We start from the raw sequence: 113708 nt of genomic DNA, 5'->3' as shown, positions 1-113708 counted from the left end.
GCGGCCCAGCCCTTGGCCTGCGCCAGTGCGGAGAAACCACCATCCTGCGGGCGCCACAGGTGCGTGTGGCAGCCCAGCGAAGAGACCTCGCTGGCGCGCTGGCCACTCAGGCGCCAGGCCCAGTACTGCGCGTAGGGCAGCAGGCAGCGCGTGCGCCGCCAGGCCTCGGGGTGCAGGTTTTGCACATAGCAAAGCTGGCGCGCGGCGTTCAGGCCGGCGGGCAGGTCGGGCGACAGGGTTTGCGCAAAACCATCGGCGGCTGCGTCAAACGCCTGGGCCAGCAAGGGGTGCTGCGCCAGGCCATCAAATTCATAGTCCACCGGAGCCCAGGCCAGACCTTCGTCACCCAGCGCCACCAGCGCAGCACCGTGGGTGGAGGCGATAGCGCGGCCGCACCGTGCGGTGTTGGGCGAGGCGCGCAGGGTCTGCGCCATCCAGTCTTCCAGACCCTGCACGTCGAGTGCCGGGTAGCCCAGGGGCGATGGCACGCTGGCGTTGTCACGCCCATGGCGTTCCACCACCGTGCCCTGCGCGTCCACCATCAACAGCTTGGCGTGGCTTTTGCCGATGTCGATCACCAGCGTCAGTTCGTCATTCACAGCCACTGCCCTCACTCCATGTGGAACAGGCAGGGCAGCGGCTCGGCCACCGGGGAACCATCGGGGTTGGCGCGCATGATGTCGGCCATATGCGCCCACCAGCGCTGCATCACCGGGTGGCTGGGCAGTGCGTCCATGGTGTGGCCCACGGCGCGGCGCAGCACGGCGAACAGCACGTGGTGCTCTTCATCCAGGTAAATGCTGTAGTCACTGACGCCCGCATCCTTGAGCAAGGCAGACAGCTCTGGCCAGATCTGGTCATGGCGCTTTTTGTATTCGGCCACGCAGCCCGGGTTCAGGAACATGCGAAACGCATATTTCTCGGTAGACATCACAGCGCTCATGCGTGCGCTCCCTGGCGCTTGAGCAAGCGCGGCAGCACCATGGAGACGATGAGCAGCGCACCAATCACCATGCTCATGACAATGCCGGTCACGTTGGCCATGCCCATGGCAAAGGTGAACAAGCCCAGCAGCAGCACGGCCAGCATGGTGCCCACGATGCTGCCGCGCCCGCCTTCAATCGCCACGCCGCCCAGGATCACCATGGTGATGGCGTCCAGCTCCCAGCCCATGGCGATGTTGGGGCGCGTGCTACCAATGCGGCCGGTCAGCATGATGGCCGCCAGTGCCGCCATCAGGCCGGCAAACACAAACAGCGCGAGCCGATAGCGGTCCGCCTCGATACCAGAGAAACGTGCGGCCACGGGGTTGGCACCAATGGCGTAGAGGCGGCGGCCCAGCACCGTGCGGTGCAGCGTGACGCCCACCACGATGGCACCGACCAACAGGATGGCGAACTCGATCGGGATGATGAGCCAGCGCACACCGATCACTTCACCCACATAGCTGTTGCCCAGCGTGGAAAACACCTCGGGGTAGCCCGAGATGGCCTGGTCGCCCAGCGCCACCATGGCCAGGCCGCGGTACAGCGACAGCGTGCCAATGGTCACCACGATGGAAGGCAGCTTGTAGCGCGTGACCAGCACCCCGTTCACGGCACCCGCCACACCACCGGTCACAAAAGCCGCCAACGTCATGCCCAGCGGTCCCGCACCAGCCTTCATCGCATAGCCCATGGCCAGCGAACTGAGGGCCAGGATGGCGGCGATGGACAAGTCAATCTCACCAGTGATGATGAGCAGGGCCAGCGCCAGTGCGAGGATGCCTTTCTCGCTGAAGTTGAAGGTGCTGTCGGCCAACGCGTCAGGCGTCATGAAGCCCGGCTGCGCGATGCCGAACACCACCAGCAGCACGACCAGCAGGGCCAGCAGTACCCGCTCCCATGTATTCCAGGCCTTCATGCCAAAGCTCCCTTGTGTTCCAGAATCTGGCGCCCCGCGCGCCGCTCGGCACGGGCGTTCACCGTCACCGAAATCAAAATCACGGCACCGGCAATCGCCTGCTGCCAAAACGGTGAGACCTGGATCACCGGCAACGCGCCGTTGACCACGCCGATGAACAGCACGCCCAGTGCCGCACCCAGCACCGAGCCCACGCCGCCGCCAATGCTCACGCCACCAATCACGCAGGCCGCCACCACGGTCAGCTCATAGCCCGCGGCCAGCTCGGTGTAGGCAATGGAATAGCGCCCCACCCACAACAGCCCGGCCAGACCGGCCAGCATGCCCGACAGCGTGTAGACCATCATGAGGCGCTTGTTAGCCGAGATGCCCACATAGGCCGCTGCATGCGGGTTGCCGCCCAGCGCATAGATCTCGCGGCCTTCGCGGCGCAGCTTCAAAAACACGGCCGTCAGCGCCAGCACCACCAGCGCAAACCACACCAGCGCAGGCAAGCCTAGCCACACTTCGCGCGGCAGCCCTTTGATGACCTCATGGATGTCCTGGTCAGACACCCAGGCGCCCTTGCTGGCCACGAAGATGGCACCGCGGTAGGCGGACAAGGTGCCCAGCGTCACCACAATCGGTGGTAACTCAAAACGCGTGATGAGCCAGCCGTTCACGGCACCCAGCAAGGCGCCCACACCCAGGGCAATGACCAGCAACACCGGTACCGAGGCGCCAGGCCAGGCCTTGCCAATCAGCGCGCAGACCATGCCGGTGAGCGCCAGATTGGAAGCCACCGACAGGTCAATGCCGCGCGTCAGCAGCACCAGCATCTGGCCCATGACGAGGATGGCCAGGATGGCCGAATCGTTGGCAATGTCCATGCCGTTGCGCCAGGTCAGAAAGACCGGCGCGCGGGCCCCCACGGCCAGCGCGATGGCAACGATGATGGCCAAAAGCAGCCATTCGCGCCGTATTGATTTCAGGGATGTCATGCTGCAAGCGCCTCCTGCGCCGTTGCGGGTTCGGCCACATGGGGCGTCGGCACGGCGGCCAGGCCCGAGGCCGCGGCCACGATGTGTTCTGCGTGCGCGTTGGCACGGTCAAATTCCGCCACCTGCACGCCACGGCGCATCACGATGGTGCGGTGCGCCAGGTGCATGACCTCGGGCAGTTCGCTGGACACCAGGATCACCGCCAAACCCTGTTCGACCATTTCGGCAATGAGCTGGTAGACGGCCTGCTTGGCCCCCACGTCGATGCCCTTGGTGGGCTCGTCCAGGATCACGATGCGTGGGTCCAGCCCCAGCCACTTGGCAATGACCACCTTCTGTTGGTTGCCACCCGACAGGCCGGACAACAAGGTGTCGGGCGAATGGGTCTTGATGCGCAGGCGCTCAATCATGCGCTGGCACAGCGCCGACTCGCGCACCTTGGACAGCCAGATGCCGCGCGCAAAGCGGGAGAGGCCGGCCAGGCTGATGTTGTGTTCTACCGAGAAACCCAGAATGCCGCCCTGGCGCTGGCGCTCTTCGGGCACATAGGCAATTCCGGCGGCAATCGCATCACCGGGGCGGCGCGCATGCAGGGTCTGGCCACAGACCACGAACTCGCCACGGGCAGCGGGGTTCAAGCCCATGATGGCCAGCATGGCCTCGCTGCGGCCCGAGCCCACGAGGCCATAGAAGCCCAGGATCTCGCCACGGCGCAACTCGAAGGCCACGTTGTTGAATTCCGAGGGGTGCGACAGGTTCTTTACCGTCATCACCACCTCACCGGGGGTGGAGGCAATGTGTGGGTAGATCTGGTCGATGGCGCGACCGGCCATGAGTTTGACCAGCTCCTGCTCGGTCGCATCGGCAATCGCACCGCTGCCCACGGCAGCGCCATCGCGCAGCACCACGTAGCGATCCGCCACAGCAAATATTTCATCGAACTTGTGGGTGATAAAGATCACGCCCACGCCCTGGTCGCGCAACTGGCGCACGATGCCGTAGAAGTCGCGGATCTCGGCCTGCGACAGCGCCGCAGTGGGCTCATCCAGAATGACCACCAAGGCCTTTTGCGACAGGGCCCGTGCGATCTCCACCAGGTGCCGCTCGGCCAGGCTCAGGTCCTTGACCAGCGTGGTGGCCTTGAAGCGCGCACCGATCTGGTCCAGCACAGCTTGCGCCTGTGTGTTCATCGCCGACCAGTCGATAAAGGGGCCGCGCATCAGGTGGCGCCCCACGTAAATGTTTTCGGCCACGCTGAGTTCTTCGAACATCACCGTTTCCTGGTGCACGGCCAGGATGCCTGCGGCCTGTGAGGCCTGTGCGTTGGCAAAACTTTGCACCACGCCATTGAGCGTGATCACGCCCTCGTCCACCGGCACCACACCGGTGAGCATTTTGACCAGCGTGGACTTGCCCGCGCCGTTCTCGCCCACCAGGGCCAGCACTTCTCCGGCCCGCAAATCCAGGTCCACCCCACGCAGCGCATGGGTTGCGCCATAGCGCTTGTGGATGGTGCGCAGACTCAGCAATACATCAGACATGATGAGAATCCAACATTCCAAAAAAAGGGGGCCACCCCAACCAGGCAGGGTTGCCCCGTCGACCTCAGTGGCCTGCGCCGTGGAGCGCAGGCACACACCACACCATCAGAAGAACTTCGCGAACTTCTCGACGTTGGAGGCATCGTACGTGAAAGGCTCAGCCATGGCGGCTTCGCCATTGGCGTCCAATGTCACGGTGCCAACGCGGCCCAGCGACACCTTGTCACCCGCCTTGCCAGTGACCTTGCCCGAGATGAACTGGCTGGCAGCCATGATGGAAGAGTAGCCCAGGTCGATAGGGTTCCAGATCGCGAAGGACTTGACGGCGCCGCTCTTCACGTGGCCAGCCATCTCCGAAGGCAGACCCAAACCGGTCACAAAAATCGCGCCAACCTTCTTTTCGTCCTGCACAGCCTTGGCCGCTGCGGCCACACCCACGGTGGTGGGGGCAATGATGGCCTTCAGGTTGGGGTAGCTCTTGAACAAGCCCTGGGCTTCGCGGTAGCTCTTGTCGGTCTGGTCGTCACCATAGACCACGCTGACCAACTTCAGGCCCTTGTAGGCGGGCTGGGCCAGCACCTTCTTGGCTTCTTCGATCCAGATGTTCTGGTTGGTAGCTTGTGCAGTCGCGGACAACACAGCCACTTCACCGGTGGCGCCGATAGCGTCAGCCGTCATCTTCACCAGCTTCTCACCGATGAGCGGGTTGCTGGAGGGGTTCAGGTGCATCAGGCGGCCGTCTTTGCGCACGCCGGAGTCAAACGAGATGACCTTGATGCCGCGGTCCATGGCGCGCTTGAGCACGGGGGCCAGGGCGTCGGGGTCATTGGCGGAGATCACGATGGCGGAGACCTTTTGTGCGATCAGCGAGTTCACGATTTCGATCTGGCCTTCGGCGGTTGCTTTGGCGGGGCCGGTGTAAATGATCTCGACGTTCTTGAGTTCCTTGGCGGCTTCTTGTGCACCTTGGTTGGCGGCGTCAAAAAAGCCGTTGCCCAAGCTCTTCACCACCAGGGCGATTTTGTCGGCCGCAAACGCGGGGCTGACCAGGGCCGCGCTCAAGGCAATGGTCAGCAGGGTTTTGAGTTGTTTCTTCATGCGTGTCTCCTGGAATTGTTAGTAGAAAAAATTGACCCGAAGGCCGGTCTCGATACCGCTTGCACCGGCCACAAAGGGACACGATGCACCGGGGTCGATGGGGAGTGCGCAACTGCCAATGGCAACCACGCTCAAACAATGCCGCTACTGGGGCCGCTGGCAGGGCGAATCGCCGCCATCTGCTTGCGGTAACCACTGGCGCGGTAGGCTTGGACCGGGTCGGCAGCGCCGCCCGCATCCATGCGAATTTTTTGCAGCAGGGGCGTCACGTCGGTGTGGAAGGCCTGCTTCAGCGTCTGGGCGGCCATCAGCACATCGTTGCTGTCTTGGTAGGCGGTCAGTGCCTTGCGGTCCACCAGCAGGGCCTGGGCATAACAACGCTGCACGGTCACAGCGCTGGTCATCAGGCTCTCGATGGGGTCGGTCACGTTGTGCGACTGGTCCAGCATGTAGGCCGGGTCGAACTCGGCCGCACCGGTTTGCGCCGCGTCCACCAGTTCGTTGAACACCAGGAACAGCTGGAAGGGGTTGATGCTGCCGCTGTCCAGGTCGTCGTCGCCGTACTTGCTGTCGTTGAAGTGGAAGCCAGCCAACTTCTGTGCGTGCACCAGGCGCGCCACGATCATCTCGATGTTGGTGTTGGGCGCGTGGTGGCCCAGGTCCACCAGGCAGCGTGCCTTGGGGCCCAAGGTTTGGGCGGCCAACAAGCTGGAGCCCCAATCCTGAATCACCGTGGCGTAAAACGCGGGTTCGAACATCTTGTGTTCGAGGAACATGCGCCAGTCGGCGGGCAGCGCGTCATAGATCTGGCGGTTGCTGTCCAGGTAGCGCTCGAACTGGCGGCGGAAGTGGCTTTGGCCGGGGAAGTTGGCGCCGTCGCCAATCCACACGGTCAGCGCCTTGCTGCCCAGTTGCTTGCCAATCTCAATGCACTCCAGGTTGTGCGCCACGGCCTGGGCGCGCACGCCCGCGTCGGCATGGGTCAGGCTGCCGAATTTGTAGGACAGCGGCTGGTCTTTCTGGTCCGAGAAGGTGTTGGAGTTGACCGCGTCAAAACCCACACCGTTCGCTTCGGCGTGTTGGCGCAGTTCCTTGTAGTCGCTCACCTTGTCCCAGGGAAAGTGGGGCGACACGGTGGGCGTGCAGCGCACCAGCTGCTGGATCACGCCGCAGTCCTGGATCTTGTCGAACACATGGCGCGGCTCGCCCAGGCCGGGGAAACGCGCGAAGCGGGTGCCGCCCGTGCCCACGCCCCAGCTGGGCACGGCCACGGCGAACTTCGCCACCTCGGCCTTGAGGACGGCAATGTCCACGCCGCGGCGGGCCAGTTGCTCGCCCAGGGTTTCATAGTCCAGGTTCACGCGGGCTGCGGCCTGGGCGTTGTGGTCGGCGATCAGTCCGGTGTTGATCTGTTGTGTCATGGTGTGTCTCGAATACGTGGGGTCTTAGCGTGGGAAGGCAGCGAGGTTGCCGGCGTCCACGTTGAGGATGTTGCCGGTGGATTTGGCTGCGAGTTCGCTGGCCAAAAAGTAAGTGGCCTCGGCAATGTCTTCGGGGAAGACGCTGCGCTTGAGCATGGAGCGGTCGCGGTAGAAGGCTTCGAGTTCTTCCTCGCTCACCTTGTTGGCCGCGGCGCGCTCCTGGCTCCAGGTACCAGTCCAGATTTTGCTGCCTCGGATGACGGCATCGGGGTTCACCACGTTGCAGCGGATGCCCAGCGGTGCGCCTTCGAGCGCAAAGCTGCGTGAGAGTTGGATTTCTGCCGCCTTAGCCGCGCAGTAGGCCACCGCCTGGTTGCTGGCCACCATGCCGTTTTTGCTGGCAATGAAGACCATGGAGCCGCCCACGGCCTGCGCCTTCATGAGGCGGAAGGCTTCGCGGCCGACCAGGAAGTAACCGGTGGCCAGAATGCTCTGGTTGCGGTTCCACAGCGCCAGCGTGGTGTCTTCCAGCGGTGCGGCGGAGGCGATGCCGGCGTTGGACACCAGGATGTCCACGCCACCGTATTCGATGGCAGCCTGGGCATAGGCGGCGATGACCGACTCTTCGCTGGTCACATCGCAGACCACGCCGCGCACCACGTCCTTGCCAAACTTCTTGGAGAGTTCAGCCACAGTGCTGTTGAGCGCTTCGGCATCAATGTCCAGCAACACGGCGCACACACCCTCTTGCAACTGGCGCTCCACAATCGCGCGGCCAATGCCACCGGCGCCGCCGGTGACCAGGGCCACCTTGCCCACCAGGGGTTTGGCCTTGGGCATGCGCTGCAGCTTAGCTTCTTCGAGCAGCCAGTATTCGATGTCAAACGCTTCCTGTTCGGGCAGGCCCACGTAGGTGTCGATGGCGTTGGCGTCACGCATCACGTTGATGGCGTTCACATAAAACTCGCCAGCGATGCGGGCCGTGGCTTTGTCCTTGGCGATGGCCACCATGCCGATGCGGGGCAGCAGGATGATGACGGGGTTCGGGTCGCGCAGCGCCGGGCTGTTGGCGCGCTTGCAGCGCTCGTAGTAGGCGGTGTAGTCAGCGCGGTAGTCAGCCAGCTTGGTGGCAATGGCCTTGGACAGCTCGGCACCGCCCAGGGTGTAGACCGACTCGTCGAGGATCAAAGGTTTGATCTTGGTGCGCAAGAAGTGGTCGGGGCAGGAGGTGCCCAAAGCCGCCAGCGCTTCGAGCTGCTGGCTGTTCACAAACTCCATGACCACGGCCTGGCGGTCCACATGCAAGAGCTTGTGGCCGCTTTGCGAGGCCTGGCCACGCAGCACGGGCAGCACGCGGGCCAGCACTTCGTCTTGTGCAGCCACATCCAGCGCGTTGACCTTGGCGCCTCCAAAGGGCACGGCCTTGCGGGCCTGGGCCTGCGCGGCCAGCCAGATTTGCGCCTGCTCGATCACGGCCACAGTGTTCTCGTAGCAAGTGCGCGAATCATCGCCCCAGGTGAACAGGCCGTGGCCGCCCAGCACCAGGCCCTTGAGGCCGGGGTGCGCTGCCACATAGCGTTGCAGTTGCAGGCCCAGCTCGTAACCGGGACGGCGCCAGGGCAGCCAGCCAATGGTGCCGCCAAAGGCTTCTTGGGTGATGGCTTCGCTGTGGGCCATGGCCGCAATAGCGATGACCGAATCGGGGTGCATATGGTCCACATGCGCAAACGGCAGGTAGGCGTGCAGCGGTGTGTCGATGCTGGCGGCGCGCGGGTTCAGGTTGAAGGTGCAGTGCGGCAGGTAGCCCACCATCTCGTCTTCAAAGTCGGAACCGCGGTAAATGCCTTGCAGCGCGTTGAGCTTGTCCATGTAGAGCGTGGAGAAGCCGTCGAGCTTCATGGAGCCCACATCGCCGCCCGAGCCCTTGACCCACAGCACCGACACGTCCTTGCCGGTCAGTGGGTCCTTCTGGGTGATCTTGGCGGAGGTGTTGCCACCGCCGTAGTTGGTGATGCGCAGGTCGGAGCCGAGCAGGTTGGAGCGGTACAGCAGCAGGTTGGGCTGGTCCAGCTTGGCGGCGTGGTCCTGGTTCCAGACGGGGAACGGGACGGGTTGGGAGCGAGTGGTCATGTGCAGTGCAGTTACGAAGAATTGGTGTGACTGTAGACAGGCTGAGCTATAGGCACAACGCAGACTTTTTTATGAAATTCATCAGAAAACCTGATAGATGACTAGAATGCGGCGCAGGCCCTGCGTCCACCCCCAGCCGCCCCGGGGGCGCAGTGCTGCCACCCGCTGAATCCCTAGGGAAAACACCGATGAAACCCCGCGCCGCCGCCGCCACACCTGCACGCAAATCCCTAGGGAAATCCCGCACTTCCCCAGCCCCTGCGCCAGAGGCACAGGGCGGCAAACGCGACCACCGGCTCAAAAACCTGACGCTGCGCCAGCTGCGCCTGTTCGAGGCCGTGGCCACGCAGCTGAGTTACTCACGCGCGGCCGAGCAAATGAGCGTGACCCAACCCGCCGTATCCATGCAGGTGCAGCAGCTGGAAGCCGAGCTAGGCCTGCAACTGCTGGTAAAAGCCGGCAAAAAAGTAAGCCTGAGCCAGGCCGGCGAAGAAATGCTGCGCCAGGCCCGGCGCATCCTGAACCAGGTGACCATGGCCGAGGAAGCCATAGGCGCCTTCCACGACACTGAGGGCGGCCATGGTGGCCTGCTGCACCTGGGCGTGGTGTCGTCGGCGCACTATTTCGCGCCCGCGCTGCTGATGGCGTTTGCCGAGCACTGGCCGGGTGTGAAATTCAAGCTCACGGTGGACCGGCGCGAAACCATTCTGGCCATGCTGCAGGACCACCAGCTCGATGTCGCCATCGCAGGCTACCCGCCGTCCGAGGCCGACGTAGAGGCCGAGACCTTTGCGCAAAACCCGCACTGCGTGGTGGCCGCCGCCAACCATCCTTTGGCCAAAAAGCGCCGCATCCACTGGGATGCGCTGCGCGACGAGCCCTTCATCTTCCGCGAGCCCGGCTCGGCCACGCGACAGTTTTTTGACCACCTGCTGCAGGCCCAGTCGCTGCCGGTGCGGGTGACCATGGAGCTGTCGGGCAACGAGACCATCAAACAGGCCGTGATGGCGGGCATGGGCATCAGCTTTCTGTCGGCCCACACCTTCCAGGTGGAGATCGAGGCGGGCAAGCTGGCCGTGCTGCACATGGACGACATGCCCAAGATGCTGGACTGGTGCCTGCTGCACCGGCGCGACTCGGCGCTCAGCGGTGTGAACGGCGCCTTCCGCGAATTCGTGCTGGAGCACGGCTCGCGGCTGGTGCAATGCAAAATGTAAAAGGGGCCCATAAGGCCCCCACGCTCCGCCGCTACGCGGGTCGCTGCCCCCCAAGGGGGCGCATTTCGCCTTGGGGCGGCCCGGCGGCGAAACCGGCCCCCGCACAGCGCTAACGGTGTAGCACGTCGCGGATCGTTGCGGCCAGCTCTTCTTCCACAAACTTGGCGATGTAGGCATCGGCGCCCACACTCTTCACATGGCTCTCGTTGGTGGCGCCGGTCAGCGACGAGTGGATGATGACGGGGATCTGGCTAAAGCGGCCGTCCTGCTTGATATTGCGCGTGAGCGTGAAGCCATCCATCTCGGGCATTTCCAGGTCGGTCAGCACCAGGGCCACCTTGTCCTTGACGGACTTGCCTTCTGCCGCTGCCGCCGCGTGGATAGACTGCAGGCGCTCCCAGGCTTCCTTGCCGGTCTTAGTCATGATGTAGGGCACATCCATGGTCTTGAGCCCCTTCTCGATCATCATGCGGGCCACGGCTGAATCGTCGGCCGCCAAGATGACCTGGCCCGGGTCCAGGCGCAGCTTGGGGATGCCCTTGGACTCCTCGGTCTTCACTTCTTGCGGCATCACATCGCGCAGAATTTGCTCCACGTCCAACACCTGGGCCAGGCGGGTGTTTTCGGCTGCGCCGTCCAGGCGTGCAATGCTGGTCACCAGCCCGCCGCCCGAGTTCTCGGCCGACAACACATGTTTCCATTCCAAGCGCACGATCTCGTTCACCTCTTCCACCGCAAAGGCTTGCGTGGTACGCGCAAACTCGGTCACCAGCAAGATGCCTAGGCCCTTGGTGGGTTTGCAGCCCACCACCATGGGCAGGTTGATCACAGTGATCATCTGGCCGCGGATATTGGCCACCCCCATCACCTCGGGCGGCGAGTTCACCATGGCGGTGATCTCGGGCATCACCAGAATCTCGCGCACCTTGAAGACGTTGATGCCGAACAGCTCGCGCCGGTCGTTGTTGGCAGCCTCGCCCAAACGAAACAGCAGCAGCTCAAACATGCTGTTGGCGGCCAGGTTGGTCCGCTCGTCAATCTCGCGCATCTCTTTGCTCATGGGGTCCGTCCTTTTGAAGGCTTCAAGGTTGCTGTGTTGCCATGGTAACGCTATACGACCTATTTCGGCCAAATCGCCCACATCTGCAGCGGTTGGCGCAAACGGCCGGCCAGATCACCCGCTTCGGCGCCCCAGCCGGCAAAGTAATCCGCCCGCACGGCACCGGTAATGGCGCTGCCTGTGTCCTGCGCCAGCACCAGTTTTTGCAGGCTGGTTTGCGGCCCGGGCGACACCAGCCAGACCGGCGTGCCATACGGAACGCTGCCGGGGTCCACCGCAATCGAGCGGCCCGGCGTCAGGGCCACGCCTTGGGCACCGCGCGGCCCAAACGCCGACTCCAGCTCGGACAGGGTTTCTTCCTTGAAAAAAATATAACGTGGATTCACCCACAGCAACTCCTGCCGCCGTTGGGGATTTTGGGATAACCAAGTTTTGATGCCAGGCCACGAAGCGTCTTTGGTCAACCCTTGATCCAGAAGCCAGCGACCGATGGGTTTATACGGATGCTCATTGGAGCCAGCAAACGCCAAACGGACAAAAACCGTTGACCCATTGTTTTCGGTAATTTTTACCCTGCCGGTGCCCTGAATTTGCAGCATAGTCGCATCCACAGGGTCTGCCATATAGGCAATCACACGACCCTTGAGCGCGGCTTGGGCCTCTGGCAAAGTTTCAATCTCTTGGCGTGTAAACCAAGGCTTGCGCTGCGCCAAATTGGCAGGAACTTGATAGAGAGGTACGTTAAATCGCCCGTTGGGCTGACGACTAGCTTCCATAACCGGCTCGAAATAACTGGTCAACAAGCCGGTGGTCTCGCCAGCCGCCGACTCGATGCGGTAGGCCTGCAGGCGCGACTGCATCCATGCCAGCTGCTCTTGTGCACTGCCGATGCTGAGGCGGCGCACCTCGGGGCACAGTGCGGCCCATGGTGCGGCGGCTTTTTCGCAGCTTTTGAGCCAGGCGTTCCAGGCTTCAAACAGGTTGTCGCTGCCCCAGCCGGGCAGTTCGGACCAGGGCACCGGCACCCAGGTGCCACGGGTCTGCGTCAGGGCCCCTTCCACAGGTGCCGCGGCGGGCCGCGCCGGTGCTGGGGCCGGGTTAGTCGCCACAGGGGCGTAGACCGGCACGCTGCCACAGCCTACCAGCGTTCCTACAATCAGCAGCATTGCCACGACCGACCGATAACGCCCCATGACACTGCTGCTGCTGGAAGCCCTAGGGGCCGGACTGATATTTGTTGCCATCATTTGGTGGACCATGTTTGCAGGGCGCACGCGCGGCGAATTGCCGCCACCGGACGCAGAGACCCAGACGCCTCCGAAAGAGGACTGATTTTTAAGCCATTTAGGGCTCTAGCCCAGGTGGAATAAGCGCAAGCAGCTCCTGTTTTCATAGCAATTACACGAGCACCCGGTGCTGCAACGAAGGCAGCTGGCTGCGGCACTGCAGCAGGCGCGCCGCATCGCAGTCGGCCAGCACCACACCCGCACCCTGCGCCTGCTGGGCCAGCACGTGACCCCAGGGGTCAATCAGCAGGGACTGGCCCCAGGTACGCCGCCCACTGGGGTGCACCCCACCTTGGGCTGCCGCGGCCACAAAGGACAGGTTCTCAATGGCACGAGCACGCAACAGCACCTCCCAGTGCGCCTGGCCCGTGACGTGGGTGAAGGCACTGGGCGCCAGAATCAGGTCCACGCCTTGCTCCGCATAAGCCCGGTACAGCTCGGGAAAGCGCATGTCGTAGCAGATGCTCATGCCCACGCGCCAGGTGTGGCCGTCACGCGAGGGCAGCGCAAACACAGTGGGCGTGCTGCCGCGCTCCAACACACGCGACTCGTCGTAACTCTCGGTCCCATTGTCGAAACGGAACAGGTGAATCTTGTCGTAACGCGCCACACACTCCCCCTGCGGGTTGTAGGCCAGCGAGCTGTTGAACACGCGGTCTTTTTGCCCGGCGGTGAGCGGCAGGGTGCCGGCCACGATCCACAGGCCCAGGCGGCGCGCCGTGGCGGCTAGAAAGTCCTGCATGGGCCCGCTGCCAAAAGGCTCCTGGATGGCCAGCTTGTCCGAGTCGCGCTGGCCAATCAGGCAAAAGTACTCCGGCAGCACGGCCAGCTCAGCACCGGCCTGGGCGGCTTGCTCCAGCAGCGTCTGGGCTTGTTGGAGGTTGTCCGACAGCTGGTCGGTAGACACCATCTGGAGGGCGGCAACACGCATGGCAATGGCTCCTTGAAAAAGGGGGTTAACGGCGCTCGACCTGGGTGACCTTGGGGTCCAACCAGGTGCCGTCGATGGTGAATTCCTGGGTGGCTGCATTGACCAGCGGCCCACGCAGAATCAGCTGGGCCAAAAAGGTGCTCAGACCCACCACCGGGTTGATGGCTGCCGCAATCAGCGAGGCGCTGCCGGCGTTGATTTCCGGCACCACCACCACGCGCAGTTTTTGCGTTTCCTTGGCAATGTCGGCCTGGCCTTCCATCAGCACCGCGGCGTTCACACCCTTCATTTGCAGGTTGGTGGTGCGCGCCACGCCCTGCTCGATGGCAATGTCGCCACGGAAATAGTCAAACGCAAAGCCCTCACTGAACACGTCGCGGAAATCCAGCGTCAGGCGGCGCGGCAATGACTGCAGGCTCAGCACCCCCAGCAGCTTGGCAATGCCAGGGTCGGCCTTGAGGAACTGGCCGTTCTCCACATTCACGTTGAAATTGCCACCCATGCTGGCGTAGTCAACCGTGATGGGCGAGCCCAGCCAGGCCACCTGGCCCTCCACCTTGCCCTTGCCATTGCGCACCACACCGGCCATGCCAAACCGCGTGAGCAGTTCGCCAGAGTTGTTGATGTCGAGCTTGAAGTTGAGCACCGTGCGGCGGCGCTCCTTGAGGCTGCGGCCGGCCGTTGGGCCGCCCAGGTTGGCCCAGTTGCCGCTGGCGGTGAGTGTGGCCTCGGGGGTCTGGATGTTGAAGCGGTTCAGGCGCCACTCGCGGGCACCGGCGGCGCCCAGGTTCACCGCCTCCAGGTCCACCCGGCCCAGTTTTTTGCCACGCAGCTCAAAGTCTTCGACCTCGATGTCTAGCGCCGGAATCGTGGTGGGTTGGTCGTCGAGCAGGCTCTCCACGTCTTGCGCCGTGCTTTGCCCCACCGCCAGGCGGGCCAAGCGGGCATACAGGCGCCCGGCGTTGCTGCCGGTGGGCTGGCGGTACTCCAGGTAACCGCTGAGTTCGGTGGCGTCGAGGTTGGCGCGCCAGACCAGGCCATCACGCCCTCCGCCCACCACCATGTTGTGCAGCTTGCGCCCGGCCACCGTGAGTTCCTTGGTACGCACGGCCAATACCGTGGGCAGGTAACCCATGGCCGCGGAGGCCCCTGAGGCCGCCGGGCTGCCCGCGGGCTGGCTCTCACCGGCCACACGCTCCAGCACATCGCTCCAGGCATCGGCGTCCAGCACCGCCATGTTGACGTTGGCCACTACCCCTTCGTCGGGCAGCGGGGCCGACTCGTCATCGGCCAGGCCCAGCGCAATGGCACCGCGCAGCACACGCGGGTGGGCGCCCGACACATCCCGCACATACACGGCCGAGGCCAATCGCCCCAGCTCCAGGCGCAGCTGCTCCTGCGCACGCACGGGCGCCGCACCGGGCACGGCGCGCACCGCGGTACTGTCCAGCCGCAACGGCAGGGCCTGATCGGCCGGCTTGGCAAACGGGGCGGGCAAGGCCAGCGCCATACCCACCAGGCTGGAGTTGAGCTGCCACTCCAGGGTGCCCGCGCGCAGGCCCAGCGCTACGCTGTAGGCGGCCGAGCCGCGCATATCGTCCGCCAGGCGGGCCAGCGGGCCCAGCTCTTTGGCCTGGCGCAGGCCCTCGGCCGTGGCCGTGCCCTGCAGGCGCAAGGTGGCGGGCACCGCCACGCGCGCGGCCGGGGCCGTGTTGGTGGGCGGGGTGGTCTGCAAGTTCAGGCCACCGTCGATGCGTATATCGCCGCCCACCGCACGCGCGTTACCGCCGGTGACGGTGAAACCCAATTCGGTGAAGGCCACCGTGCCCCGGGCACGTTGCAGGCGTGGCGTGTCGGCGGTGATCTGCAAGTCATTGCCCGACAGCACGATAGAGCCGGCCACCGTGGCGCGATCCACATCAGCGATGGGGAACGCCAGCTTGAGTTTGTAGTCCGCCAGACCCGTGGCGCTGGCAGTGGACAACACGTTGTCCAACAGCCCGCCCAGGGGTGAGCGGTTGACCACGCCCAGCACATCTGCCAATGGGCCTTTGGCCTCGGCCGTGACTTGCAGCTGCGCACCTTCGTAAATATTGGTCATCAGCCCCTCGGCCTTGCCCAGCTGGATGGCCGTGCCCGCGAGGACCCCGCGGTCCACCTTGGCCTGCAAGGTGGCGTGGTCGATGACGAGTTCACCGTTGAGCTGCTGCAGGGCCGGCCAGGGCAGGCTGTCTTTGGGCAGCAGGTAGGGCGGCACATAGGCCAGGGTGGCGTTTTGCACGTTGGCAGAAATACGGAAGTCGCCCTGCTTGGCATCTGCAAACGGAAACCGCGCCAGATCGCCCTTGAGCTTGAACTTGACCCCGGTGGCGGTGCCCGCCAGCACCGCACCACGCACGTAGTCGCGCACCTCTTTGTCCAGCTCCAGCGGCAGGTAGCGGTGCACCCGTGTGCCTTCGGCGCGTGCAAGGCTGCCTTGCAGGTCCAACACACCGGGTCCGTTGGTGGCGGACTGCCACTTGAACAACAGCTCCCCCTGGGTATCGGCATTGGCAAAACGTACATTGCTGCCCGTCACCGTGAGGGCCTCGCCCTGGCGCTGCCAGACCACATCGCCCCGCAACTGCTCGAAGAATACCGGCCCGTCTTCCAGAATGCCGTAGGCGTCGACCACGCCTTTGTCCAGCACCAGCTGGACCTTGCCGCCCACCTGGTTCAGGTCAAAGTCCACGTCCAACCCCTGAAAGCCCGGGCGCGCCGCGTCACCGGTCTGGGCGGGAATGGTGAGCTGGCTGACCCGCCCTTTGAGGGCGTAAGTTTCAGGCTGTTCCAGGGTCCCGCGCCAGTTGCCGTCCAACTGCTCCACCAGTCCGCGCGCGCCCAACTGTTTCAGCCCGGCGTGCAGCGCATCCCCCAAAGGCAGGCGCTGGGCAATCGCACCCATGGCAGCCAGGTCCAGCCGGTCGGCCACCACTTCGCCGCGGGCCGGGGTGCTGCCTTCGGCATCCCAGCGGCGCAGCAGCACGTTGCCACCAGGCCAGCGCAGGCCGTCCTCGGTTTCAAATTGCAGGGCTTGGGTGAACACTTCGGACCCACCGTCCAGACGTTGCGCGCCCACCCGGCCCGACACCGTGCGCAGCGCCAGAGCCGGCAGGTTCGCACCCGTGGTGAGTTGCACACCAGCCATCTGCACATCGGCCGTAGCCCCGGTGGCCAGCCCCTTCTTCACATCGACCCAGGCGCGCAGGGCACCCCGTCCCTGCGCCAGGTCCACACCCAGGTCTACATAACGGCGCAAATGCGCCAGGTCCACCTGCGGAAAACTGGCGTAGAGCTGGCCATCCCAGCTTTGCCAGTGGCCCGAACGGCGTGACAACAGCGGCTCGCGGAAGATGCCCGACAGGGTGAAGCGGTCGCCCCAGGCGGCGGGGGCCTGGGCATCCAGGCGCACGGCGTGTGAGAGCAGGCGGTTGCGCAGCACCAGGTTGACGTCCTGCAGGGCCAGCACGGGTGCGCTGCGCAGCTCATCGGTCCACTGCACCGTGCCGCCCACAATCGCCAGCTCGGACTGGGCAAACAACCAGTCGAGTGCCGCGCTGTCGTCGCTGCCGCCCTCCGGCAGGGGCATGCCAGCAATCCAGAAACGGCCATCGGCGGTGCGGCGGATGTCCAGCACCGGCTTGGCAATGTAGAGCTGCTCCACCCCCATGCGCAGCAGCGAGTGGGGGGAGAGTGCGGCTTGAACAGAAGGCAGCACCAGCGCATCGCGGCCCTGGGGGTCCAGCAGGCGCACCTGGGTCAGCTCGATGGAGGGGATCAGCCCATTGGAAATGGCGGCAATGCCACCGATCTGCACGGTGGTTCCCAGCGCCTCGGAGGCCCGTTGCTCCAGCCACGGGCGGAGTTCGCCGATTCGGGGCACAATCCAAAAATGCAGTCCCGCCCATGCCAAAGCCAAAACCAGCCAAGCCGTTAACAACAAGCGAAGCGCCCACTTTGCGGTCACAGCAGACGCTTTGAGCCAGAGCGAGGGGGCGGGAGTCAAATCATTCATCGTGCTATCGGGACTATGTCAGGAATTATGACCCGCAATGAGCAGCCACCTCGCTCCGAGGGTTCGCGCTTTGGCCAGCGTATCCGCCGCCGTTATGCCGACCAGTTGCACCTTTGCCAGACCAGCGCGCTGCAACGCACGCAATTGCAGGAACTGCTGCAGGCCCTGCTGACCCAAGGATTCGACACCGGCGCGGCCTTGCGCGTCACCCGGCAACTGGCCATGGAGCGCCTGCTGCACCTGGACTGCGACGAACACACCTCGCTGGGCGAAGTGACCCGTGTGATGACCGAACTGGCCGAGCTGGCGCTGGACCAGGCCTACCAGCACAGCTACGCGGCCCTGGAGCAACAACACGGCAGCCCGCGCACGCCCCAGGGCGAGTTGTGCCAGCTTTGCATCATCGGCATGGGCAAGCTGGGGGCGCGCGAGCTCAATGTGTCCAGTGATATTGACCTGATTTACGTCTACGACCAGGACGGCGAGACGACCGGCAACGCCGAGGGCCGTGGCCGTATTTCCAACCAGGAATTTTTTGCCAAGATGGTCAAGGCCGTCTACGCGCTGGTGGGCGACACCACCGAACACGGCATGGTGTTCCGCGTGGACCTGGCGCTGCGCCCCAATGGCAACTCGGGCCCGCCAGCCGTATCGCTGGGCGCGCTGGAGGAATACTTCCACGTGCAGGGGCGCGAGTGGGAGCGTTTTGCCTGGCTCAAGAGCCGGGTGGTGGCGCCGGCGCAGGCCATTGGCTCGGGCTGCGCGCAGCAGCTGCGTAGTGTGGTCGTGCCGTTTGTGTTTCGCCGCTACCTGGACTACAACGTGTTCGATTCGTTGCGTGGCCTGCACCGCCAGATCCGCGACCACGCGGCCAAACGCAGCGCAGGCCGGCCCGAGCGCAGCAACGATGTGAAGCTCTCGCGCGGCGGCATCCGCGAAATCGAATTCACCGTGCAGCTGCTGCAGGTGGTGCGCGGCGGCCAGTACCCCGAGCTGCGCACCCGCCCCACGGTGAGCGCGCTGCAGCGCCTGGTGCGCGCCGGGCTCATGCCCCAGGACACCGCCGATGCGCTGGCACGGGCCTATGTGTTTTTGCGCCAGGTGGAGCACCGCATCCAGTACCTGGACGACCAGCAAACCCATGTGCTGCCCACCGACGAGGCCGACCTGCACTGGATTGCCCAGACACTCGATTTGCCCGACAGCACCGCCCTGCTGCAAGAGCTGGACAAACACCGCGAGCTGGTGGCGCAGGAGTTTGATGCCCTCTTGGGAGGCACCCAGACCGAGTGCCGCGGCTGCACCAAGGGCGGGGGCACCGCCGTAGCGTCCGACCTGGACACGGTGCTGGAACACCTGGAAGGCCGTTTCAAGGACCGCATCACCCTCTGGCGCGAGCACCCGCGCGTGTTGGCCCTGAAAGACGAGTCGCGGGCGCGCCTGGGTCGTCTTGTGCAACGCACGGCCCTGTGGCTGCGCGAAGGCCGCGTCAACGAAGAGGCCTGTGTGCGCCTGGCCGACTGGATGGAGCCGCTGCTGCGCCGCGAGAGTTACCTGGCCATGCTGCTGGAGCGCCCCAACGTGCACGAGCGCCTGCTGCGCATGCTGGGCACCGCGCGCTGGCCGGCGCGTTACCTGCTTAAACACCCGGGCGTCATCGACGAACTCGCCAGCAACGCCATTCTGGAAGAACGTTTTGACGCAGTCGCCTTCGAAGACGACCTGGAGCGCCGCCTGCGCGCGCTGCAAGGCAGTGCCGAAGACGACGACGAGGCGCTGCTGAACCTGCTGCGCCGCGCCCACCATGCCGAGGTGTTTCGCATCCTGACGCGCGACGTGGAAGGCCGGTTGACCGTGGAGCAGGTGGCCGACGACCTGAGTGCGCTGGCCGAAGCCGTGCTGCGCACCACCACCCGCTGGTGCTGGAACCGCCTGAAAACCCGCCACCGCGACGAGCCGCAGTTCGCCATCATTGCCTACGGCAAGCTGGGTGGCAAAGAGCTGGGTTATGGCTCCGACTTGGACATCGTGTTCCTCTACGACGACGAGGACGAACGCGCCGGAGAGATCTACGCCGCGCTGGTACGCAAACTCATTAACTGGCTGACCGTGAAAACCGGCGAAAGCGACCTGTACGAGATCGACACGGCGCTGCGGCCCAATGGCAACTCGGGCCTGCTGGTCACCAGCTTCACCGCCTATGCCAATTACCAGGAACAACGCGGCAGCAACACCGCATGGACCTGGGAACACCAGGCCATGACACGCGCGCGCTGCGTGCTGGGCCCGGCCAGCCTGCAGCAGCGTTTTGACACGGTGCGCGACAACGTGATCTGCACCCCACGCGACGCCAACGCGCTGCGGCTGGAAATTGAAGCCATGCGTGCCAAGGTGCGCAGCGCCCATGCCGACAAGGATGGGCAGTTTGACGTCAAACACAGCGTGGGCGGCATGGTGGACATCGAATTTGCCGTGCAGTACCTGCTGCTGGCACATGGCCAGCACCATGCGGAGCTGCTGCCCAATGTGGGCAATATTGCGCTGCTGCAGCGCGCCCAGGCCTGCGGCCTGCTGCCCGCGCCCGTGGGGGAGGACGCCGCCCAGGCCTACCGCCAGCTGCGCCTGCTGCAACACCGGGCGCGGCTCAACGAAGAGCCCACACAGGTGGACGCCGAGTCGGTCAACGCCGAGCGGGCAGCCGGGCTGGCCTTGTGGACCGCGGTCTTTGGCACCCCGGAAATTTAAAGACTTTTAGGGCTCTAGCCCATATGGGCACTGCGCAAACAGCTATTGATTTAATAGCAAACTACGCGTACCCCCTGGCGCACCATGGCGGGGGTCAGCTGGCGCGGATACGCTGCACCAGCTTGGTGGTGGAGTAACCCGCCACAAAAGGCAGCGCCAGCGCGCGACCGCCCCAAGACTCGACCAGCGCGGTCTCGGGCAGCTTGGCCATGTCGTAGTCGCCACCTTTGACCAGGATGTCGGGCCGGATCTGCGCAATGATCTCCACCGGTGTGTCTTCGCCAAACCAGGTCACCAGGCTCACCGCCTCCTGGCTGGCCATGACGATGGCGCGGTCGGCTTCGGCGTTGAGCGGGCGGTCGTCACCCTTGCCCAGGCGTTTAACCGAGGCATCGGTGTTCAGCGCCACGATCAGGCTGCCGCCCAGCGCGCGGGCCTGCGCCAGATACATCACGTGGCCCCGGTGCAGCACATCAAACACACCGTTGGTGAACACCCAGGGCCGGGGCAGCGTGGCCAGGCCAGCCGCCAGGGTGCTGGTGTCCACAATTTTTTGAAGAAAAGCCGGAGTTGGGTCGATAGAAGACATGCGGGCAATGCTAGCAGCACGGCGCGGCGCCCTTGGGCGGCATTGCATAATCCGCCGACCTGTATGCACCTTGTCCCCGTCAATATCGAGTCTATCCGCCTTGGCCAGCCCCTGCCTTTTCCGCTGGTGGACAAGGACGGCGTTCTGCTGGCCCGCAAGTCCTTTGTGGTCGTCTCGCGCCGCGAGCTCGACGAAATTTCCCAGCGCGGCGGCGGCCTGTTTATCGACGTGGCCGACTCCGAGGCGCACCACCGTGCCTATGTGGAGCGACTCTACGACCTGGTGCGCGAAGACAAGCCGCTGGGTGAGATTGCCGGTGCCAAGATCTCGGGCGACTCGGCCAGCGAACGCCAGGCCGAACAGGATGACCGCATGGACTGGCTGGACCTGCAGGAAACCGCCAACACCTTGTTGCGCGACACCCACGCCACCTCGTTTGCTGACCGCCTGACGCGCCTGCTGCGCCAACTGGAGCGCCACAGCCTGCGCAACCCGGACGGCACGCTGTTCGCGCTGATCTACCTGTCCGCCACCGACACCCACATGTACAGCGCCACCCATTCCATGCTGGTGAGCGTGATGTGCGGCCTGGCGGCCAAAGACGTGCTGAACTGGTCCGCCGACGACCAGGCACTGGTGGTGCGCACGGCGCTGACCATGAATGTGGCCATGACCGAGCTGCAAGACCGGCTGGCTCTGCAGGTGGAGGCGCCCAATGCCGTCCAACGCGCGGCCATCAGCACCCACGCCCAACGCTCGGCCGAGCAGCTGCGCAGCATGGGCATTGGCGAGCACGACTGGCTGGAGGCCGTGCGCGGCCATCACACCCAAGCCCCGGGTCCGCTGGCCGAACGCAACCGGGCCCAGCGCATCGCCCGCCTGATCCAGCGGGCCGACATGTTTGCGGCGCGCCTGGCGCCCCGGGCCGCACGCGCGCCGATTGCACCGGCAGCGGCCATGCAGGCCTGCTACTTTGACGAGAAGAAAGCGATTGACGAAGCCGGCGCGGCCCTGATCAAAGCCGTGGGGATTTACCAACCGGGTTCGTTTGTACGCCTGGCCACCAATGAAGTGGCGGTGGTGATCAAACGCGGCGCCAATACCACCACACCGCGTGTGGCGGTGCTCATCAACCGCGCCGGCCTGCCCACAGTGGAGCCCACCATCCGCGACAGCAGCGTGCGTGAATACCGGATTGTGGCCAGCGTGGCCCACCGCGACGTGAAGGTCCAAATCAACCTGGAGCGGCTGCTGCCGCTCACCGCAGCCCCCGCCTCAGACCGCCCGTGGTGAAGCCGGGTCAAGGTTGGCGCCCAGGTCGCGCGCCAGCTCTTTGCGGAACTTGTTGAGTTCCTGCACGGTGGTAAAACTGCGCTCCATGAGCAGGCTCATGTTGTGCAAGATGCGCTCGACCACCTTGGTTTCCCACACGGCATCAAAGTTGATTTGTTTGTCCAGCCAGTGCTCCAACCACTCGGGGTTGGGCAGGCGGCTCTGGATGGTGTCCAGAGGGAACAGAGCCTTGTTCACATGCAGATTGGTGGGGTGCAAGGCTTGGGCCGTGCGACGCGCACTGGCCATCAATACGCCCACCTTGGCAAATGCACTCTTGGCTTCCACACCAAACTTGCTGATGGCGCGCTTCATGTAGCGCAGGTAGGCGCCGCCATGGCGGGCTTCATCCTGGCTGAGCTTGGTGTAGATCGCTTTGATGACGGGTTCGGTGTGCCACTCGCTGGCGCGGCGGTACCAGTGGTTCAGGCGAATCTCGCCGCAGAAGTGCAACATCAGTGTCTCCAGCACGGGCGCCGGGTCGAACTCGAAGCGCACGGCGTGCAGCTCTTCCTCGGTGGGCGCCATGTCGGGACGGAAGCGGCGCAAGTACTCCATCAGCACCAGCGAATGTTTCTGCTCTTCAAAAAACCAGATCGACATGAAGGCGGAAAAGTCGCTGTCGCCGCGGTTGTCACGCAAGAACATCTCGGTGGCGGGCAAGGCCGCCCACTCGGTGATGGCATTCATCTTGATGGTGGCGGCCTGCTCGTCGGACAGTTTGTCGCCCTCAAAAGCGGCCCAGGGAATGTCTTTGTCCATGTCCCAGCGGACCGATTCAAGCTGTTTGAAGAGTTCAGGGTAAAGCATGGCGACCTTTCAGTTCCAATTTCGCGGAATTCTAGACGGGCTGTGTGTCAGCACGTTGACAGAGCCGTGACGCCTCCATACAGGAGGCAAGGTTTTTACGGGTGCAACACCCATCAAAAACCCGTTGCATTAAAAAATTACCAATTAGTCGCATAATTACTTTATAGTCTACATCATCCTTTTATCTACCACCACGCTGCTCCACTCGCCATGAAAATCGCCATCGTTGGTTCCGGCATCTCCGGCCTCGCCGTCGCCCACACGCTGCGCGGCCAAGCCGAGCTCACGCTGTTCGAAGCCGGCAGCTACTTTGGTGGCCACACGCACACGGTGGATGTAACGCTGCCCGGCATGCAAGGGGCCGGTTTTCTCGCCGGGCCGCCCCAAGGGAAAACGCTCCCTCTTGGGGGGCAGCGCCCCGCCCAGCGGCGGAGCGTGGGGGCAGACATCACCCATGGCGTAGACACCGGCTTTCTGGTGTTCAACGAACGGACGTATCCGCACCTCATCGCCCTGTTGGCCGAGTTGGGCGTGGAAACGGCCAAGTCGGACATGTCGTTTTCGGTCCAAGTGCCCGGGGCCAAGTCAGGCGGGCCACTGGAATGGAGCGGCTCCACGCTCAGCACCGTGTTTGCCCAGCGCAGCAACCTGGCCAACCCGCGCTTCTTGCGCATGTTGCGCGATGTACTGCGCTTTAACCGTCTGGCAACCGACATAGCGCAACGCAATGCAGAAGCTGAGCTGCAACAGCCGCTGTCCGACTTTCTGGCGCAGCACCAGCTCAGCGCCGAGTTCCGCGACTGGTATTTTCTGCCCATGCTGGGCTGCATCTGGAGCTGCCCAACCGACCAGATGCTGCAGTTCCCTGTGGCCACCATGATCCGCTTCTGCCACAACCACGGCCTGATCCAGGTCAGCAACCGCCCCCAGTGGTGGACGGTGAGCGGTGGTGCCAAACACTATGTGGACAAAATCGTCGCGCAGATTGCAGACAAGCGCCTGAACACCCCGGTGCAGCAGATCAAGCGCACGCCGGAGGGCGTGCTGATCACCAGCCACGGCCAGACCGAGCACTTTGACAAGGTGGTGCTGGCCAGCCACTCGGACCAGTCGCTGGCGCTGCTGGCCGATGCCACCACGCAGGAGCGCGCCACGCTGGGCGCCATTCGTTACCAGGCCAACCGCGCCGTGCTGCACACCGACACCACGGTGCTGCCCCGCACCCGCCGCGCCTGGGCCGCCTGGAACTACGAGCGCAGTGCCGACGGCACGCAGGATGCCGCCCGCGTCTGCTTGCACTACCTGCTGAACATGCTGCAGCCCCTGCCGTTTGCGCAAAGCGTGGTGGTGTCGCTAAACCCGGTGCGCGAGATTGCGCCTGAACATGTGCATGGCAGCTTTGACTACACCCACCCGGTGTTCGACCTGGGCGCGATCCGTGCGCAAGGCGAGGTGGGTGCGCTGCAGGGCCAACACCACACCTACTTTTGTGGCGCCTGGACGGGTTATGGCTTCCATGAGGACGGCCTGAAATCCGGCCTTGGCGTGGCCAAACGCCTGCAGGCCCTTTTGGCCGCGGAGGCCTGATCCATGGCCCACGCTGCGCACACGCCATCCACCGCCTTGCTGGGCTTTGGGCAGGTGCGCCACACGCGGCTGCGGCCAGCCCACCATGCGTTTGCCTACGGCACCTACTTTTTGATGCTGCCCCTGCGCAGCCTGCAGGCCCAGGGCCCCGGTGCCCTGGCCCGCAACCGCTGGGCCGCGCTGAGTTTTTATGACCGCGACCATGGCGATGGCCGTGGCCCCGAACAGGGCGGCGCATTGGCCTGGCTGGACGCGCTGCTGCAGTCCGAAGGCATTGCGGATGCCGATGGCGAGGTCTGGCTGCACTGTTACCCCCGTGTGCTGGGCTTCACCTTCAAACCGGTGAGCTTTTGGTACTGCCACCGTGCCGACGGCAGCCTGCGCGCCATCGTGGTGGAGGTGAACAACACCTTTGGCGAGCGCCACTGCTACCTGTTGGACCAGCCCCGCTACGGCGCTGAGTTGCGCGCCAACAAGGTGTTCCACGTCTCCCCGTTTTGCCCGGTAGAAGGTGGCTACCGCTTTCGTTTCATGTTGACGCCGGACCTGCAACGCACCGTGGCACGCGTGGACTACGACGACGCCCAGGGCCCGCTCATCGAGACCAGCGTGAGCGGCACGCTGGAGCCCCTGACCGCGCAAAGCGTGCGCTGCGCGCTGTGGACCTACCCCGCCATGACGCTGGGTGTGGTGGCGCGTATCCACTGGCAGGCACTGAAGCTGTGGCTCAAACGGGTTCCGTTCTTCCGCAAGCCCGTGCCGCCCACAACCCTGACCACCCGTTAACCCCATTCCACGAATTTTCACGACCGTGTGAGACGCCCATGAACCCCAACAGCATCACCTCCACCGCACCCTCGTTCACGCTGCCCCGCGGCACCCCGGCCGCCGCGCGCAGCGTGCTCAAGCTGCTGCAACACCTGCGCCATGGCAGCCTGACCGTGCAACTGCCCGACGGCAGCATGCAGCGTTTTGGCGGCGAGGCACTGCCGCACGCCAGCCTGCAGTTGCATAACTGGAATGTGTGCAGCGCAGCACTCAAGTCGGGCGACATCGGTTTTGCCGAGAGCTTCATCGCCGGCGACTGGAGCACCCCCAACCTGACCGAACTGCTGCGTGTGCTGGTGAAAAACCGCGCCGAAGTGGAAGGCGTGATCTACGGCACCTGGGCCGGGCGCCTGCTCTACCGCATCAAACACCTGCTGAACCGCAACACCAAGACCAACAGCCAGAAGAACATCCATGCCCACTACGACCTGGGCAATACCTTCTATAGGCTGTGGCTGGACGAGACCATGAACTACTCGTCGGCGATCTTCGCGGGCAATACCGACCAACCCATGGCCGAGGCGCAAAAGGCCAAGGTGCGGCGCGCACTCTCCATGGCCGGCGTGCAGACCGGGGACCGCGTGCTGGAGATTGGCTGCGGCTGGGGCGCCCTGGCCGAGATGGCAACCACCGAGTTCAACGCGTCCATCACCGGCGTGACGCTGAGCACCGAACAACTGGCCTTTGCGCGTGAGCGTATGCAACGCTTTGGTATGCAAGACAAAGCCGATTTGCGGCTGCAGGATTACCGCGACATTGCAGACCAGCCGTTCGATGCGATCTGCTCCATCGAAATGGTGGAGGCCGTGGGCCGCGAGTACTGGCCCACCTACTTTGCCAGCGTGGCCAAGTTGCTCAAGCCGGGTGGCCGCGCGTGTGTGCAAAGCATCGTGATCGACGATGCGCTGTTTGACCGCTACATCACGTCCACCGATTTCATCCAGCAGTACATCTTCCCTGGCGGCTGCCTGCCCTGCCCGCGCGAGTTCCGCGCGCAGGCTCGCGCTGCAGGGCTGGAGGTGGTGGACGAATACGCCTTTGGCCCCGACTACGCCGAGACCCTACGCCGCTGGCGCGACGCCTTCCTGGCCGAGCGTGACCGTGTGATGGCGGCTGGCTTCGACCAACGCTTCATGCTGATTTGGGAGTTTTACCTGGCCTACTGCGAAGCCGCCTTCGATGAACGCAACATCGACGTGGTGCAGTACACGCTGCAAAAGCGCGCAGCCTGAACATCGGCCCCCGCCATGCGCCACGCCCTGCCCACCCGCCGAACCCTGCTGCGCTGGGGCGGGAGCGTGGGCGCGTTGTGCTTGGCAGGTGCAGCCCGTGCACAGACTGCGATGCCGTCAGAAGTACAGGCCCAGCTGCCGCTGGCCAAGGCCGCAGGCGCCACGCGCATGCGGGTTTTTGGCCTGTCGATTTACGACGCACAGCTGTGGGTGGCCCCGGGCTTCGACGCAACGCAGTACGCCGCCCATCCCCTGGCGCTGGAGCTGCGTTACCTGCGTTCGCTCAAGGGAAAATCCATCGCCGAACGTTCTTTGCAAGAGATGCGCCGTGGCGGGCCTCTCGATAACGCCACCGAACAGCGCTGGCTACAGGCCATGGTGGATACCTTTCCCGATGTGAAAGAGGGCGACCGCCTGACCGGCCTGCACACACCGGGCGCGGGCACACGCTTTTTTTTCAACGGCGCGCTGCTCGCCACCGTGGCCGACCCGACGTTTGGCCCGCAGTTCTTTGGCATCTGGCTCGCGCCCTGGACCAGCGAGCCGCGCCTGCGCGGGGAACTGCTCGCGGGGTTGACGCCATGACGCGCAACACCGTGGCTACCGCCCCGTTCGACTGGCACGCCGGTTGGCGCTATGGCCTGATGGGCCTGCCGCTGGCCTTTGTGGCGCTGCCGCTCTACGTCACGCTGCCCAACCACTACGCCACGGCCTTTGGTGTGCCGCTGGCCACGCTGGGCGCCGTGCTGCTGGCGGCGCGCCTGTTCGATGCACTGATTGACCCTCTGCTGGGCCGCTGGAGCGACCGGCTGTTTGCCCAGTCGCTGCGGGCCGTGTTGGCCTGGGCCGCGCTGGCCTGCGCTGTGTTGGGCGCCGGTTTTGCACTGCTGTTTTTTCCGCCCGTCAAAGGCCCCGGCGCGCTGGTGCTGTGGGCCACCGCCTGCCTGGTCGTCACCTACGCGGCCTACAGCGCGCTCAGCATCCTGCACCAGTCGTGGGGCGCGCGGCTGGGTGGGGACGAAGTGCAGCGCAGCCGCGTGGTGGCCTGGCGTGAAGGGCTCGGGCTGCTAGGTGTCGTTTTGGCATCGATTGCGCCTCTAGCCCTGGGTCTACCTGCGACAGCAGCTCTGTTTTTAATAGCGCTTGGCGTGGGCTGGGCCGCTTGGCGCGTAGCACGCCAGCCCCCGGTGGGTGCGGCTTCTGCAACTGAGGCAGGCTTCTCCGCTGGCAGGCCCGCCTCCGTCTGGCTGCCGTTCACACGGCCCGCGTTCCGCGCGCTGCTGGCGGTGTTTGTGGTCAACGGCATTGCCAGCGCCGTGCCGGCCACGCTGATTCTGTTTTTTGTGCAAGACCGGCTGCAGGCCCCGGCGGGCATGGAGGCCTTGTTCCTGGGCAGCTACTTTGTCTGCGCGACTTTGGCCCTGCCGCTGTGGCTGCGCGTGGTGCCACGCCTGGGCCTGGCACGCACCTGGTTGGTAGGCATGGTGCTGTCCATGGCGGTCTTTGTGTTTGCCACCCAGTTGGGCGCCGGCGACACCCTGGGGTTTGTGGCCGTGTGTGTGTTGTCGGGTGTGGCGCTGGGCACTGACCTGGCCTTGCCCGGCGCTCTGTTGGCCGGCACTATTGCCGCGGCCGGGGACCGGGGCCGCACCGAGGGCGCCTACTTTGGCTGGTGGAACTTTGCCACCAAGCTCAACCTCGCGTTGGCCGCTGGTGTGGCGCTGCCCTTGTTGGGCCTGCTGGGTTACACGCCGGGCACCCGTGACCCGGCGGCGTTGCAGGTGCTCACCATCGCGTACTGCCTGCTGCCCTGCGCCCTGAAGTCGCTAGCTGCCGCGCTGCTCTACACCCTCATCATCCGAAAGACCCCATGAAACGACGCCTGCTCCTCAGCGCCGCCACCGCAGCCAGCGCCCTTGCGCTGGGCGGCTGCAGCACCCAAACCATTGACCAGTACCGCCAGGAAAAACCAGTGCTGGACCTGCAGCAGTACTTCAACGGCGTGCTCGATGCCTACGGCGTGTTCACCGACCGCTCGGGCGCGGTGGTCAAGCGTTTCACCGTGGTGATGCGCTGCAGCTGGCAGGGCGACGAGGGGGTGCTGGATGAAGACTTCAGCTACTCCGACGGCACCACACAAAAACGCATCTGGCGCCTGAAGAAGCTGGCCGATGGCCGCTACACCGGCACCGCGGACGACGTGGTGGGCTCGGCCCAGGGCCAGGCGCGCGGCAACGCGTTTTACTGGACGTACACGCTGAGCTTGCCCGTCGATGGCTCCGTCTACGACGTCACGTTTGACGACTGGATGTACCTGATGACCGACACCGTGATGCTCAACAAGGCCACGATGAGCAAGTTCGGCGTGCGTCTGGGCGAGGTGACGCTGTCGTTCACCAAACGTCCGTAGTTTTAAGCCAAATTGGCACCCAGACCCTACCGATATTGCGCGAGCAGCTATCAAAACAAGAGCAAAAGGTTGTTCCCATGTCCTTCTTTTCCCCGCTGAACCCACCGCTGCGCGACTGGCGTGGCAAGACGGTCTGGATCGTCGGCGCCTCCAGCGGCATTGGCCAGGCTACCGCTGCGGCGCTGCATGCGCAGGGCGCCCAGGTGGTGGTGTCGGCCCGCAAGGTGGCCGACCTGGAGGCCTTTGTGGCGGCCCATCCCGGCAGCACGGCGCTGCCGCTGGACGCCACCGATGCCGCAGCCGTGCATGCCGCGGCCGACCAACTGCTGGCGCGTGGCCCGCTGGACTGCGTGGTCTACTGCGCAGGCCACTACGCCGCCATGCGCGCCACGGCGCTGGACCTGGGCGACCTGCAGCGCCACACCGCGGTGAACTACACCGGCGCCCTGCATCTGCTGAGCGCGGTGTTGCCCGCCCTGCTGGCGCGCGGCGTCGGCCACGTTGCGTTGGTGGGCAGCGTGGCGGGTTACCGCGGCTTGCCCAACAGCCTGGCCTATGGGCCGACAAAGGCCGCACTCATCAACCTGGCCGAGACGCTGTACCTGGATCTGCACGACAAGGGCCTGGGGGTGTCCCTCATCAACCCCGGTTTTGTGCAAACCCCGCTGACCGCGCAAAACAACTTTGACATGCCCGCGCTGCTGACCCCGGCGCAGGCGGCCCAGGCGATCCTTGAAGGCTGGGCGCAGGGCCGCTTCGAGATCCACTTCCCCAAACGGTTTACGCTGTGGCTCAAAGCCCTGCGCGTGTTGCCGTACCGGGCCTACTTTTACCTGGTAAGCCGGGCCACCTTATGAACACGTCCCCCGTTTCCTGCGACCAGGCCGTCACCCAGGTGGTCGCCTGGTTTGAAACCCTGACACCCGCCACCGTGGCAACCCTGCCCGCGTTGTATGCCACCAACGCGCGCTTCAAGGATCCGTTCAATGACGTGAAGGGCATCGCCGCCATCACGCACATCTTTGCCCACATGTTCGAGGCGTTGGAGGCGCCACGCTTTGTGGTGCGCGAGCGCATCGTGCAGGGACAGCAATGTTTTCTGACGTGGGAGTTCCGCTTCCGATTCCGGCGTTTCAAGCAGGGGGAAGAACAGGTAATTCTGGGGGGCTCGCACCTGGTGTTTGACGACACCGGCTTGGTGACGCTACACCGCGACTACTGGGACGCGGCCGAAGAGCTGTACGAGAAATTGCCCGTGGTGGGCAGGGTGATGCGATGGCTCAAGAAACGGGCCAACAGCTAGACAGCCGAGACCGCGGTGACCTGGCTTAACGCCCGGTGGCGTTGACCTGGCCGCCGAACTTGCTGCCCTGGAAGTCTTGGTGAAACTCCACCGGGCGGCGTGGCTCCCACCAGGCGCGCAGGCTGGCAAACACATTGCGGCAGCCCGTGCACTTGTACTCACCCGTGGGTTTCAAGGCTCCGTTGGCCGCGCGGTCAATCACCGGCTGGTAGCTGGTGGCGCCGCATTCGCGGCACTTGTAGATGGTCTTGAAGATTGCCATGGTCGGCAGACTGTAAGCACTGGCGCGGGTTTTGGCCAGTGTTTTTATGTAATGCCGTGTAAAAACAGGCATTGCAGCCCCTTTTGGGCCGCCAAGCCGCACCAGGCCTAGGCCGGCACGGTGTCCGCGAAGCTGGGGCGCTGTGCCAGTTTTTCGAGCAGCTTGCCCAGATTGGGGTGGTTCGCGCGCCAGTCGATCTGGGGAAAACGGAAGTCCAGGTAGCCCAGCGCACAGCACACGGCGATGTCGGCCAGGCTTAGGTGGATGCCACCACAAAATGGTTTTTCACCCAGGCCGCGGTCCATGGCCTTGAGGGCGTCCGTCACCTTGACCATCTGGCGGTCTATCCAGGCCTGGCTGCGCTGCGCCTTGGTGCGGCCGGTCCAGGTGGCTTCCAGGCGCGCCAGGATGGCGGCGTCCATCAGGCCATCGGCCAGCGCTTCCCAGGTCTTGATTTCGGCGCGCTCGCGACCCACAGACGGGATCAGTTTGCCCACGGGCGAGAGGGTGTCCAGGTATTCGACGATGACGCGGGAGTCGAACAAGGCCTCGGCACCTTCCATGATCAGGCAGGGCACTTTGCCCAACGGGTTCGACTCGGCGATGCTGGTGTCTGCCGCCCACACGTCCTCGGTGACAAAGGCGTAATCGAGCTTCTTCTCGGCCATCACGACGCGGACTTTGCGAACATAGGGGCTGGAAGTGGATCCGAGTAATTTCATGAGGTCTTGGCAGTTGCTTGAGGACCAATTCTATCCAGCGGGGTTTGTCCGAACGGGTCCTGGGGTCGGGCGTGGCGCACAACCTACAATTCGGGGATGACTTTCTCCGCCATTTCCGCCCTTTCCCCGCTCGACGGCCGCTACGCCCCCAAGCTCGCCACCCTGCGCCCTCTCACCAGCGAACTGGGCTATATGCACCGGCGCGTGCAGGTGGAGGTGGCCTGGTTCATCGCCCTGAGCGATGCGGGTTTTGCCGAATTCAAGCCACTGACCCCGGGCGCCCGCACTTACTTGCTGGGCTTGGTGAAAAACTTCTCGGAAACCGATGGCGAAGCCATTAAGACTATTGAGAAAACCACCAACCATGATGTAAAGGCGGTGGAGTACTGGATCAAGTCCAAGTTTGAGGCGCGCCCTGAACTGGAGAAGGCCGGCGAGTTTGTGCACTTTGCCTGCACCAGCGAAGACATCAACAACACCAGCCACGGCCTGCAGCTGCGCTCGGCCCGCGACGTGGTGGTGCTGCCGGCGCTGGACAAGATCGTGCTCAAGCTGCGCGACATGGCCCACGCCTACGCCGACGTACCCATGCTGAGCCGCACCCACGGCCAAACCGCCAGCCCCACCACCGTGGGCAAGGAAATGGCCAACGTGGTGGTGCGCCTGCAGGCCGCCTGCGACCGCATTGCCAGCGTGAAGATTTTGGCCAAGATGAACGGCGCCGTGGGCAACTACAACGCCCACCTGTCTGCCTGGCCCGAGTTCGACTGGGAGGCCTTCAGCCGCAAGGTCATCGAAACCCCCGAACCGCTGGGTCTGGGCCTGACCTTCCAGCCCTACAGCATCCAGATCGAGCCACACGACTACATGGCAGAGCTGTTTGACGCCGTGGCGCGCACCAACACCATCCTGATCGACCTGAGCCGCGATATCTGGGGTTATGTGAGCCTGGGCTACTTCAAGCAACGCCTGAAAGACGGCGAAGTGGGCTCCAGCACCATGCCCCACAAGGTCAACCCCATCGATTTTGAAAACGCCGAGGGCAACCTGGGCTTGGCCAACGCCGTGCTGCGCCACCTGAGCGAGAAGCTGCCCATCAGCCGCTGGCAGCGCGACCTGACCGACTCCACCGTGCTGCGCAACATGGGCGTGGCCCTGGGCTACGCCGTGCTGGCCTACAGCTCGCTGATGACCGGGCTGAACAAGCTGGAGATCAACGAAACCGCGATTGCCGACGACCTGGATGCGTCGTGGGAAGTGCTGGCCGAGCCCATCCAGACCGTGATGCGCCGCTTTGGCCTGCCCCAGCCGTATGAGCAGCTCAAGAAGTTCACCCGCGGTGAGGCCATGACCAAGGAACTCATGCAGGGCTTTATCGCTGGACTGGCCATTCCGGAAGAAGAAAAGGCGCGCTTGCTGGCCATGACACCGGGTAGCTACACCGGCAAAGCGTCCGAGTTGGCAAAGCGCGTCTGATGGCACTCAAATCCACCATCTACAAGGCCAACCTGCAGATTGCAGACATCGAGAACAGCTACTACGCCGACCACGCGCTGACGCTGGCGCGCCACCCCAGCGAGACCGATGAACGCATGATGGTGCGGCTGGCGGCGCTGGCCTTCAACGCCTACAAGCTGCAAACCGTGTGCAACGGCGACGGCACGCTGGCCTTTGGCGCAGGCCTGTCGGATGTGGAAGACCCCGATGTGTCGCTCACCGACTTCACCGGCCACAAGCGCCTGTGGATCGAGGTGGGCCAGCCCGAGGACAAACCCATCAGCAAAGCCTGCAACAAGGCTGACGCGGTGCTGCTCTACCCCTTTGCCCACTCTGCCGACATCTGGTGGAAGGGCATGGAGAGCAAGCTGAGCCGACTGGACAGGCTGCAGGTGTGGCGCATTCCGTCGGTCACCTCGCAGGCCCTGGCCAAGCTGGCACAGCGCAGCATGCAGCTGCAGGCAACGGTGCAGGAAGGCGTGCTGATGCTGGGCGACGGCGCGAACACCGTGGACATTGAGCCGATTCGCTGGAAGTAACGGCAGGCGGCGCCACCGCCACCACTTCAAGCCAAATTGGCCTCTAGCGCCCGTCAATACTGCGCAAGCAGCTACTCTTTTGATAGCGACTCTGTGGCAACCGGCCCCTCGGCGGCCCGCTCCGCGTATTTGTTGAAGCGCCAGGCGCTGGCTTCCAGTGTGATACGCCGCCAGGTGGCACGTTTGGCGACCGGGCCCATCTCGGGCCAGCGCTGCACCTCCTCAAAGGTGCGGCCGCAGCCCTTGCACAAATCGTCTCCCTGGCTGGTGGAGCAAATGGCGATGCAGGGCGTGTCGGGCGTGCTCTCGTACCAGGCCATCCAGGCCGCCAGCGCCTTGGGCGGCATGGTGGCCGCGTCGGCTTCGGTCTCGTGGTAGTAGACCAGCAGGGCATACACCTCGGCCAGCGCGCGCGTGGGCGCAGGCAAGGCCACCCCATCCGGCGAAGGCTCGCGCGAGCGCCAGTAGTTGATGGCCGACTCGATGTCGGTGATGTGGATGCCTGCCATAGATTCCCGTAGAAGGGGGCGGATCATATACCGGCCGGTGGCCGCCCGCCGACGCTGGCGGCCCATTCTTTGAAAACCCCGAGTTTTACAGGCTTTTGGCGCACATCCGGTACACTCCGGCCGCGAAGGGGAGTAGCTCCCGCCCGCTGCCACGCAGCGGTTATCAACAAGTCGTCAATACGAAGCTCCGCTTCCGGCTTGTTGGGCCAGGTGTCCCACCTGGCTGAGCAAGACCTTCGATTGCAGCCCACCCAAGGCTGGATCGAAGTGCACTTGCGGATCCTGATCCCACGACTTTCGGTCCAGCGCGCGGTGCGCACCACACCGACTTCAACCTGGATTTGACATGGAATTTCTCTCCGCCCCCTGGTGGTCCGCCTTGCTGGCCATTGTGCTCATTGACCTCGTCCTGGCCGGCGACAACGCCATCGTGATCGCGCTGGCCGCGCGCAACCTGCCCCCCCCGCTGAAACGCAAAGCCATTCTGTGGGGTACCGTGGGCGCGATTGTGGTTCGCTCGGTCATGACCTTGGGCGTGGTCTGGTTGCTCAAGGTGCCAGGCCTGATGCTGGTGGGTGGCCTGGGGCTGCTGTGGATTGCTTACCAGTTGCTGGCCGACCAGGATGGCGGGGAACACGACGGCCCGTCCGCCAGCACCTTCTGGGGCGCCATGAAAACCATTGTGGTGGCCGATGCGCTGATGGGCATCGACAACGTGCTGGGGGTGGCCGGTGCCGCCCACGGCGCCATGGACCTGGTCGTGCTCGGCCTGCTGATCAGCGTGCCGATTGTGGTGTTTGGCAGCAGCGTGGTGCTGCGCTTGGTAGAGCGTTTTCCGATCATCATTCAGCTGGGCGCTGCTGTGCTGGCCTTTACGGCTGCCAAGATGGTGGTGGGCGAGGCACTGCTGCGCCGGGTGTTTGGAGATGCCAGCACCACCGACAGCATGCACCTGGCCGCACGCTGGGCACTCTACGCCCTGGCGGTTGTGGGTGTGCTGAGTGCAGGCTGGTGGAGCCAAAAGCGCGCCCAGGCTCAATTGGCCCGCAACGGCTGAACAAGAAACACGCGCCTCGCCCAGAGGTCCCAAGGCCTCTGGGCGACGCAACAGGCCGGTGCTATGCTGCAGCACCATGAAATTACTCGTCAAATGGCTTCTGAGCGCGACCGCCTTGCTGGCGGTGGCCCACCTCTACAGCGGCGTGGAAGTGAAAAGTTTCACCGCCGCGCTGATCGCCGCGTTTGTGATTGGTTTGCTCAACACCGTGGTGCGGCCTCTGCTGGTGGTGCTGACCCTGCCCTTCACCGTGCTGACGCTGGGCCTGTTCCTGTTTGTCATCAACGCGCTGATGTTCTGGTCCGCCGCTGGTGTGTTGGACGGTTTTCAGGTGCAGGGTTTTACCGCAGCCCTGATTGGCTCGCTGATCTACACCCTGCTGGGCTTGGTCATCGAATCAGCGCTCGAGCGCCTGTTCACGAAGTAACTGCTCCACCTGGCGCGCCCGGGTATCGACAATCGACGCTTCAAAGTGGTCGCCTGCTTTGGGATCGCTGCGGGCCATATCCTGCGCAGCCTTGAGCCGCGCCAGCGCAGCCACATAGTCCAGCTGCGCAATATTCACTTCTGCCTCTGCACGGATCGATGCCACCATGCGTCCCTGCGCAGCCGCAGTGCGCGCCAGCCACTGCCAGGCTTGTGCATCCCCAGCGTTGTCGGCCAGCCAGGTCTGCAAACTTTGTGATGCGGCATCGGCGCGGCCCAGCGCCAGCTGCGCCTGCACCGCCAACAACAGTTCGGCTCGGCTGCGGCTGGACCATTGCGGCCCCAGCTCCACCATGGCTTGCGCTGCATTGCCTCGGACCAGCGCAATCTCTGCCAGCAACAAACGCACTTGGCGCGCTGCTTGTGCATCACTGCGTGCCGCCTCGCGCAGGCGTTGGCTCAGAGCGTCCGTTTGGTCAAATGACCGCAAGCGAGACGCGGCAAGCGTCGCCGCATACAAAACGCCCGCCTGCAGCGCGGCGGGCTGGCGCGCCAGCCGGGCGGGTTCGGCCTCTTGCACCCAGTGGCGCAGGGCATCCACCGCCGGATTGGACAGAACACGCGCCCGTGCGGCGATCAGAGGATGTTCAGCGTCCGCTGGCGCGGAGGGGGTAGCAGCGCCTGTGCCGGGAATACGCGCTTGCATGTCCGCCATGCGCTCAGTGCTGAGGGGGTGGCTGCGCAGGTAGGGAAAACCACCCGCGTCGTTAAGCCGGGAGGACTGCTGCAATTTCTCAAACATGGACACAAAACCCTGCGGTGCAAAACCCGCCTGGCCCGCGATGCCAAAACCCACTCGGTCCGCCTCGCGCTCCATGTCGCGCGAGAAATTGAGCTGCGTCTGCGCAGCAACCGCTTGTCCGCCCACAATAACGGCATTGGCGCCGCCCGGGTTCTTGCTGGCAGCCATCGCGCCCAAAATCATGGCCCCAATCAGCCAGGGTGTTTGTTCATTCTGGCGTGTGATCAGTCGCGCGATATGGCGCTGTGTCACGTGGCTCAATTCATGGGCCAACACCGCAGCCAATTCGTCACGGCTGGTGACAACGCCCACCAACCCCAAATGCACACCAAAGTAAGCCCCTGGCAAGGCAAACGCATTGACCGAACGGTCACGCCCTAACAACACCCGCCAGGCGTACTGCGCATCCAGCTCAGGCGGCAACTCGCCGCGCGCACGCGCTGCGGCCATCAGCGGCAGCCAGATACCCTGCACGTATTCACCAATGACCGCATCGTCGAGGTAATCCGGGTCGCGGTAGAGCTCACGGGCTATTCGATCGCCTAGACGGCGCTCTGCGGCGGGGGTGATGGAGGTGGTGTCGCCGAGGTGGGGCAATCCCGCACTCGGGCGCGCTGGCGTGGACTGTGTCCAGCCAACACCTGCGGCACCAAGTGCTGTGCACACTATAGCTACTTGCGCAACACGGAAAAAGACTGAGGGATGAATTGTTTTCAAGCAACAGATCAAAACGAATCCAGTGGCATGGTAGCCACAATATCAGCAGTGATTGGATCGAGGAAGACAGTCCAGAAGGATTTGCGACCGACCATGGGCAGGAACAACACGTCCTCGGGCTTGCGGCCGGCGTCAGCTAGTACGCGCTCTATCTCTGCCGTCCGATCAGGGAACCGGGTTTTAAGTTCCCTGGCAGGACTAGCAACTTTGAGTACGTCGGGAATGTTCTGCGCATAAGGTTGCCACAAGTCGGGCCGAGAAGCCAGAGACACCCCTTGTAACGCAGCTAGGGTCGCATCCATTTTTTCTTTTTCGTCCTTGAATGGGCGTAGTGCCAGCAAAGTCGGCCCCGTCAGCGGCAAAGCGTTGATGCTTGAGGGTGTTTGCGCCAACAACTCTGGCGCGACATCAATCGCATGCACGACACGGAAGCGGTCGTACTCAAATACCATGTGTACCGGACGCGCGACTGACACAGTCCACACACCATAACCCAATGCAGACAGCTGCAAGATGGCTACCACGGCGAGGTCGCGCCGCAATTCGGGCAGAGGCTTGGTACGGTTGAATACGATCAGGGTAATCAAGGGCCCCAGAATAATATCCACCGCGACCACCAACAGAAACAGCTCACGCCCGCCAGACATCTCCCGATAAGGGTAGGGGTACCAAACTCCAAACACCAGCATGGCGGCCAGCATTGCAATAGAGAGGCTCAGCGCGAGATGGATAGCGCTGGCTTGCAGGCGGTCACGCCAAAAAGACAGGGACGGCGAGAACACGTTCATGGGACAGTCACCAATTTCAGTTCCGGATATTGCTCATCCGCCAGACGCAGAAAGTTGTCACGGGCTTCTGCGTAAACATCCTCTGCGAAAAGGCTCTTGATGACTCGCAGCCTATTGCTTGCCTCATCCGGCCGACCATTCAACGCCAAAGCAAGTGCCGCTCTAAATTGTATGGGCCCCCAGGTATAACGCTTGGCCACCCTGTCCAATGTATCTACATCCTCAGGCGGCATGTCGCGCACCGCACGCAGACGCATGGCTCGGGCTTGGTCGCTAAGTTGGGTCAAGAACAGCAATCTTGGGGGCTGGTAGTCCATCTGTGGCGGACCAATTCTGCGGTTTTCGAACCGATTCATACGAAAATCCTCTTCGGCCAGCATGTATTCACGCCCCAACAACAACAACAACGCCAGCCAAGTCACTGTAATACACAACATGACGCCCCTTGACACTTCAAATGCCTGCTCTTCAGTGCCCAAAGTACTTGCATCTACAAGCCCGATCAGTAGTCCGGCGAGTACCAAGTAATATGAATATGCGTGCGGATATTCAAGCATGGCGTGAACGATGATTGGCATTAGAAGCGCAACAGACCACATGCCTTCCGCAGAGCTGTGCAAATGTTTCCACCGGCGACAAACCCACCACAATATGGCTCCAAGTATGGCAATGGTGATCGGTATTCCCAGCATTACCAGACTGTCTAATAGGATATTGTGCGCATAGTTGGCCTGCTCCGTCCCGGGGAAATTGGTGCCCCCCCATTGCTGCGCCCCAGCGAGCTGTAGCACCCCCCATCCAAACCACGGTTTTTCCAGTACCGCCAAACAAAGCTGGCGCCAGATCAAGGGACGCGTACCGATTTGAGTGATTTGCTCTTGGTTCAGTGAAGGTGCGCCAACCACGAGATCCTGGTTTGCAAAAACCCATGCGGTGCTCATAAAGATGGCCAGCCAGATGATGACCGACACATTCGCACACAAACCCAGCTTGCGGCCACGGGCATAGGCTAGAAAGCCTACCGCTACAACAGTTGCCGAAAGGAGCGCGGTGCGTGACTGTGTCAGGGTGGCTGCCAACGTAAATACAACCACCAACAAACAGGCCACCCCATAGTTGATGCGCTGGTGCGCAAACAGCGCGCCAGCGGCTACCATCGCCATGACAAGGGTTGTGGCTGCCTGATTCGGTTGGCCTAAATTGGCCCGTGGCCGCCCTTGGGGCAGCCGCTCCAACACCCAACCATCAAACCATTGATCCACCTGCAACCACTGCGCAAACAGTTGCAGCGAAGTGACCAGAGCAATACAGATCAAACAGTAACAAATTGCCAACAGCACTATTTGCTTAGAGCCAACGTGCACCCAGTGGTAGGCCCATAGCCATGCCAAGCCAAACACCGCGACATAGGCGACTGCCACCCAAGCGTCGCCACCATAGACCATCAACCCCGATGCCCATTGCACACCCACCACGGCGAGCAACAATACGACTCCAGCGACACCGCTTGGTATTTTGAAAGATGAAAGACGGTGCCTAATCGGTACCACCAGACCGATGAAAACCGCGGCAAATGCTGGCACCTCCGTGTGAAAGGCGTACCACGGCGGAAAGTGCTCGGATACGAGCCAGCACAAACCTAATACAACAAGGCCCAGCGAATACAGCATATGGGTCATGGCGACAATAAAAAAGGGGGCAGATGCCCCCTTTTTGCCAAATCAAGCGACATTAAGGCAGGAACGTTTCGCCAGTGTGTGCGGCACCCACTGTGGTGTCACGGCAAGAACCAGGTAAATACTTGGGATTCACGCCACCAGTGGAATCCGGGCCGCAAAGCCAAGCGTTGACGTTACCACCAAAATTAATAGCTGCAGCAGGGGCCAAGAAAATGGCGCCGACAGCATTTGCAACACCGCTGGTCACTTTGATCGTGCCTTCAGCGCTAGTCTGGATACGGCCAACTTGTCCACCAGGGGCCGAGTTCTCACAGCCCCAACCACCGGCCTGGAAGGCAGAGGCCGAAGTTGATGACTGAACGGTTTCCGTGATAGTGGTACGGCACTGCGACGCTGCCAAAATGACTTCCGACATGCGAGCACGAATCGTGTAATCCTGATAAGCAGGCAAAGCCACCGCCGCCAAGATACCAATGATCGCAACCACGATCATCAACTCGATCAGGGTGAAACCCTTTTGAATAGAACGCTTCATCATAGACTCCAAAAAAGTAAGAGACTTAGGTATCAGCAGACTTCATGCCAAGCCTGAATCGGGGGGAAAACGAGCCAATATTGCCTTTTTTGTTTTCTTGACTTGCTTCAGTTAGGTTCAAGCATGTCAGCCAAAGACATTTTTGTCACTTAATACACACCTGCCTAACCATCTTGAGGTCCGTAAGTCCCATCATCACCTTCTCCATTCCATCCATCTTGAGGGTTCGCATGCCTCCTTCAACAGCGGCAGCAAACAGCTCTGCCACCCGAGCCCGCTCCTGAATTAGCTTCTTTACAGCGTCATCCGCAACCATTAACTCATGCAAGCCGACACGGCCTTTGTAGCCTGAGCTATTGCACTTATCGCAACCAACGGCTTTATAGAACTTGAGTTGACCGCCTTCACCGTAGGCTTGCACCCATTTGTCAATCATCTTCTTGGATTCGCCCGCATAGTCTGCCTTCCACGCTTGGGAGTGGCGCAGTTCCTCGGCATACTCCGCAGCGAACAAACGGAGCTCTTCCGCATCCGGCATGTAAGCCTGCTTGCAATCGCACAATTTCTTGGCCAACCGCTGCGCCAAGATGCCCAAGAGTGCATCTGCAAAGTTGAAGGGATCCATGCCCATATCGAGTAGACGGGTAATAGACTCGGGCGCGGAGTTGGTGTGCAGGGTCGAAAACACCATATGCCCGGTCAAGGAGGCCTCCACCCCCATTGATACGGTTTCCTTGTCACGCGACTCACCCACCATGATGATGTCAGGGTCCGCACGCAAGAACGCGCGCATGACCAGCGCAAAGTCGATTCCCGCTTTTTTATTGATCTGTACTTGACGCAAACCCTTTTGCGTAATTTCAACTGGATCTTCAGCAGTCCAGATTTTGGTGTCCGGCGTATTGAGAAACTTCAGAATCGAGTGCAAGGTAGTTGTTTTACCGGAGCCTGTAGGGCCGCATACATAAAACAAACCATAAGGTTTGCTAACAGTTGCTTCCAGTCTCGCCTTGTTGTGGGCCGTCAACCCCAGTTTTTCAAGCGGAATGGGCTCTCCGGCCGCCAAAATCCGCATCACCACATCTTCAACACCACCCGCCGATGGAATGGTGGCTACGCGAAGCTCTATATCCAGTGGACCGTACTTCTTGAACTTGATTTTTCCGTCCTGCGGTTTGCGGCGCTCCGAAATATCGAGATCACACATGATCTTGAGACGCGTGACCATTGCCTGGCGAAAGTGCGCCGGCACCTCCACATAAGGGACCAAACTCCCGTCGATACGAAAACGAATACCAGTTTTTAGTTTGCCTGGCATCGGCTCAATATGAATGTCCGATACTTTCTGGTTGTAGGCGTCGATGATCACTTTGTTGACGAACTTGACCAACTCGTTGTCCGCAGCAGCGGACTCAAGGGAGTCATCATTGGAGCCATCGTCAATCGGCGCCCCGTCCATGTCCGCCAACAATTGGTCGATGGTGCTGCTGTCCGCCGATGCACCAAACAACTGGGCCAATGTGTCTTTGAACTCCGTCTGGGTTGTGACGCGGTAAGAGAACTTGCTAGACCTAGGGAACACCTGGGGGACGACCCGCGAACCCCGTACGGCCTCTGGATCCAGGCACATGATCACCAACCCCTCAGGCGACTCCTCCAAAGGAATCCATCCCTGCTCCACGATGAATTCACGCTTGAGCGCCCCATGCAACATCTCAGAACGTATGCGACCCGCATTGAAGGGCTCATAGGCCACACCAAAAAACTTGGCCAACGCTCCGCCCAACAAAGCTGGACTAAGCCCGAAGTCGGACATCAAGGTCGCCTCAATCGAATGCCCTTCCGAGCGAGCCTCTTCGATGCTGTTACGCAGTTCTTGCTCTGCCAGCAGACCGTCTGCGACAAGACTATCAAACTTGGTGGCTTTTTTAACGCCACTGCCTTCGGTGGTCTTTTTAAGACGCTGACGAATCGCGGTAGCCAGCGTCTTGCAAAGTTCGGTGACACCATCCACCTCCAACTCACCAAAGGGCTCATCGTTTTTGTTATTGATAACCTGCAAAACGCCATGCAAGCTATTCCCATCCATGATGGGCGCCACCAACATCTGCTTGGTCCGGTAGCCCGAACGCTTGTCCACCTCCTTCAGAAAGGACAAAGCGGGATGGATACGCCGCAGCGCCTCTTCATCGTAGACGTCGAGCAAATTAAGCGCTGCCTTGCTGTAAGCAGCGTATCCCGCCAGACTCTGCGGAGAAATGGGTAATTTCAAGTCCCGACTACTGTTCAAACCAGTCTTGATTTTGGAAACAATGGAAGCCTGATCTTCACTTACCGCGTACAAAGTCAATCGATCTGCATTGAGCAGTTTGCAAATTTCCTGGCTGGTTTCGAGCATGATTTGCTCGATATTTTCAGTTTCGTGAATACGTGCTGTAACTTGATGCAGTTGGCGGTAGAACAGCGCCTCAAACGTCATCCCTCTTTTCCTGGACGGCAGTTTTTGTGATTCAAAAAACGCCTGCTCTGCGCCTGCGGGTTGGATGACTGAACTCATAGATCGAACTCCTGTCCCGCGCGCAACCAACGGATGTCATGCATGACATCCGGGCCAAAAGGCTGTGTCTGATCAAAGCGCTGTATCTCAGCCATGATCAGCTCAGTTTCCGCGGGTTTGGTATGGGTAATAAAAATAGGGAAGCGCACGCCCTTGGCAATACAGTCCAGCTCCTGAGACAAGGAGTGCGGTGAAAGGTGCAGGCTTTTCTTAGCCAAGTCCTTTTCACGGTTACTAAAGGCCGTTTCTATGACCAGCATGGCCACTGGCAACTGGTTGATACGGGCCCACAAAGCTGGGTTTCGCTCTGTATCTCCTGTAAAAACCCAGTTTCCAGCACCGGCGTTCACAGCAAAACCGGCGGCCGGCACGGTATGTGTAGCGGGCAATATCTCAATAGTTTTGCCAAACAAACGAACACACTCACCAATCGCCACTTCCACGAACCGGATAAATGGCGCTTGCGCAGTGGGTATGCGCGAGAAATCAGGCCATATCACGTCATTAAAAATATGTGCCTTCAGTGCGGCAATAGTGCCGGCGAGTGCATAAATATTCAGCGGTTGACTACGCTGCGAAGCGACGGCATCCACCATCAACGGCAACGCAGCAATGTGATCCAAATGGGAGTGCGACAAAAACACACCATCAATAGCCGCCATTTCCGCCAGCGTCAGATCGCCCACACCGGTCCCCGCATCCACCAGTATCTGACCGTCAATCAGAAACGATGTGGTTTTGCAATCTCGGGCAATGGCGCCAGAGCAACCCAGTACACGGACTTTCACAAGTGATGCCCTATTTGGTTTCGAAATTGGTTGCACCATCCCACGCGGGGTCAAATGGCAGCAAACGCATGGAGGCTACTCTTTCAGAATAGAGTTGGTAAAGGTATTTTTTGGCGTTCATGCGCATTAAGTTAATTAACAGCACGTCGGCCTGGTCCCAGTTCTGAGCACGGTAGGCCCGCAAGAATGAGGACCATGTTTTCACTTCCTCAGTGACTTCGGGACTGATGCGATCCAAAGGGGCCAGAGGCCAGTAGATCGATACGGCCTGCTCCTTGCCCTTCACACGCACCTTGTCCAACTCTTGCCACGCAAAATCAGGTGCCAGTTTTTTAGCATTCTCACTGACCACAATGTCTACTCCGTAGACTTTGGAGAGCCCCTCCAATCGGGACCCCAAATTCACCGCATCGCCAATCACGGTATAACTTCTCCGGATATTGGAGCCCATGTCCCCAACACACATGGTTCCGGTGTTCAGTCCAATACCGATACCGATCTCCGGCAAACCGTTGGCTCGGTGCTCCGCATTGATCTCTCGGACAGCATTCGCCATTTCCATGGCAGACTTCACTGCCAAATGGGCATGCTCCGCAGTCTCCACCGGCGCCCCCCAAAAAGCCATCACGCAATCACCCATGTATTTGTCAATCGTCCCACGATTGGCACGAATGAGTGTCGTTAGCCGACTGAATACACCGGTCAACAAGGCCTGCAGCTGCGTAGGCTCCATTTGTTCGGACATTTTGGTAAATCCGCGCATGTCGCAAAACATCACTGTCAACTCGCGGTTGGTCGCCTGCATGCTGTAGCTGTCTGGATCTTTCAGCATTTCATCCACCAACTCCGGCGGCACATAGGTTCCAAATAGATTGGCAAGTTCACGTTTGGAGCGGCTTTCTACAAAATAGCCGTAACTCATGTTCAAACCAAATGCGGTGACGGCCATGGTAAGCACCGACGCCAATGGAAGGACCAATCCGTAACCCAGATAGAGCCACAGATTCATACTGGCCAACAAGCCCAGCACCACCACACTGAGCAAGACTGCCCGCGGGGCCGAAAGCAATGGCAAGCCGATCGCCAGCAATAGACCAGACAGCAACACCATGACGACCTCGTAACCCACGGCATAGTCCGGTTTCACCAGTACATTGCCATCCAGCAGTGCCGAAATAATGTTGGCATGGGTCTCCACCCCGGGATACGTCTCCCCAACCGGAGTGACCCGCAAATCCAACAATCCCGGCGCAGTAGTACCGAGCAGCACCATCTTTCCCTTTAATGCACCAGACGGCACTCTCTTGCTCACAATATCAGCCGCAGAGATGTAGCGGAAAGAGCCCCCATTAACCCCCCCATATCCTCGGTAGGGGACCAAAGTTGCTACGCGTTCGTCTACAGGAATCGCAAGGGCTTTGTCCCCCTGCTTCAACAAAACCCTATCCATCCCTTGGTAGGTTTTGGCCAAGAACCGCTCATTGGAGAACCCTGGCGCCACAGTTGGCATGCCTGCAATCACGCGAAACATGGCGAGTGCAATGGATTCGTAGTATTCACCTTTGTACTCTGCGAGCAAAGGCAAAGAGCGAACCACACCGTCACCGTCCGTGATGGAGTTGAAGAACCCCGCCATGGGTGCTGCTTGGGCCAGTTTGTCAATGTTTGCGCCATACCCCGTCCAGGAGGTCGCTTTGATCTGCCGTCCTTGCAAAGCCGATTGGCGCAAAGCCGGTGCAGGCAACACCCCGTTGGACCGACCGTCTTTATCGCTGGTCAGGTAATAACCCATCACAACAGGGCGATTCGCGATCGCACGCGCAAATGCAGCGTCAAAATCCAAGTCAGGCTGCAGTTGCCTCAGCCGCTCCGCAAATCCTGGGTAGTCTTTCAATTCCTGGCTGGCCAGCTGGTTCAACCGCGTCAGGCCAGAGCTCTCATCTGCTTCCGCAAACACCACATCAAACCCGAGAATGGCAACTTGCTGGTCTTCAAACAAGGTGTCCACCAGTTCGGCAAGCTTGTTACGCCCCCAAGGCCAGCGCCCAAGCTCCGCAAGGCTTTTTTCGTCAATATCGACGATCACCACACGATCATCCAAGGTCCGCGGCATGGTCGCACGCAGGCGGGCATCGTAAATGATGTCATCAAGACGCTGCAAGACATCGATACGGGCTACACCAACCGCATGCAGCAAAGCGAAAAGCACCGGTATCAGCGTTACCGCGATCCTGCGCCAATGCTTTGCAATGGATTTCATAGAAGACCTACCGGCATCAAATGGAGGAAACGGCCAGGTCTACTGACTGGACAATAGTCAGGTTTGAACAAACTGCATTTGAGTCCCAGCCAACTCCACCAAGTCACCATTTTTTAGCGAAATGGGATCTGAACCAATCGGCGACCCGTTCAAGGTGGGGTTTCCTGCGCCTTCAACATGGTGCACCACGTAGCCGTGCTGCCGACGGGTAATCGCCGCAACGGCCACGCCTGGCTTTCCAATGGTCGTAACCACTTTGGTCAAAGGGACCTCACGCCCAGAGGCTGCGCCAGACAGAACCTTGATCGCGGCATGAAAAGCCCCCAAACCCATGGAATCACCCGCTGCTGTCGGATAACCCGATGCAGGGGCGCTCTGGGGAGTCACCGCAGGACGTGCCCGGACCACCATGGTCTTATCAAAATTCTCGGCAGCACCATCACCGACGAACTTGATTTTGTACTTGCCAATCTCAATGCCATCACCGTTTTGCAACTGCTGCTTCTTCACAGCCTTGCCATTGATATAGGTGCCATTGGTGCTATTGAGATCCTCCAAAAACACTTCACTACCCGTCATCAACAACACTGCGTGCTCACCGCTCACAGCCAAGTTATCAATAACAATATCGTTGTAGGGACGACGCCCCAAGGTGGTACGGTCTTTGGTAAGCTGAACTTCCTTGATCACGACCTCATCGATCGAAACGATCATCTTCGGCATGATCGACTCCTTTTCCTGTAATTGGTTTGTGGAAAATCTCAGTACTCTACTTCCCTAGCAGCCTGGCAAATAAACCCCGCCGTTCCGCTGCCTCGCTTACCGAGACCATCAAAACCGAAATATTGTCACGACCGCCATTGTCATTGGCGGCAGAAATGAGCAAATCCGCCTTTTGGTCCAAGCCCGCGTCCTCGCATACGATTCTAGCGATTAGTTCGTCGGCGACCATATCCGAGAGGCCGTCTGAGCACATAAGATACAAGTCGCCCGGTTCGACCACGTGCTCATTGACATCCAGCGCAACTGCATCTTCTACGCCCAAGGCGCGTGTCACCAAATTTTTGATGGAAGAGGTGGCTGCTTGCTCTACAGAAATCAGGCCTGCGTCAATCTGCTCTTGCAGCAAAGAGTGGTCCTTGGTAATTTGAGTCAACGTGCCGTTGCGCAAGCGGTAGCAGCGAGAGTCGCCAATATGCCCCAGCAAAAGGCGATCATCCTGAAAAACACCCACGACCAAGGTGGTACCCATACCAGCGTACGCCGCATTGGAGTTGGCCGAGTTGAAGATGGCCATATTGGCATTGTCAACACAGATCTCCATGGCACGGCGCACTTCCTTGGCCTGCGCAGTCGCCCCCGCCTCCAGCAACCATCGGCTTAGCTCGGACTTGATAAACGCGGTGGCCATCCCACTGGCAATTTCTCCCGCGTTATATCCGCCCATGCCATCCGCCAATACGGCCACCTTGGCATTCTCTTCAAATGCAACGGAATCCTCGTTGTTGTCTCTTGCACGGCCCGGATCCGTGTGGGCATAAAACTGGTACATCATTGCGCAGTCAAATCTCTATATCGGTAGACCCGGATGGGGGGGCGCCAGCATCACGAACGGCAGTTTGTGCCACCGTACGGTCATACACGGGCGTCGAATTGGGGTTGGTTGCCGCAAAATCGGGCTGAGACGCTTGGGCCAGAGCCACACTTGGAGTTGCGCCCAACATACCGTCAGTCACAGCACTGCGCAAATCAAGCGCAACCTGCCCCCCGTCTTGGTAACGCAACTCTGGGCGTTTGTGCAACATCAAAGCCACGATACGCGCCAACTCTTCGGGTATTTCTGGACGAATGGCGCGAACATCCGGCGCCTCTTCGTTGGCAATTTTGAACATCAATTCGGCCATGGAGTCCCCACGAAAAGGCAGAACCCCCGTCAACATTTGAAAAAGCATGACGCCCAGAGAATACAAATCTGAACGACCATCCACTTTCTTTCCCGCCAGCTGCTCAGGGGACATAAAACTGGGGGTCCCCAAAACCAAGCCGGTTTTTGTTTTACTGGAATCCGTAATACGGGCAATACCGAAATCGGTTACCTTGACGGTATCGCTCTCCCGCTCATACATGATGTTGGCTGGCTTGATATCCCGGTGCACCACCATCTGCTTGTGGGCATAGGCCAAGGCCTCCGCCACCCTTGCCACAATGCTGGCAACCAATGGCACGGGAAGCAAACTACCTCCCTTGCAATAATCCACCAAATCGCGTCCCTTCAGGAACTCCATGGCGATATAGGCCAAATCGTGTTCTTCGCCCGCATCAAAAATGGTGACGATATTCTGGTGCTGCAGGCGCCCAGCCGTCTCTGCTTCTCGGAAAAATCGCTCACGGGCATCCGTAAGCTCTTCTCCGGCAAACTCCTGGCTTAAGGCCATGGTTTTGATAGCCACTACACGGCCAATCTTGGGGTCTTTCCCAAGATAGACCACACCCATGGCCCCTTTGCCCAGCTCTTTCTCCACCTGGTAGCGCCCCAGCATCGGTTTTTCGACTGCACCACCATCCAGCAGCATGGTGCCACCTGGATGGCCACCACTACCCAGAATCACCGTTTCAGACAGATTTTTAGCGCGGTTCAACTTGGCCTTGATGTCCTTGTAAGAAGCATCAAATGCAGCCATGTGCTCGTACACCGACTCAGCTTTATTGAATTGACGCTTGCGCTCGAAATCCAACGCCAAGCTATACAGATTGCCCATTAACGCGTCGCCCATGGGCACTCGCCGAAATCGATCAAACGCCATGTCCAGCTGCCCTTGCCCCTGCAAGGCCAGACCCATCATGCGGTTGGTTTCTGCGGATTCCTCGTCTGCTTTAACCTTGCCAGCCTCCGTCATCAAAAACCGTTTGGTGGTCAAGGCAAGATGTCCAAGTACCAGCACTGCCGCGGGAAACACCAGCTTGATCCAGACAGCGCCGCCCGATAGCAAACCGAACTCCAAGAGCAACAGTAGTACAAATGCCCCCAAAGTCACTACCGCTGCCGCGCCAGCGCCCATCCTTGGCAGCGCCCACACAATATAGGCCGCCACCAGCAAAAACGCCCCCAAGCTGGCCCAAACACCCCACCCCGGCTGAACAATAAAATGCTCACTCAATATGCTGGAAGTGATGTGTGCAATGGTTTCTGCGGGAGACAGCGAAGCGTGTCCTGGCACCGGAAATTGGACTCCCACACCTGCCGCAGTTGCACCAATAATTACGATTTTGTCGGTGTATTTGCTTGCCGGGATCTTTCCGCTCAAGACATCGTAAAAAGAATCTACTGCAAACGCAGGCTTGCCTTCATGTCCCTTGTAGAACTGGGGAAGCATCAAAGCCACCTCATCGGTTTTCACTTTCAAGCGCCCGATCTGCACAGACTCGCCAACATTCAATCGAATGTCAGCCGCGCTCAAATTCAAACTGTGGACAGCAGCCAACAGCGCCATCGACGGAATCGCCTTCCCGTAAAAATTCACGAGCAGGGGCTCCAAACGCACAGCGCCATCCACGTCAGGAAATTGATTCAGATGCCCGATACCCGCGGCTACGCTTCCCAATGACTCCAGTGGCTGCTGACCCCGCTGGGCCAAAACGGAGTAACCACTGCTTTCATCTACCGCACTCTTAGCAGCGTAGGCCGGCAGGGGCTCGTCGGGGCGGCCCTGCGGCTCACCCAAAACATACACCGAAGGCAGCAACACACTACCCGCGGCTTGCACACTAGCCGCCAACTTGGCATCGGTATCCAATGCCTGCTCGGCTTCCGAAATAAGCTGAACCAATTGGACACTGGGCGCTGCACCGTCCCCAGGCGTATTGATTACAGCCTTCATCTTACGGATGAACTGTAAGCCGGGGTCCACCTGTGGCTCGATAAAGAACGCCGTATGCGCAATGGTCTTGGCTTTGGCAGCCGCCAGTTGGTCAATCAGCTTGGCGTGCACATCTCTAGGCCATGGCCAGCGTCCGATATTGGCAATGCTCTGATCGTCAATGGCAATCACAGCAATGCGATCAGATGGCTGGCGCGAAGTACTGGTACTTGCAAAATCGTAAAAGCGGCGCTCCAAAGTACCGACAAAATCAGTGGCGATGTGCAACCCGACGGCGGCAAGCACCACGGCAATGCCGGCGAACCAATCGGTACGCCAAAACACCTGTGCTTTTGAAGAACGTTTCGCCACTCGCCACCCCTCACCCTGTGTGAAGCTGATTTTCACCAGCTACATAAGCCACAGCGCCCTCCAGACAGAGGGCGCTGCAAAGTTGTAACAGTATCAGACAGTCAGGCCCTTCACAAGGCGATAAGTCATCGCAATTCCTGCTTTTTGATAAGCGGGAACTCAAAGCGATGAGCGGAAGTACGACCTATTCTGCAACCGTTGTTGCACGTTTGCGGCTGAGATAACCCAGGGCATAGACCAGCAAAGCACCCGCAATACCCAAGCCATAGTTCCAGACGGCGGTTTGGGGCAATACGTCCTTCATGGCGGGGTCTCCATGGGCCATGGTCCCGGCGATCCAACCCAGCAACATGCCGCCCACGGTGATGATCAGGGGGAAGCGGTCCATCAGCTTGAGAACCAGCTGGCTCCCCCAAATGATGATGGGAATGCTTACCAGCAGGCCAAAAATCACCAATGGCAGCTGGTGATCACCGCCCGCACCGGTTGCCGCACCCGCGATGGCAATCACGTTGTCCACGCTCATGACCAAGTCGGCCACGATCACGGTTTTGACCGCCGCCCACAGCTTGTCACTGCCCTGGATGTTGGAATGCTCATCCTCATCATGGGGCGCCAACAATTTGACGCCAATCCACAACAACAGAGCCGCACCAACAAGCTTCAGATACGGAACCTGCAGCAAGGTCAACGCAAATGCGATCAATATCACGCGCAAAACGATCGCCCCAGCAGTCCCCCACAAAATGCCTTTGGTGCGCTGGTGCGCTGGCAATTTTCGGCAGGCCAAGGCAATCACCACGGCGTTGTCACCACCCAACAGAATGTCGATCATGATGATCTGACCGACGGCAAACCAGAAATGTGCTGTTAGAAATTCTTCCACGGTAGTCCTTGTGCGGAGTGCGCCACTCCAAAATACGAAAGCCGGATTGTCCCTCAGGACATCCGGCTTGTGTGTAGGTCAGCTGCCTGACCTTACCCATACAGACATGCTTACAGCATGGCCTTGAGCAATTTGGCCATTTCAGACGGATTCCGTGTGACCTTGAAGCCGCACTCTTCCATCACAGCCAGCTTGGCGTCCGCGGTATCCGCGCCACCGGAGATCAGGGCACCAGCGTGGCCCATGCGCTTGCCGGGAGGAGCAGTCACGCCTGCGATGAAACCAACGATGGGCTTCTTCATGTTCAGCTTGCACCAGCGAGCAGCTTCGGCTTCGTCGGGTCCGCCGATTTCACCAATCATGATGACCGCGTCGGTATCTGGATCTTCGTTGAACGCTTGCATCACGTCGATGTGCTTCAAACCGTTGATGGGGTCACCACCAATGCCAACTGCAGACGACTGACCCAGACCGATTTCGGTCAATTGCGCCACCGCTTCGTACGTCAGCGTACCGGAGCGGGACACCACGCCGATACGGCCCTTGCGGTGGATGTGACCGGGCATGATGCCGATCTTGATTTCATCAGGCGTAATCAGACCAGGGCAGTTGGGACCCAGCAGCAAGGTCTTCTTGCCGCCGGCAGCTTCCTTGGCCTTCATGCGGTTGCGCACTTCCAGCATGTCACGCACAGGAATGCCTTCGGTAATGCAGATCGCCAAGTCCAGATCGGCCTCGACAGCTTCCCAGATGGCGGCTGCGGCGCCAGATGGCGGCACATAGATCACCGACACCGTAGCGCCAGTTTCCGACGCAGCTTCCTTCACGGAGGCGTAAATCGGGATGTTGAAAATCGACTCGCCGGCTTTCTTGGGGTTCACGCCTGCCACAAAGGCGTTCTTGCCGTTTGCGTATTCCTGGCACTTTTCAGTGTGGAACTGGCCGGTCTTGCCAGTGATACCCTGGGTGATGACTTTGGTGTCTTTGTTGATAAAGATCGACATGGTGTTTCCTTAGCGGGCTTTGACGGCTGCAACAACTTTTTCGGCCGCTTCGGCCATGCTGTCGGCGCTGATGATGGGCAAGCCGGACTCGGCCAGCATCTTTTTGCCCAGGTCTTCGTTGGTGCCCTTCATACGCACCACCAGAGGCACCGACAGATTCACGGCCTTGCAGGCGGTGATCACGCCAGTGGCGATGGTGTCGCACTTCATGATGCCGCCGAAGATGTTGACCATGATGGCCTCGACCTTGGGGTTCTTCAGCATGATCTTGAAGGCTTCGGTCACTTTCTCGGGGGTGGCTCCGCCGCCCACGTCCAAGAAGTTGGCCGGCTCAGCGCCGTACAACTTGATGGTGTCCATGGTGGCCATGGCCAAGCCAGCGCCGTTCACCAGGCAACCGATGTTGCCGTCCAGGCTGATGTAAGCCAGGTCAAACTTCGATGCCTCGACTTCGGCGGCGTCTTCTTCGTCCAGATCGCGGTAAGCCACGATTTCGGAGTGGCGGAACAGCGCGTTGGGGTCAAAGTTGAACTTGGCGTCCAGGGCCATCAAATTGCCCTTGGAATCGCAGTTCAGCGGGTTGATTTCAACCAGCGACGCATCGGTATCCATGTAGCACTTGTAAATCTTGGCGAAGATGTCTACGGCCTGGTCGATGGAAGCGCCGGTCAGGCCAATGGCTGCTGCCACTTTCTTGCTCTGCTCGGTGGTGATGCCGGTCAGAGGATCGATCATTTCGGTCACGATCTTTTCAGGTGTGGAATGGGCCACTTCCTCGATGTCCATGCCGCCTTCGCTCGACGCGATCAGGGCTACCTTCTGGGTAGCGCGGTCGGTCACCAGCGACACATACAGTTCATTCTTGATGTCGGCACCGTCTTCGATGTAGAGGCGGCGGACCTTCTGGCCTTCAGGACCGGTTTGGTGCGTTTTGAGCTGCATGCCCAGGATTTCAGTGGCCAGGCGTTTGACGTCGTCGATGGACTTGGCCACCTTCACGCCACCGCCCTTGCCGCGTCCACCTGCGTGGATTTGCGCCTTGACAACCCATACTGGGCCACCAAGTTTCTGAGCGGCTTCCACCGCTTCTTGCACTGTGAAAGCGGGGATGCCGCGAGGCACCGGCACACCGAACTGGCGCAAGATTTCCTTGCCTTGGTACTCGTGAATCTTCATGACGTCTCTCTCTGGACTGGACAATTTTCACCATGCCGCAACATGAAATTGCGAGTGCATGGCACTGGACACATCAGCCTCCGACTGTATCATGGTGCGATGCACAATACTTGTGCGAGGCTTACGGCTGCTGTATACAACCCGGCTTTCTGCCTCTGGCCATGCACTGATTTTCGACCCTGACCATGAAAAAAATCTTTATCGACGGCGAAGCCGGTACCACCGGCCTGCAAATCCGGGAACGCCTGCAGGCCATGCCGCAGGTCGAGCTCCTCAGCATCGATCCCGCACTGCGCAAAGACCTCCAAGCCAAGCGCGCCTTGGTCGCACAAGCCGACCTGGTCGTGCTCTGCCTGCACGATGACGCGGCCTTCGAAACCGTGGCCATGGTCGATGGCCTGGAAAAGGAAACCGGGCGCCCCGGCCCACGCATCATTGATGCCTCCACCGCGCACCGCACGGCGACTGGTTGGGTGTATGGTTTTCCCGAGCTGGCCGCTGGCCAACGCGACGCGGTGGTGAACGCCCGCCGTGTCAGCAACCCGGGTTGCTACGCCACCGGCGCGATTGCGCTGATTCGGCCGCTGGTGGATGCGGGCCTGCTGCCGGCTGACTTTCCCGTGTGCTTGCCGTCGGTGAGTGGTTATTCGGGCGGCGGACGCACCATGATCGAGGCCTATGAACACGGCACGGCAGCACCCTACGAGTTGTACGCACTGGGCCTGAAGCACAAACACATCCCCGAAATCATGCAGTACACAGGCCTGACACGTCGGCCGCTGTTTGTGCCTTCGGTCGGCAACTTCAAACAGGGCATGTTGGTGCAGCTGCCTTTGCACCTGGACACGCTGCCCGGTCAACCCACCGCACACGATCTGCACGCCGCGCTGGCCAAACACTACGCGGGCAGCACCTGGGTGACTGTGGAACCTGTGACGCCCGACCTCAAGCTGGATGCAGCTGCCCTGGCCGACACCAACAAGCTGGAACTCCGCGTGTTTGCCAATGACGCCGCCAAAGACGGCTTTGCCCATGCGGTGCTGGTAGCGCGCCTGGACAACCTGGGCAAGGGTGCCAGTGGCGCAGCGGTGCAAAACCTGCAGTTGATGCTCGGGATTTAAGAACCGCGGTACCGCGACAACTCAATCGTCGTCGGCGCCCGACACCACCTTGTGGATGGTGTCTCCACCAAAGCCGCGGCTAGCCAGAAAACGCATTTGTTTGCCGCGTTCCGCAGCATCGGCGGGCTGGCGGCCAAACTTCTTGCGCCAGATTTCCCGGGCCCGCTCCAGCTCTGTGGCGCGCAACGCATTAACCGCCTCGGCGACCGCCTCTGGCTCCAGGCCCTTGGCCTGCAGCTCCTGCTTGATGCGCGATGCACCCAGCTTGGATGCACGCCGGTGCACCACCGACTCCAGCACCCGTGCCTCGTTGATAAAACCCTTGGCTTGCAAGGTGTCCAGCACCTTGGCTACAGCGCCCGGCTCTTCTTCGTACTGTGCCAGCTTGCGCTCCAACTCGGCCCGGGAATGCTCCCGAGTACTGAGCAGGCGCAAGGCTCGACCGGTCAATGACAGCGCCGGCTTTGCTCCTGTATTCATAGCTACTTGCGCAATATCCACGAAGGCTAGAGGCCGATTTACTCAGTTTTTTCGGCTTTGTCGGCCTTTTTGGCCTTGGCTTTGACTTCGGGCTCGGCCACCGGCAGCAAAGGAATGCCCAGGGACTCGCGCACCTTGTTTTCGATCTCCACCGACAACACGGGGTTCTCGCGCAGGAACTCGCGGGCGTTGTCACGGCCTTGGCCGATTTTTTCGCCCTGGTAGGCGTACCAGGCGCCAGATTTTTCCAGAATACCGGCGGTCACACCCATGTCGATGATTTCGCCGTGGCGGCTGATGCCTTCGCCAAACAGGATGTCGAACTCTGCCGTCTTGAACGGGGGGCTGACCTTGTTCTTCACCACCTTCACCTTGGTCTCATTGCCAATCGCGTCGTCACCCTTTTTGATGGTGCCAGTGCGGCGAATGTCCAGGCGCACGGAGGCGTAAAACTTCAGCGCATTGCCACCGGTGGTGGTTTCGGGCGAGCCGAACATCACGCCAATCTTCATGCGGATCTGGTTGATGAAGATGACCATGCAATTGGTCTTCTTGATATGGGCGGTCAGCTTGCGCAAGGCCTGGCTCATCAAACGGGCTTGCAGGCCGGGCAGGCTGTCGCCCATTTCGCCTTCCAGTTCGGCCTTGGGCGTCAGTGCCGCCACCGAGTCGACCACGATCAGGTCCACCGCGCCTGAGCGCACCAGACTATCCACAATTTCCAGGGCCTGTTCGCCGGTGTCGGGCTGGCTGATCAGCAGGTCTTGCAGGTTCACGCCCAGCTTTTGTGCGTACTGGATGTCCAGCGCGTGTTCGGCATCCACAAAGGCGCATTGGCCGCCTTGTTTTTGCATCTCGGCGATCACTTGCAGGGTCAGCGTGGTTTTGCCGGAGGATTCTGGGCCGTAGATTTCAACCACGCGGCCACGGGGCAGGCCACCCACGCCCAGGGCAATGTCCAGCCCCAGGGAGCCGGTGGAGACGACCTGGATGTCCTCGATCACCTCGCCCTCACCCAGCCGCATGATGGTGCCCTTGCCGAATTGTTTTTCGATCTGGGCCAGGGCCACTTGCAGGGCCTTGGCTTTTTCGGCGTTGGCGCCATTGGTGTTGTTAGGGTTCTTAACGGGTGCGTCCATGAGAAATCTCCTTAAAAATCAATCGGTTGGTGCACCACAGCAATCTGGTTTTAATAACAGGCTGGATGCTTGAACAGTAGTTTAAGCGCCTTCATTGAATTGCGTAAATACATTTATTAGTCAGTTTGCATTACCATTTGGCGATGCCAGATTTCCATCTCCAACACAACGACACCTGGCGCCAGAACCACCTGGGCCACTGGCTGCGCCTGGCGCTGGCGCGCTTTGACACCCGGGTACTGGAGCTCATGGCCCACCACCCTGGCGTGCCGCTGGGGCTGTCCAACCTGGCGGAGCGCGGGCAGGTGGGCGCGGCCCACATCCACATCACGCGGCATCTGGCGGTGGAAGGCTCGCGCCTGACCGACTTGGCCCAGCGCGCCGGTATGACCAAGCAGGCCATGGGCACGCTGGTGACCCAGTGCGAGGCCTGGGGCATGGTCACGCGCGAGGACGACCCTGCAGATGCCCGTGCGCGCCGCGTGCAGTTCACCGCCATCGGGCTGGCCTGGCTGGGCGCCTACGAGGACGCGGTGGCCCAAGCCGAGGACGAGCTGCGCCAGGCCGTCAGCCCTGAGGTGGCCACCGTGGTGGCACTGGGCCTGGAGGCCTACAGCGGACAGTAGACATGCCCACCCACCCACGGCCCGGCGGCGGCTGGCAGGCAAGCCTGGCGCAAGGGTCACGCGCCTAGAATGGCAAACAGAACAGAACGCGCACGCTGCCCCAGCGAGGAGACACCCCATGCGAATACTCATAGCCGAAGACGACCAGGTGCTGGCCGATGGCCTGCTGCGCGCCCTGCGCAGCGCGGGCGCCGCCGTGGACCACGTGGCCAGTGGCACCGAAGCCGATGCCGCACTGATGACCAACACCGAATTCGACCTGCTGATCCTGGACCTGGGCCTGCCCAAGATGCATGGGCTGGAGGTGCTCAAGAAACTGCGCGCGCGCGGGTCATCGCTGCCCGTGCTCATCCTCACCGCGGCCGACAGCGTGGATGAACGCGTCAAAGGGCTGGACTATGGTGCAGATGACTACATGGCCAAACCCTTCAGCCTGCAGGAGCTGGAAGCCCGCGTGCGCGCCCTGGTACGCCGCGGCATGGGCGCCACGTCCGCCAGCATCAAACACGGCCCGCTGACCTACGACCAGGCCGGCCGCGTGGCCACCATCGACGGGAAGATGGTGGAGCTGTCGGCACGTGAACTGGGCCTGCTGGAAGTGCTGCTGCAGCGCGCCGGCCGCCTGGTCAGCAAAGACCAGCTGGTGGAGCGCCTGTGTGAGTGGGGCGAAGAGGTGAGCAACAACGCAATTGAGGTCTACATCCACCGCCTGCGCAAGAAAATCGAGAAAGGCCCGATCCGCATAGCCACGGTGCGTGGCCTGGGTTATTGCCTGGAAAAGATCGCCCCCTGAATCAATGCTATGTTTTTAATAGCTGCTTGCGCACACTCCACGGCGGCTAAAGCCCTATTTGGCTTGAAAAATAGACCCCACTGATGAAGCTCTTCCAGCGCGAGCAACGCAGCCTGTTTGGGGAAATCCTGGACTGGATGCTCACGCCGCTGCTGCTGCTGTGGCCCGTGAGCCTGGTGCTGACCTGGCTGGTGGCACAAGGCATTGCCGGCAAGCCGTTTGACCGCTCGCTCGAATACAACGTGGGGGCGCTGGCCCAGCTCATCACCATCCAGAAAAACCAGGCCCAATTTGTGCTGCCGCTGCCAGCCCGCGAGCTGCTGCGTGCCGACGATGCCGACACCGTGTACTACCAGGTCATAGGCAGCCAGGGTGAGTACCTGAGTGGCGAAAAAGAGCTGCCGCTGCCACCCGGAGACGAACGCCTGCCGCCCGGCGAAGTGCGCATGCGCGACGTGGAATTCAAGGGTGTGGATCTGAAGGTGGCCTACATGTGGGTCAAGCTGGACCTGCCGCATGCCAAGCCCGCACTGGTGCAGGTGGCCGAAACCATGGACAAACGCTCGGTGCTGGCCACCGAAATTGTCAAAGGCGTGATGCTGCCGCAGTTTGTCATCCTGCCGCTGGCCGTGTTGCTGGTCTGGCTGGCGCTGGTGCAGGCCATCAAGCCGCTCAACAGCCTGGAAGAGCGCATCCGAGCGCGCAGCCCGGACGACCTGAGCCCGCTGGACGTGGAGGCCGTGCCGCTGGAGGTGGTGCCGCTGGTGTCGTCGGTGAACGACCTGCTGATGCGGCTCAAGGATTCGATCTCCACGCAAAAGCGCTTTCTGGCCGATGCGGCCCACCAGCTCAAAACGCCATTGGCCGGGCTGCGCATGCAGGCCGACCTGGCCCAGCGCCAGGGCGCAAGTGCCGAAGACCTCAAACAATCGCTGCGGCAGATTGGGCGCTCCAGCATCCGCGCCACCCACACGGTGAACCAGTTGCTAGCGCTGGCCCGCGCCGAAAGCAGCGGTGCCGTGCTGAGCCACCAGCCCTGCGACCTAGCCCGGCTCACCATGGAGGTGGTGCGCGACTGCGTGCCACGCGCCATGGACAAACACATCGACCTGGGGTTTGAGGGGGTGCAACCCGGCACCGATGGGGTGAGCCTGCCGGGCAACCCGACCTTGCTCAAAGAAATGGTGCGCAACTTGGTGGACAACGCCATCAACTACACCCCCAGCAGCCCCGAAAAACCCGGCGTGATCACGGCGCGCGTGCTGCTGGACCCATTCAGCAAGGCGCTGGTGCTGCAGGTGGAAGACTCGGGCCCCGGCATCCCGGTGGCCGAGCGTGAGCTGGTGTTCCAGCCCTTTTACCGTGCACTGGGTAACGAGGCCGACGGCTCAGGCCTGGGCCTGCCCATCGTGCTGGAGATTGCACGCCAGCACCACGCCACCATCTCGGTGGAAGATGCCAAACCCGGCGGTGCCATGCCGGGCGCCAGCTTCACGCTGCGGTTTCACCAGCACCCAGACAACGCCTGAGCCACACCCTCCACAAACCACCGGTCAAGAGCAGGTTTTGAGGGATTTGCCGGCCAACACCGGCTTCAGGTCGGTCAGTTTGGCACGCAGCATCTCGGTTAATGCGGGCAGCTTGAGCATGCTGGCACTGCCTTCTTCGCGCTCCTGCACCACCTTGGCGGTGCGAATGCCTTTGGGCGCCAAGCGCGCCAACTCGGCCTTGGCCGCAGCCTCGGTCTCGAAGCCGCCCAGGGACAAGCCCATTTCGAGCGCGGGATTGCTCACGCTGTCGGATTTGATGCCCATGCCATTGAGCTCGACCCGCTTCTTGGCCAGCAGATCGGCCGTGGCGTATTTGCCCATGTACACAATCCAGCGCGCCGGCTCCTTGCCGGTGTCCAGCTGCCAGGAACCCGACGGCAGTGCCGACTCCAGGGCCTTGCGCAGGGCAGCCGCCTGGGTGTCATCAAACGGGCCCGCCTGCAGGCATTCTTTGGGGGCCAAATCGGCCTGCACCTGGGCTTCCACACGTTTGATCTCGCTGGCGTTGAGCAGCTTGATGCTCTCGGGCTTGATCTGCTGCGCCATGCGCTGGGGCTCATTCACCGGCGCCGGTGCAAAACCATAGGCCCGCAAGAGGCCATTGCTCCAGGCAAAAAACAGGCCGTTGGCCAGCAGCAATACCAAAACAAACAAGCGCAACATAGGGTCAGGACACCGTGGCAGGAGGAGGCGCAGGTCGCACACTGACCTCCGCGCTATTAATTTTGATCAATCCCTGGTCAGTATGCACCAGCAGCGCGCCGCTGGCATCCACCCCGCGGGCGGTGCCGGTCACACCATCGCTGCACACCACCGCTTGCCCGTTGAGCAAGTCACGCGCGAGGAAATCCTCCCGCAGCGGCGCAAAGCCCTGTGCAGCAAAGCGCTGCACCATTCGAACGAGCACGGGCACCACCTGGCCCAGCACATCGGGCGCCTGCACGCCCGGCAGCAGCTCCTGCAAGGCGGCGGGCGGGGTGCGCAGATCGGTGGCCTCGCGCGGACTGAGGTTGATGCCCACGCCGATCACCGCGTAGCGCGTGTCGCCCACGCCAGCGGTCTCGATGAGGATGCCAGCGAGCTTGCGCCCGTCCAGCCAGACGTCGTTGGGCCACTTGAGGCGCAACGCAGGGTGCAGGGCGTTCACCACGGCCAGCCCCACCGCCAACGACAGGCCCGACCAGTCCGCCGGCGCCAGCGGCACGCCCAGCGAGAAGGTCAGCGTACCGCCCTCTCCCGCCGTGTCGCTCTTCCAGTCCCGCCCCAGCCGACCGCGGCCGGCAGTCTGGCGCTCGGCCACGAGCAGGATGGGGTCGAGCTGGCCCGCGCGGGCGCGGCGCATGAGTTCGGTGTTGGTGGAATCGATCTCGGGCAGGACTTCGACCGAGAAGCTCGGCCACAGAGGACTGACCGCCTCCCAGATGGCTTCCGCAGGCCATTGAATGGTCATGACGACCACCCCTCCGGCGCGCAAGGCCTGTATCCAGAAACGCCATGGAACCGGCTGTGCCGGGCCATTGGAGTTGCCCCCTTGAAGGAGAGGGGGCGGGAGCCGCCACGGGGGCGAGTCATTTTTTTGGGGCTAGCAGCGTGCCGCGGCAGTTCTTGCTGCCGCACCAGCAGGGGTACTCGGCCTTGAGCTTCTTGGTGTAACGCTCGTCGATGATGAGGCCGTAGTCGTAGTTCAATTCTTCGCCCGCCTTGATGTTGCGCAGCGCCTTGATGAACACACGGCCATCCTCTTCGTCGGCATCGCAATTACCGTCGCAGGAGTGGTTGATCCAGCGCGAGGAGTTGCCGCCATACAGCGCGTCGATCACATTGCCGTCTTCCAGCGAGAAGTAGAAGGTGTGGTTGGGGTCCTTGGGGTCGTGGGGGTGGCGGTCCTGCGCCTCCTGCCAGCTGATGACCTCGCCCACATACTCGATGATGGTTTCACCCTCGGCAATGTCCTGCACCGCAAACACCCCCTTGCCATGCACCCCGGAGCGCCGGGTCTGGATACGTCGGCTGTTGGCAGGGACGGGGGAAATCACTGGTTTTTTTGCCACGGGTCGAAAATTTGGTATGGTGAATCGTATGGGCGCGCATGTGTGCGTGCCTGCGTGTGCAAGTGCGCGCCTGCGCGCACGCGAGAACTGGATTGTAGTCAGATGAAAACTTTAGTTATTGCCGAAAAGCCGTCCGTCGCCCAAGACATCGTGCGGGCGCTCACGCCCACCGCCGGCAAGTTCGAGAAACACGACGAGTACTTCGAGAGTGACAGCTACGTCGTCTCGAGCGCCGTGGGCCATCTGGTCGAGATTCAGGCCCCGGAAGAATTTGACGTGAAACGCGGCAAGTGGAGCTTTGCCCACCTGCCCGTCATTCCGCCGCACTTTGACCTCAAGCCCGTAGACAAGACCAAGACGCGCTTGAACGCCGTGGTCAAACTCGCCAAGCGCAAGGACGTGGACAAAATCGTCAATGCCTGTGACGCGGGCCGCGAAGGTGAGTTGATCTTCCGCCTCATCGAGCAATACGCCGGTGGCGCCAAGCCGCTGGGCAAGCCCGTGAGCCGCCTGTGGCTGCAGTCGATGACACCGCAGGCGATTCGTGATGGCTTTGGTGCGTTGCGCACCAATGCGCAAATGCAGCCACTGGCCGACGCCGCCCGCTGCCGCTCGGAGGCCGATTGGCTGGTGGGCATCAATGGCACCCGCGCCATGACGGCGTTCAACAGCCGCGATGGTGGCTTCTTCCTGACCACCGTGGGCCGCGTGCAGACGCCCACCTTGAGCGTGGTGGTGGAGCGCGAAGAATTGATCCGCAAGTTCGTCAGCCGCGACTACTGGGAAATTCATGCCAGCTTCCACGCCGAGGCAGGTGACTACGCTGCCAAGTGGTTCAACCCCGCGCACAAAAAAGACGCCGACGACGCCGAGAAGAAGGCCGACCGCGTCTGGAGCCAGCGTGAGGCGCAGGCCATTGCTGACGCCGTGCGCGGCCAGCAGGCCACCGTCACGGAAGAAAGCAAGCCCACCACCCAGGCATCACCGCTGCTGTTTGATTTGACGAGCCTGCAGCGCGAGGCCAACGGCAAGTTTGGTTTCAGCGCCAAGACCACGCTGCAGATTGCCCAGAGCCTGTACGAGCGCCACAAGGCTCTGACCTACCCGCGTACCGATTCGCGCAACCTGCCCGAAGACTATGTGCCCGTGGTCAAGCAAACCTTTGAGATGTTGGCTGATAGTGGCATGCGCCACTTGGCGCCCCATGCCCTGACCGCCTTGAACGGCAACTACGTCAAACCCACCAAGCGCGTGTTCGACAACGCCAAGGTGTCGGATCACTTTGCCATCATCCCCACGCTTCAAGCGCCAAGCGGTCTGAGCGAGGCCGAACAAAAGGTGTACGACCTGGTGGTGCGCCGCTTCATGGCCATCTTCTTCCCCAGCGCCGAATACCAGGTGACCACCCGCATCACCACGGCGGTGGGCCACAGCTTCAAGACCGAAGGCAAGGTGCTGGTCAAACCGGGCTGGCTGGCCATCTACGGCAAGGAAGCCGCGGCCGAAGTGGAAGACGCCAAGGAAGGTGACAAGGGCCAAAACCTGGTGCCGGTGGCGCCCGGCGAAAAGGTCAAGGGCGACCCGGTCGACCCCAAGGGCCTGAAAACCAAGCCACCCGCGCGCTACTCCGAAGCCACCTTGCTCGGTGCCATGGAAAACGCGGGCAAAACTGTGGATGACGACGAACTGCGCGAGGCCATGGGCGAAAAAGGCCTGGGCACACCTGCCACACGCTCCAGCATCATCGAAGGCCTGATTGCCGAGAAATACATGCTGCGCGAAGGCCGCGAGCTGATCCCCACCGCCAAGTCTTTCCAGCTCATGACGCTCTTGCGCGGCCTGGATGTGCAAGAGCTGACCAAGGCTGAGCTCACCGGTGAGTGGGAATACAAACTCGCCCAAATGGAGCAAGGCAAGCTCAGCCGTGAAAAGTTCATGGCCGAGATTGCCGCCATGACCGAGCGCATGGTCAAGAAGGCCAAGGAATACGACCGCGACACCATCCCCGGCGACTACGCCACGCTGGAAGCGCGCTGCCCCAACTGCGGCGGCATCGTCAAGGAAAACTACCGCCGCTTCACCTGCACCGGACAGACCGGCACCGAAGAAGGCTGCGGTTTCTCCTTCGGCAAATCGCCTGCCGGACGCACGTTTGAAACCGTAGAGGTGGAGCAATTCCTGCGCGACCGCAAGATTGGCCCGCTGGACGGCTTCCGCTCCAAGGCCGGCTGGCCGTTCACGGCCGAGATGGTCATCAAATTCGACGAAGAGGCCAAGAACTACAAGCTGGAGTTTGACTTTGGCGACGACAAGGCCGGCGAGGAAAGCGGCGAACTGATCGACTTCAGCGCCCAGACCGCGCTGGGCGCCTGCCCCAAGTGCGGCGGCAATGTGTTTGAACACGGCAAGAACTATGTGTGTGAGAAATCGGTGCCCACCGACGCCCAGCCCACCCCGAGCTGCGACTTCAAAAGCGGCCAGATCATCCTGCAGCAGCCCATCGAGCGAGAGCAGATGCAAAAGCTGCTGGACACCGGCAAGACCGACCTGCTGGACAAGTTCGTCAGCATGCGCACACGCCGTGCCTTCAAGGCCATGCTGGCCTGGGACGCCGAGGCCGGCAAGGTGAACTTCGAATTCGCCCCCAGCAAATTTCCGCCGCGCAAGACCGCTTACAAGGCGGCAACCAAAGCCGCAGGCGCTACTAAAACAGGAGCTACTCGCGCAGCATCCACGGGGGCTGCAGCCAAAAAAACACCTACAAAGAAGGCTGCGGCGACCAAAGAGGCCAAACCCAAGGCACCCCGCAAGACCACCGCCGCCAGCGGCAAACTGCCCAGCAGTGCACTGGCCGCCGTCATTGGCGCCGAGCCGGTAGCGCGCACCGAGGTGATCAAGAAGCTGTGGGACTACATCAAGGCCAATGGCCTGCAAGACGCCACCAACAAGCGTGCCATCAATGCCGATGCCAAGCTGCTGGAGGTGTTTGGCAAGCCTCAGGTCACGATGTTTGAGCTGGCCGGCATTGCCGGCAAACACCTGAGCTAAGCCTGGCTTCAGGTTGGCGCGCCACACTCGGTGATTTTCAAGCGAACCGCTGCATGAATTTCACCGAGACCGACGACACCGAGCACAGCCCCCACAGCGCCACCCAGCGCGCTGCAGCGGCCACCCGCAGCACCTGGGTCAGTGTGGCGGTGAACCTGGTGCTCAGCACGCTGCAAATTGGGGTGGGCGTACTGGCCAAGTCCCAGGCGCTGATTGCCGACGGCATCCACTCGCTGTCCGACCTAGTGGCCGACGGTGTGGTGCTGCTGGCCAACCACCACAGCCAGAAGGCAGCCGACGAAGACCATCCCTATGGCCACCAGCGGTTTGAGACTGCCGCCTCGCTGGTACTGGGCCTGCTACTGCTCGCGGTGGGTGTGGGCATGGTCTGGTCGGCGGTCAGCAAACTCGAAGACACCAGCACCATTGCGGTGGTGCATCCCATCGCACTCTGGGTCGCGGGCGCGGCGCTGGTGTCCAAGGAGCTGCTGTTCCGTTACATGCTCCGGGTCGCCAAAGCCGTCAAATCCAGCATGCTGGTGGCCAATGCCTGGCATGCACGTTCCGACGCCGCCTCATCGCTGGTGGTGGGTTTGGGCCTGGCGGGCAACCTGTTGGGCTTTCCGCTGCTGGACCCGATTGCCGCCCTCATCGTGGGCCTGATGGTGGGGAAAATGGGCTGGAGTTTTGGCTGGGACGCGCTGCACGACCTGATGGACCGCGGCCTGGACGAGGCCGAGGTGCAGGCCATTCGTGCCACCCTGCTGGCCACCCCTGGCGTAGCGGGTGTGCACGACGTGCGCACGCGCAAGATGGGGGACATGGTGGTGGCCGACGCGCACATTGAGGTGGATGCCACCCTCACGGTGGAAGCGGGCCACAACATCGCCGTGGCGGCCCGTGCAGCGGTGCTGCAGCGCCACCGCGTGCTTAACCTCATGACCCATGTAGACCCGGCACGTAGGCCGGATGCCGACCACCTGCCGCCGGGTTAATCCAGCCTCAGTGTTTGTTGGGGTGGGTGCTCGTCAGCAGCTTGTCGGTGTAGGCAATGGCCAGTGCGCTCAGCAAAAACACCACATGGATGATGGTTTGCCACATCAGCACCTTCACGTCGTAGTTGGCGGCGTTGATGAAGGTCTTGAGCAGGTGGATGGAGCTGATACCGATGATGGCCGTGGCCAGCTTCACCTTCAACACCGACGCATTCACATGGCTCAGCCACTCGGGTTGGTCGGGGTGGCCATCCAGGTCCATACGGCTCACAAAGGTTTCGTAGCCGCCCACAATCACCATGATCAGCAGGTTGGAGATCATCACCACGTCAATCAGCGCCAGCACCACCAGCATGATGATGGTCTCGTTCAGGGCCGTGATTTGCACATCGGACTTGTAGCCAATGCTGGAGATCAGCGCCTGCAGCGCGGTCTGGCTGCCAAAGGCGGCCTCCAGCAGGTGCACCAGCTCCACCCAGAAATGGAAGACATACACACCCTGGGCCGCGATCAGGCCGATGTACAGCGGCAACTGCAGCCAGCGGCTGGCAAAAATGAAATTGGGAATAGGGCGCAGGGAGGTGCGCGTAGAAGGCTTGTTGGCGGCCATGGGGAGCTCGGTTAGGTTATCGGTCCGGGGTGGACAGAGCGCGATTGTAGGAAATCACGGTGACACCTTCCCAGTTCGCCCCCGGCTCCAGCTGCACGGGCACACCCACGACAGCCGGCTCCACACACACAAACTCGCGGTACCCCCCCGCCGGCAAGTCGGCCAGCACCGCCTCGGGGCCGGGGTTCCACACCACCACATCGCAAAACCCCGTGTGCGCCAGTTGCAAAGTGCCACCGGGACTCTGCAGCTGCAAGGGGCCCGCCACGGCTTCAAAGAGTTGGTCGATCGGATCGCGCAAGGACAGCGGGGTGCCCTGGGGCAAGACACCGGTCAACACGGCCTGGGTCACATCGCCCGCCGCCAGGTAGGTGTGCAAAGCGGCGTGGAAGGGGAAGGGCGTGCTACCCGTGTTTGCAACTGCCAGCGCCATGCGCAGGCCCTGCGGCACTAGGCTCACCGTCAATGTGCAAACGCAGGCATGGGGCCACTGCGGGTCGTCACCGACGGCGTTCTCTAGTTGCAGCGAGACGCTGGGCTCCGGCGTGGATGCGTCCCAGGGCTGCAGCGTCCACCCACGCATGCGTGCAAAACCATGGCGCATCAAAGGGCCGCGCCCTGAAAACTGCGGAAAGATCACCGGCACACCACCGCGCACGGCCTGCGGCCCCTTGAGCGGCGAGTTGGGGCTGCAATACAGCCGTTCTGTGCCACTGGTATCGACCCACGAAATCACCTGGGCACCGCGCAGCAGCACGGTCACGGTATCGCCCGCCGGGCCTTGCAGGCGCACGGCGGGGGCTTCGTCGATCAGCAGGGTTTGGCAGTTCATGCCCGCCAGTTTATCGGGTGGTCGTGACCTTGGAGAGGTGGCGCGGTTGGTCGGGGTTGGCACCGCGCGCACGCGCCACGGCTTCCACCAGCAGGTAGAAACTCTGGATGGCGGTGATCGGGTCTAGGTCTTCCTGCGGTGCCGTGCTCAGGGTCAGGTCGCGGCCCGACACATCAGCGGGTGCGGCCAACAGCACCTGGGCGCCACGGCCACGCATCTCAGTGGCCAGGTCAATCAGGCTTTGCTGCGCGGGGCCGCGCAGCGCAAACACCAGCATGGGGTAGTTCTCGTCCACCAGTGCCATGGGGCCGTGTTTGACTTCGGCACCGCTGAAGGCCTCGGCCTGGATGGCGCAGGTCTCCTTGAACTTGAGCGCCGCCTCCTGCGCGATCGCCAGCCCCGGACCACGGCCAATCACCATGAGTTTGCTGGCCGTGCGCAGCAGCTCCACGGCGCTGGACCAGTCTTGTTGGCACGCGTCATCCAAAGCTGCGGGTAACGTCTGCAGGCCTTGCAACAGGTCGTCGTGTGCGCCCCAGTGCGCGGCCAGGCGCGCGCCGGCCACTAGGCCGCAGATAAAACTCTTGGTCGCGGCCACACTTTTCTCGGGGCCGGCGTGCAGCGGCAGCGCCCAGTCGACGGCCTCGGCCAGCGGCGAACTGGTGTCGTTCACCAGCGCCACCGTGGTGGCACCCGCGGCTTCAAACAGCTGCATGGGTTCAATCAAGTCCGGGCTACGGCCCGACTGCGAGATGGACACGGCCAGCAGCCGCTGCTTGGCCAATGGCGCCTTGTACAGCGTGAGCAGCGACATGGGCAACGAGGTGACTAGTTGCCCGGTGCGCGACATCACCAGGTAGGCGAAATAAGCCGCCGCGTGGTCCGAGCTGCCACGTGCAATCGTCACCGCACCTTGAGGCGGCAACGCGCGCAGGGCAGCGCCCAGGGCGGCGTAGCGCTCTTCGTCGGCCGCCAGCTGTTGCGCCACCTGGCGCGCTGAGGCCAGGGCCTCTTCCAACATCAAAGTACGCACAAACAATCCTTTATAAAAAACACAGGGCCAGCGCGCCGTCCATGGCGTCGCCCTGCGCGGGCACCACGCGCCGAACCATGGCCGGAGACAAGCGGGGCAGCAAGCGCTGGGCAATGCTGCCGGCCACGGCCAGCGGCAACGTGTGCGTGGGATCCAGTGCGGTGGCGAGGGACTCCAGGCTTTGCGCCGCACGCGCCAGCATCTGGGCCGCATCGGCATCGTGCTCTGCATGCGCAAAGACCTTGGGCGCCAGCGTGGCATACGCAAACTGCCGCGCCGCGCCACACCAGGCCAGCATCGCTTGTGGTGTGCCCCCCAGCGTGGCGTACACATCGCGTGTGAGCGGCGTGTGGGCATGGCGCCCATCCACCGCCCGCTGGGTCAGGTTGACGGCCTGCAGGCCCAAGTCAGCACCACTGCCCTCGTCCCCGCAGGGGAAGCCCCAGCCGCCCGTGGTCGTACGCTCCCCATTCGCCTGCAGTGCTAGACCAATGGCGCCCGTGCCCATGATGACCAGCGCACCGGGGGCGCCCTGGTGGGCACCCAGCAGCGCGACCAGTGCGTCCGACTCCAGCACCAGCCGCGTGTAGCCGGGGTTGGCGGCCAGACAGCTGGCGTTCCAGTCGGCGTTGTTGGCACCGGCCAGGCCCAGGCCCAGCGCAATGTTGGCCGTGCCAGGCACGGGCCAGTCAGCCTGCAGGCGGCCCTGCACCGCATGGGCAATGGCCTCTGCAATATGGTGCCAGGCCTGGGGCGTGCCCTGCATCAAGCCAGAAGCACCGGCCTTGCCCTCGCCCACCACCACCCCGCTGCGGTGCACCACACGCGCCCGCGTGCTGGTACCACCACCGTCCACGCCAATGGCGTAATGGATGTGCGCAGGCAACGCGTCAAAACTCCAGGCAGCATTCATCGGGCGTGGGCCGAGCGCATATTGCCCGGGTTTAGGCGTGTGCAGGCGGTGCCATCGGCCTTGAACAAGTACAAGGCGGAGGGCGCTGCGCGCACGATGACCGAGTCGCCCAGGCGCACCTCGGCATTGCCGTCGCCGCGCACGATGAGCTCCTGCCCATCGTCCATCTTCAGGTACAGCAGGTTGGACTCGCCCAGGTGCTCCACCAGTGTGATCTCGGCGTCCAGCGCCGTGTCATCTCCGCCGGGCGCCACACCGGCAGGCAGCACTTCGCAGTGCTCGGGGCGCAGGCCCACTTCCACCGTTTCGCCCACCTGCAGCTGTGACGCATCCACCGTGGCCAGCACTTTGCTGCCATTGCCCAACTGCAGGCGCGCGCCCGCATCGGACACTTCGATCACGCGCGCAGGCAGCAGGTTGATGGTGGGCGAGCCGATGAAGGTGGCCACAAAACGGTTGGCGGGTTGCTGGTACAGCGTGAGCGGTGTGCCCGCCTGCTGCACATGGCCTTCGTTCAGCACCACGATCTTGTCGCCCAGCGTCATGGCCTCCACCTGGTCGTGGGTCACATAGACCATGGTGGCGTCCAGGTCGCGGTGCAGGCGGGCCAGTTCGATACGGGTCTTGGCACGCAACGCGGCGTCCAGATTGGAGAGCGGTTCGTCAAACAGAAACAGGCGTGGCTCGCGCACGATGGCGCGGCCAATCGCCACGCGCTGGCGCTGCCCACCCGACAGCTCGCGTGGCAATCGGTCCAGCAGGTGGTCGATGTGCAGCACCTTAGCGGCATCGCGCACCTTTTTGTCGATGTCGGCCTTGGTCGCGCCGTGGATCTTCAGGCCGAAGGACATGTTGCGGTACACGTCCATATGCGGGTACAGCGCATAACTCTGGAACACCATGGCAATGCCGCGCTCGGCTGGTGGCAAATCATTCACCAGGTCGTCGCCAATACGCAGCTCACCGCTGCTGATGTCTTCCAACCCACACAACACACGCAGCAGCGTGGACTTGCCGCAGCCGCTGGGGCCGACCAGCACCACCAGTTCGCCGTGTTCGATATCAAGGCTGATGTTGTGCAGCACCGGGTCGTTGCTGCCGTAGCTTTTTGAAATGTTTTTGAGGGAAACGCGTGCCATGGTGTGTGTGCTTTATTTGACGGCGCCCGCGGTGATGCCGCGAATCAGTTGACGGGAGAACAGGGCGTAGAGCGTGACCACCGGCACGATGGCCAGGGACAGCGAGGCCAGCACGGCATTCCAGTCGGTGGCGTACTGCCCCACAAACTGCTGGATGCCGAGCGTGATGGTTTGGGTCTTGTCCGACGGTGCCAGGATCAGCGGGAACCACAAGTCGTTCCAGATTGGCACCATGGTGAACACCGCCACCGTGGCAATGGCCGGACGGATCAGTGGCACCACCACCTGAAAGAAAATGCGGAACTCGTCAATGCCGTCGCAACGTGCCGCGTCCTTCAGCTCACTGGGCACCTGGCCCATAAACTCTGACAAGATCATGATCGCCAGCGGCAGGCCCTGGGCCACATAGACCAGCACCAGCGCGGTCAGCGTGTTGACCAGGTTCAGTTCCACCATCAGCTGCAAGATGGAGACCGTGCCCAGGCGGATCGGCACCATGATGCCGAAAGCAAAAAAGAACTTGAGCCAGCGGTTGCCCCTGAAGCGGTACTCCGACAGGCCCCAGGCCGCCATCGAGCCGAACAACAAAATAAAAAATAGCGAGGCCATGGTGACGATGAAGCTGTTGCCGAAGTACATGAGCACGTCGGAGCGGCCCAGCACCTTGGTGTAGCCAATCAGCGAAAAGGTCTCGGCCGTGGGCCAGGCCAGCGGGTCGTCGAAGATGGCGTCGCGGCTCTTGAACGAATTCATGAACACCAGCAGGATGGGCAACAACGCCAGCAGCAGATAGCCGATCAGCGTGAGGTGCACAAACACGCGGCTGGGTGCCACGGGCAGGACTTTGGAAAGGGAGTGTGTGGTGGCCATGCGGGGTCTCACAAAGCAAAGCGCTGCAGCCTGCGCTGCACCACCAAAAAGTACAGAGCTACGCCCACCAGAATCACCAGGAACATGATGGTGGCCACGGCCGCCCCCATGGTGGCGCTGGCCACTTGCGACTGGTAACCAAAGAAGGTGCGGTAGAACAGCGTGCCCAGAATGTCGGTGCTGTAGTTGGGGCCGGCCACAGCGCCCTTGACCGTGTAGACCAGGTCAAACGCGTTGAAGTTGGCCACAAAGGTCAGGATGGTCACCAGCCCCAGCGTCGGCAGGATCAAGGGCAGGCGAATCTGCCAGAAGATGCGCCAGGGCGAAGCGCCCTCCACCACGGCGGCTTCGATGATGTCGTCAGGAATCGCAATCAGCGCGGCATAGATCAGCATCATCGGCACCCCGATGAACTGCCACACCGACATCAGCGACACGGTGATCAAGGCCGTGTCTTCCAGCCCCAGCCAAGGTGCAAACCAGTCGCCCAAGCCCACCATCGTCAGCAAGCGTTCCGACACGCCCCACAGTGGCGACAGGATCAGCTGCCACACAAAGCCGATGATCACCACCGACAACAGCGTGGGCAGGAAAAAGATAGTGCGGTAGGTGGCCGCAAAACGCACGTTACGCAGCGACAGCAGGGCCGCCAGCAACAGGCCCACGGGGTTTTGCACCAGCATATGGATGCCAAAAAACTTGAGGTTGTTCCACATCGCATTCCAGAAACTCGCAGACCACTGCAGGTCCGAGAGGATGGTGATGTAGTTGGACAAGCCGGAGAAAGTGCGCACACCCGTGTCGTCGGCGCTGTACAGGCCCAGACGCAGGGTATCGATCAGCGGCAGCGCACTGAAGGTGGCGTAGATCAGCAGTGCCGGGGCGATAAACACCAGCACCCGCCAGGAAAAGCCGAGTTTCATGAGAGACCTTGTTGGCCAGAGAGACGAGGGAGAACGGGACGGCGGCACAAGCCCCTTGCGCCGCCAGGATGCAGGCCAGCGGCCCGCACCCGTCTTTCACATGCCCATGTTTATTTGGCTGGCGTGTACCACTTGGCAAACCCGGTCTGGATTTGTGCAGCCGCATCCTTAGGCGCCATCTTTCCGTTCATGACCTGCGAGTTCACGTTCCAGAACTCGTTTTCCATGCTCGGTGTGCCACGGCTCATGATCTGGGCGTTCAGGCGAATGGTGCTCTTGCACTGATTGCGCCAACCGATCATTTCCTTGGCCACAGGGTTCTTCACATCAATCGCGTGTTTGGACAGCGAGAAGAAGCCAGTCACCTTGTTGGTATAGAGGTCGGCAAACTCTTTGCTCGCCAGCCAGTTCAAAAACACCTGGGCGTCTGCCTTGTTTTTGCTCTTGCTGTTGATACCCATGGCGATGTCGGTGTGGTCCGAGATGTAGCAAGGGTCACCCGCCTTGGCCACGGGGGGCTTGAATGCACCAAACTCCACCTTGCTGTTGCCCTCAAAGTACGAGATGTCCCACGAGCCGGTGGGGTAGATGGCGGCGCGGCCCGTGCCAAACAAGTTCTGCGAATCACCATAAGTTTGCGCCTGGTAACCCTTTGGCAGGTAGGCGGCCCACTTGGCCATCACGTCCCAGGTCTTCACAAACTCAGGGTCGGTGAATTTCTTCTTGCCCGCGATGATGGCTTTGCGGCCTTCTTCGCCCTTCCAGTAGTTGGGGCCAATGCCGGTGTAGACGATTTGGTGGGTTTCCCACTGGTCGGCCGTACCCATGGCAATGGGTGCCACCTTGCCTTGGGCCTTGATCTTGTCCATGGCGGCAAAGAAGTCGGCTTCGGTCACTGGCACAGCCAGGCCCAGCTCGACAAACACCTTCTTGTTGTAGAAGAAACCGTGGATGACGGACGCCATGGGCACGCAGTAGGTGTCCTTGCCGTCGTCGGTTTGCCAGGCCACCTGGGCGGATTCGGGGAAGTTCTTCAGTGCAGCATTGCCGTTGAGCTTGTCCAGATGCCCCTTCTTGAACAGGTCCAGCGACACATCAAACGGGCGGCAGGTCACCAGATCACCCGCAGTACCCGCGGTCAGGCGGGCGTTCAGTGCGGAGTTGTACTCGGGAGGCGCCGTGGGGCTGAACTTCACGGTAATGCCGGGGTTGGCTTTGTAGAAGGCGGGCAGCAACACGTCTTCCCACAAACCTTTGTCATCCACACGCCAGCTCTCAATGGTGAGGGTGCCGGCATTGGCCAAACTGCTGCAAACCAGCGCAGCCGCGACAGCGGCCATGCGAAGGGGTTGGGACATGAATTCTCCTGATCATCGGTTGAATGAAACTGCCGGTCCCGTGCATCGCGGTGACCAATCAGCGGAGCGGAGGTTATGCTGTGACCCCTGTAATATCAAACCGCTTTACCGCATGCGAATTACAGAAATAAGTCGTTGATTTCATTGAATATTTCCCCCATGCGTCGCCTTCTCACCTTACGCTTTATTACGCGCCGTTCCGCCGCACCAGCGGTGGTTTGGGCTGGTTCCGGCAGCACACATACATAACATTACAAAACGACAGCAAATGAAAGCTTTCGCCTGGTTCGCATGGGGTCTGTCGCTGTGGCTAGGGGCCGCGTGGCCCGCCCATGCGCAAGCCCCTGGCGTGCCACTTGATGTGTTGCACTGGTGGACCTCGGCCAGCGAGCGCCGTGCGGCCGACCAGCTCAGTGCCCAGCTGGCCACCGCGGGCGTGTTGTGGAAAGACGCCGCCATTCCCGGTGGTGGTGGCATGGCCGCGGTCAAGGTGCTCAAGAGCCGCGTGCTGCTGGGCGACCCGCCCGATGTGGCCCAGCTCATCGGCACCACGCTCACCGAATGGGCCGACATGGGCCTGGTCATGCCACTCAACGCCGTGGCCCAGCGCCAACGCTGGTCGCAGGTGCTGTTCCCCACCGTGCTGGACCTGGTCACATACAAGGGCGATGTCATTGCCGCACCGCTGGGCATCCAGCGCATCAACACCCTGCTCTACAACCGCAAGCTGTTCGCGCGCCTGGGCCTCACACCACCACGCAGTTGGGGGCAGTTTGAACTGATCGCACGCAAGCTCCAGGTGCAGGGCGTGCGCCCGCTGGTCTGGAGCGACGAACCCTGGCAAATGGCCACCGTGTTCGAAACCGTGCTGCTGGGCGAAGCCGGCCCCACGCTGTACCGAGAACTCATCGTGCAACGCAAAAGCAGCGCCTGGATGGACCCGCGCGTGGAGCGCGCGCTGCAGCGCCTGCGCTGGCTGCGCACCCTGTCGGGCGACAACCCGCAAGAAAAAGCCTGGACCGACGGCGCACGTGAACTCATGAACGACAGCGCCGGCATGATGATCATGGGCGACTGGGCCAAGGGCGAACTGATGGCCTGGGGCGCCAGCCCCACCAAGGACTTTGGTTGTGTGGTGGTGCCCGGCACCGAGGGCATGCACCTCTACAGCGTGGACACCCTGGCCATGCTGGTGAGCGCGCGCCAACGCGAAGCCACGCAGGAAAAAATGGCCGAAGTGGTGGTGAGCCCCACCGCCCAGCTGGCCTACAACCGCATCAAAGGCGCGGTGCCCGTGCGGCGCGATGTGGACGTGTCTTCGCTGGACGGCTGCGCACGCGATTCGTGGGAAACCTTTGCTGCCCCGCGCAGCGCCCGCGTGCCCAGCCTGGCGCACCGCATGGCGGCTGACGAGGCCATCAAAGACGCCGTGGCGCAAACCCTGTGGCGTTTTTTGACCGATACGCGCATGGAGCCTCAAGAGGCCCAGCGCCGCCTGGCCGCCGTCATCCGCGCCTCTGGCGCGGAGCGCTAACACCCACACCCGACACGCCATGAACCGCACCCTGCTCGTTGTTGACGACGACCAAAAAACCCGCAACCTCCTGAAGACCTACCTGGAGAAACACCAGTACGAGGTGCGCGTGGCGCACGACGGCGCCAGCTTCATGGCCGAATTCGAACGTTTCAAGGACGAGCTCAGCCTGGTCATCCTGGACGTGATGCTGCCCGACACCGATGGTTTTACGCTGTGCCGCAGCGTGCGCAGCCAGTCACCGGTGCCCATCATCATGCTGACCGCCAGCGCGGACGACACCGACCGCATCGTGGGCCTGGAGCTGGGCGCCGACGACTACATCGCCAAGCCCTACAACCCGCGCGAACTACTGGCCCGCATCAAAGCGATTCACCGTCGCATGCAGCTGGGTGCGCCCGGTGCGCCGGTGCGCTATTTGCGCTTTGCCGGTTTCAGCATGGACGTGGTGGAGCGCGTGTTGACCGACCCACAGGGCGAGCCCGTGGTGCTGACCAGCATGGACTTCAACCTGCTGCGCTTTTTTGCCGAACATGCGGGCGAAACGCTGGACCGTGCCCGCCTGATGGAGCAAACCCGCGGCCGCGACCTGGGCCCGCTGGACCGCTCGCTGGATGTGCAGATCAGCCGCCTGCGCCAGCGCCTGCACGACGATGGCAAACAACCTGCGCTCATCAAAACCGTGCGGGGCAGCGGTTATGTGTTCTCGGCCGATGTGACTCCGCATGGCGACAGCTGACCGCCGCCGCTGGACGCGCCGCTATCTGCCCGACAGCCTGCTGGGCCGCATCGTGGTGGTGATGGCGCTGGGCGTGGTCAGCGCCCAGCTGGTGGGCACGCTGTTATGGGCCCGCCAGTTGCGCGAAAGCGCCCGCACCGAGGCACTCAGTGCCGGCAAACACATTGCGCTCAACGCAGCCGGCTCCATTCGTTTCTTCCGCGACCTGCCGCCCCAGTTCCGCCCCATCCTCATTGAGCAGCTGCGCACTATGGGCGGTACGCGCTTCTTTGTGAACGTGAACAAGGCGCAGGTACCCATCACCCCGCTGGCCGGCAATGCGCTGGTGGATGCCGTGGTGGACGTGGTGCGCGAAGACCTGGTGCGCAACCTCAACGCTGCACAGGCGCCCGAGGTGGCCTTTGCCTGGCCCGACAGCCTGCAGGTGTCCGACGACGGCCGCATGGTGCGCGACCTGCCCGAGTCGTGGGTGGAAGCCACGCTGCTGCTGCGCCCACGGCCTGCGCCGGTGCTGGTGATCCAGGCGGAGTTTGAACCGGGGCGCTGGTTGTATCTGGCCGCGCCCATGCCCGACCCCTACTTTCTGGAAAACGCCAACCCGCTCACACTGGACCGCGTGGCCATGCAGCTGGTGACGTTGCTCACCGTACTGGTGCTCAGCGTTTTGCTGGTGCGTGGCCTCATTCGCCCGTTGAACAAAATTGCGTCGGCCGCCAATGCCTTTGGCAGCGACACCGCGCCCGAGAGCGTGCCCGAAACCGGCACCGCCGAACTGCGCCGCACCGCACGCGCCTTCAACGAAATGCAGGCCCGCATCCAAGGCTACCTGGTGGACCGCGAGCGTTTGTTCCTGGGCATCTCGCACGGGCTCAAAACACCCATCATGCGGCTCAAGCTGCGTACCGAGCTGCTGGACGACGAAACCCTGCGTGCTGAATTCCATGAAGACCTGGACGACCTGGACGTGATGGTGAAAGCCGCGCTGCAAAGTGTGAAAGACACCGACATCCACGAGAACCTGACCCCCGTGCGGCTGGACACGCTGCTGGCCCGCCTGGCCCAGCGCCCCATCCACCCCGATGCGAGCATTGAATGCACGGCCGAAGCCATCAGCGTACTGGGCAAACCGCTGGCGCTGGAGCGCGCTTTCAGCAACCTGCTGGACAACGCCGTGCTCTATGGCGAACGGGTGCAGGTGCGGCTGAGTCTGCAAGGCAGCCGCGCGCTGGTAGAGGTGCGTGACTTTGGACCCGGCATTGCACAAGCCAGCATGTCGGCCGCGTTTGAGCCGCATGTGCGCCTGTCCCACGGCCAGCAGCAAAACCGCACCGGCACCGGCCTGGGCCTGGGCATTGCGCGCAACATCATCCAGGCGCATGGCGGCGAGATTCGCCTGCACAACCACGCCGAAGGCGGGCTGGTGGTGACCGTGCTGCTGGCGGCGATTGCGCAGGAAGACGCTTAGCCCTTAGGCCGCGCCCTGCAGCGGCAAATAAATGTCGGTCAGCAAATCGGCCGGTGCCGTGTCGCGCGGGTTGTTCAGGTATTCCTCAAACACGGGCTGGTCCAGCGCGGCGTGGCCGGACTGCACCAGCCACTGCCCATACAGCCACTGGTAGGCTGCGCCCATGGTGGCGTAGGGGCCGCGGTGGCGCAGCACGGCACAGGTGCAACCGCCCAGCGTCATTGGCTGCAGCGGCGCGCTGGCTTGGGCACCCGCAGACAGCGACAACCCCGCCCACGACCGCAGCTGCGCCTCCGGCACGGCCGCCGGGTCGTCGTAGTACACGGCCAGCCAGCGCGTGTCGTCCCGTAGCAGGCCCTGCGCGGCCATGTGGGTGAAGGTGGTTTCAAACGCCTTGCCAATGCGCATATAGCCGCCGCCATGCGGCAAACCCGCCAGCGGCACCGCGGGCACATGGCGAATGTCCACCGTGTAGCCCGCCGCTGCGGCCTGCGCCACGCCCTGGCGAAACACCACATGGCCGCCCCGCGCGTGGTACTGCGTGGGCCCCATGCCATAGGCCGTGCCAAACGCGCGGGTGAACGACTGCACATTGGGGTAGCCGCATTTGCGCGCTACCTGCGCCACCGGCAGCTGTGTGTTGGCCAGGTAGCCGGATGCGCGGTGCAAGCGCAACCGGCGTATGGTGGCCGCAATCGTCTCGCCATTCATCGCGTGGTACACGCGGTGCCAGTGGTAGGGCGACAGGTGGGCCACCTCCGCCAGCCGCTCCAAGCTCAGGTCTTCGCCCAGGTGGTCATGGAGGTAGGCGGTGACGCGGCTCAGGCGATCCTGGTAGTCGGTCCAGCTGTGGCTGCGGTTCATGCGTGTGGGGTTCCCTGGTGGCAGGTCTATTGCAATCCAATCGAGATGGCAATCTTGCCATCGGCACTGTAATGCTCGTACTCGGCAATCACGGTCTTGGCCAGTTCGGTGTGGCCCCAGATTTCCATCCACTTGGCGCCCACCAAATCAAAGCGAGCCGGCTCCACGTCAAACACCGCGCGTTTGGACGCAGGGATGACCACGCGCACCATGCCCGCGGGCACCTCGGCGCTGGCCGGCACCGCAGCGCCAATCACCAGCGAATACAAACCCGTGTTGTTGACGCCCGCGTTTTCAAAGTGGGTGTAGACCGCGTAGACATCGCCATTCAGCTTGGCGGGAATGTGGGCCAACACTTCATCTTGTCCAAAACGTTGCCAGTGCGGCGGAATGGTCTGCATGGCCTCCAGGTTGGTGGTGCGCAGCTCGATGCCGATGACGTGGAGGGCCTGGGCCAGTTGCTCTGTTTTCATTCAATAACTCCGGTGGGGTTGAACACCGGGCCAGTCTAAAAACACCGAGCAGACATTTCTTGCGGAGTTGCACCGCGGCCCTTTTTACAAGGCGACCGCGTGGCCTTCCACCAGCACCGCCTGCAACGCCAGGTCGCGGTTCAGCACCACCACATCGCCCCAGGCACCCGCTGCCAAGCGGCCGCGGTCTTGCAGCCCCATGTGGTCGGCCGCATAGGTGGACACGCGTTTGGACGCATCCGCCAGGTCCAGCCCCAGTGTGTCCACCAAGTTGCGCAGGGCCTGGTCCATGCTCAGCACCGAGCCGGCCAGCGTGCCATCGGCCAGGCGCACGCCGCCCATGCATTTGGTCACCGTGTGGCGGCCCAGCTTGTAGTCGCCATCGGGCATGCCGGCGGCCGATGTGGAATCGGTCACGCAGTACAGCTTGGGGATGGCGCGCAGCGCGGCGTGGATGGCGCCGGGGTGCACATGCAGCAGATCAGGAATGACCTCTGCAAACTCGGCGTGCGCCAGTGCGGCGCCCACCATGCCGGGCTCGCGGTGGTGCAGGGCCGACATGGCGTTGAACAAATGCGTGAAACCCGTGGCGCCGCAGCGCATGGCGGCTACGCCCTGCTCGTAGCTGCCCGTGGTGTGGCCCAGCTGCACCTTGAAGCCCTCGGCCACCAGCTGGGCAATGAGATCATGGTTGCCACCCACCTCAGGCGCCAGCGTGATGAGGCGGATGGGCGCCATGGCGTGCAGGCGGTGGATCTCGTCAAAGCTGGCGGGCCGCGCAAACGGCGGCTGCGCGCCCAGGCGCGCCTCGCTGATGTAGGGCCCCTCCAGGTGCACGCCCAGCACGCGTGCGGCATTGGGCGCGCGCTGTTCGCACAGCGGCCCCATGGCGGCAAAGGCCGTATCCAGGTCGCTCTGCGGTGCGGTCATGGTGGTGGCCAGGAGCGACGTGGTGCCATGACGCGCATGCAGCGTGGCCACATGCATAGCCGCGTCGCCGCCTTCCATGATGTCGTGGCCCGCACCGCCGTGCACATGCAGGTCGATGAAGCCGGGCAGCACAATTGGCACACCGCTGTCGCGCACCGCGGCGGTGGCTACCGGCGTGCCGTTGATGCCTGCAATGCGGCCCTGCGCATCCAGCGTGAGTGCGCCCTGCACAAAACCCGTGGGGGTGAGGATGTGGCCTTCGATGCGGGTTTGCAATGTCGTCATGGCGGTGTCCTTAGGTCTTGAGTTCGGCCACAAAGTCGTAGTAGTCGCTGCGGCAGTGCGACTGGGTGTGCTCCACGGCCACGCCGTCGGGCAAATAGGCGGTGCGGCTTACCCACAGCAGGGCTGCGCCTATGGCAATGCCCAGCGGTACAGCCATGGCGGGCTCGGCGTTCACCGCGCGGATGTGCTGCACCGCGCGCACCGGCGCCAGGCCGCTGCGCGCCAGGTGCAGGTAGAGCGAACCGTCCAGGTCCTGCGGGCGCGGGCAGGCACTCAGCAGCACGGTGCTGCGCTCGTAGGCCATGGGCACGCCGTCGGCCAGGCGCAGGCGCTCCAGCCGCGCCACGCGGGCGCCGCGGGCCAGACCCAGGGCTTCACGCTCGGCCACGCTGGCGGTGGCCACCTCGCGCGTGATCCAGTTGCTGCTGGGTATGTAGCCACGCTGGCGCAGCTCTTCCGAAAAACTGGTTAGCTTGGACAGCGGCTGCTCCAGCCGCGGCGCGATGAAGTTGCCCGAACCCTGGCGGCGCAGCACCAGGCCCTGGCCCACCAACACCTCAATGGCTTTGCGCGCGGTGATGCGCGACACGCCCAGCGATTCGGACAACACCCGCTCCGACGGCAAAGCCTGGTCCACGCGGTAGGTGCCCGCGCGGATGTCTTGCTCCAGCTGGTGGGCCAGCTGCAGGTAGAGCGGGGAGCTGTCGGCGGCGGGGTTTAGGGCGGATGGCACGGGGTGGATTGGGTGGTTTTTCAAATAATACCACTTCAATACCAGTTAGCCCAACCCTCCTGTCGGACTATGGACTGGCTCAGGCGTCCCAGGCCTGCACATAAGCCGGTGCGGGCACCGTGCACAGCGGGTCGGCCACGGGCGCACCACGCTGCTGCACCAGCGGCAACACACCGGCCCATGCGGCCACGCCCATGTCTTCGGCATCGTCCTTGGGGCCACCGGTGCGCACCTTGCAGGCCGCCTCGGCCAGGCTGATGCGCATCACCGTGGTGGCGGCAAACTCTTTGTCATTGCCGGGGCGGGCTTCGTCCTCGCGGCCCGGGGCCAGGTGGCGCATGAAGGTGTCGAGCGCGGCGCCTTTGTCGTCCACCTTTTCAAACTGCCCGTAGACCATGGCCGAGCGGTAGTTCATGGAATGGTTGAAGGCCGAGCGTGCCAGCACCAGGCCGTCGATGTGCGTCACTGTCACACAGGCTTGCGTGCCCTTGGCAAGCAGCTTGATGAGTCGCCCGCCGTTGGAACCGTGGATGTAGAGGTGGTCGTCCTCGCGCCAGCAGGCGGTGGGAATGCAGTGCGTGCCCTTGTCGTCGGCAAAGGCCACGTGGCACACATAGGCCGCGTCCAGGATGGCGTGCAGCGTGGTGGCGTCGTAATGGGCGTTTTCGGCAATACGGCGCACACGGGTGCGGTCGCTTGGGGCGGTGGGCTTGTGGGTAGTTGCGGTCATAGCAGTGCAAGTGAAAGAAGGGGCGGACTGTAGGCCGCATGTGGCTCTAAATTAAGATCCACCTTTGCACTATTTTTTAGTACCACGACACAAAGGCTCGCTGTGGACTACCAACTGCTGTTCTCCCGCTACACCGCCACCCCGGCGCATGCGCGCTGGTCGCGCCAGCGCCAGTTGCACGAATGCCTGCGCAGCGCCATCCGCAGCGGCACGCTGGGCAGCGGCGTGCGCCTGCCCGCCACGCGCACGCTGGCGCAAGAACTGGGCGTGTCGCGCAACACCGTGCTCTACGCCTACGACCAGCTCGCCACCGAAGGTTTTGTGCTGCCCGACCGGCGTGGCACCGTGGTGGCCGATGCCACCGCCGTGCCGCCACCAATGCGCCAGGCAGCGCCACTGCGTGTGGGCCTGTCCAAACGCGCGCTAGCTGTGCCCACGCGCGACGCGCCCGAGACCCCCGCCGCCTTTGCGCCTGGTGTGCCCGCGCTCAAAGAATTTCCGGTCACCCTGTGGCGCCGCCTGTTGGACCGTGCCTGGCGCGGCCTGCGCACCGCCCAGCTTAACTACGCCGAGCCCACCGGTGAGCCCGCGCTGCGCGAAGCCATTGCCAGCCACCTGCGGGTGGCACGTGGTGCGCTGCTGGACGCCAGCCAGGTCATCATCACCGACGGCACGCAGAGCAGCCTGGACCTGTGCGCCGGCGCCTTTGCCGATGCGGGCGACAAGGTGTGGATCGAGAGCCCCGGCTACCAGGGCGCGCTGGCCGCCTTCAAGGCCGCGCAGCTCAAACCCGTGGGCATGGTGGTGGACAGCGAAGGCATCGCCCCCACCGCCGCCGACTGGCAGCGCCAGCGCCCGAAGCTGATTTACGTCACCCCATCGCACCAGTACCCCACGGGCAGCGTGCTGAGCCTGGAGCGGCGCATGGCCCTCATCGCCCAGGCGCGCAGTGCGGCGGCCCTCATCATTGAAGACGACTACGACAGCGAGTTCCGTCACGACGGGCCGCCACTCTCGTGTATGCAGGGCCTGGCGGCGGATGCACCCGTGCTCTACCTGGGCACCTTCAGCAAAACCATGTTCCCCGCGCTGCGCATTGGTTTTGTGGTGGTGCCCGCGGCGCTGGTGGAGCCGCTTAGCGCCATGCTGGCGCGCACCACACCGCGTGGGCGCGCGGCCGACCAGCTGGCGCTGGCCGAGTTCATGCACAGCGGCCAGTTCAGCCTGCACCTGCGGCGCATGCGCCGCCTGTACCGCCAGCGCCGTGACGCGCTGGTGGCCGCGCTGGAACAACAGCTGGGCGATGTGGCCGACGCGTACGGTGGCTCGGCCGGCATGCACCTGGCGCTGCGCCTGCGCAACCCGCGTGCGGACGACGCGGCCATGAGCCGCGCGCTGCAGGCCCAGGGCATCGTGGCCCCGGCGCTGAGCGAGCAGGCCATTGGCACACGCGTGCAGCCCTGGCGCGGCTTTCTGCTGGGCTATGCGCAAGTGCCGGTGGAGCAGATGCCCGGGCTGGTGAAGCAGCTGGCCGAGGTGGTGCGCCGCTTCGGCTAGAGTTGCCGCACCTTCACTCCTGTCGCCATCTGCACCATGTCCAGCTTTGAAACCGAGTTCCTCGACAACTACCTGAAGTTCGGCCTGGGCGCCATGCCCAAGGCGGACATTGATGCGCTGGTGATGCACCTGCTGGACCAGCACGGCCTGGGTGGCTCGGGGCCGCTGGCGCGGCTGAACAACCAGACCGTGAGCGAGCGGCTCAAGACCCCAGTGGCCAAGGTGAAGAAGCTGCGTTACGAGGCGGCGCTGAAGTTTGGCGGCCGGGTGGAAGACCAGGCCGCCGGGCGCCTGCTGGCGGCGCTGGCCAACGCATCGCTGGAGCCGCAGGGCGACAAGATCTGCCTGATCATTGAAGACACGCTGGCCAAAAACTGGCTGCAGGGCCAGCTCAAGATCTACCAACACATCTTCGACCACCCCTTCAGCACCGAGATCGTGCGGGTGTCGGCCGACGGGCTGTTCCAAGTGCTGGAGTCTTTGTTTGGCAAAAAGGAGCTGGCGGCTTTTCGCGCGGGCTACGACAAGGCCAAGGACATCAAGGACGCGGCCGAACGCAAGAAGCTGTTCAAGGGCATTGCCATGGACTTTGCCAAAGACGCGGCCAAGGCGGCCGGTGGCACGGTGCTGGCGGTGGTGAAGGGGCAGCTGGGGCTGGGCTGAGCAAGCCGAACTCAACCGCTATTAAAACAGTAGCTGCTTGCGCATATTCCACGGGCTCCAGAGGCCAATTTGGCTTAAAAACCGGCCAACACCGCCTGATTGCGGCCCTGGGACTTGGCTTGGTACAGCGCGGCGTCGGCCTGGCGCAGCAGGTCTTGCGGGGTGTGGCCGGGGCCGGGTACTACGCAGGCGGCGCCGCAGCTCACTGTTACCACGCCAAAGGGCGACTGCGCGTGCTCTGCACCCAGCGCCTGCACGGCCTGGCAGGCGCGCTGCGCCAGCAGCAGGGCGCTGGGGCCGTCGGATGCGGGGGCCACCATCACAAACTCCTCGCCGCCGTAGCGGGCCACCACATCGGTGGTGCGGCCCACGCTGGCCATGGCCTGCGCCACCTTGCGCAGGCACTCGTCGCCGGCCTGATGGCCGTAGTGGTCGTTGTAGCGCTTGAACATGTCCACATCCAGCATCACCAGCGCCAGCGGCTGGCCCAGGCGCTCCAGGCGGGCCCAGGCCTTGTGCAGCTCTTGGTCAAACTGGCGGCGGTTGGCAATGCCGGTCAGGCCGTCCACCATGCTCAGCGCTTCCAGCCTCTCATTCAGCGCTTGCAGCTGCTGGGTGCGCTCATCCACGCGCTGGGCCAGGTCGCGCTCCGAGGTTTGCAGCGTCTCCACCAGCTTCTGCTTGGCCAGCACCAGGTCGCTTTGCGCCTTCAGTTTGTCTTGGCGGAGCTGGTTGTAGCGGTCGGCCAGCGCAAAGGCCAGCAGTAGCATCTCCAGCGTCGAGCCCGCCTGCAAACCATCCACTGTGAGCACATTAGTGGGCAAGATGCCCAGCGCGCGCAGCAGCGTCATCAGCGAACCCGCCATCAGCACCGCAAACGCGCCACCAAAAAAGTACGCCGCACGCATGCGCCGCACCATGCACCAGGCCACAACCCCGAGCAGCAGCACGCACGACACCACAAACATCCAGATGGTGAGGCGCGCCACCGACTGCACCATGGTCCAGTACAGCACTGGAAGCAGCCCGTGCAACACCATGCCCGCGCGCAGCCCCAGGTCGATGCGCGGCAGGTGCTGCGCCGTGCCCAGCATGCTGCGCATAAACGCCATAAAACACACCAGCCCCCACGAGGTGGCCATGTAGTAGTTGGGGTTGGTCCAGGTCAGGTGTTGCGGCCACAAAAACTCGGACGCCATGCCCGTCTTCTGCCCCAGCGCCAGCACCGAAAACGCCACAAAACACACATACAAGGCATAGGCCCGGTCGCGCAGCGCCACAAACAGCATCAGGTTGAACAAGGCCATGGCCAGCGCCACCCCAAAGTACATGGCCTGCACCATGTAGTCGTGGCGCACATAGTGCTCAAAGTCGGGCTGGGCCCACAGGCGCACCGGCACGATCAGGCCGATGGTGGACTGCACCCGCAGGTACAGCGTGAGCGAGCTACGGGCGGGCACCTGCAGCGGAAACACGAAGTTCCGGTTCTCGTGCGCACGGGTGGCAAACGGCATGTCGCCGCCGGTGGCGGTTTCCACATAGCGGCCGTCGGGGCCAGGGGCGTACAGCGTCACATACGAAATACGCGCGTTCACCACATCCAGCATTTGGCGCGCGGCCTCGGGTGCGGCGTTGGCCAGCTCCAGGCGCAGCCAAAACGCAGACCGCGTAAAGCCCAGCGCCAGCGCGTCTTTGCTGCCGGCGGTGCTGGTGAACTTGCCATCCGCAAACGCCTGCTGCGCCTGGGCCAGGGTGAGCGCGGCGGATGGGTCTTCCAGCAACTGCAAGTGCGCAATGGCGTCCTGCGCGCCGGTACCCGGCGGCACCACCGGCATGGCCAGTGCCGACCACGCCAGCGGTAACAGCAGCAACAGCAGCGCCACACGCACCAGCCGATTGGCAAACCCAAGCATCCACTTCACCGCCATTGCTCCCTTGTTTGATGTGTTTAACCGCCGGGCCAATAGCTTACGCCCTTTCCGTTTGCCCCCCATTTGGGGCCCCGCGCTTGGCAAAGCCGACCGGCCTGGGGCATGATGCTTACATAACGATACAACTCACTCAGGGAGGGTGACCCCGGAATGGCAACGCTGATTCCTTCATTGGGTTCGTGCGTCTCACGCATGACCAGCGGCGAACGCAGGCTGGCCGAACGGCTGGAAGCCAAACTCGACGACGACTACCGGCTTTGGTACGACGTGCCCATGGGGCCGCGCAACACCCACCCCGACTTTTGTGTGCTGCACCCGCGCCGCGGCATTCTGGTGCTGGAGGTGAAGGACTGGCGGCTGGGCACCACCATCCTGAAAGCCGACAAACAAAACTGGGAGATCTTGGGCGACAGCGGCCCCAAGACGGTGATCAACCCGCTGGAGCAGGCCCGCCAGTACGCGCACCAGGTGGTGAAGGCGCTGGAGCGCGACGCGCAGCTGGTGCAAGCCGATGGCCCCCATGCGGGCAAGCTGGCCTTCCCCTGGAGCTATGGCGTGGTGCTGCCCAATATCACCCGCAAGCAGTTTGAAGCGGCCGAGCTGCAGCACGCCATCGAACCCCACCGCGTGGTGTGCCAGGACGAAATACTGGAGGGCGTGGACGCCGAAGACCTGCAAAGCCGCCTGTGGGACATGTTCCCCTTCGGGATGCGCGGCGCCCTCAGCCTGCCGCAGATAGACCGCGTGCGCTGGATCATGTTCCCCGAGGTGCGCGTGCAGCAGGGCGCGTTGTTTGACGACAACGATGCAGACGCAAACCTGCCCGACATCATGCGGGTGATGGACCTGCAGCAAGAGCAGCTGGCGCGCAGCCTGGGCGACGGGCACCGCGTCATCCACGGCGTGGCGGGTTCGGGCAAGACCATGATCTTGGGCTACCGCGCGGAGTACCTGGCCCAGGCCAGCACTGCCAGCAGCAAACCCATCCTCATCCTCTGCTTTAACGAGCCGCTGGGCGTGAAGCTACACAGCGTGATGCAGGCCAAAGGCCTGGGCGACAAGGTGCATGTGCGCCACTTTCACAAATGGTGCCGCGACCAACTGGTGGCCTATGGACAAACACTGCCAGACAGCCGAATGCAGGTGTCCGCCATGATGGACGACATGGTGCACCGCGTGATCACCGCCGTGGACCGCCAACAAATCCCCAGCGGCCAGTACCAAGCGGTGATGATTGACGAAGGCCACGACTTTGCGCCCGAATGGCTGAAGCTGGTGACGCAGATGGTGGACCCCACCACCAACAGCCTGCTGGTGCTGTACGACGATGCGCAAAGCATTTACGAACGTGCGCGCAGCAAACAGTTCAGCTTCAAGAGCGTGGGCATTCAGGCCATGGGCCGCACCACCATCCTGAAGATCAACTACCGCAACACCAAACAGATACTGCAAACCGCCAGCCTGGTGGCCGCCGACCTGCTGACTGCGGACGACAAAGACGACGACGGTATCCCCATGCTCAAGCCCATCAGTTGCGGGCGCGATGGCGAGCCGCCGTTGATCATTCGTTTACCCACGCTGCGCGACGAAGCCTTTGCCATTGCCGACCACCTGGGCCAGGCGCACATAGAAGGCCACGCCTGGGGCGACATGGCCATCCTGTGCCACGACTACTTCACCATGGACCTGTGCGCCACGGTGCTGAACCAACGCAAGCTGCCATTCAATGTGCGCAAGCGGTCAGGCGATTTCATCCCTGGCGCCAACGCCATCCAGATCATGACCATGAAGGTCAGCAAGGGACTGGAATTTCCGGTGGTGGCGTTACCCGGTGTGGGGCATATGCCTGCGGCGGGGGAGGACGAGAAGGAAGCGGCGCGGGTGTTTTATGTGGCGGCTACAAGGGCAACGCAGAGGTTGATGTTGGGGGTAGGAGGGGATGGGGGGTTTGGAGCGCAAATTTCAGCTACCTAACCAATTCAATTCACGAATTCACGAGGAAGAAAAGAATGATTGAGTCAATTCAAATTGCTGGCGAAGCTTCTTATGCAAACACACCTGAAATTTTGCACAGGCTATCCAAGATCAATTTCTTCTATGGCGCGAATGGCTCTGGCAAGACAACGATAAGCCGAGTTGTCGCAAATGCGAGCTCCTTCGCATCGTGTAGTGTGAACTGGAAGGGTGGGACGGCGTTGAAAACGATGGTCTACAACCGTGACTTCGTCCATGAAAATTTCAGTACAGCGACCGGACCAAAAGGCATCTTTACCCTCGGAAAAAACGACATTGACACCTTAGCCAAAATTGCAACCGCAAAAGCCGAGCACGATGCATTTTTGACAAAAATTGAAAAATTGAAAACCAGTTTGTCGGGCGAAGATGGTTTAGGTGGAAAAAAGGGCGAGTTGGCGGCGGCAGAAGATCAATTCAAAGAAAAATGCTGGCTGGCGTACACAAAACACAAACAAAAACTCATCAATGCTTTTGATGGATTTCGCAACAGCAAGGATAGCTTCAGGGATAAGGTCCTACGAGAACTAACTTCGAATTCAGCGTCGCTTTTGGCTCTTCAAGATCTTGAAGAGAAAGCATCTACCGTCTTTGGTCCGACACCTACCATTGAGCCAACGTTGGCAACGATTCAAGCCAAGCAACTCATTGACTATGAATCCGATCCAATACTGAGCAAGCGGGTGATTGGTAAGGGGGATGTTGACATTGCTGCCATGATAAAAAAGCTGGGCAATAGTGATTGGGTACGAGAGGGGCGCAGTTTCTACGACGTAAACGAGTCGGCCTGCCCTTTTTGTCAACAAAGCGTAGCTGCGTCTTTCACGCACAGTTTGAATGAATATTTTGATGAAACGTTCACAACAGACACGGCGACTATTGCAAAGCTCATTTCAAATTACTCTACCGAAGCTGAAAGACTTCAGCTGGCGGTTTCACAGGTAATAGCTGCCCAGTCAAAATTTCTCGATACGGAGAACTTGAAGAGGGAAAAAGAGCTTCTTGATTCAAAGATAACAATAAATATTCAGAAATTGGCTTCCAAAAAGAAGGAGCCTAGTCAGATCATTGAGTTGGAATCCGTCGGCAATGTCGCATCAACGATTTTGACTGCTATCGACCAGACCAACGTTGCTATTGCAGACCATAACAAAACGGTTGCAAACCTTGCTCAAGAGAAACGCGCGCTGACAGCGCAAGTTTGGAAATATCTTCTAGAGGTAGACCTGAAAGCGGACCTTGCTGCTTACAGCACGAAAACAGCTGCACTGACCGCCGCAATCAATGGAATGAATTCGAACATCGATTCGGCCACTGCCGATATGAAAGCTAAGGCGTTTGAAATTCGGACTCTAGAAAAAGATTCAACCAGCACGCAGCCTACCGTCGATGGAATTAATCTACTCCTGTCGTCCTTCGGCTTTCGCGGCTTCTCGTTGGCGCCAGCTGGGACCGGGAATTTTTACAAACTGATTCGCGCAGATGGCACCGATGCAAAGGAGACGCTGAGTGAAGGTGAACGGACATTCGTTACCTTCCTCTATTTTTATCATTTGCTTAAGGGAAGCAACTCTGAAAGTGAAATTACGACAAATCGAGTCGTTGTCTTTGATGACCCCGTCTCCAGTTTAGACAGTGACATATTGTTTCTGGTCGGGAGTCTGATAAAAGATCTATTTGAAGAAGTCCGAACGGGCGTTGGGCACATCAAGCAAATTTTCGTACTCACGCACAACGTTTATTTTCACAAAGAGGTCACATTCAATCCAAAGCGTAGTGGCAACACTGCCATGAAAAGTGAAGAGACTTTTTGGGTCGTGCGAAAACTCAACTTGTCATCGAAACTTGAGCATCATGAATCCAATCCAATCAAAACATCCTACGAATTGCTGTGGTCCGAAGTTCGCAGACCTGATCGTTCGAACTTGACGATTCAGAATACGCTCCGACGAATTTTGGAAAATTACTTCAAAATTTTGGGGGGAGTTGACCTTAATGATCTGAATGCGAAATTTGACGGCCAGGAAAAATTGATCTGTAAATCACTGATTTCATGGGTCAACGATGGCTCACATTTTTCGCACGATGATCTTTACGTATCCATCAGCGATTCAATGATTGAGCCGTACCTGAACGTCTTCAGGGAAATATTCAAAAAATCGGACCATATGGCGCACTACAAGATGATGATGGGCGACGCATACATTGAGGTGCCGGCATCTACGCCTCAACCCGCAGCAATTTGACAACGCCGGGTTAGTTAGGCCATGAGCCTTGAATACCAGGCCAACCAAAAATGAGAGACCCAGTCGTCATGCATGAAATCATCTGTCCACACTGCAGCAAAGCCTTCAAGATCGACGAAGCGGGGTACGCCGACATCCTCAAGCAGGTACGTGATGGCGATTTTGACAAACAGTTGCACGAGCGGCTGGAGCTGGCCGAGCGGGAAAAGCGCGACGCGATTGCCTTGGCCGAGGCGAAGGTCGCCAATGAACTGCAAAAAGCTGCGGCCATCAAAGACACAGAGATTCAGGCGCTAAAAACCCAACTCGACGCGGGCGAGGTAGCGAACAAGCTTGCGCTGGCCGAGGCCTTGGGCAAGGTAGAAAAGCAGCGCGATGCCATCGCCAACGAGCTCACGCAGGCCAAGCAGGAACAGCAGGCGGCGCTCAAGCTGGCCGAGGCCCAGCTGGCCCATGAGCTGCAAGGGGCTGCGGCGCGCAAAGATGCGGAGATTCAGGCCTTGCAGGCCCAACTTGATGCGGCTGAGGTAGCACGCAAGCTGGCGGTGACAGAGGCTTTGGGCGCGGTCAGCAAAGAGCGCGATGGGCTAGCGAACGAACTTGAGCAAGCGCGCAACGCGCAGCAGGCAGCTGCTCAGTTGGCCGAGGCCAAGCTGGCCCATGAGCTGCAAGGGGCTGCCGCCAAAAAGGACGCTGAAATTCAGGCGCTGCAAGCCAAGCTGGAGGCCGGCGACGTGGCGCGCCAGCTGGCCGTGAATGAAGCCGTGGGTGTGGTCGCCCTGGAGCGCGATGGGTTGAAAAATGACCTCAGCCTCATCACCGTGAGAAATCAGCTGGAAGAGAAAGCCATCAAGGAGCAATTCGCCTTGCAGCTGCGCGACCGTGATGGGGAGATTGAGCGCCTGCGGGACATGAAGGCGCGGCTATCGACCAAGATGGTGGGTGAAACCCTGGAACAGCACTGCGAAATCGAGTTCAACCGCATCCGTGCTGCCGCCTTTCAGCGGGCACATTTTGAAAAGGACAACGACGCCCGCAATGGCAGCAAGGGCGACTACATTTTTCGCGAGTCGGATGAGAGCGGCGCCGAGATCGTCTCCATCATGTTTGAGATGAAGAACGAGAGCGACGATACGGTAACCAAGAAGAAGAACGAAGAATTTCTGAGAGAGCTGGACAAGGACCGCACGGAAAAGGCTTGCGAGTACGCGGTGCTGGTGTCCCTGCTAGAGCCGGAGAGCGAGTTGTACAACAGCGGCATCGTCGATGTCTCGCACCGCTATCCAAAGATGTATGTGGTGCGGCCGCAGTTTTTTGTGCCGCTGATTACGCTGCTGCGCAATGCCGCTTTGAACTCGATGAAGTACAAGTCCGAGCTGGCGCTAGTGCGCTCACAGAACGTGGACATTACGAAGTTTGAAACCCAGCTCGACGAATTCAAGACGGCGTTTGGGCGCAATTGGCGCCTTGCCTCCGAAGGCTTTGAAGAAGCCATCAAGCGCATTGACGATGCGATTAAGGACCTGGAAAAAACCAAGGAAGCGCTGCACAAGTCTGCGAACAATTTACGACTCGCCAACGACAAGGCCGACGACCTGACGATCAAAAAGCTCACTCGGGGCAACCCCACGATGGCGGCAAAATTTGCCGAGCTGCCAGGCCCCTTGAGCTCGGCTGAGACAGACTAGGCCCCGCTGAGCCGAGAGATACGGCAAATTGCTACGGTTTTTATAGCTGGTAGCGCACATTCCAGCTGGGCTAGAGGCCCATTTGGCACTCAAACCTGCGGCAGATACGTATCCAGCAGCGTTTGCACCGCATCTGCCTGCAACACATCTCGACGGCGCTTCAGGGCTTCGCGGTCGGGCTGGTTCGCCATCCAGCGCTTGAAGGCAACAAACGTGGCGGGGTGCACGGTGTTCATGCGCGCCATGGTGCCGTTGGTGGCCACAATGACGGCAGAAAAGGCGGGGGAGTCCAGCAGCACATTGGCGCGGCGCGCCTGCGCCACCCAGAAGTCTTCGTCTTCATCGCTTAGTTTGATGGGGTGCGGGTCGTCGCCTGCACGCTCGCGGCGGATGATGTCGACTTCAAAGCCGTCTTTGTTGACGGCGGTGTATTTTTGGCTCTTGCGGATACGAAAGCTGCTGTCCACCTTTTTCAGCACGCCCAGCATGGAGCTGTCTACTTTGGCAAGCTGGGTCGAGAAGAGGATGCGCTTGCGGGTGTCCCACAGCAGGTCCATGTCGCGGGTGGCCAGCGTGTCCGAATCCAGCCGCACCCCGGCAGTGGCCTCATACGCATAGAGCGCGTGGGTGCCCACCACCCGGAAATGCGGGCTCAGTTGGGTGCTGGCCAGGCGGCCCAGCAAAGCCACCACCAGCGGGTCCACGCGGCCCACGCGCAGGGCACGGTTCAGGCGCTGGTGTTGTTCCAGGGCAGCTTTGAGGCCAGACACGCGCTCTGCGCTTTCGCGCTTGCGCAGGATGAAGCGCTCGTAAATAGCCTCGTTTTCTGGCGTGCGCGGGCCCAAGCTGGTTTCAGCCCCGGCGGGAGTGGTGCGCACCAGGTATTTGGCATCGGGTGATGAGGCTGGCCCTGCATGCCAGTACATGCCGCCGCGCACGTGGGCTGCTTCCTCTTGGGCTTCTTCCAAAGCCTCGAAGGTGGAGACGGCGTCAATGTATTGGCGTGCGATGGTGGCGCTGGCTTCTAGCATTTCGGCATACTATCTTAATTCTGTATTTCATACCGTAAATTGTTTAAATTCAGATACTTACAAATCTCTATATGTCACTTTTAATAGCTTGGTGCGGATCATGCGCTAGCTGCAAACTTCAAAGATTTTCCCCACGCGCCAGCTTCACCAGCATCTCTGCCATCCGCTTCTGCCGCGTCTCCGCCCGCTTGGCGCTGGTGAGCCGGTAGTAGATAGTGAACAGTTGCTGCCGCTTCAGGGTCGCGTAAAAGGCTTGGGCTACGGGGTCTTGCTGCAGCGCCGCCAAAAAGTCTTCGGGTATCTCCATGGTGGCGCTGCCGGCGTAGGCGCTGGCCCAGCGCCCATCGCTGCGCGCGGCCTCTACCTGCGCCAGGCCGGCGGCTTGCATGCGCCCTTGCTCTATCAGCCGCTCGGCATGCTGCACGTTTTTCTGCGACCAGTTGGAGCGCGCGCGGCGCGGCGTCAGGCGTTGCAGAAACGAGGTGTCGTCCAAGGCGTTGCGCACCCCGTCGATCCAGCCCCAGGCGATGGCGGCCACCACGCAGTCGTCCCACGTGACGCTGGGCTGGCCGGTGCCTTTTTTGAAGATACGCACCCACAGCTCGGTCTCGCTGGCGTGGTTTGCTTGCAGCCAGGCGTGGAGCTGCTCGGGGGTTTCAAATGTACGGGGTGTTTTGTTGCTCATTAATTAATAGCTGCTCGCGCATATTCCACGGGGTCTACATCCAGTTTTAACACTTAAATCCATCCTCCATCTGCGCCTCGTTGACCCGCATTCTTACAAATACACCTCATTTTTTGAGCCGCATTGCTTAAAATATGCCTCATGCCCGCCCAACCCCCGCCCTCATCCCCACGCTATATCTGGCAGCACCGCGCTTGGCCGCAGCTCACGTGGGATGCAGCGGCGCTGGCCCCCGCGTTAGAGCAAGCCAGGTTGGAACAGGGCCGCTTGTTGGGGCTGCTGGGCGCTATTGGGCTGGAGCAGGCCAACGCGGTGCAGCGCGAGCTGTGGGTGCAAGAGGCGCTGGCCACTGCGGCTATTGAAGGCGAGCAGCTCAATATCGAATCCCTCAGATCATCAGTGGCGCACCGGCTCAGTTTGGCAGATGCGCCGGGCGGTGACCGGCATGTGGAAGGCCTGGTGGAGGTGATGCAAGACGCACTGGCCCACCACAGCGACGCGCTGGACCTGGACCGGCTGTGCCGCTGGCAGTCGGCGCTGTTTCCTGGGGGCACTTCGGGCATCACGCGCATTGCAGTGGGCCGCCTGCGCAGCCACTTTGACGCCATGCAGATCGTCAGCGGAGCACTAGGCCGCGAGGTGGTGCACTACGAGGCACCACCCTCGGCCCAGGTGGCTGCGGAGATGGGGCGGTTCTTGGCATGGTTTGAAAGCACGCGACCTGCTGCGGGTGCCACCGCCATGAACGGCATTGCCCGCGCGGCGCTGGTGCACCTGTGGTTTGAATCCATACACCCGTTTGAGGACGGCAATGGTCGCCTGGGTCGCGCGTTGGCGGACATGGCGCTGGCCCAGGACATGCACGCGCATGACGCACAAGCCAGCCCGGCGCTGGTGCGGGTGTATGGCTTGGCCCACCAAATGCTCAAAACCCGCGCCGCGTATTACGACGCACTGAACTACGCGCAGCGCCTGCGTGCCATTGCGCCCGAGGCCCACTCGATTGACGCAACGCCGTGGGTGCAATGGTTTGTGCAGGCGTTTACCCATGCGTGCATCACCAGCCAGACCGTGGTGCGGGACGCGACGGACAAGGCGCACTTCCGCCTGCGAGCAGCCCAATGCCAAACCAATGAACGCCAGCGCAAGGTGTTAGAGCGCCTGCTGGAAGCCGGGCATGTGGGCTCGGGTGGGGGCTTCTTGGGTGGCATGACCACGGACAAATACGCCAAGATCACTGGTACGTCCAAAGCCACCGCCACGCGGGATTTGGTGGACTTGGCAGACAAAGGGCTGCTGCGCATAGAAGGCGTGGGCAAGGCCACGCGTTATGCGGTCAACGTGCCGGGCTGGGAGCAGCCGGCGGTGAAGGGTTGAGTTTGCGAATGCTTGGGGTTGCAAATTTGCTATATTTTTAATAGCTGCTTGCGCATATTCCACGGGCGCTAGCGGCCAATATGGCTTAAATTTTCCGCAGCAATCTGCCGGAACCCGGCGGATATACGCGCATCGGCACTGGCCGCCGCCCAGAAGCTGCGGGCCAGGGCCAGGGCCTGCGGCCACTCGGGCAGGGTGGCGGCGGTGGGCTGCAGGGGGCGGTCTGCAAAGTTGCGGGGCACCAGCTCGCCGCCCACGGGGGCGTAGAGCATGGGCAGCATGTCGTAGGCGGGGGCCAGGGCCCAGTCGTCATCGTCCAGCAGCAAGGAGATGTTGCCGTAGTGCCGGTCGGTGTTGGCAATCAGCTCCCCAAATGCCTCTAGCAGGCGCAGGGTGCGCGCATCGGCAGGGCGCAGCAGCCCGCGCTCTTGCATGCGGTTGGCGGTGGCGGCCCAGTTGTCCATGGCACCCACGTATTCGGCGTCGTACACCATGAGCGACACCATGCCGATGCGCCCCAGCCCCAGCGGGTTGGCGGCGTTGATGGGTGTGCGGTCAAAGCGCTCCACTTCCAAAAACGCGCGGCCCGCGCCTGTGCTGATGCGGCTGGTAGCGGCGGCAATGCCTGCGCTGGCCAGCGTTTGCAGGGCCAGGTGTTCGCAGACCAGCAGATCGCGGGTGCGCTGGTCGGTAGGGGCGTCGCCTGCGGGGGAGAACTTGACCAGCACATGGCGGGGCGCATCCCCCGATGCATCTGCGCTGCGGCCGACGATGGTGCAGAACTTGGGCTGCTCGCCCCCGGCGGACGAGCCGCCCATGCTGCCCTGCATGGCCGAATCGGCCAGGGCCGGGTAGTCGGCGGTTGACGCCGCGCGGCTGGCCCGCTGCGGCAGGCTGTGAAAGCGGGCAAACGCCGCCTCGCCCACCACCAGGTTGCCGGGCAGGTCGTCGCCACACAGGGCCAGGGCGCGCAGCACGTCGTCGTCGCTCCAGAAGCGGGGATCGTTGCCCAGCTGCAGCTCGGGGTGGCTGCTGGCAAAGGTGCGGCCCATAAAGCCCTGGGGGCGCATGTCGTCCAGAAACCAGGGCAGGCCGTCAAAGCGCTGGGAGAGGCCGTCTTCTTCGTCCACCCACACAGCGCCCTTAGCACCCGTGCTCACCAGTGGCACCATGCGACCAAACGGGCTGGGCTGGCCCTGCGCGTTAATGCGCATGATGGGCACGCTGCGGCCCACGTCGCGCACGGTGCGCGGCAGCACATAACGCTGCTTGCGGGCTGCGCCCACTTTTTGCACCTCGCCCGACTGAATCAGCGGGGCCAGCGCGCGCGACACGGTGGGCTGGCTCACCCCCAGCACCGCTTGCAGCTCGGCACTGCTGAGCGCCCCGCCCTGGCGGCGCAGGGCCTGCAAGATGTTTGCGGAGAGGTCTGGGGTGGCGGCCATGAATGATTATATGAATAGATTTATTTTTATTAATCTCTTTTTAAATCAATCATTTAGACCTGTTTTTGAATAGATATTTATGCAAAAAAATCAAGGCCCACCCCTCTCTAGCCATACCCGGTGGCCGCCAGCGCCACTTGCATGCCAGGCAGCTCCCGCAGGACAGCGGGGGTGGTACCCAGCCAACGGCGAAATTCGTGGGTCATGTGGGCTTGGTCCACGTAGCCCCAGTCGGCAGCAGTTTCGGCAAGTGTGGCGGCCTGCAGGGGTGTTTGTGCTGGTACTTGCGCAATGGCACGGGCTGCACGGCGCAAGCGGGCTAGGCGCTTCCAGTAGGCCGGCGGTTGGCCGGTGCCCGTGCTCACCACGCGCTGCAAGGTGCGCTCGGCCACCCCCAGCGCGCGGGCTGCGCGGGCCACGCTAGGGCTGTCGGCCAGGGCCAGCAGTGCGTCGTGTATCGGGGCGTGTAGCCGTATGCAGTCGTGCAAGATCGGCAAGATGTCGGCGGCATCGCAGCCGGGCCGCGCAGCCACGGCAGCCAGCAGACGCGCCCGGTCTATCGAGGTGCCCGGCTGCATGCGATAGCCCGAGTAGCGCTCATCCACAGTGCCCGGCACGTCGTAGCGTTGGTCGGCCAGGTCCGTCACAAACCACTGCGGGGCTTGGCCCGGTAGGGCGTGCCAGATGAGGTCGCAACAGCCGTCGGGCACCACGGTGGTGGCGTGGGCGGTGCGGGCGTGGTGTTGCCAAATGTCGACGGTGGCGGTGTACAGGGCCATGGGCCCATTGTGCCTACGCCATGCCGCGTGTCGGGCGGCTGCGAGGTGGCGGTTTTTTACAAGACAGCGGGCTGGCACACCGCGTATCGTGCAGGCTTTACGCAACTCCAAGAAAGCTTTGCCATGCAATTCGGCTACACCATTCTCTACGTGCCAGACGTGCCCGCAACACTCAAGTTTTATGACGCTGCTTTTGGCTTGAAGACACGTTTTCTGGCCGAGGGGGGCGACTTTGGCGAACTCGACACGGGTAGCACGGCCCTGGCTTTTTGCTCCCACAGCCTGTTGCAGCAGATGGGCAAGACCCCCCAGGTGGCCGACCCCGACAAAGCCAGCTCCGAAATCGCACTGTGCACCCCAGACGTAGCCGCTGCACTGGCGCGCGCGCTGGCGGCGGGTGCCACGCTCAAGCACCCCGTAGAAACCATGTCCTGGGGCCAGACGATTGCCTATGTGGCCGACATCAACGGCTTCTTGGTGGAGTTGTGCACACCCATGGGCTGAACGCAGCGCAGAGACACTCCGGTTTTGATAGCTGCTTGCGCATATTCCGTGGGCCCTGCGGGCCGATTGGGTATGCAGGCCTTATTTCACCGGAATGGGCAGCTCCGCGGGCACGGGCACCGCGGTAACGCTGTTTTTGGGGCTGCCGTCGATGATCTTGTCGGAGTACACCAGATAGACCAGGGTGTTGCGTTTCACGTCCACCATGCGCACCACGCGCACGTGTTTAAAGAGGAAGGAGGCGCTGGCCTTGAACACTTCGTCTTGCTTGTCGACTTTCTCTTTAAAGCTGATGGGGCCCACCTGGCGGCAGGCCACGGCGGCGTCGGACGTGTCTTCTGCCAAGCCCAGCGCGCCAGCGTAGCCGCCGGTTTTGGCGTGTGACAGGTAGCAGGCCACGCCGTTGACTGCCGGGTCGTCAAACACGTCGACCACCACTTTGTCGTTGGGGCTCAGCAGTTTGAAGGTGGTGCTGACGGTGCCCACGGTCTCGGCGCTGGCGGCCAGTGCAAGGCTGCTGAGCAGCAGGGAAGCGATTCGTTTTTTCATGGGCAACACTCTGGATTGAAAAGGGGTAGATGACCCATTTTCAGCCATGTGGCGTTGAGCCTGCCTGCTGGGCGCGCAGCTGCTGCACCTCTAGTTCCAGCGCCTGGATGCGCGCATCGCGCGCGTCCAGCGCAGCGGTCACGTCGGCGGCCTCAAAGCGCACCGGGATGTGCTGCGGGCAGTTGGCGTCCCACGCGGTCACGGTGAAGAGGATGACTTGCTCGGGGCGGGCTTTGTAGCCTTGCGGCATGAGCCGCGCAATGAGCGCCTCATCGCCTTCCACCACACGCGCCTCGCCCCAGATCTTGATGCGCTGGCGGTGGGCGTAGTCCATCAAGAACATATGCGCCTTGGGGTTCTCCGACAGGTTGCCGGCGCTGATGTATTGCTTGTTGCCCGCATAGTCCACAAAGGCGAGCGTGTGGGCGTCCAGCACTTGGATGAACCCCGCAGGGCCGCCCCGGTGCTGGATGTAGGGCTGGCCGTCGGCGTTGGCGGTGGCCAGGTAGATGCTGGTTTGGGCGGCAATGAAGTCGGCCAGCTCGACGCTGATAGCGACCTGCCAGCCGCCCGCCTGCTCCATACGCGCATACCCGTGGCGCGAACCCTTGCGCGTCTGGATGGCTTTAACGGCGGGGGTGAAGGCGACGTCGCTGGTGTAGGCGGGAGAGGCGGACATGGGGACTCCTTACAAATCAAGCTCGCTGAGCGAGGGGTGGTCGTCGGGCCGGCGCGCACCGCTCCAGCGAAATTGGCGGTCGGCCTCGGCAATGGCCAGGTCGTTGATGCTGGCGATGCGGCGCTGCATCAGGCCCTGGGGGTTGAACTCCCAGTTTTCGTTGCCGTAGCTGCGGAACCACTGGCCTTGCACGTCGTGCCACTCGTAGGCAAAACGCACGGCAATACGGTTGCCCGCAAAGGCCCACAGCTCTTTGACCAGGCGGTAGTCCAGCTCGCGGCTCCATTTGCGGGCCAGGAAGGCGCTGATCTGGTCACGGCCCAACAAGAACTCGCTGCGGTTACGCCACACACTGTCGGGCGTGTAGGCCAGCGCCACGCGGGCGGGGTTCTGGCTGTTCCAGCCGTCTTCGGCCAGGCGGACTTTGCGGGCGGCGGTGTCTGCGTCAAACGGGGGCAGCGGTGGCTTGAGGGCTCCGAGGGTCAGCATGGGCACCTTAGATGTCTGCGGCTTTGCGCAACTGCATGAAGGCCACGCTGAGCGCGCTGGACGCCTTGAAAAAGCCGGTGGATGCACCCAGCATGGTTTCGGCCTGCGTGTAGCGACCGGCATTGACGGCGGTGGCCACCTTGGCCACTTCGTCGTGAAACACCTGGTGCTTGTGCACGCAGTCTGCATGGGCGCCAAGCTGACCGAAGCGTGCCTTGGCATCGCCATGCAGCCATTGGCCGAGCTCGCAACAGTCGTCGCGCGACAGGGTGGCAACGTCCATTTGTTCGTGTTTGGCGATCGCAGACCGAAGTTTCACCTTCCATTCGGCATGCTTTTGTACGGCGTTGTTGAGGTCCATGGTCTTCTTTCTGCGATCGGGTTGGGTTGCTTTACGCGGCCAGCTTGGCGCTGACTTGGGGGAAGTCGATGTCGGTGTGGGCCACGTTGTTGACGTAGTTGGTCAGCACGTTGAGCGCCACGTTGACGACGATTTCGACGATGCTGGCTTCATCAAACCCGGCCAGACGCACTGCGGCCAGATCGGCATCGGACACACGGCCACGGGCTTTTGCCACTTGCAAGGCGAAGTGCAAGGCGGCTTCTACTTGGGCGTCTTCCGAATGGCCGTCGCGGGCGGCGTCGAGTTCCGAGCGGCTGAGCTTGGCTACGTTGGCACCCAGGTAGTCGTGGGCAGAGAGGCAATAGTCGCAGCCGTTGAATTCTGCGATGGCAAGTGCAATGCGCTCGCGCAGCTGTGCTGTCAGCTTGCCTTTGCCTACCGCGCCATTGAGGGATAAGTAGCCCTCCAGCGCGGCGGGGCTGTGGCCCACGACCTTCATCAGGTTGGGCGTGACGCCAAGAGACTTTTGCACGGCAGCCAGCAGCGGCTTGGATGCTTCGACAGATTGTTCGACGGTAGGAATGCTGATACGGGACATGGTGTTTTCCTTCAAGGGTTAAGGGCGGGTTGCCTGGATTCGCTGCGTTGCAAATACGCAGTGGGCAGCGAATGGGTGAACTGTATTTAGATGGCGCAACAAATAGAATCAGCGTCAGATTAAATTCACTCTTCCACTTACTGGAACAATATGGACCGTTTTCACCTGATGAATGTGTTGGTGGCGGTGGTGGATGCCCACGGCTTTGCGGGGGCGGCGCGCAAGTTGGCCATCTCGCCACCGGCGGTAACCCGCGCCGTAAATGAGCTGGAGGCCCACCTGGGCCTGCGCCTGCTGACGCGCACCACGCGCACCGTGCGCGTGACGGATGCGGGCGAGCGCTATGTGCAGGACTGCCGCCGCATCCTGGCGGAGATGGCGGAGGCGGATGAGTCGGTGACCGGCCAACACAGCGCGCCGCGTGGGCGGCTCACCATCACTGCGCCCGTGTTGTTCGGGGGCAAGTTTGTGACGCCCATCGTGAGCGAGTATTTGCAGCGCTACCCGGAGGTGACGGCGTCGTGCCTGTTTCTGGACCGCGTGGTGAACATGGTGGACGAGGGCGCAGACGTGGCCATTCGCATTGGTGAGTTGCCGGACTCGACCATGCAGGCCATCCGCGTGGGGCAGGTGCGGCGCGTGGTGTGCGCATCGCCGGCCTACCTCAAGGCGCAGGGCATTCCGCTCACACCGGACGACTTGCACCAACACGCCATCGTCTCGGCCAGCAGCGTGACGCCCAACCCGGAGTGGCGCATGCAGCAGGACGGCACACCGCTGTCCATCCGCCTGCAGGCGCGCATGACCACCACTACCAACGACTCGGCCATTGCGGCGGTGGTAGGCGGCTTTGGGCTCACGCGCCTTTTGTCGTACCAGGTGGCGGAGCACTTGCGCGCACGCAAGCTCAAAACGGTGCTTACCGACTTTGAGCCCGAGCCCCTGCCAGTGCATGTGGTGCACCGCGAGGGTCGACAGGCTTCGCGCCGAGTGCGGGCGTTTATTGACCTTGCCATAGAGCGGCTGCGCAACGACCCCTCACTGAACTGACTGGCAACGAACGCGCACTATCTCACCCACACCGCGCGGCCTGGGGCTTGGCGTACCATGCCCCCGGTTCCAACGAGGAGACAACCATGTTCAGCCACGCCATGCTCGGCACGCTGGGCATTGGCCCCGGCATTGCCAACCACAACGGCATGGTTCAGCGTTACTTCTACCGCAGCCCCACGGGCAACTTTGGCATTACCCAGCCGCTGAACGGCGAGCCGGCCACACATGGCAATGGCAGCACCATTGGCTTCAAGATGGAATCGCCCGAGCAGGCCGATGCCTTCCACGCGGCGGGCGTGGCCAACGGTGGCAGCAGCTGCGAAGAGCCGCCCGGCTTGCGCGACAACGGCGTGGGCACGCTCTACCTGGCCTACCTGCGCGACCCGGATGGCAACAAGATCTGCGCGATGTACCGGCCGCCCAAGAAGTAACACTATGGTTTTGATAGCTGTTGGCGCAATATCCACGGTCGCCAGCGGATGATTCCCCTTAAACCTCAGCCAGATGACTTGCTGGATGTTTTGAGATTTTTGGTCGCTGGGGCCGCCAGGTAGTTCTGCCCCGACACCACCGGCTTGCCTGCCCGGTCATGCGCTGCTGAATCCACTTGTCGCTGCGGCCGTGTTGCTGCCAGGTGTGGCGGGCGCGGTTGAGCGAGAGGGCGGGGTCGGCCATTTCTTGCATGCGCTCGTAGCCCACTTTGGCGAGCCAAAGTTTGATGGGTTCGGCTTTGGGGCTGGGGACGGATTGGACCAGGCGCAGCAAAGTTTCGGCGGTGGCGACATCGGTGAGCCGCTGCTTGCCGTCAGCCGCGGGCATTTTCAACTGGTGACAGTTTGTCACCAGTTGGCTGCCCTCCTTGTTCAAACGGCGCTTAAGCTGATTCCAGTATTTGCGAGCGGTCAAATCGTCAGGCTGCTGCGTCAGCACCTGCACCACGTCCACCACCGAGAACCACCAGGTTTCGGTGGCCTCATCAAACACGCGGCGGATGGACTGGCCGTCAAAGTCGGTTGGCAGAATTTTCATGGTGGCCCCTTGAGCGGCAGCATGGTTGGCGCTGCACGACAAATACTGTTGTTTTACACAGCATCCCCGATACCTCTAAGATTTCCAAGATGCTCCGCCGCTTTTTTCTTGCCACCCCGTTGTGCCTGCCGCTCTCCCAGTTAGCGTGGGCGGAGCCTGAACCCGAGCCGGACGACGCCGCCACAGCCTTGCCGCACTACAAGGTATCTGCCGCTGCGCTGCAGGCGGCGGTGGGGCAGCGTTTTCCGCTGCGTTACCCGGTGCCGGGGCTGCTGAACCTGGATGTGCAGGTGCCCACGCTGCGCCTGTTTCCCGCGGTCAACCGGCTGGGCGCCGAGATGGTGGTGGACGCGGCCGGCCCGGCACTCAACCGCAGCCACCAGGGCACGCTGGAGGTGGCGTTTGCGCTGCGTTACGAAGTGGCGGACCGCACGGTGCGCGCGCACCAGCTGCGCCTGAAGCGCCTGCAGTTCCCCACGCTGCAGCCCGGCGTGGTGGCACTGCTCAATACCTACGGCCCTGCACTGGCCGAACGCACACTGCTGGAGGTGGTGCTGCACCGCATGCGCCCGCAAGACCTGGCCCTGCCCGATGGCCTGGGCATGCAGCCGGGCAGTATCACCGTGACCGACGAGGGGCTGACGATAGGTTTTGTGCCAAAACCGCTCTGAAACACTATAGTTATTCATAGATGTTTTGGTTATTGGGTATTTTTTGACATCTATGATGCTTTAATTCGATTGATGTGCAATCTGTGTAATTGGACGTTAATTTATAGATTAAACAAAATAAGGTATTTTGCTAATATCTATGAATGCCAGTACAAAACACCAAACCGTCTGACTACCCGCAAGCCGTCGTCCAGCAGATTGCATTGCTGGCGCAAAACATCGTCATCGCGCGCAAGCGGCGCAAGGAAACGCAGGCGCAGTGGGCCAAACGGCTGGGTGTTTCACAGCCCACCATGGCGCGCATCGAGCGCGGGGACCCGTCGGTGGCCATGGCTTCGTATGCCATGTGTATATGGCTGATCAACCCGTCTGCAGTGCTGGCCGATCTGATCGCTCCGCAGCAGGACCATGCGGCGCTGGAGCGCGAGATTGTGCGCATCCAACCCAAGCGCGCATTGCCTGCAACCACCGCTCGCAGCCAGCGCGGCGGTGATGTGGCGACGGGTTTGGCCGCATTGATCGCCGCACAGGGACTGGACAAGCCCCAATGAATGCCGCCGACATCCAGCCCGGCAGCTACGTGCCACAAGACCGGCTCTACGTGTGGGCGCTGGTCAACCCAGCCAGCCCCGCGCTGGTGGGCGAGCTGCGGCTGTCGCCACTGGTGCCCGACTGTGCCGTATTTACCTATGCGCCGACGTGGTGGAACTTCCCGCTAAGCGAAGACCTGCCGCTGATTGCGGGGCAAGACTTCAGCGTGGGTGAGCGCAGCAGCGTGCCGGGCGCGCTGGACGATGCACGACCGGACCGCTGGGGCGAGCGCATCATCCGCCACGTCGAACGCCCGGCCCGACTGTCGGTGCTGGAAATGCTACTGTTTGCCGGCGATGACCGCTTCGGGGCGCTGGGCATTTCGGTGTCTGCAGAGCAATACATACCCCGCCGCATCGGCCCCTACCCGCAACTTGGCGACTTGGCGCAACTGGCCCAGGCCGTGGAGGACGTGCAGCAGCAGACCCCCATCACGCCGCAGATCCAGCGCCTGGTGCAGCCCGGTGTGACCCTGGGCGGTGCGCGGCCCAAGGCCTTGCTGCAAACACCGGACGGCCCGTGTGTGGTGAAGTTCAGCGAGCTGGACGACCCGGTAGACACGCCCTGCATCGAACACGCCACCATGACCTTGGCCGCCACGGCGGGCATCACGGTTGCATCCACCGGCTTGCTGACGCTGCCACCGCGCCACGGCAAGACACGCCACGCGTTGACGATCCAGCGCTTTGACAGACAGGGCCCGCTGCGGCTGCATTGCCTGTCGGCCCACACTGTGCTGAGGGCAGCACGCCTGCCCGAGAGTTACAGCGCGCTGGCCACGGTGCTGCTGCGCCTGGGCCACCCGGACCGCCAGGCCGCCATGCGCGAAGAGTTGTTCAAACGCATGGTGTTCAACATCCTGATGGACAACACGGACGACCATGAGCGCAACCATTGCCTGCGCCTGGGTTTTGACGGTTACTACGAACTGGCCCCGGCATTTGATGTGGTGCCCAGCTTGCAGAACCTGGGCTACCAGGCCATGGTGGTGGGCGCACGGGGCACCGAGTCCACCTTGGACAACGCGTTGTCGGAGCGCAAGGAGTTTGGCCTCTCCGTGCCACGTGCTCAGGCACTCGTGAGCGAGGTGGCACACGCCGTAGACCAGTGGCAAGGCCATTTTCGGCAACAGGGCGTGTGCGCGGCAGACATGGCGCTGCTTCAGGCCAGCATCGACCGCGATGCGTTGCGACTGCAGCGCAAGGCATTTTGCTAACGCGGCGCGGCCAGCAGGTGCCTGGCGCGCACCAGGTCCACCGCGTGGCCTTCCGATAAATTCAAAAAGTACGCGCGCTGCCAGGCCTGCGTGGCCAGCGCCTGCCGGCTGGTGGGGGTGTCCCACGGCGGGTAGACACGCAGGGCGCGCTTACCGTCTTTGCCAGGTTGGGCCACCACGCCATGCGCCGCCAGCGCCGCTATGGGAAACACAAACTGCCCGAAGTGGGGCCCGCTGCGGGTGCTGACCACAAACAGGTCCACCGGGTCGCCCAGCTCAAACGGTTGTATTGGGCCGCGGCCCACGCGTTTCCACACGGTAACGAACTGGCCGACTTTGGTGGGCGTGGTTTTGGCGACGCGAAAACACACCCGCAAGCCGCCCAGCAGCAGGGTGTGGGCGCCGTAGTCCGCGCTCTCGGCCTCGGGAAACACATGGGTGCAGACCAGGCCGCTGGGGGCGTAGGCCAGGGCTTGCGCGGCTTGCAGGTCGGGGTGGCTGGTGCTGGCCGTGGACGGCAAGGTGGGTGGGGCAAACATGGGCGCATGGTAGCGGCTGCGGCGGCGGGCGATACTCGGGCGCATGACCCCTGCCGCTGCCCTGCAAGCCGCCCCACACACGCCCCCAACGCCCCATGCGGTGTCGCGCCTGCGCACCGCGCGCCTGGCGCGCGCCACCAAACCCTTCCTCGCGCGCGGTGGCTCCGACGTACCGCGCTGCGCAGGCTGCCGCCTGGTGCTGAGCCACTGCCTGTGCGCCGAACGCCCCATGGTGCCCACGCGCGCCGGTGTGTGCCTGCTGATGGCCGACATCGAAGCGCTGAAGCCCAGCAACACCGGCTGGTTGATTGCCGACGTGGTGGCCGACACTTACGCGTTTGGCTGGGCCCGCACCGAGGTAGACCCCGCGCTGCTGACACTGCTGGCCGACCCGCAGTGGCAGCCGTATGTGGTGTTTCCTGGTGAATTTGTAGCGCCCGAGCGGGTGGTGACGCAGCTGATAGAGCCACCATTCGCCGCCGAGCCATCCAGCAAGCGCCCGCTGTTCATCCTGCTGGACGCCACCTGGCCCGAGGCACGCAAGATGTTCCGCAAAAGCCCCTACCTGAACACGCTGCCGGTGCTGAGCCTGCAGCCCGAGCAGCTGTCGCGCTACACGCTGCGCCGCAGCCGCCGCGACGACCACTTTTGCACCAGCGAGGTGGGCGCCCTGTGCCTGGAGCTGGCCGGCGAAAGCCTGGCCGCCCAAACGCTGGAGGCCTACCTGGACGTGTTTACCCACCACTACCTGCAAGCCAAACACCAGCAGCCGGCGGACCGGAATGGCGAGGCACATGGCAGATTGCGGGCGCTGGGACAGCAGCGTTAAATCGCTCCTGTTTTAGGAGCTGCTCGCGCATATTCAACGAGGACTAGAGACCTATTTGGCTATGTATCAGCCGACCTTGCGAAACGTCAGGTTGACGCGCCGCCGCCCCACCAGCGCGTGGTCGCCATCGGCCACCGGCAACACGCCGTGAAACGCCAGGCGCGACGGGCCGCCCCAGACCACCACGTCGCCATGGGCGAGGCGCAAGCGTTGGGTTTTACCGGTACGCTCCAAGCCGCCAAACAGAAAGGTGGCGGGAAGTCCCAGTGAGAGCGACACGACCGGTGCGCGCAGGTCGCGTTCGTCACGGTCCTGGTGCAGGCCGAGTTTGTTGCCGGGCAGGTACTGATTGACCATGCAGGAGTCGGGCACAAAGCCGGGGTAGCCGGCCTCCGTGGCGGCGCGCACGGCAAAGTCCATCAAACATTGGGGTATGGCGGGCCAAGGCTGGCGTGTGCCGGGGTTGCGCGGGGCGTAGCGGTAGCCACCGGGCTCAGACACCCAGCCCATGCTGCCGCAGCGTGTGGTCTGGATGGACATGGTGTGGCCGCCCGGCGTTTGCAGGTGGCGCAGCGGCAGCTGGGCGATGACGGACTCCACCGCGGCCAGCAGCTGCACATCGTCCGCCCGGCCCAGGCCGCGCAGCAGCACGGCACCGGGCGCGATGGCGGTGCGCAGGTCCTCAGAAGCTAAGGGCAGGTCGTCAAACAGGTCCACGGGGCGGGCAAGGGCAGGCTTTGAATACTGTATTTTTACACAGCATTCAAGCCAACGCCATAGCTCACCGGCCCTGCAGCCGAGCCTTACATGCGCCCTTGCTGGCGCAGCAGCTGCGCGCGCTCGCGGATGCCGGCCTCGCCGCGGTGCAGCGCGGCTGCGCTGGTGTGCACCGAGTAGTTCCCCATGAACAGCTCATGCGGATGCGGCACACCCGAGCCGAGCACAAAGGCGGTGTCGGTTTGCGCCTCGAATTCAATCGCACCGCCAGCCTCGTCAAACACCGCCAGGTCACCCGTGCGCAACGCGGCGGGCGCAGTGAGCACGCCTTCACCCACCGCAGCCCAGGCCACAGTGTGGCCGGCGGGCGGCGCAAAACGCCAGGTCTCACCGGCCTTGAGGTGCACGCCCAGGTAGGTCATGTTGGACGGTGCGGGGATGGGGCTGACCTTTCCTTCGTACGCACCCAGCAACACGCGCGCGGGGCCAGCGTGGGGCACGCCTTCGGGGCCCAGGTAGATGCTGTGCGCCTCGGCCAGCTCAAGTTCGGGCGGCATGGCCACCCAGAGCTGGAAGCCCAGCACGCGCTCGGTGTTGTCGGGCGCGCCGGTGTGCCACACGCCGCCGCCGGCCATCATCCATTCCACGCCGCCATTGGGCAACACGCCTTTCGCGCCATGTTCGCCGGTGGTGTCTTCATAGGCGGTCTGACCGCTCATCAAATAGGTGAGCGTGGCAATGCCCGAGTGCGGATGCATGCCAAAGCGGGGCGGCTGGCCACCGGCGGGCACTTCAAAGCGGTCCAGAAAGATAAAAGGCTTGAGCACTTCGCCCAGGTCGCCAGGGCTGACCAGACGCGTGATGGCGCCATGGCTGCTACCGCGCGTGCGGTGGACGATGGGGCGTTGTTGGACGGTAACTTCGGCGGTAGCGGCTGCAAACATGGTGATCTCCTTAAACGGTGAATCAAGCGATGTCTGTAGGTTAGGGCTTGCCCTATTACTTGTGTAGACGCCACAATTGGCATTCACTATGCCGTTTTTGTTAGGAATGAGATGCTGGACCTGAACCAGATGGCGCTGTTTGTGCAGGTGGTGCAAGCCGGGAGTTTTGCCGTGGCAGCGCGGCGGCTGGGTATGCCGCCCACCACGCTGAGCCGCCAGGTGGCGCAGCTGGAGGACAGCCTGCAAGCCCGGCTGCTGCAGCGCACCACGCGCAAACTGACGCTGACCGACGCGGGCCGCACGCTGTTTGACCAGAGCGCGGCGCAGATCGCCACGCTGCAGGACGCAGCCAGTGCGCTGGCCGGCAACGACCAGGCGCCCAAAGGCCACGTGCGCGTGGCCGCGCCCTCGGGCTTTTTTGACTACTTTGCGATGGACTGGGTGGCCGCGTTTTTGGCCACACACCCGGCGGTGCAGCTGGAGTTTGTGCTGAGCGACGGCATGGCCGATGTGGTGGGCGAGGGTATTGACGTAGCGTTTCGCGGCAGTGGCGAGCTGCCGGACTCCAGTCTGGTGGCACGCAAGCTGGTCAGCAGCTACCTGGCGCTGGCCGCCAGCCCGGCCTACCTGGCCGCGCGTGGTTCGCCGCAGACCATCGCCGACCTGACCGCGCACGACTGCATTTGCCCCGCCCACACGGGTGGCCACGGCACCTGGAACCTGAACGGGCCCAGCGGCCCAGTGCAAGTGGCCGTGCACGGGCGCCTGGGCGCCAGCACCGGCCAGGCGCAGCGCAAGGCGGCCGAGGCGGGTCTGGGCATTTGCCTGCTGCCCATCAATGCACTGCGCGACAGCTTGCGTGATGGCGCGCTGGTGGAGGTATTGCCCGGCGTGGCCAGTGCGCCGGCCGGCATGTACGTGGTCTACCCCAGCCGCCGCCATGTGCCGCGCGCGGTGACGGCGTTTGTAGAGATGGCGGTGCAGCGCCTTACGGCTGTGATGGGGCAGACGCAGGACTGAGCTGCCCCGGCGTGCCCACCCGGGCCAGCGCCGCACGGGCACCAGCCAGCGACTGCAAGCGCTCGCGCAAATAGTCCGCCAAACGGGGCTGCTGGCTGAAGGCCACGTTGAAGCGGATGTGGGCATCGGCCTGGTTGTTGGCGCTGAAGGTGGCGCCGCGCATCAGCACAATCTTGTTGCGGTAGGCGTCTTGTACCAGCAGGGTCAGGTCAATATCGCCGGGCACCGTGGCCCATAAAAACAGGCCGCCTTCACCAGGGTGGTCTAACTGCAAACCGGCGTCTGTCAGCTGCCGCGCGCTGGCGTGGCGGGCGGCCAGCAGTTTGGCGTTCAGGCGGTCCAGGTGCTTGCGCCAGCGCCCGGCAGCCAGCACCTCCAGCAGCACATATTCGTTGAATGCGGGGCCGGTCAATATCGAGCAGATCTTTTCGCGCATCAGCGCTTTGAGCAGCACCGGCTCGGCCGCCATATAGCCCATGCGCAGCGCGGGGCTCAGGGCCTTGCAGAAGCTGGAGTAGTAGATGACGCGGTCCAACCCCGACAGGCTGGCCAGGCGCGTGGCATGGCCAGGGTGAAAGTGGCCGTGCACATCGTCCTCGGCAATCAAAAACCCATATTGCTGCGCCAGCATCAGCACCTTGTGCAGGTTGGCCGCAGTGCTGCTCCAGCCGGTGGGGTTGTGCAGCACGGTCTGGATGAACAGCAGGCGCGGGTGGTGTTCGCGGCAGGCGGCTTCCAGTTGCGCCAGGTCCAGGCCATCGGGGTTGCGCCGGATGGGGATGGCCCGAATGCCGTCTTTGCGCAGGCGCTCAAACATCAAAAAGTAGCCGGGGTCTTCGACCAGCACGGTGTCGCCGGGCTGCAAGAAGGCGCGGCAAATCAGGTCAATGGCGTGCGTGCCACCCAGCGTGGTGAGGATGCGGCCCGCGTCCACCGCAATGCCCACACCGCGCAAGACCATGGCGATGCGCTCGCGCAAATCGGGCAGGCCCTGCGGCGGGCAGCGCGAGGCCATGCCGGCGCTGGCACGTGCCAGGCCGCGCTGCACCACGGTGGCGGGCACGGCGTCTTGCAGCCACGACGGCGGCAGCGCGCCACTGCTGGCCAGCAGCACACCGGCGCGCTGGTCATTGGCCTGCTGGGCAAACCACACGCCATCTTGTTCTTCCCCGGCTTCCAGCGCCGCCGCATCGGGCATGGGGCTGGCCGGGCGCGTCTCGCGCACAAAGTAACCGGCCGTGCCGCGCGACTCGATCAGGCCCAGCGCCATCAACCGGTCATAGGCCACCACCACGGTGTTGGGGCTGACTGCAAACTGCCCGGCCAACTGGCGGATGGACGGCAGGCGCGCCGCAGCGGGCAGCTGGCCGCCGCTGATGCGCCCGCGCAGACCCAGCTCAATCTGGTCGCTGAGCGGCGTGGGCGCGTTGCGGTCTAAGGGAAACATGAAGCAAGGTTAGCGCAGAAAGCTGATCGCCAGCACCACCAACATGGCGCCCATGCTGAGGTTGAAGATGCGCTGCTTGCGCGGGTCGGTCAGCAGGCGGCGGATGGCCACCCCAAACAGCGCCCACATCGAGACGCTGGGAATGCCGATCACTGCGCCCACGACGGCAACCACCAGCGCGCCCATAGGTGCACTCAAACCCGCCGGCATGAACACTGTGGCCAGCGTGATCGCCCGCACCCAGCTCTTGGGGTTGACCGCCTGGAACAGGGCGGCCTGCGCAAAGCTCAGCGGCTTGGCAGCCTGTGCCTCGCCGATGGAGCTGGCGCAGAGTTTCCAGGCCAGATAGATCAGGTACACGGCGCCGGTGATGCGCAGAATCTGGTGCAGCACCGGGAAGGCCACGAACAGGCTGCCCAGCCCCAGGCAGGTGACATAGGTCTGCACCGCCACCCCGCTCACCTGGCCAAAAATCTGTGGCAGCGCGCGGCGATAACCAAACAGCGCGCCCGAGGTGGCCAACATCACGTTGTTGGGCCCGGGCGTGCTGGACATCACAAAGCAGTAGGTCATCAGGGGCAGTAGGTCGGTCCACATGGGCAGGCTCCAGCAAAAGTGGACTCGAATGTAGAAGCGGCCCGGGCCGCCGTGCTGCACAGGCAGGGTGGTGCAGTGCTGCGCTGTATCAGTCTGCACAGCACTACAGAGGGGCTGCGGCCCGCAGCGGCGACAATCTCCCCATGACCGACAACTACAAAGCCGCCGAATTGGCACGAGAAGCCGCCCTGTGCGAACCCTGCCGCGGCATCCAGCGCAACTGGCGCCGCGCCCCTGGCCACGCCGAACTGGTGCAGGGCGACAACCGCAAGGAAGAGCGCGCTGGCCGTTTTGTGACGGTGACGCGTTACCGCTGCGACCGCTGCGGCTCCATCTGGGACTACGAAAACAACCCGGCCAACCAGAAGGCCGGCTGGTCGCTGCCGCGCCGTTAAGCACGGCAGGCCATGAAAGCTCCCCCCAGACTGCAGTCCCTTGTTGAAGAGGGCCTGATCGACACCGTGGTGCGCCAGCTCATGAGCGGCAAAGAGGCCATGGTGTTTGTGGTGCGCGCGGGCGAGCAAACGCTGTGCGCCAAGATCTACAAAGAGGCCAACAACCGCAGCTTCCGCCAGGCGGTGGACTACACCGAGAACCGCAAGGTGAAAAACTCGCGCTCGGCCCGCGCCATGGCCAAGGGCAGCAAGTTTGGCCGCCAGGAGCAAGAGGCTGCGTGGCAAAGCGCCGAGGTGGACGCGTTGTACCGCCTGGCCGCGGCTGGTGTGCGTGTGCCACAGCCGATCAATTTTCACGACGGTGTGTTGCTGATGGAGCTGGTGACCGATGCGAACGGCGACGCCGCCCCGCGTCTGAACGATGTGGCATTTACCGAAGCCCAAGCGCTGCGACACCACGCCACGCTGGTGGCCGAGGTGGTGCGCATGGTGTGTGCGGGCGTGGTGCATGGGGATTTGTCGGAGTTCAACATCCTTCTCGCCAACGCTGATGGCGTGGACTTTCCGGTGATCATTGACCTGCCACAGGCCGTGGACGCCGCGGGCAACAACCACGCGCAGCGCATGCTAATGCGGGACGTGGCCAACCTGCGCGACTTCTTTGGCCAGTTTGCCCCCGCCCTCTTGACCACCGACTACGGCCCCGAGATCTGGAGCCTGTACCAGGGCGGCCTGCTGAGCAACGAGACGGTGCTGACCGGCCACTACGAACGTGCCCATGCCGATGTGGACATGGCAGGCGTGTTGCGCGAGATTGACGATGCACGCGCCGAAGACGCGGCGCGCCGGCTGCGCATGGCGACGGCGGGTTAAGCAGGCCCGATTTGCTATTAATACAATAGCTTCTTGCGCATACAGAACGTGGGCTAGCGGCCTATTTCTTGTATAAACCGATCTCCCCCCAAGGAACCTGCCATGCCCCACCTGGTCATTCTGTACACCGCCAACCTGGACCGCGAGAGCGATATGTCCGCCCTGTGCCGCACCATGGCCGACACCATGCTGGCGCAGCGCGACGAGACCGGCAAACAGGTGTTCCCCACCGGTGGCGTGCGCGTGCTGGCCTACCCGGCGGCGCACAGCGCGGTGGCCGACGGCAAAGGCGACTACGGCTTTGTTTACCTGAACCTGCGCATTGCGCGCGGGCGCAGCGCGGCGCTGCAAAAGCAGATGGGTGACGCGCTGACGGCCGCCGTGGGCGCGCACTTTGCCACGCTGCTGGCCCAGAAGCCACTGGGCATCACGCTGCAGATCGACGAAGGGCATGAGGTGTTTGATGGCAAACACAGCACGCTGCACCCGCTGTTTAACAAGGCCTAGCCATGTCGCGCATGCGTGGATGGGGTTTGCTGCTGGCCGTGGCCGTGCCGCTGCTGATTTTTTTCAGCTGGTCGCGCCTGGGGAGCGAGACGGCGCGTATCAACCTGGAGCGTTACGAGGCCTGGGCGGGCAATGATGCGGCGGCGCTGATGCGGCCGCTGCATGCGTATTTTTTGAAGCAGCAACAGGCGGCGGCCAGTGGTGACCTGGTGTTGCCCGCAGTGCCCCCCCAAAGCGGCGTAAAAACCTGGGCCCTGCAAGCCGACAGCACCCTGCTGGTAACGCTGGATGCCAAGGTGGAGGGCCGTGCCGTGCGGCTGCGTTATGTGCCGATTGTGCGCAGCGCCACGGGCATTTTTTACGACTGCGTGAGCGACACCTCGCCGGTGCACGTGGGGCGTTTTTGCCGGGCCGAGGTGCTGAAGTCGGTGGCCGATGTGGCGGCGCAGCTGGACGCCAATGCGCAGGTGCTGGCCACGCTGCCTCCGGTGCACAGTGCGTCTGGCACGGCACTGGCGGCGGGCACACCCACCGGCAGTGTGGTGGTGGTGCCGGCCACCGCGCAAGACCTCAACGGCTGCGGCTTTCAGTGTGTGCAGCCCCAAAGCTGTGTGACCCCGCGCCCCCTGGCTTGCGCCAAGCAGGTGACCGAGGGCAACAGCGGCTACCAGGATGTGCGCGCCACACCCGACGATGTGCGGGGCAACCAGTTCGCCACGCGCGGCGCAGCCGATGCCGCCTGTGCACAAGCGCTGGGCAGCGGTTACCGCCTGGCCCAGGCGGGCAGCCTGGGTGGGGTGTTTACGCTTACCGGCGGCAACGAATACTGGGTGCACAACGAGGTGCGCACCGAACACAACTGCTGGGCCCGTGACTAGACCCTACTGGCACACCCCACCCTTGGGGCCGCTGGGGCTGGCCGTGTGGGCCCTGGCCACCACCCTGGCCATGGTGGCGCCTTGGTTAAGCCCCATGACCTGGGGCCCCAACCCCGAGATGGTGCAGCGCCTGCTGTCCGTGGGCTGCGGCGCCGTGCTGCTGGTGGCATGGGTGGGATATGGGCCGCGTGTGGACGCGCGCACACTGGCGCACACGCTGGCCTGGGGCTGGCTGGGGGCCGCACTGCTGAGTGCAGGGGCAGGCGTGTTGCAGTACTTTGGCGCAGAAGGGCTGGTGTTTGACGGCTGGATCAGCGCATCCACACCAGGCCAAGCCTATGCCAACCTGCGCCAGCGCAACCAGTTTGCGTCGCTCACGTCCTTGGGCCTGGTGGCCTTGCTCTACCTGGTGGCGGTGCATGCGGACGAGGCACCCACGCCAGGCCCCCAGCACCGGCTCTGGGTGCTGCTGGCCATCGCACTGCTGGCACTGGGCAACGCGGCCAGTAGCTCACGCACCGGCGTGCTGCAGTGGCTGGGGCTGCTGGCACTGGCCTGGGTGTGGGGGCGCCACGGGCAGCGCAGCCTGCTGCGCTGGACCCTGCTGGCCGTGGGCCTATACCTGCTGGCAGCCTGGGCGCTGCCCTTGGGCTTGCAGGCCAGCACCGGCCAAGCCAGCGCTGGCGCCAGTGCACTGCAACGGTTTCAGGAAAGCTCGGGCTGCGGGAGTCGCACCATTCTGTGGCGCAATGTGCTGGAGCTGATCGCCCACCAACCTTGGCTGGGTTGGGGCTGGGGTGAGCTCAAGTTTGCGCACTTCATCACCCCCTACCAGGGCGAACGTTTTTGTGAACTGCTGGACAACGCCCACCACCTGCCGCTGCACCTGGCGGTGGAGCTGGGCGTGCCCGCCGCGCTGCTGCTGTGTGGCGGCGCATTGGCCGCCGTGGTGTGGGCCCGGCCCTGGCGCGACACCGCCCCCGCGCGGCAAATGGCCTGGGCCGGCCTGGCCACCATCTTGCTGCACAGCCTGCTGGAGTACCCACTGTGGTACGGGCCCTTCCAGCTGGCCACGCTGCTGTGCCTGTGGCTGCTGTGGCGCACCCGGCGGAATGCCCCCGCAGCGCCCCGTGACACCGCGCAGCTGCCGCTGAGTCTGCTGGCCGCCACCGGCATGCTGGCTGTGGTGGCCTATACGGGCTGGGACTACTGGCGCGTGGGCCAACTCTTCTTGCCCCAGAGCTACCGGGCCGAGGCCTACCGCGACGACACCCTGGCCAAGGTGGAAACCTCCTGGCTGTTCAGCGACATGGTGCGTTTTGCCCGTGTCACCACCACCAGCCCCGCCCCCGAAAACGCTGCCGCGTTGTACGCCGATGCCCTGCAGGCGCTGCACTACTCGCCCGAACCCCGGGTGATAGGGGCGCTGCTGGAAAGCGCCCGCCTGCTCGGCCAGGAGAGCGCGGCCACCGAACACATCCGTCGCCAGTGGCAGGCCAACTACGATCAAGCGCAGACAGAATTACCGTAATTTGCTATGCATTTAGTAGCTACTTGCGCAGTATCTACGGGTGCTAGAGGCCAATTTCTTGATTTCTAGTTCGAATCGCGACATTGGTTGCGCAGTTCCGAGAGTACCTCAGCAGGGGTCTTGAAGCCCAAGCATGCACGCGGTCTGGAGTTAAGCAGGCGTTCAATGCGC

General features: G+C 62.4%; 107 protein-coding genes and 1 pseudogene (1 of these 108 running past the window's edge). 44 read left to right on the top strand and 64 right to left on the bottom strand.

Features of this window, described 5'->3' with window-relative positions:
- The 8 genes from C5F53_RS19110 to C5F53_RS19075 all read right to left on the bottom strand — a co-directional run.
- A protein-coding gene (locus C5F53_RS19110) for an L-fuculose kinase (RefSeq protein ID WP_146097398.1) crosses the window boundary here: on the bottom strand, positions 1–599 show its start. It extends 820 nt beyond the left edge of the window; only the first 599 of its 1419 coding nucleotides appear in the window; it begins with the start codon at positions 597–599; its stop codon lies beyond the left edge, outside the window.
- 11 nt (positions 600–610) lie between these two features.
- Positions 611–931, bottom strand: coding sequence for an L-rhamnose mutarotase (rhaM, locus tag C5F53_RS19105; protein ID WP_105263018.1), 321 nt, complete (start codon positions 929–931; stop codon positions 611–613).
- Positions 932–939: 8 nt separating this feature from the next.
- Positions 940–1902 (bottom strand): ABC transporter permease, encoded by a 963-nt coding sequence (locus tag C5F53_RS19100; RefSeq protein ID WP_105262992.1) that lies wholly within the window; start codon positions 1900–1902, stop codon positions 940–942.
- A complete protein-coding gene (locus C5F53_RS19095) occupies positions 1899–2882 on the bottom strand; it encodes an ABC transporter permease (protein ID WP_105262991.1) in 984 nt (327 codons plus the stop codon). Before C5F53_RS19095 ends, C5F53_RS19100 begins: the two co-directional genes overlap by 4 nt.
- Positions 2879–4423, bottom strand: coding sequence for a sugar ABC transporter ATP-binding protein (locus tag C5F53_RS19090; protein WP_105262990.1), 1545 nt, complete (start codon positions 4421–4423; stop codon positions 2879–2881). Before C5F53_RS19090 ends, C5F53_RS19095 begins: the two co-directional genes overlap by 4 nt.
- 105 nt (positions 4424–4528) lie before the next feature.
- Entirely contained in the window at positions 4529–5521 is a 993-nt protein-coding gene (gene rhaS, locus C5F53_RS19085) for a rhamnose ABC transporter substrate-binding protein (RefSeq protein WP_105262989.1), read from the bottom strand.
- A gap of 131 nt (positions 5522–5652) precedes the next feature.
- Positions 5653–6942: an L-rhamnose catabolism isomerase gene (gene rhaI, locus C5F53_RS19080; RefSeq protein ID WP_105262988.1), complete on the bottom strand. Its 1290-nt coding sequence runs from the start codon at positions 6940–6942 to the stop codon at positions 5653–5655.
- A 24-nt stretch (positions 6943–6966) separates the two neighbouring features.
- A complete protein-coding gene (locus C5F53_RS19075) occupies positions 6967–9072 on the bottom strand; it encodes a bifunctional rhamnulose-1-phosphate aldolase/short-chain dehydrogenase (RefSeq protein ID WP_105262987.1) in 2106 nt (701 codons plus the stop codon).
- Positions 9073–9260: 188 nt separating this feature from the next.
- Between C5F53_RS19075 and C5F53_RS19070 the strand changes: the two genes are divergently transcribed.
- A complete protein-coding gene (locus C5F53_RS19070; protein ID WP_105262986.1) occupies positions 9261–10289 on the top strand; it encodes a LysR family transcriptional regulator in 1029 nt (342 codons plus the stop codon).
- Between the two features lie 109 nt (positions 10290–10398).
- On the opposite strand, the gene C5F53_RS19065 is transcribed toward C5F53_RS19070, so the two are convergent.
- Together C5F53_RS19065 and C5F53_RS19060 are read right to left on the bottom strand one after the other, a co-directional pair.
- Complete coding sequence (locus tag C5F53_RS19065) at positions 10399–11349, bottom strand: chemotaxis protein (protein ID WP_105262985.1); 951 nt, start codon at positions 11347–11349, stop codon at positions 10399–10401.
- 59 nt (positions 11350–11408) lie between these two features.
- The gene (locus C5F53_RS19060; RefSeq protein ID WP_105262984.1) at positions 11409–12608 is read right to left on the bottom strand and encodes a murein transglycosylase A; all 1200 of its coding nucleotides are present in this window, start codon (positions 12606–12608) and stop codon (positions 11409–11411) included.
- Here C5F53_RS19060 and C5F53_RS20375 point away from each other — a divergent pair.
- Positions 12541–12681, top strand: a complete 141-nt coding sequence (locus C5F53_RS20375) for a hypothetical protein (protein WP_201740898.1) — start codon at positions 12541–12543, stop codon at positions 12679–12681. The two genes, C5F53_RS19060 and C5F53_RS20375, sit on opposite strands and share 68 nt — an antisense overlap.
- A 66-nt stretch (positions 12682–12747) precedes the next feature.
- Here the strand turns inward: C5F53_RS20375 and C5F53_RS19055 are convergent, their stop codons facing one another.
- Together C5F53_RS19055 and C5F53_RS19050 are read right to left on the bottom strand one after the other, a co-directional pair.
- Positions 12748–13566 carry a carbon-nitrogen hydrolase family protein gene (locus tag C5F53_RS19055; protein ID WP_105262983.1) on the bottom strand — a complete coding sequence of 273 codons (819 nt, stop codon included), beginning with the start codon at positions 13564–13566 and terminating at the stop codon, positions 12748–12750.
- Positions 13567–13591: 25 nt separating this feature from the next.
- Positions 13592–17488, bottom strand: a complete 3897-nt coding sequence (locus tag C5F53_RS19050) for a YhdP family protein (protein ID WP_236635448.1) — start codon at positions 17486–17488, stop codon at positions 13592–13594.
- A 159-nt stretch (positions 17489–17647) separates the two neighbouring features.
- On the opposite strand from C5F53_RS19050, the gene glnE reads away from it, so the two are divergent.
- Positions 17648–20365, top strand: a complete 2718-nt coding sequence (gene glnE / locus C5F53_RS19045; RefSeq protein ID WP_236635447.1) for a bifunctional [glutamate--ammonia ligase]-adenylyl-L-tyrosine phosphorylase/[glutamate--ammonia-ligase] adenylyltransferase — start codon at positions 17648–17650, stop codon at positions 20363–20365.
- A gap of 94 nt (positions 20366–20459) precedes the next feature.
- Here glnE and C5F53_RS19040 read toward each other — a convergent pair whose 3' ends face one another.
- Positions 20460–20954 (bottom strand): adenylyltransferase/cytidyltransferase family protein, encoded by a 495-nt coding sequence (locus tag C5F53_RS19040; RefSeq protein ID WP_105262980.1) that lies wholly within the window; start codon positions 20952–20954, stop codon positions 20460–20462.
- Between the two features lie 63 nt (positions 20955–21017).
- Between C5F53_RS19040 and C5F53_RS19035 the strand changes: the two genes are divergently transcribed.
- Positions 21018–22247, top strand: coding sequence for a hypothetical protein (locus tag C5F53_RS19035; RefSeq protein ID WP_105262979.1), 1230 nt, complete (start codon positions 21018–21020; stop codon positions 22245–22247).
- Here C5F53_RS19035 and C5F53_RS19030 read toward each other — a convergent pair.
- Entirely contained in the window at positions 22230–23096 is an 867-nt protein-coding gene (locus C5F53_RS19030) for a ferritin (RefSeq protein ID WP_105262978.1), read from the bottom strand. The two genes, C5F53_RS19035 and C5F53_RS19030, sit on opposite strands and share 18 nt — an antisense overlap.
- 210 nt (positions 23097–23306) lie before the next feature.
- Here C5F53_RS19030 and C5F53_RS19025 point away from each other — a divergent pair, with 210 nt between their 5' ends.
- The 8 genes from C5F53_RS19025 (at position 23307) to C5F53_RS18990 (ending at position 30456) form a co-directional block, all read left to right on the top strand.
- Positions 23307–24683, top strand: coding sequence for an NAD(P)/FAD-dependent oxidoreductase (locus tag C5F53_RS19025; RefSeq protein WP_105262977.1), 1377 nt, complete (start codon positions 23307–23309; stop codon positions 24681–24683).
- 3 nt (positions 24684–24686) lie between these two features.
- Positions 24687–25469: a DUF1365 domain-containing protein gene (locus tag C5F53_RS19020; protein ID WP_105262976.1), complete on the top strand. Its 783-nt coding sequence runs from the start codon at positions 24687–24689 to the stop codon at positions 25467–25469.
- Positions 25470–25507: 38 nt separating this feature from the next.
- Positions 25508–26743, top strand: a complete 1236-nt coding sequence (locus tag C5F53_RS19015; protein ID WP_105262975.1) for a cyclopropane-fatty-acyl-phospholipid synthase family protein — start codon at positions 25508–25510, stop codon at positions 26741–26743.
- Positions 26744–26758: 15 nt separating this feature from the next.
- Positions 26759–27328 carry a chalcone isomerase family protein gene (locus C5F53_RS19010; protein WP_105262974.1) on the top strand — a complete coding sequence of 190 codons (570 nt, stop codon included), beginning with the start codon at positions 26759–26761 and terminating at the stop codon, positions 27326–27328.
- Positions 27325–28617 carry an MFS transporter gene (locus C5F53_RS19005; RefSeq protein ID WP_105262973.1) on the top strand — a complete coding sequence of 431 codons (1293 nt, stop codon included), beginning with the start codon at positions 27325–27327 and terminating at the stop codon, positions 28615–28617. The genes C5F53_RS19010 and C5F53_RS19005 overlap by 4 nt, the downstream gene beginning before the upstream one ends.
- Positions 28614–29153, top strand: a complete 540-nt coding sequence (locus C5F53_RS19000) for a DUF3833 domain-containing protein (RefSeq protein ID WP_105262972.1) — start codon at positions 28614–28616, stop codon at positions 29151–29153. The genes C5F53_RS19005 and C5F53_RS19000 overlap by 4 nt, the downstream gene beginning before the upstream one ends.
- A gap of 77 nt (positions 29154–29230) precedes the next feature.
- Positions 29231–30010 (top strand): SDR family oxidoreductase, encoded by a 780-nt coding sequence (locus C5F53_RS18995; RefSeq protein ID WP_105262971.1) that lies wholly within the window; start codon positions 29231–29233, stop codon positions 30008–30010.
- Complete coding sequence (locus C5F53_RS18990; RefSeq protein ID WP_105262970.1) at positions 30007–30456, top strand: nuclear transport factor 2 family protein; 450 nt, start codon at positions 30007–30009, stop codon at positions 30454–30456. The genes C5F53_RS18995 and C5F53_RS18990 overlap by 4 nt, the downstream gene beginning before the upstream one ends.
- A gap of 25 nt (positions 30457–30481) precedes the next feature.
- On the opposite strand, the gene C5F53_RS18985 is transcribed toward C5F53_RS18990, so the two are convergent.
- Together C5F53_RS18985 and C5F53_RS18980 are read right to left on the bottom strand one after the other, a co-directional pair.
- Complete coding sequence (locus C5F53_RS18985; protein WP_105262969.1) at positions 30482–30790, bottom strand: hypothetical protein; 309 nt, start codon at positions 30788–30790, stop codon at positions 30482–30484.
- Positions 30791–30825: 35 nt separating this feature from the next.
- Positions 30826–31440, bottom strand: a complete 615-nt coding sequence (locus tag C5F53_RS18980) for a glutathione S-transferase N-terminal domain-containing protein (protein WP_105262968.1) — start codon at positions 31438–31440, stop codon at positions 30826–30828.
- Between the two features lie 96 nt (positions 31441–31536).
- Between C5F53_RS18980 and purB the strand changes: the two genes are divergently transcribed.
- Together purB and C5F53_RS18970 are read left to right on the top strand one after the other, a co-directional pair.
- Entirely contained in the window at positions 31537–32916 is a 1380-nt protein-coding gene (gene purB / locus C5F53_RS18975) for an adenylosuccinate lyase (RefSeq protein ID WP_105262967.1), read from the top strand.
- Positions 32916–33476 carry a YaeQ family protein gene (locus tag C5F53_RS18970; RefSeq protein ID WP_105262966.1) on the top strand — a complete coding sequence of 187 codons (561 nt, stop codon included), beginning with the start codon at positions 32916–32918 and terminating at the stop codon, positions 33474–33476. The genes purB and C5F53_RS18970 overlap by 1 nt, the downstream gene beginning before the upstream one ends.
- A 71-nt stretch (positions 33477–33547) precedes the next feature.
- Here C5F53_RS18970 and C5F53_RS18965 read toward each other — a convergent pair whose 3' ends face one another.
- Positions 33548–33985: a DUF3717 domain-containing protein gene (locus tag C5F53_RS18965; RefSeq protein WP_105262965.1), complete on the bottom strand. Its 438-nt coding sequence runs from the start codon at positions 33983–33985 to the stop codon at positions 33548–33550.
- Between the two features lie 346 nt (positions 33986–34331).
- Here C5F53_RS18965 and C5F53_RS18960 point away from each other — a divergent pair, with 346 nt between their 5' ends.
- Together C5F53_RS18960 and C5F53_RS18955 are read left to right on the top strand one after the other, a co-directional pair.
- Positions 34332–35042 carry a TerC family protein gene (locus C5F53_RS18960; RefSeq protein WP_105262964.1) on the top strand — a complete coding sequence of 237 codons (711 nt, stop codon included), beginning with the start codon at positions 34332–34334 and terminating at the stop codon, positions 35040–35042.
- Between the two features lie 76 nt (positions 35043–35118).
- Positions 35119–35469, top strand: coding sequence for a phage holin family protein (locus C5F53_RS18955; RefSeq protein WP_105262963.1), 351 nt, complete (start codon positions 35119–35121; stop codon positions 35467–35469).
- Here C5F53_RS18955 and C5F53_RS18950 read toward each other — a convergent pair.
- The 13 genes from C5F53_RS18950 to sucC form a co-directional block, all read right to left on the bottom strand.
- Complete coding sequence (locus C5F53_RS18950; protein WP_236635446.1) at positions 35440–36867, bottom strand: M48 family metalloprotease; 1428 nt, start codon at positions 36865–36867, stop codon at positions 35440–35442. The genes C5F53_RS18955 and C5F53_RS18950 overlap by 30 nt on opposite strands.
- A gap of 128 nt (positions 36868–36995) precedes the next feature.
- A complete protein-coding gene (gene tfpZ, locus C5F53_RS18945) occupies positions 36996–37775 on the bottom strand; it encodes a TfpX/TfpZ family type IV pilin accessory protein (protein WP_105262962.1) in 780 nt (259 codons plus the stop codon).
- The gene (locus tag C5F53_RS18940; RefSeq protein ID WP_105262961.1) at positions 37772–39454 is read right to left on the bottom strand and encodes a PglL family O-oligosaccharyltransferase; all 1683 of its coding nucleotides are present in this window, start codon (positions 39452–39454) and stop codon (positions 37772–37774) included. Before C5F53_RS18940 ends, tfpZ begins: the two co-directional genes overlap by 4 nt.
- A gap of 52 nt (positions 39455–39506) precedes the next feature.
- Positions 39507–39989 (bottom strand): pilin, encoded by a 483-nt coding sequence (locus C5F53_RS18935; RefSeq protein ID WP_105263016.1) that lies wholly within the window; start codon positions 39987–39989, stop codon positions 39507–39509.
- Positions 39990–40134: 145 nt separating this feature from the next.
- Positions 40135–42546 (bottom strand): ATPase, T2SS/T4P/T4SS family, encoded by a 2412-nt coding sequence (locus C5F53_RS18930; protein WP_105262960.1) that lies wholly within the window; start codon positions 42544–42546, stop codon positions 40135–40137.
- Positions 42543–43334: a 3',5'-cyclic-nucleotide phosphodiesterase gene (locus tag C5F53_RS18925; RefSeq protein ID WP_105262959.1), complete on the bottom strand. Its 792-nt coding sequence runs from the start codon at positions 43332–43334 to the stop codon at positions 42543–42545. The genes C5F53_RS18930 and C5F53_RS18925 overlap by 4 nt, the downstream gene beginning before the upstream one ends.
- 10 nt (positions 43335–43344) lie before the next feature.
- Complete coding sequence (locus C5F53_RS18920) at positions 43345–45594, bottom strand: CHASE2 domain-containing protein (protein ID WP_105262958.1); 2250 nt, start codon at positions 45592–45594, stop codon at positions 43345–43347.
- Positions 45595–45651: 57 nt separating this feature from the next.
- A complete protein-coding gene (locus C5F53_RS18915) occupies positions 45652–46317 on the bottom strand; it encodes an FHA domain-containing protein (RefSeq protein ID WP_105262957.1) in 666 nt (221 codons plus the stop codon).
- A 46-nt stretch (positions 46318–46363) separates the two neighbouring features.
- Positions 46364–47149 carry a Stp1/IreP family PP2C-type Ser/Thr phosphatase gene (locus C5F53_RS18910; protein WP_105262956.1) on the bottom strand — a complete coding sequence of 262 codons (786 nt, stop codon included), beginning with the start codon at positions 47147–47149 and terminating at the stop codon, positions 46364–46366.
- Positions 47150–47156: 7 nt separating this feature from the next.
- Positions 47157–49823: a CHASE2 domain-containing serine/threonine-protein kinase gene (locus C5F53_RS18905; protein ID WP_105263015.1), complete on the bottom strand. Its 2667-nt coding sequence runs from the start codon at positions 49821–49823 to the stop codon at positions 47157–47159.
- 184 nt (positions 49824–50007) lie between these two features.
- Positions 50008–50709: a TerC family protein gene (locus tag C5F53_RS18900; protein WP_105262955.1), complete on the bottom strand. Its 702-nt coding sequence runs from the start codon at positions 50707–50709 to the stop codon at positions 50008–50010.
- A 110-nt stretch (positions 50710–50819) separates the two neighbouring features.
- Entirely contained in the window at positions 50820–51713 is an 894-nt protein-coding gene (gene sucD / locus C5F53_RS18895; protein WP_105262954.1) for a succinate--CoA ligase subunit alpha, read from the bottom strand.
- 9 nt (positions 51714–51722) lie between these two features.
- Positions 51723–52889 (bottom strand): ADP-forming succinate--CoA ligase subunit beta, encoded by a 1167-nt coding sequence (gene sucC / locus C5F53_RS18890; protein WP_105262953.1) that lies wholly within the window; start codon positions 52887–52889, stop codon positions 51723–51725.
- A 185-nt stretch (positions 52890–53074) separates the two neighbouring features.
- On the opposite strand from sucC, the gene argC reads away from it, so the two are divergent.
- A complete protein-coding gene (gene argC, locus C5F53_RS18885; RefSeq protein ID WP_105262952.1) occupies positions 53075–54010 on the top strand; it encodes an N-acetyl-gamma-glutamyl-phosphate reductase in 936 nt (311 codons plus the stop codon).
- Positions 54011–54031: 21 nt separating this feature from the next.
- Here argC and recX read toward each other — a convergent pair whose 3' ends face one another.
- The gene (recX, locus tag C5F53_RS18880; RefSeq protein WP_105262951.1) at positions 54032–54490 is read right to left on the bottom strand and encodes a recombination regulator RecX; all 459 of its coding nucleotides are present in this window, start codon (positions 54488–54490) and stop codon (positions 54032–54034) included.
- Positions 54491–54528: 38 nt separating this feature from the next.
- Entirely contained in the window at positions 54529–55629 is a 1101-nt protein-coding gene (gene recA, locus C5F53_RS18875) for a recombinase RecA (RefSeq protein ID WP_105262950.1), read from the bottom strand.
- Between the two features lie 143 nt (positions 55630–55772).
- On the opposite strand from recA, the gene C5F53_RS18870 reads away from it, so the two are divergent.
- The 3 genes from C5F53_RS18870 to C5F53_RS18860 all read left to right on the top strand — a co-directional run bounded on the left by C5F53_RS18870 (position 55773) and on the right by C5F53_RS18860 (position 58577).
- Complete coding sequence (locus tag C5F53_RS18870) at positions 55773–56255, top strand: MarR family winged helix-turn-helix transcriptional regulator (RefSeq protein ID WP_105262949.1); 483 nt, start codon at positions 55773–55775, stop codon at positions 56253–56255.
- 118 nt (positions 56256–56373) lie between these two features.
- Positions 56374–57048, top strand: a complete 675-nt coding sequence (locus tag C5F53_RS18865) for a response regulator transcription factor (protein ID WP_094481361.1) — start codon at positions 56374–56376, stop codon at positions 57046–57048.
- Positions 57049–57131: 83 nt separating this feature from the next.
- A complete protein-coding gene (locus C5F53_RS18860; RefSeq protein ID WP_105262948.1) occupies positions 57132–58577 on the top strand; it encodes a sensor histidine kinase in 1446 nt (481 codons plus the stop codon).
- A gap of 24 nt (positions 58578–58601) precedes the next feature.
- Here C5F53_RS18860 and C5F53_RS18855 read toward each other — a convergent pair whose 3' ends face one another.
- From C5F53_RS18855 to C5F53_RS18845, 3 genes and pseudogenes are all read right to left on the bottom strand, one after another.
- Positions 58602–59261: a hypothetical protein gene (locus C5F53_RS18855; RefSeq protein WP_105262947.1), complete on the bottom strand. Its 660-nt coding sequence runs from the start codon at positions 59259–59261 to the stop codon at positions 58602–58604.
- A gap of 4 nt (positions 59262–59265) precedes the next feature.
- Positions 59266–60048: a biotin--[acetyl-CoA-carboxylase] ligase gene (locus C5F53_RS18850; protein ID WP_105262946.1), complete on the bottom strand. Its 783-nt coding sequence runs from the start codon at positions 60046–60048 to the stop codon at positions 59266–59268.
- A gap of 121 nt (positions 60049–60169) precedes the next feature.
- A pseudogene (locus C5F53_RS18845) lies at positions 60170–60649 on the bottom strand (SET domain-containing protein); the annotation flags it as partial.
- Positions 60650–60751: 102 nt separating this feature from the next.
- On the opposite strand from C5F53_RS18845, the gene C5F53_RS18840 reads away from it, so the two are divergent.
- Both C5F53_RS18840 and C5F53_RS18835 read left to right on the top strand, forming a co-directional pair.
- Positions 60752–63697, top strand: a complete 2946-nt coding sequence (locus C5F53_RS18840) for a DNA topoisomerase III (RefSeq protein ID WP_105262944.1) — start codon at positions 60752–60754, stop codon at positions 63695–63697.
- 53 nt (positions 63698–63750) lie between these two features.
- Positions 63751–64692, top strand: a complete 942-nt coding sequence (locus C5F53_RS18835; RefSeq protein ID WP_105262943.1) for a cation diffusion facilitator family transporter — start codon at positions 63751–63753, stop codon at positions 64690–64692.
- A gap of 7 nt (positions 64693–64699) precedes the next feature.
- On the opposite strand, the gene C5F53_RS18830 is transcribed toward C5F53_RS18835, so the two are convergent.
- The 8 genes from C5F53_RS18830 to C5F53_RS18795 all read right to left on the bottom strand — a co-directional run bounded on the left by C5F53_RS18830 (position 64700) and on the right by C5F53_RS18795 (position 72370).
- The gene (locus C5F53_RS18830; protein ID WP_105262942.1) at positions 64700–65302 is read right to left on the bottom strand and encodes a TIGR00645 family protein; all 603 of its coding nucleotides are present in this window, start codon (positions 65300–65302) and stop codon (positions 64700–64702) included.
- A gap of 16 nt (positions 65303–65318) precedes the next feature.
- Positions 65319–66134, bottom strand: coding sequence for a D-hexose-6-phosphate mutarotase (locus tag C5F53_RS18825; RefSeq protein ID WP_105262941.1), 816 nt, complete (start codon positions 66132–66134; stop codon positions 65319–65321).
- A 10-nt stretch (positions 66135–66144) separates the two neighbouring features.
- The gene (locus tag C5F53_RS18820; protein ID WP_236635445.1) at positions 66145–67167 is read right to left on the bottom strand and encodes an SIS domain-containing protein; all 1023 of its coding nucleotides are present in this window, start codon (positions 67165–67167) and stop codon (positions 66145–66147) included.
- A 10-nt stretch (positions 67168–67177) separates the two neighbouring features.
- The gene (locus C5F53_RS18815) at positions 67178–68080 is read right to left on the bottom strand and encodes a BadF/BadG/BcrA/BcrD ATPase family protein (protein ID WP_105262939.1); all 903 of its coding nucleotides are present in this window, start codon (positions 68078–68080) and stop codon (positions 67178–67180) included.
- Entirely contained in the window at positions 68077–69219 is a 1143-nt protein-coding gene (locus C5F53_RS18810; protein WP_105262938.1) for an ABC transporter ATP-binding protein, read from the bottom strand. The genes C5F53_RS18815 and C5F53_RS18810 overlap by 4 nt, the downstream gene beginning before the upstream one ends.
- Before the next feature lie 12 nt (positions 69220–69231).
- Positions 69232–70089, bottom strand: a complete 858-nt coding sequence (locus C5F53_RS18805) for a carbohydrate ABC transporter permease (protein ID WP_105262937.1) — start codon at positions 70087–70089, stop codon at positions 69232–69234.
- 8 nt (positions 70090–70097) lie between these two features.
- Positions 70098–71012, bottom strand: coding sequence for a carbohydrate ABC transporter permease (locus C5F53_RS18800; RefSeq protein ID WP_105262936.1), 915 nt, complete (start codon positions 71010–71012; stop codon positions 70098–70100).
- 110 nt (positions 71013–71122) lie between these two features.
- A complete protein-coding gene (locus C5F53_RS18795) occupies positions 71123–72370 on the bottom strand; it encodes an ABC transporter substrate-binding protein (RefSeq protein WP_105262935.1) in 1248 nt (415 codons plus the stop codon).
- Between the two features lie 268 nt (positions 72371–72638).
- Between C5F53_RS18795 and C5F53_RS18790 the strand changes: the two genes are divergently transcribed.
- The 3 genes from C5F53_RS18790 to C5F53_RS18780 are packed head-to-tail and all read left to right on the top strand — an operon-like array spanning position 72639 to position 76108.
- A complete protein-coding gene (locus C5F53_RS18790; RefSeq protein WP_105262934.1) occupies positions 72639–73904 on the top strand; it encodes an ABC transporter substrate-binding protein in 1266 nt (421 codons plus the stop codon).
- A 19-nt stretch (positions 73905–73923) separates the two neighbouring features.
- Entirely contained in the window at positions 73924–74643 is a 720-nt protein-coding gene (locus tag C5F53_RS18785) for a response regulator (protein WP_105262933.1), read from the top strand.
- Positions 74630–76108, top strand: coding sequence for an ATP-binding protein (locus tag C5F53_RS18780; protein ID WP_105262932.1), 1479 nt, complete (start codon positions 74630–74632; stop codon positions 76106–76108). Before C5F53_RS18785 ends, C5F53_RS18780 begins: the two co-directional genes overlap by 14 nt.
- A gap of 3 nt (positions 76109–76111) precedes the next feature.
- Here the strand turns inward: C5F53_RS18780 and C5F53_RS18775 are convergent, their stop codons facing one another.
- The 5 genes from C5F53_RS18775 to C5F53_RS18755 all read right to left on the bottom strand — a co-directional run bounded on the left by C5F53_RS18775 (position 76112) and on the right by C5F53_RS18755 (position 80123).
- A complete protein-coding gene (locus C5F53_RS18775; protein ID WP_105262931.1) occupies positions 76112–76972 on the bottom strand; it encodes a GyrI-like domain-containing protein in 861 nt (286 codons plus the stop codon).
- Between the two features lie 26 nt (positions 76973–76998).
- Positions 76999–77445 (bottom strand): GyrI-like domain-containing protein, encoded by a 447-nt coding sequence (locus tag C5F53_RS18770; protein WP_105262930.1) that lies wholly within the window; start codon positions 77443–77445, stop codon positions 76999–77001.
- 84 nt (positions 77446–77529) lie between these two features.
- On the bottom strand, positions 77530–78651 hold the full coding sequence (nagA, locus tag C5F53_RS18765; RefSeq protein WP_105263014.1) for an N-acetylglucosamine-6-phosphate deacetylase: 1122 nt from the start codon (positions 78649–78651) through the stop codon (positions 77530–77532).
- A gap of 19 nt (positions 78652–78670) precedes the next feature.
- On the bottom strand, positions 78671–79393 hold the full coding sequence (locus C5F53_RS18760; protein WP_236635444.1) for a GntR family transcriptional regulator: 723 nt from the start codon (positions 79391–79393) through the stop codon (positions 78671–78673).
- 79 nt (positions 79394–79472) lie between these two features.
- Positions 79473–80123, bottom strand: coding sequence for a pyridoxamine 5'-phosphate oxidase family protein (locus tag C5F53_RS18755; protein ID WP_105262929.1), 651 nt, complete (start codon positions 80121–80123; stop codon positions 79473–79475).
- Between the two features lie 102 nt (positions 80124–80225).
- On the opposite strand from C5F53_RS18755, the gene C5F53_RS18750 reads away from it, so the two are divergent.
- Both C5F53_RS18750 and C5F53_RS18745 read left to right on the top strand, forming a co-directional pair.
- Positions 80226–81680, top strand: a complete 1455-nt coding sequence (locus C5F53_RS18750; protein WP_105262928.1) for a PLP-dependent aminotransferase family protein — start codon at positions 80226–80228, stop codon at positions 81678–81680.
- Between the two features lie 36 nt (positions 81681–81716).
- A complete protein-coding gene (locus tag C5F53_RS18745) occupies positions 81717–82343 on the top strand; it encodes a hypothetical protein (RefSeq protein WP_105262927.1) in 627 nt (208 codons plus the stop codon).
- Between the two features lie 74 nt (positions 82344–82417).
- Here the strand turns inward: C5F53_RS18745 and C5F53_RS18740 are convergent, their stop codons facing one another.
- Positions 82418–84256 (bottom strand): diguanylate cyclase domain-containing protein, encoded by a 1839-nt coding sequence (locus C5F53_RS18740; RefSeq protein WP_105263012.1) that lies wholly within the window; start codon positions 84254–84256, stop codon positions 82418–82420.
- 168 nt (positions 84257–84424) lie between these two features.
- Between C5F53_RS18740 and C5F53_RS18735 the strand changes: the two genes are divergently transcribed.
- From C5F53_RS18735 to C5F53_RS18725, 3 genes are all read left to right on the top strand, one after another.
- Positions 84425–86248, top strand: a complete 1824-nt coding sequence (locus C5F53_RS18735) for a DEAD/DEAH box helicase (RefSeq protein WP_201740896.1) — start codon at positions 84425–84427, stop codon at positions 86246–86248.
- A gap of 35 nt (positions 86249–86283) precedes the next feature.
- Complete coding sequence (locus C5F53_RS18730; RefSeq protein ID WP_105262925.1) at positions 86284–88533, top strand: AAA family ATPase; 2250 nt, start codon at positions 86284–86286, stop codon at positions 88531–88533.
- Positions 88534–88601: 68 nt separating this feature from the next.
- Positions 88602–90221: a DUF2130 domain-containing protein gene (locus tag C5F53_RS18725; protein WP_105262924.1), complete on the top strand. Its 1620-nt coding sequence runs from the start codon at positions 88602–88604 to the stop codon at positions 90219–90221.
- Between the two features lie 89 nt (positions 90222–90310).
- On the opposite strand, the gene C5F53_RS18720 is transcribed toward C5F53_RS18725, so the two are convergent.
- Positions 90311–91252 (bottom strand): GSU2403 family nucleotidyltransferase fold protein, encoded by a 942-nt coding sequence (locus tag C5F53_RS18720; RefSeq protein WP_105262923.1) that lies wholly within the window; start codon positions 91250–91252, stop codon positions 90311–90313.
- Positions 91253–91370: 118 nt separating this feature from the next.
- Entirely contained in the window at positions 91371–91937 is a 567-nt protein-coding gene (locus C5F53_RS18715; protein WP_105262922.1) for a YdeI family protein, read from the bottom strand.
- A gap of 141 nt (positions 91938–92078) precedes the next feature.
- On the opposite strand from C5F53_RS18715, the gene C5F53_RS18710 reads away from it, so the two are divergent.
- The gene (locus C5F53_RS18710) at positions 92079–93314 is read left to right on the top strand and encodes a Fic family protein (RefSeq protein ID WP_105262921.1); all 1236 of its coding nucleotides are present in this window, start codon (positions 92079–92081) and stop codon (positions 93312–93314) included.
- 68 nt (positions 93315–93382) lie between these two features.
- Here the strand turns inward: C5F53_RS18710 and yjjJ are convergent, their stop codons facing one another.
- Entirely contained in the window at positions 93383–94759 is a 1377-nt protein-coding gene (yjjJ, locus tag C5F53_RS18705) for a type II toxin-antitoxin system HipA family toxin YjjJ (RefSeq protein WP_105262920.1), read from the bottom strand.
- 107 nt (positions 94760–94866) lie between these two features.
- Positions 94867–95538: a helix-turn-helix domain-containing protein gene (locus tag C5F53_RS18700; RefSeq protein WP_105262919.1), complete on the bottom strand. Its 672-nt coding sequence runs from the start codon at positions 95536–95538 to the stop codon at positions 94867–94869.
- Positions 95539–95661: 123 nt separating this feature from the next.
- Between C5F53_RS18700 and C5F53_RS18695 the strand changes: the two genes are divergently transcribed.
- Positions 95662–96042 carry a VOC family protein gene (locus C5F53_RS18695; protein ID WP_105263011.1) on the top strand — a complete coding sequence of 127 codons (381 nt, stop codon included), beginning with the start codon at positions 95662–95664 and terminating at the stop codon, positions 96040–96042.
- A gap of 81 nt (positions 96043–96123) precedes the next feature.
- Here the strand turns inward: C5F53_RS18695 and C5F53_RS18690 are convergent, their stop codons facing one another.
- Genes C5F53_RS18690 through C5F53_RS18670 form a run of 5 tightly spaced genes read right to left on the bottom strand, consistent with a single transcriptional unit; the run spans position 96124 to position 98700 of the window.
- Complete coding sequence (locus C5F53_RS18690; RefSeq protein WP_105262918.1) at positions 96124–96591, bottom strand: CreA family protein; 468 nt, start codon at positions 96589–96591, stop codon at positions 96124–96126.
- Positions 96592–96631: 40 nt separating this feature from the next.
- Positions 96632–97270 carry a pyridoxamine 5'-phosphate oxidase family protein gene (locus tag C5F53_RS18685; RefSeq protein WP_105262917.1) on the bottom strand — a complete coding sequence of 213 codons (639 nt, stop codon included), beginning with the start codon at positions 97268–97270 and terminating at the stop codon, positions 96632–96634.
- Positions 97271–97279: 9 nt separating this feature from the next.
- Positions 97280–97759 carry a nuclear transport factor 2 family protein gene (locus C5F53_RS18680; protein WP_105263010.1) on the bottom strand — a complete coding sequence of 160 codons (480 nt, stop codon included), beginning with the start codon at positions 97757–97759 and terminating at the stop codon, positions 97280–97282.
- Between the two features lie 7 nt (positions 97760–97766).
- On the bottom strand, positions 97767–98120 hold the full coding sequence (locus tag C5F53_RS18675; protein WP_105262916.1) for a CZB domain-containing protein: 354 nt from the start codon (positions 98118–98120) through the stop codon (positions 97767–97769).
- 31 nt (positions 98121–98151) lie between these two features.
- Positions 98152–98700: a carboxymuconolactone decarboxylase family protein gene (locus C5F53_RS18670; protein WP_105263009.1), complete on the bottom strand. Its 549-nt coding sequence runs from the start codon at positions 98698–98700 to the stop codon at positions 98152–98154.
- Positions 98701–98850: 150 nt separating this feature from the next.
- Here C5F53_RS18670 and C5F53_RS18665 point away from each other — a divergent pair, with 150 nt between their 5' ends.
- Both C5F53_RS18665 and C5F53_RS18660 read left to right on the top strand, forming a co-directional pair.
- Complete coding sequence (locus C5F53_RS18665; protein ID WP_105262915.1) at positions 98851–99750, top strand: LysR family transcriptional regulator; 900 nt, start codon at positions 98851–98853, stop codon at positions 99748–99750.
- 86 nt (positions 99751–99836) lie between these two features.
- Positions 99837–100184: a VOC family protein gene (locus C5F53_RS18660; RefSeq protein WP_105262914.1), complete on the top strand. Its 348-nt coding sequence runs from the start codon at positions 99837–99839 to the stop codon at positions 100182–100184.
- A gap of 58 nt (positions 100185–100242) precedes the next feature.
- Here C5F53_RS18660 and C5F53_RS18655 read toward each other — a convergent pair whose 3' ends face one another.
- Complete coding sequence (locus C5F53_RS18655; RefSeq protein ID WP_201740895.1) at positions 100243–100782, bottom strand: BRO family protein; 540 nt, start codon at positions 100780–100782, stop codon at positions 100243–100245.
- A gap of 89 nt (positions 100783–100871) precedes the next feature.
- Between C5F53_RS18655 and C5F53_RS18650 the strand changes: the two genes are divergently transcribed.
- From C5F53_RS18650 to C5F53_RS18640, 3 genes are all read left to right on the top strand, one after another.
- Positions 100872–101453: a DUF1439 domain-containing protein gene (locus C5F53_RS18650; RefSeq protein WP_105262913.1), complete on the top strand. Its 582-nt coding sequence runs from the start codon at positions 100872–100874 to the stop codon at positions 101451–101453.
- Between the two features lie 143 nt (positions 101454–101596).
- Positions 101597–102004 carry a helix-turn-helix transcriptional regulator gene (locus tag C5F53_RS18645; protein WP_105262912.1) on the top strand — a complete coding sequence of 136 codons (408 nt, stop codon included), beginning with the start codon at positions 101597–101599 and terminating at the stop codon, positions 102002–102004.
- On the top strand, positions 102001–103260 hold the full coding sequence (locus C5F53_RS18640) for a type II toxin-antitoxin system HipA family toxin (RefSeq protein ID WP_105262911.1): 1260 nt from the start codon (positions 102001–102003) through the stop codon (positions 103258–103260). The genes C5F53_RS18645 and C5F53_RS18640 overlap by 4 nt, the downstream gene beginning before the upstream one ends.
- Here C5F53_RS18640 and C5F53_RS18635 read toward each other — a convergent pair.
- Positions 103257–103799, bottom strand: a complete 543-nt coding sequence (locus C5F53_RS18635; protein ID WP_105263008.1) for a MepB family protein — start codon at positions 103797–103799, stop codon at positions 103257–103259. The two genes, C5F53_RS18640 and C5F53_RS18635, sit on opposite strands and share 4 nt — an antisense overlap.
- 43 nt (positions 103800–103842) lie before the next feature.
- On the opposite strand from C5F53_RS18635, the gene C5F53_RS18630 reads away from it, so the two are divergent.
- On the top strand, positions 103843–104628 hold the full coding sequence (locus tag C5F53_RS18630) for a tRNA-uridine aminocarboxypropyltransferase (protein ID WP_105262910.1): 786 nt from the start codon (positions 103843–103845) through the stop codon (positions 104626–104628).
- Between the two features lie 66 nt (positions 104629–104694).
- On the opposite strand, the gene alkB is transcribed toward C5F53_RS18630, so the two are convergent.
- Positions 104695–105345, bottom strand: a complete 651-nt coding sequence (gene alkB / locus C5F53_RS18625; RefSeq protein ID WP_105262909.1) for a DNA oxidative demethylase AlkB — start codon at positions 105343–105345, stop codon at positions 104695–104697.
- Between the two features lie 86 nt (positions 105346–105431).
- The gene (locus C5F53_RS18620) at positions 105432–106289 is read right to left on the bottom strand and encodes a pirin family protein (protein ID WP_105262908.1); all 858 of its coding nucleotides are present in this window, start codon (positions 106287–106289) and stop codon (positions 105432–105434) included.
- 111 nt (positions 106290–106400) lie between these two features.
- Between C5F53_RS18620 and C5F53_RS18615 the strand changes: the two genes are divergently transcribed.
- Entirely contained in the window at positions 106401–107309 is a 909-nt protein-coding gene (locus C5F53_RS18615) for a LysR family transcriptional regulator (protein WP_105262907.1), read from the top strand.
- Here C5F53_RS18615 and C5F53_RS18610 read toward each other — a convergent pair.
- Both C5F53_RS18610 and C5F53_RS18605 read right to left on the bottom strand, forming a co-directional pair.
- The gene (locus C5F53_RS18610; RefSeq protein ID WP_105262906.1) at positions 107278–108756 is read right to left on the bottom strand and encodes a PLP-dependent aminotransferase family protein; all 1479 of its coding nucleotides are present in this window, start codon (positions 108754–108756) and stop codon (positions 107278–107280) included. The genes C5F53_RS18615 and C5F53_RS18610 overlap by 32 nt on opposite strands.
- A 9-nt stretch (positions 108757–108765) precedes the next feature.
- Entirely contained in the window at positions 108766–109452 is a 687-nt protein-coding gene (locus C5F53_RS18605; RefSeq protein WP_236635443.1) for a LysE family translocator, read from the bottom strand.
- Positions 109453–109496: 44 nt separating this feature from the next.
- On the opposite strand from C5F53_RS18605, the gene C5F53_RS18600 reads away from it, so the two are divergent.
- From C5F53_RS18600 to C5F53_RS18580, 5 genes are all read left to right on the top strand, one after another.
- On the top strand, positions 109497–109748 hold the full coding sequence (locus C5F53_RS18600; protein ID WP_105262904.1) for a hypothetical protein: 252 nt from the start codon (positions 109497–109499) through the stop codon (positions 109746–109748).
- A 12-nt stretch (positions 109749–109760) separates the two neighbouring features.
- The gene (locus C5F53_RS18595; protein ID WP_105262903.1) at positions 109761–110621 is read left to right on the top strand and encodes a PA4780 family RIO1-like protein kinase; all 861 of its coding nucleotides are present in this window, start codon (positions 109761–109763) and stop codon (positions 110619–110621) included.
- Between the two features lie 102 nt (positions 110622–110723).
- A complete protein-coding gene (locus C5F53_RS18590) occupies positions 110724–111128 on the top strand; it encodes a 5-carboxymethyl-2-hydroxymuconate Delta-isomerase (RefSeq protein ID WP_105262902.1) in 405 nt (134 codons plus the stop codon).
- Positions 111129–111130: 2 nt separating this feature from the next.
- Positions 111131–112006 (top strand): hypothetical protein, encoded by an 876-nt coding sequence (locus C5F53_RS18585; RefSeq protein WP_105262901.1) that lies wholly within the window; start codon positions 111131–111133, stop codon positions 112004–112006.
- Positions 111999–113537: a PglL family O-oligosaccharyltransferase gene (locus C5F53_RS18580; protein WP_236635442.1), complete on the top strand. Its 1539-nt coding sequence runs from the start codon at positions 111999–112001 to the stop codon at positions 113535–113537. Before C5F53_RS18585 ends, C5F53_RS18580 begins: the two co-directional genes overlap by 8 nt.
- Positions 113538–113708 lie beyond the last annotated feature (171 nt).

It is taken from the genome of Rhodoferax sp. TS-BS-61-7 (assembly GCF_002943465.1).
GTDB lineage: Bacteria > Pseudomonadota > Gammaproteobacteria > Burkholderiales > Burkholderiaceae_C > Allorhodoferax.
This window is presented reverse-complemented; position numbering and strand designations above follow the sequence as displayed.

Bases quoted from the DNA above. Each gene is read 5' to 3' on its own strand.
- rhaM (WP_105263018.1), bottom strand. From the start codon at position 931: ATGTCTACCGAGAAATATGCGTTTCGCATGTTCCTGAACCCGGGCTGC.
- C5F53_RS19100 (WP_105262992.1), bottom strand. From the start codon at position 1,902: ATGAAGGCCTGGAATACATGGGAGCGGGTACTGCTGGCCCTGCTGGTC.
- C5F53_RS19095 (WP_105262991.1), bottom strand. From the start codon at position 2,882: ATGACATCCCTGAAATCAATACGGCGCGAATGGCTGCTTTTGGCCATC.
- C5F53_RS19090 (WP_105262990.1), bottom strand. From the start codon at position 4,423: ATGTCTGATGTATTGCTGAGTCTGCGCACCATCCACAAGCGCTATGGC.
- rhaS (WP_105262989.1), bottom strand. From the start codon at position 5,521: ATGAAGAAACAACTCAAAACCCTGCTGACCATTGCCTTGAGCGCGGCC.
- rhaI (WP_105262988.1), bottom strand. From the start codon at position 6,942: ATGACACAACAGATCAACACCGGACTGATCGCCGACCACAACGCCCAG.
- C5F53_RS19075 (WP_105262987.1), bottom strand. From the start codon at position 9,072: ATGACCACTCGCTCCCAACCCGTCCCGTTCCCCGTCTGGAACCAGGAC.
- C5F53_RS19070 (WP_105262986.1), top strand. From the start codon at position 9,261: ATGAAACCCCGCGCCGCCGCCGCCACACCTGCACGCAAATCCCTAGGG.
- C5F53_RS19065 (WP_105262985.1), bottom strand. From the start codon at position 11,349: ATGAGCAAAGAGATGCGCGAGATTGACGAGCGGACCAACCTGGCCGCC.
- C5F53_RS20375 (WP_201740898.1), top strand. From the start codon at position 12,541: ATGACACTGCTGCTGCTGGAAGCCCTAGGGGCCGGACTGATATTTGTT.
- C5F53_RS19060 (WP_105262984.1), bottom strand. From the start codon at position 12,608: ATGGTCCACCAAATGATGGCAACAAATATCAGTCCGGCCCCTAGGGCT.
- C5F53_RS19055 (WP_105262983.1), bottom strand. From the start codon at position 13,566: ATGCGTGTTGCCGCCCTCCAGATGGTGTCTACCGACCAGCTGTCGGAC.
- glnE (WP_236635447.1), top strand. From the start codon at position 17,648: ATGACCCGCAATGAGCAGCCACCTCGCTCCGAGGGTTCGCGCTTTGGC.
- C5F53_RS19040 (WP_105262980.1), bottom strand. From the start codon at position 20,954: ATGTCTTCTATCGACCCAACTCCGGCTTTTCTTCAAAAAATTGTGGAC.
- C5F53_RS19035 (WP_105262979.1), top strand. From the start codon at position 21,018: ATGCACCTTGTCCCCGTCAATATCGAGTCTATCCGCCTTGGCCAGCCC.
- C5F53_RS19030 (WP_105262978.1), bottom strand. From the start codon at position 23,096: ATGCTTTACCCTGAACTCTTCAAACAGCTTGAATCGGTCCGCTGGGAC.
- C5F53_RS19025 (WP_105262977.1), top strand. From the start codon at position 23,307: ATGAAAATCGCCATCGTTGGTTCCGGCATCTCCGGCCTCGCCGTCGCC.
- C5F53_RS19020 (WP_105262976.1), top strand. From the start codon at position 24,687: ATGGCCCACGCTGCGCACACGCCATCCACCGCCTTGCTGGGCTTTGGG.
- C5F53_RS19015 (WP_105262975.1), top strand. From the start codon at position 25,508: ATGAACCCCAACAGCATCACCTCCACCGCACCCTCGTTCACGCTGCCC.
- C5F53_RS19010 (WP_105262974.1), top strand. From the start codon at position 26,759: ATGCGCCACGCCCTGCCCACCCGCCGAACCCTGCTGCGCTGGGGCGGG.
- C5F53_RS19005 (WP_105262973.1), top strand. From the start codon at position 27,325: ATGACGCGCAACACCGTGGCTACCGCCCCGTTCGACTGGCACGCCGGT.
- C5F53_RS19000 (WP_105262972.1), top strand. From the start codon at position 28,614: ATGAAACGACGCCTGCTCCTCAGCGCCGCCACCGCAGCCAGCGCCCTT.
- C5F53_RS18995 (WP_105262971.1), top strand. From the start codon at position 29,231: ATGTCCTTCTTTTCCCCGCTGAACCCACCGCTGCGCGACTGGCGTGGC.
- C5F53_RS18990 (WP_105262970.1), top strand. From the start codon at position 30,007: ATGAACACGTCCCCCGTTTCCTGCGACCAGGCCGTCACCCAGGTGGTC.
- C5F53_RS18985 (WP_105262969.1), bottom strand. From the start codon at position 30,790: ATGCCTGTTTTTACACGGCATTACATAAAAACACTGGCCAAAACCCGC.
- C5F53_RS18980 (WP_105262968.1), bottom strand. From the start codon at position 31,440: ATGAAATTACTCGGATCCACTTCCAGCCCCTATGTTCGCAAAGTCCGC.
- purB (WP_105262967.1), top strand. From the start codon at position 31,537: ATGACTTTCTCCGCCATTTCCGCCCTTTCCCCGCTCGACGGCCGCTAC.
- C5F53_RS18970 (WP_105262966.1), top strand. From the start codon at position 32,916: ATGGCACTCAAATCCACCATCTACAAGGCCAACCTGCAGATTGCAGAC.
- C5F53_RS18965 (WP_105262965.1), bottom strand. From the start codon at position 33,985: ATGGCAGGCATCCACATCACCGACATCGAGTCGGCCATCAACTACTGG.
- C5F53_RS18960 (WP_105262964.1), top strand. From the start codon at position 34,332: ATGGAATTTCTCTCCGCCCCCTGGTGGTCCGCCTTGCTGGCCATTGTG.
- C5F53_RS18955 (WP_105262963.1), top strand. From the start codon at position 35,119: ATGAAATTACTCGTCAAATGGCTTCTGAGCGCGACCGCCTTGCTGGCG.
- tfpZ (WP_105262962.1), bottom strand. From the start codon at position 37,775: ATGAACGTGTTCTCGCCGTCCCTGTCTTTTTGGCGTGACCGCCTGCAA.
- C5F53_RS18940 (WP_105262961.1), bottom strand. From the start codon at position 39,454: ATGACCCATATGCTGTATTCGCTGGGCCTTGTTGTATTAGGTTTGTGC.
- C5F53_RS18935 (WP_105263016.1), bottom strand. From the start codon at position 39,989: ATGAAGCGTTCTATTCAAAAGGGTTTCACCCTGATCGAGTTGATGATC.
- C5F53_RS18930 (WP_105262960.1), bottom strand. From the start codon at position 42,546: ATGAGTTCAGTCATCCAACCCGCAGGCGCAGAGCAGGCGTTTTTTGAA.
- C5F53_RS18920 (WP_105262958.1), bottom strand. From the start codon at position 45,594: ATGAAATCCATTGCAAAGCATTGGCGCAGGATCGCGGTAACGCTGATA.
- C5F53_RS18915 (WP_105262957.1), bottom strand. From the start codon at position 46,317: ATGCCGAAGATGATCGTTTCGATCGATGAGGTCGTGATCAAGGAAGTT.
- C5F53_RS18910 (WP_105262956.1), bottom strand. From the start codon at position 47,149: ATGATGTACCAGTTTTATGCCCACACGGATCCGGGCCGTGCAAGAGAC.
- sucD (WP_105262954.1), bottom strand. From the start codon at position 51,713: ATGTCGATCTTTATCAACAAAGACACCAAAGTCATCACCCAGGGTATC.
- sucC (WP_105262953.1), bottom strand. From the start codon at position 52,889: ATGAAGATTCACGAGTACCAAGGCAAGGAAATCTTGCGCCAGTTCGGT.
- argC (WP_105262952.1), top strand. From the start codon at position 53,075: ATGAAAAAAATCTTTATCGACGGCGAAGCCGGTACCACCGGCCTGCAA.
- recX (WP_105262951.1), bottom strand. From the start codon at position 54,490: ATGAATACAGGAGCAAAGCCGGCGCTGTCATTGACCGGTCGAGCCTTG.
- recA (WP_105262950.1), bottom strand. From the start codon at position 55,629: ATGGACGCACCCGTTAAGAACCCTAACAACACCAATGGCGCCAACGCC.
- C5F53_RS18870 (WP_105262949.1), top strand. From the start codon at position 55,773: ATGCCAGATTTCCATCTCCAACACAACGACACCTGGCGCCAGAACCAC.
- C5F53_RS18865 (WP_094481361.1), top strand. From the start codon at position 56,374: ATGCGAATACTCATAGCCGAAGACGACCAGGTGCTGGCCGATGGCCTG.
- C5F53_RS18860 (WP_105262948.1), top strand. From the start codon at position 57,132: ATGAAGCTCTTCCAGCGCGAGCAACGCAGCCTGTTTGGGGAAATCCTG.
- C5F53_RS18855 (WP_105262947.1), bottom strand. From the start codon at position 59,261: ATGTTGCGCTTGTTTGTTTTGGTATTGCTGCTGGCCAACGGCCTGTTT.
- C5F53_RS18850 (WP_105262946.1), bottom strand. From the start codon at position 60,048: ATGACCATTCAATGGCCTGCGGAAGCCATCTGGGAGGCGGTCAGTCCT.
- C5F53_RS18840 (WP_105262944.1), top strand. From the start codon at position 60,752: ATGAAAACTTTAGTTATTGCCGAAAAGCCGTCCGTCGCCCAAGACATC.
- C5F53_RS18835 (WP_105262943.1), top strand. From the start codon at position 63,751: ATGAATTTCACCGAGACCGACGACACCGAGCACAGCCCCCACAGCGCC.
- C5F53_RS18830 (WP_105262942.1), bottom strand. From the start codon at position 65,302: ATGGCCGCCAACAAGCCTTCTACGCGCACCTCCCTGCGCCCTATTCCC.
- C5F53_RS18825 (WP_105262941.1), bottom strand. From the start codon at position 66,134: ATGAACTGCCAAACCCTGCTGATCGACGAAGCCCCCGCCGTGCGCCTG.
- C5F53_RS18815 (WP_105262939.1), bottom strand. From the start codon at position 68,080: ATGAATGCTGCCTGGAGTTTTGACGCGTTGCCTGCGCACATCCATTAC.
- C5F53_RS18810 (WP_105262938.1), bottom strand. From the start codon at position 69,219: ATGGCACGCGTTTCCCTCAAAAACATTTCAAAAAGCTACGGCAGCAAC.
- C5F53_RS18805 (WP_105262937.1), bottom strand. From the start codon at position 70,089: ATGGCCACCACACACTCCCTTTCCAAAGTCCTGCCCGTGGCACCCAGC.
- C5F53_RS18800 (WP_105262936.1), bottom strand. From the start codon at position 71,012: ATGAAACTCGGCTTTTCCTGGCGGGTGCTGGTGTTTATCGCCCCGGCA.
- C5F53_RS18795 (WP_105262935.1), bottom strand. From the start codon at position 72,370: ATGTCCCAACCCCTTCGCATGGCCGCTGTCGCGGCTGCGCTGGTTTGC.
- C5F53_RS18790 (WP_105262934.1), top strand. From the start codon at position 72,639: ATGAAAGCTTTCGCCTGGTTCGCATGGGGTCTGTCGCTGTGGCTAGGG.
- C5F53_RS18785 (WP_105262933.1), top strand. From the start codon at position 73,924: ATGAACCGCACCCTGCTCGTTGTTGACGACGACCAAAAAACCCGCAAC.
- C5F53_RS18780 (WP_105262932.1), top strand. From the start codon at position 74,630: ATGGCGACAGCTGACCGCCGCCGCTGGACGCGCCGCTATCTGCCCGAC.
- C5F53_RS18775 (WP_105262931.1), bottom strand. From the start codon at position 76,972: ATGAACCGCAGCCACAGCTGGACCGACTACCAGGATCGCCTGAGCCGC.
- C5F53_RS18770 (WP_105262930.1), bottom strand. From the start codon at position 77,445: ATGAAAACAGAGCAACTGGCCCAGGCCCTCCACGTCATCGGCATCGAG.
- C5F53_RS18755 (WP_105262929.1), bottom strand. From the start codon at position 80,123: ATGACCGCAACTACCCACAAGCCCACCGCCCCAAGCGACCGCACCCGT.
- C5F53_RS18745 (WP_105262927.1), top strand. From the start codon at position 81,717: ATGTCCAGCTTTGAAACCGAGTTCCTCGACAACTACCTGAAGTTCGGC.
- C5F53_RS18740 (WP_105263012.1), bottom strand. From the start codon at position 84,256: ATGCTTGGGTTTGCCAATCGGCTGGTGCGTGTGGCGCTGCTGTTGCTG.
- C5F53_RS18735 (WP_201740896.1), top strand. From the start codon at position 84,425: ATGGCAACGCTGATTCCTTCATTGGGTTCGTGCGTCTCACGCATGACC.
- C5F53_RS18730 (WP_105262925.1), top strand. From the start codon at position 86,284: ATGATTGAGTCAATTCAAATTGCTGGCGAAGCTTCTTATGCAAACACA.
- C5F53_RS18725 (WP_105262924.1), top strand. From the start codon at position 88,602: ATGCATGAAATCATCTGTCCACACTGCAGCAAAGCCTTCAAGATCGAC.
- C5F53_RS18720 (WP_105262923.1), bottom strand. From the start codon at position 91,252: ATGCTAGAAGCCAGCGCCACCATCGCACGCCAATACATTGACGCCGTC.
- C5F53_RS18715 (WP_105262922.1), bottom strand. From the start codon at position 91,937: ATGAGCAACAAAACACCCCGTACATTTGAAACCCCCGAGCAGCTCCAC.
- C5F53_RS18710 (WP_105262921.1), top strand. From the start codon at position 92,079: ATGCCCGCCCAACCCCCGCCCTCATCCCCACGCTATATCTGGCAGCAC.
- yjjJ (WP_105262920.1), bottom strand. From the start codon at position 94,759: ATGGCCGCCACCCCAGACCTCTCCGCAAACATCTTGCAGGCCCTGCGC.
- C5F53_RS18700 (WP_105262919.1), bottom strand. From the start codon at position 95,538: ATGGCCCTGTACACCGCCACCGTCGACATTTGGCAACACCACGCCCGC.
- C5F53_RS18695 (WP_105263011.1), top strand. From the start codon at position 95,662: ATGCAATTCGGCTACACCATTCTCTACGTGCCAGACGTGCCCGCAACA.
- C5F53_RS18690 (WP_105262918.1), bottom strand. From the start codon at position 96,591: ATGAAAAAACGAATCGCTTCCCTGCTGCTCAGCAGCCTTGCACTGGCC.
- C5F53_RS18685 (WP_105262917.1), bottom strand. From the start codon at position 97,270: ATGTCCGCCTCTCCCGCCTACACCAGCGACGTCGCCTTCACCCCCGCC.
- C5F53_RS18680 (WP_105263010.1), bottom strand. From the start codon at position 97,759: ATGCTGACCCTCGGAGCCCTCAAGCCACCGCTGCCCCCGTTTGACGCA.
- C5F53_RS18675 (WP_105262916.1), bottom strand. From the start codon at position 98,120: ATGGACCTCAACAACGCCGTACAAAAGCATGCCGAATGGAAGGTGAAA.
- C5F53_RS18670 (WP_105263009.1), bottom strand. From the start codon at position 98,700: ATGTCCCGTATCAGCATTCCTACCGTCGAACAATCTGTCGAAGCATCC.
- C5F53_RS18665 (WP_105262915.1), top strand. From the start codon at position 98,851: ATGGACCGTTTTCACCTGATGAATGTGTTGGTGGCGGTGGTGGATGCC.
- C5F53_RS18660 (WP_105262914.1), top strand. From the start codon at position 99,837: ATGTTCAGCCACGCCATGCTCGGCACGCTGGGCATTGGCCCCGGCATT.
- C5F53_RS18655 (WP_201740895.1), bottom strand. From the start codon at position 100,782: ATGAAAATTCTGCCAACCGACTTTGACGGCCAGTCCATCCGCCGCGTG.
- C5F53_RS18650 (WP_105262913.1), top strand. From the start codon at position 100,872: ATGCTCCGCCGCTTTTTTCTTGCCACCCCGTTGTGCCTGCCGCTCTCC.
- C5F53_RS18645 (WP_105262912.1), top strand. From the start codon at position 101,597: ATGCCAGTACAAAACACCAAACCGTCTGACTACCCGCAAGCCGTCGTC.
- C5F53_RS18640 (WP_105262911.1), top strand. From the start codon at position 102,001: ATGAATGCCGCCGACATCCAGCCCGGCAGCTACGTGCCACAAGACCGG.
- C5F53_RS18635 (WP_105263008.1), bottom strand. From the start codon at position 103,799: ATGTTTGCCCCACCCACCTTGCCGTCCACGGCCAGCACCAGCCACCCC.
- C5F53_RS18630 (WP_105262910.1), top strand. From the start codon at position 103,843: ATGACCCCTGCCGCTGCCCTGCAAGCCGCCCCACACACGCCCCCAACG.
- C5F53_RS18620 (WP_105262908.1), bottom strand. From the start codon at position 106,289: ATGTTTGCAGCCGCTACCGCCGAAGTTACCGTCCAACAACGCCCCATC.
- C5F53_RS18615 (WP_105262907.1), top strand. From the start codon at position 106,401: ATGCTGGACCTGAACCAGATGGCGCTGTTTGTGCAGGTGGTGCAAGCC.
- C5F53_RS18610 (WP_105262906.1), bottom strand. From the start codon at position 108,756: ATGTTTCCCTTAGACCGCAACGCGCCCACGCCGCTCAGCGACCAGATT.
- C5F53_RS18600 (WP_105262904.1), top strand. From the start codon at position 109,497: ATGACCGACAACTACAAAGCCGCCGAATTGGCACGAGAAGCCGCCCTG.
- C5F53_RS18595 (WP_105262903.1), top strand. From the start codon at position 109,761: ATGAAAGCTCCCCCCAGACTGCAGTCCCTTGTTGAAGAGGGCCTGATC.
- C5F53_RS18590 (WP_105262902.1), top strand. From the start codon at position 110,724: ATGCCCCACCTGGTCATTCTGTACACCGCCAACCTGGACCGCGAGAGC.
- C5F53_RS18585 (WP_105262901.1), top strand. From the start codon at position 111,131: ATGTCGCGCATGCGTGGATGGGGTTTGCTGCTGGCCGTGGCCGTGCCG.